This window comes from Mucilaginibacter sp. P2_A5, from assembly GCF_056404995.1.
This window is the reverse complement of record NZ_JBFUCY010000017.1, coordinates 1-115,343: the sequence shown is the minus strand read 5'-3', so window position 1 is coordinate 115,343 and position 115,343 is coordinate 1. Positions and strand designations below refer to the sequence as shown.

Sequence of the window (115,343 nt, the reverse complement as noted above, 5' to 3'; positions counted from 1 at the left end):
TTAACGCCAATCATTAAAAACCGGCAATTCAAAAAATTGCTTCAAAGATTTCTACCTTTGACAAAAGTAACAATTATGGGCCTTGAAATAACAGATATTTTAAAACGTTTACATATAAACGATGTAAATGATGCTTTTAGTACAGGCGGCAGCTGGGGCAGCAGCGCCGGGGCAACAATAAAAGCTATTACATCGCCGGTTGACGGCCAAAAAATAGCTTCGGTTAAATTTGCTACCGAAGCCGATTATAACCAGGTAGTTGAGCAGGCTGCCAAAGCATTTAAAACCTGGCGTACAACGCCGGCCCCCAAGCGCGGCGAGGTAGTGCGCCAGATAGGCGAGGCCTTGCGTGCGAATAAACAGGACCTGGGCACCCTTGTATCCTACGAAATGGGTAAAAGCCTGCAGGAAGGCCTGGGCGAAGTGCAGGAAATGATTGATATTGCCGATTTTGCAGTGGGCTTAAGCCGCCAGTTGTATGGCTTAACTATGCACAGCGAAAGGCCAGAGCACCGCATGTATGAACAATACCATCCGCTGGGCATTGTGGGCATTATATCGGCATTTAACTTCCCGGTAGCCGTTTGGAGCTGGAACTCCCTGCTGGCCATGGTTTGCGGCGATGTGTGCATATGGAAACCATCCGAAAAAACGCCTTTAACGGCTATTGCCTGTCAGCATATAGCACAGGAGGTTTTAAAAAGGAATAACATAGCCGATGGCGTATTGAATTTAATTAACGGCGACCGCAATATTGGCGAACTGATGGCCAATGATACCCGCATCCCGTTGGTATCAGCCACCGGATCAACCCGGATGGGCAAAGCCGTTAGCGCTGCTGTTGGAGCACGGCTGGGCAAAAGCCTGCTGGAGCTGGGTGGTAACAACTCCATTATCATCAGCGAAAATGCCGACCTGGATATGTCATTAATTGGTGCTGTATTTGGCGCAGTTGGCACCGCAGGGCAGCGCTGCACCAGTACACGCAGGCTCATCATCCACGAAAGTGTTTATGAAGCCTTTAAACAAAAACTAATAAGCGCTTACGGCCAGATCCGGATTGGCAACCCTTTGGATGAACACAACCACATGGGGCCGCTGATTGATACCGGCGCGGTAGCGCTATACCTTGATTCGATTGAAAAATGCAAAGCCGAAGGCGGGAACTTTGTAGTAGAAGGCGGTAAGCTGGAAGGTGAAGCCTATATATCCGGCTGTTATGTAAAGCCTTGTATTGCCGAGGTAGAAAACCACTACAAAATTGTACAGCACGAAACCTTTGCCCCGATACTGTATTTAATTAAATATTCCACCATCGAAGAAGCCATCGAATTGCAAAATGGCGTGCCGCAGGGGCTATCATCGGCTATTATGACTAATAATTTACGCGAGGCAGAACAATTTTTATCCTACGCTGGTTCTGATTGTGGAATTGCCAACGTAAACATTGGTACATCAGGTGCCGAAATAGGCGGCGCCTTTGGCGGAGAAAAGGAAACCGGCGGCGGCCGCGAATCGGGATCTGATGCATGGAAAGTTTACATGAGGCGACAAACCAATACTATTAATTATTCAAAAACGTTGCCTTTAGCCCAGGGGATCAAATTCGACCTCTAATTTTTTTATTTTCTAAAACTTGTACATGTTCAATTTTCGCCCATTTATTTTCAACGCTCTTTTATTTTCGGCAATAACAATAACCATCCCGGCATTGGCACAGGAGCCTATGCCAAAGCGGGAGCCCGAACCGCCGAAACATTGGCAGTTGATGGATCTTAAAACCGATGGCTATTTTGGCATCAGTTTAAAACAGGCCTATCTTTTTGTAAAAGGCAAACAAAGTAAAACGGTGGTAGTAGCAACTTTAGATAGCGGTATTGATACCGCGCAAAAAGACCTGAAAAGTATTTTATGGGTAAATAAAAAAGAGGTTCCGGGTAATGGCATTGATGACGACCATAACGGGTATGTGGATGATATACATGGCTGGAATTTTTTAGGCGGCCCGGGCGGTAAAGCCGACTTTAACGAAACTACCGAAGAGGTACGTGAGTACAATAAGCTAAAAGCTAAGTATGCAAATGCTGCCGATAGCACAGCCACCAACAAAAAAGAATATGCCTATTGGCAGCGTGTTAAAACTATTTACGATACAACCGTGAATAAAGCAGCTACCGAAACAGCGCAGCTGCAACCTATTATGAACGCCCTGATGGCAACCAGCGGATACATTAAGCAATCGCTAAAAATTGGGGCAAACGGCACTTTTAGAGAAACGGACCTGGTTAAAATTAAAACCACCAATGATACTTTAAGCCAGAGCAAATATGTATGGGCAACCATATTTTCGCAGGAGGGCGGCAATAAAACCAATGCCGAGATTATTAAAGATTTGAGTGAATACCTGGCCAAGCTAAACAACGATCTAGCGCCCGACCTTGAAGCCCGGAAAAGAATTGTTGGCGATAATGTAGATAGCATGGATCATAAGCCTTACGGTAATAACCTGTTGAAATTTGCCGATGCATCGCACGGAACAGGGGTTGCCGGGCTTATTGCCGCTATACGCAATAACGGTTACGGCATAAACGGCGTTGCCGACAATGTGCGCATTATGGCCGTTAAAACGGTGCCCAATGGCGATGAGTACGATAAAGATGTTGCCAACGCCATCCGCTACGCGGTTGATAACGGGGCAAAAATTATCAACATGAGCTTTGGTAAAAAACTATCGCCGCATAAGGAATGGGTTGATGAAGCCATTAAATACGCGGCATCAAAAGATGTGTTATTGGTGTTGGCCGCCGGCAACGATAATGACGATATGGATAAAGACCCTGATTATCCGAATGATCTATTCCTCGATGGCTCATCAACCGATGCGGATAACATGATCAATGTAGGCGCCTCCGCAGCTAAATTGAATGATCACCTGGCGGGCGATTTTAGTAACTATGGCAAAAAGATGGTGGATGTTTTTGCACCCGGTGTAAAGGTTACCACCGTTGATACCGATGCCGAATTTAATACCGAAGATGGCACAAGCTTTTCGGCACCCATAACATCAGGCATCGCGACACTTTTGCTGGAATACTATCCAAACCTGAGCGCCAAACAATTAAAACAGGTGATCCTGGCATCGGCCACGCCATTAACCGGCACCATGGTTTATAAACCCGGCAGCAAAACCGAAAAAGTTGATTTTACTACCCTTAGCAAAACCGGCGGCATTGTAAATGCCTACAAAGCATTGCAAATAGCGGCGACATTGCAGGGCGAACGGAAATAGAAAAATTGCCCGCCTGATAAGAGCGGCGGATAGAAAGAATATAAAACTATATCACTGCCCGCTATTAATTGGCGGCATAAAAAATCCGTCATTGCGAGTGAGTATCAGGTAAAACCAGAAAAAAATGGGGATGACGTGTTGGTTCCAGAGCATCACAACAACTATGTCATTGCGAGCGATAGCGTGGCAATCGCGGACTGTGCAGGTCCGCCATACATAGTTCGCGATTGCTTCGTACCTCGCAATGACATGGTTTATAGGGCATTAATTAAATTTCGTTGCACGTCATAACGATTTTTCGTGTTTTACCTGATAGGTGCTCACAATGAGGCATAACATCCGAAAATCCTTACTCCGAAAAACTACTTCTTCTTATCGGCATTAATGGGTTTTACCACGTTGCTTTTGCCCGATTGATAATCAGATGGTGCTTTTTTGCTGCCTTCGGCGGCTGGTTTTTTCTTTTCTTTTACGGCTTGTCTGTCCTTGCTCATGGTAATTCAGTTTGATATGTGTTGGTAGATAGCAGGTACGCAAAATTGGTAACCTGGTTTAATTTGTATTGAAAATGGTTGTTGGCAGGCGCGTGTTTTGCCCCGGCAGTCAAAGGAAGAAAATGGAATTGCATTATTTTTTAAAACGCTTATCTTTGGGCGAATTGTTAAAGCAATTAATTAAAGGTAGTTGTTTTTAATAATATAAAGCGTTCCGGGAGATTTTAAATATCAAAAAACTGTATAAATGTTTAACTTTGACACAGTTTTTGAGATACATACATTAATATAAATACAACACAACAATAGCTACAAAAATGAAAAGCTTCATTCCTACAACAACTTATGCAGTTTTAAATTATGTAATTGCCTTATTACTAATTTCGACACTGTGGACATTTGATACCTTGCACATTGGCGGCGCGGCGTTATTTTTGCCGTTAATTATAGGATGGTTACAACTGATCATGGCTATTTTTGCCGATAACAAACTGGGCTTTTTAAAAGTATTCCCGATGAGCATGCACAATGTGAACGATGTGATTATGGGCTCGTTTTTAATGTGCTCGCCATGGGTATATGATTTTCATTCAACAATCTGGATTCCGCAGGTACTTTTTGGTGGTGCATTGTTCATTATGGGTATTTTTACCCAGGGTTCTCCATTACTTAATAAAGAGCATAAATTACAGCAAGGCGGTCTTACATCAACAGATTCATTGTAAGCCTACCCGGCCATAGGATATTAATAAAAAAGGGGCGCAATTTGCGCCCCTTTTTTATTAAGGTTAAAATTACAGATATATCCGATACTAAAGATTACCCCTAAAATTTGTAGTCTAATGATAATCGGCCTGCTTTGATGAAGTGTTTAAAACACTTCGTTAAGCCCTAAAAAGAAGCCGTTGGAGCCGTAGCTGCCGCGGGCATAATCAAAACACATGTTTGATCGGGTAAACTTATTAAACAGCAGCCTTAACCCAAAACCCGCACCCGGCTCCCAGTGCCTGAATAATTTGATATCCCGCTGGTTATTGGCCGATTCGATGTTTACAAAAGTAACGCCGCTTAGCAACTTATTTTTAGTGAGGGGGAAACGGTATTCGGCTTCGTTGTACACAAAGGACGGCCCTTTAAACCTCCCGATTATAAATGCCCTGCCAATGCGTCCGTAAGCATCGCTTGCTGTGCCGGGCAGTTCAAGGTACGGCAACGATCCGCTGAGCAGGTAGTTGGCCCAGTGCCAAAAAGCCAGCACGTTTTCGGGATCGGTATCGCTCAGGCTCCAGTATTTCCTGAACTCGGCTTTCAGCTGCACGGCATTATGGTTACTGCCCAGCCAGCCCTGGTTTGTACGTAAAATTATATCGGCATAAACGCCTTTAAACGCCCTGTTGGGCTGATCGCGGCTGTTGTATTGAAAGTTTAACAGGATGCCGTTTGCATTGTATTTAAACGGGTAATAACCCTTGCGGATGCTATACCTGTAGTTGTGTGTTTCTTCAACCGGGATGCTCCTGCGGTTATCGTCAATATTATTGTAAAAGTTGAAGCTGAGGCCGGCCCCTACATAAATATGGTCGGTTATTTTACGGTATATCCGTTCGTTTATTTTTAAATAGGTATACCTGATAGGAAACTCATCGGGGTTGTCATCAAAATGCTGATCGCCCATATGGAAGGGGCCATCGCCAACACTGCGCCGCCCGGTGCCCAGGCCGTTATCTTTGGCTATGGTTTTGCCAACCTGTAAGGTGCCCTGCAGGTTCCAGATGTTTTTTGAAGTGAAGGCATTATGTTTAAACTCGAGCGTTGAAAGGCCGTTTGTTGAAATATAAGCCCCGGCATTCATTACAGATAATATGGTATTGTGCCTGTCGCCAAAGTATTTGCCCGCGGCCGATGTTGCCCCTATGGCAAAACCTACACTTGGATTGTAAGCGGCAGAAGGGAGCACCGCCCAAAAGAAGTTTTTTTCCTGCAGGCTGGTATCGGCAGTTGCCGGTTTTTTACTGCTGAAAAATGAATTCAAAAGACCATTGGCATCACTCTGGGTTTTTAACGAATCTTCTAAACTCATCCTGGCTTGCGCGCGAATGACGGTTGTAGTTAAAAGAAGAAAACATAGCGCAAGGGTAAACCTGCAAATGAGTGAAATCAATTTAGGGCATTAATTAGTTATGGCTAATATAAACTTATCATTTTGAAAGTGCGCATGTTATGGTACAATTTTGTTTTGTATATGAGTATACAACAGGCTTACGACCATCGGGTTTATAGCAAACCGGATTATGGGCAAAAACAGATGGTCCGGCTTGGTAGCGGACCATCTGTTTTTTATCTCGTTTAAAGCTTTAAATAATTTCGACAGATAAAATAAAACCCCTCATGTGCGTGAGCTGGATTGTAGTAGCTTTAAACTATTTAATATTGTAATTAAAAATCTCTGATTTTAAAATCACTTTGCCGCCGGTATTGGCATATACCGCTATTACACCTATGCCTTTAGCTACATAAAACTCCTGGGTAAACTGGGTTGTATAGGTACCATTAATTTTCACCTGCAATTCTACATTACTGTGGATGACGTTAGTATAGTTCTTTCCCAGGATTATACGAGAGATCCCTTTTTCGGCAATGGTGGTTTTTAAACGGGCGTCAACCTGGGTTTCGGCATCGCTTAAATCAAGGGCGGTTGTCCAGCTTGTGCCTGCGGCAACATTGTCGTTAAGGTAAGGCAGGTCAAATTGCTCATCCGTTTCATCATCAAGCTGAATGATGCTGTATACATGGTTTTCAAAATTGAGATAGGTTTTGGTGGTGCCATCGTTATCAACCGACTTTAATACATGATAATTTTTTGTGCCTATTTTTTTGATTTCGGCTGTCATCGTATTTTCGGTAGTATCAAGTGTTTGGGTATTATCGCCGGGGATGGGAGATATGTTTGTGTTGCGGTATTTCCAGGTTGAGCCGGTGGTTACCGGTTGGTAGGTATCGCCGCCGGTGTTATCTCCCGGTTTATTGTTGTTGTCTTTTTTGCAGGCGCTAAAAAATAAAGCAATTAATGTGGTTAAGGTTAAAAGTATCCTTTTCATTTTTTTCGTAAAATTAATTCATGACCGTTTACCGGCCGTTTTTATGGTAAATATTTATGTGTTAAAACAGGCAGCGGGGGCGCCTCCGTTTGCCGTGTGTGATGCCATTGACGTGTAAAATATCCGTTACGTTACAGCGGCCTGTAAATATTTTTTGGTGAGAACGCGTTTTTCGATGGGATACTTATATAACGGAAAGCTAATCCTGTGTTTTCAACTATCTGTTTATCAATTATTTATAGTAAACATGTTTAAACACGCGGCTTGTTTTAAAATTGATGGAATTTTTTTATTTTTTTTTAATAATTCATCATAACTGCTGCTCCGGCAGGATGAAGTAAAAGTGCAACAAGTTCATGATTTACTTTTACCCGGAAAATCCGTGTACTATTAAAGCAGTGCTTTGACGATGAAAACACGGGCAATGTTATTAAATTTGACCGCAAATACACCTGATTGTTTGAGTCGGTTCATAGTGGCTTATTTACTTAGCTGCTCTGGGTTATGGCGCTATAACAATTGAACGAATGGATTGTAAGTCACTATTTATTTCATAAAAGCCGCATGGTCCGTTTTGTTATTTGTATTATTTTATTGCTGATCTCCCTGCTCACCATTTTCAAAGCCTTTGAATACACCATGTGGATGCTATCTGTTATAGCCACTGAGTTTTGCTGGGTATTTATGCTGCTTACTTTGGCAGCCTTGTTATCGGGCTTTTTATCACCCAGGTATCAGCTTGCCGGCACCATCGTGGGCGCTGTCGCATTAATTTTATTTACATCACCTATCATACGGGCCTGCCGTGTTGCCGGGAGCTTGAAACGGGATTTTACCGCGGTATTTGGCCCGGGCAGTACCATTGTCGACGGCGTTGATACCCAGCCGCCTTATAGCTTTTTTAATATGTTTAAGGCGAATAAAAAGAGGGCTTGTAAGCAAATTATTTACCACAAATACCCCGGTTTGGCCTTAACCATGGATTATTTTCCCTCGCAAAAAACAGGCAACAGGCCATGTGTGGTGGTAGTACACGGCGGGTCGTGGAACAAAGGTGATAACAAACAACTGCCCGAGCTGAACAGCTACCTGGCCGGCATTGGTTACAATGTGGCCGCAATAACCTATCGCTTGGCGCCAAAATACCAAACGCCTGCGCCGGTTGAGGACGTCCATGCCGCCATAGCTTACCTGCGCAAACATGCCGCAGAACTAAATATAGATACCAACAATTTTGTGTTGCTGGGCCGGTCGGCGGGGGCGCAGATAGCCTTGCTTGCTGCTTATACCCTGCACGAACCGGGCTTAAAGGCTGTAATTGATTATTACGGCCCGGCCGATATGGTTTGGGGATATTCTTTGCCGGCAAGCCTCCTTATTATGGATTCGCGAAAGGTAATGTGCGATTACATTGGCGGAACCTATGGGCAGGTACCACAAAAATTTGCGGCTTGCTCGCCGCTGGAGTTTGTGAGTAAGCAATCGGTACCTACCTTGATCATTCACGGAGGGAACGATGTACTGGTATCGCCCGACCATAGCAGGCGGCTGAATCTTAAGCTGGAACAAAACGGCATCAAACATTTCTATCTCAAATTACCCTGGGCCACCCATGGCTTCGATTTTAACCTGAACGGGCCCGGCGGTCAGCTGGCCACTTATACCGTTGAACGCTTTTTAAATACAGTCACAAAATAAGGTTAAGCGTTGATTGGGTGGACTAAGTGAGTGGTTGATTAAGTTTTCCAGGGGGAGTTAACGCCAGTTAATGAATAAATTAACTTAATCCAACCTAATTATCCACTCACCTTCGGCTCCCTAAACCGGCTAAAAAACACTATAGCCAGCAGGCAAAGCACAGCACCGCAAATGCCATTAAGGCGCAGGCCGTAATCATGCCCCGGATCTTTACCGTATACGGTTAAAAAGGCAAACAAAGCTATACCCAGCGTTTGGCCTAATTTTACAAACAGGTATTTCACAGCGAAGAAAAGCCCCTCGCGGTTTTCGCCGGTACGCAGGGCCTCGCTTTGGGCAATCTCGGCAAGGATGGCGTTGGGTAGTATGCCCAATGACGCCAGGGGGAATGATGCACTTAAGACCAGGATATAGATTTGTACTTTAGGCGGAAACGGGAATTTCCCCAGGAAAAATATCGCCACAAAAATTAAACTCAACAGGCTGAATGAAAATAGCACAATGGTTTTTTTACCTATTTTTTTAGATAGATAATTAACCGCTGGGTAAAACACCAGTGAAAATAACACCATCGATCCCATTAAAACTCCACCCATTGATTCGGGCAGGTTAAGCAGCACGGTTAAAAAGTATAACAGGCCGCTTGATATAATGCTGAGCGACATGTAGTACGAAAAATCGGATATGAGGTAATATTTAAAATTACGGTTTTCAAATGTTTTTTTGATAGCCGGGAATAGGGGCAAATGCGTAGGCTTGCTGCTGCAGTATTTTTTTTCGTCAATAGCTAAAACCGGGACCAGCATCATGAGCCCTGCAAAGCCACATAAACCCCAGATGGTATATTGCACTGCCGAATTGCGGTCGAATACATGAAAACTTTTCTGCACCAGGTCGGCCAAATTATTTACCAGGGCCGATATGATGATGCCGATAACAAAGCCTACCTGTTGAAATGAGGATAGTTTTACTTTTTCCGCAGCGGTATCGGCCATCTCTGGCAATAGCGCGTTATAAGGAATAGTATAGCTGGTAGCAGCCATAAAAAAGCAAACAAGGGTAAAAGTTATCCAGGCCGCATTTTTCATGCTTTCCATGCGTATTACGGGATGAAAGGTAAGCGCGCAAAACACAACCGCGGGCAAAATAGCCCATTTCATGAAAGGGATACGCCTGCCCGCCGGGTTTTCACTTTTATCGCTCAGCGAACCTATAAAGGGATCAAAAACGGCATCAACAAACCTGCCCGAAGCCACGATAATTGACATGATATTGAGCACTCCAAACACCAGTAATTGCGGTACCAGCGGAATTAAACCCGAGTTGGATGGCGGCAGGTAAAAATAGGGCAGCATTACGATAATGATATTGGTCATCGCACTCCAGCCTATCATCCCGCAGGCATATGCAAGTTGTTTTGAAAGTGGAAGTTTAGCTGCCGGCATGGCATGCAATATGCAAATATTAACTCAATGCCGCAAAGGTGAGAGGCGAAAGGTAAGGGTGAGAGGCAAAAGGTGAAAGGTTAAAGGCGAAAGGTAAAAGGGAGGAACGTTGCCTTGCTATAAAAGGGTCTGTCTTAATCTTTACCGGTTGAAATAAATGCAAAATTACTCCCTCTAAATCTTCGTATTCGGCCTTTCCCCTCTAACCTTCTGCCTTTAACCTTTTACCTTTCGCCTTTCCCCTTTTTACAGTCCCGAATAATAATCGTAGCCTTGCTCGGCCCAGTAATCGGGTGGGCGGTTATCGCTAAAAGCCATGGTGCCAATGCGTTTAAGGTTTTTAATGCCATATTTTACGGGGATAATAAGCCTTAACGGCGCGCCGTGTTTTGGCGGCAGCGGTTGTTCATTTACCTCGTAAGCCAGCAGGGTTTGCGGGTGCATGGCGCTTGGCATATCAATACCAACGTAGTATCCTTTATCGGGTGTTGCCAGGCCTACGTATTGAAATTTTGCCTGGTCGTCTAATTTAAAATGGCTTATAAAATCGCTGAATTTTACGCCACCCCAATGCGATATCTGGTCCCAGCCTTCCACGCATTTAAAATCATAAACAATATCTGTTTTTGGCAGGGCTTTAATATCATCAATGGAGATGCTTAACACCTCGCCCGAGTGTTTTTTTACCTGTAACCGCCAGGCGGCTACATCTATTTTTCCTTCGCTGCCAATATCTTCATTATGGCGTACATTTTTGGCGGCCATTTCTTTGGGATAGGTTTTAACCAGGTTGTTATTGCTAAACACCCGGCGAAAGGCAAGCTCGGTTTTATTTAACGCCCGGCGTAAAGGCGCCCGTGCGCCTGCGGTTACGGTCGCTGTTTCTTCGGGTGAATTATAAAGCCATTTCCACCCGCCGTAGGCAGCCCCGGCGGCTATAAAAAATGTACCGAACGATATAAAATTACGGCGGCTGATCTTTTGCTCAACCGTAAGCGTTTTTTTAGGGCCTTTATTTTTTTTATTGAACGGGTTTTTCATCTGCGGGAGTGGTTGGGGTTTCTATAATAGGTTCAGGATCTTTCACGGTGATAACTTCGAAGCCGGATATCACCGAGCGGAAATTATTCCAGCCGGCCAGCAATACCTGTACAATGTGGATCAGGAAGAAAAATACATAGCCAATGGTTAAAACAAAGTGAATAATGCGGGCAAAGTGATAACCACCGCAAAGCCAGGTTAAATAATAAAACTGCACCGGTTTGTAAATAGCCAGCCCGGTTATCAGCGAGCCAAAACCCATTACAATAATTGCGGTATAGGCAATGCGCTGCGCGGCATTATATTTGTTTTGAGGCGGCGCCATTTTGCGGATATGCAGGTCATGCAGTAACACGAGCCATGCTTCTTTAAACGACTTTTTTTGCGGCACCAGTTCGCGCCACTCGCCGGATATTATGGTATATAATACGTAAACCAGGCCGTTAAGTGCAAAAGCCCACATAAACAGGAAATGGAAGGCCATACCCTCAGATAGCCGGTGGGTTATATGAAATGCTTTGTAAAATCCCTGGGGAAAAAAGCTGAGAAAAGTATGCCCGAACAGGGTTATGCTATACACGTCATTGGCCCAGTAAATGAGCATCCCGCTCCATATCATAATCGTGAGGATGGGAAAATTTACCCAGTGCGTCCACCGCATGGCCAGCGGATGTTTTTCTTTTATTACTTTCATTAGTGTGGGTTTGGTTTTATAAAATGGGTTCAGGTTATTTACTCATGCCTGTTTCAAAGGCAGATTTTGCAGCAGCCAATATGGCGCCGTTGCCGGTGTTTTGTATAAAGCCTATAACTTCGTACCCCTGGGAGGTAAAGCCATCGGGTAAAGCAAGGGTTGCACTGCCACTGCCGCTGATATTTAAGGGCGTGCTTTGTACTTTACGCACTATTTGCACATGCGATAAAGTACGGCCGCCGTTTTCACCGCGCTGCACTTTGGTTTGCCCGGCCTTTTGCACCAAAGCCAGGAGCAGTGTAGTGTTGTTCCCTGCACCTTCAGCTTTGTATTGCAAAATAATGTGGCCGGGGGCGTTTTGTGCATTAAGGGTTAACCTGGCGGTGGGCGTCATGCGCAAACCGGCAGTGATGGCGTTGCGTAAGGTAGCTTCTTCTGATCCTACAAATTCTTTACTCCCATTAACTACTATTTGCGGGGTATAAACCGATTTCAGTTTTAGCCAGTTGGCGTAGTCGTTTTGCCGTTTGGAGTAACCGGGACTGCTGAAAGGGTCTTTCCAGCCCAGGCGGTTCCAGTAATCAACGTGGAACGCTAAAATATAGACCGGTTTATCGCTGTATTCCTTCTGCATGCGCGCCACCAGTTCATCGGCCGGCGGGCAGCTGGAGCAACCCTCGGAGGTGAATAATTCGATTACCGCAAAGCCATTGCCAGCAACGCCCCCTTTAACTTTTTTTGCAATATAGGGGGGACTTATAATAAATGCCGATGATGCCAAAACCGCTATTGCAAGACCAGCGGCGCAGGTCAACATTTTAAATGATCTCATAAATTTTAACTATTTGATATACGTTTTTATGGCTTAGTCGGCTTGCTTTGGATATCCTTACAAAAAGATATTTTTTATTTTGTATGTCCGGTATCTTGTATGCTGATGCCTAAGCCCAATATAATCAACAGGATACATGTAAATTTAAGCAATTATAAACCGGTTTCGCGCAAGCAAAAAAACAACGATTTATTGTAAGGATTTGAGTTTGTAAACGACTAATAGAATAAAGTTTTATGAATATACTTGTTTAATGGCTACCGAAAATCAACTTTTAAATCCCCGGTTATGGGTTGCAGTCCATGCCGATTACCTGTATGGTTATACGCTATCGCGATTAAATGATGAGGAACTGGCTAAAGACCTGGTACAGGAAACATTTTTGGCTGCCCTGCAAAGGGTGGATAAGTTTGAAGGTAAAAGCTCCGAACGTACGTGGCTAACGGCTATCCTGAAAAACAAAATCATCGATGTTTACCGGAAACAGTCGTCGGGTTTAAAAAATACCGATGTGAAACAGGCGGAAGCGGAACAGCAGGATTTTTTTGAAGAAGATAACGGCCACTGGAACCAGGCTTATCAGCCTAAACCTTTTGGTATTGATGATTATGATCCACTTACCGGTAAGGAGTTTAACAGCATTTTACAAAAGTGTATGCAAAAACTGCCTGCCCTTTGGATGGCCGTTTTTACCATGAAACACATTGACGACGCTGCTACAGATATTATTTGCAGCGAACTAAAAGTTACACAGGCCAATTTTTGGGTAATTATTCATAGGGCAAAGCTTAACCTGAGGGCTTGCCTGCAAAAAAATTGGGTTTAAATTTTGACAATATGAGTGCACTAAAACATATTATATACAATTGCAGGCAGGCTACGTTTTTAATTGAGAAAAGGCAATACAAAAAATTAAGTTTCCGTGAATTTATCGAACTGCGCATTCACCTGGCGGGTTGTTCGGTTTGTACGTTGTATAACAAACAAAGCCGTGTTATTAACCAGATGGTGCAACGGCTTTTTCATGATTCCCTTAAAAGCGAAGGTGTGCACCTTGACGAAGATTTTAAACAAGACCTGCAATATCGCATTGACCAGGAACTAAATAAAAATTGAAATACTTTGTAAGGTATAACCAAGCCGCCCGACTAAGGTTGAAATGTTAGTATAAAACCAACATGAAAACTAAAAATCAAAGTATGAAAACAATTATTTCAGGAGCACTGGCAGTTACCGTAGTTGCAGTTTGTTTAACCCTTAATGTGCAAGCTAAATCGTTAACGCCGGCTAATTTAAAAGCATCAACTACCGCCGTAAGCGATACCGGCAAAATGGCTGCTAACAAAATGAAGATGGCTAAAATGGAAAAGAAAAAAGTGGCCAAAATGGAAAAAAGCAAAATGAAAATGGATAAGATGAAGAAAGATAGCGCAGGTAAAATGTAACTTGTTTTTGTTTTTTTGATCGTTTTGGAGGGAGGTGATGCTCCCTCTTCTTTTTTAATCTTATTTCGTAATTCTTAATTAATCCGATAATGAAAAAATATATTCTAGTATTAATACTTGCCTTTGCCGGGTTACAACTTTCGGCTCAAACAGGACTTAAAAAAGGCGACGACGCGCCGGTTTTTAGTGCTACCGACAACGCCGGAAAGGCCGTTGATTTACAAACCCTGCTAAAAGCGCATAAATCTGTAGTGTTGTTTTTTTATCGTGGCGAGTGGTGTCCTTATTGCAATAAGCACATTGCCCAATTGCAGGATTCTTTACAACTGCTTAGTGCCAGGGGGGCCTATGTAGTTGCAGTAACCCCCGAAACCAAAGATGGGATTGACAAAACCATCCGGAAAACACACGCGTCATTTTCGATAGTGCAGGATAAGGGTAAGGGGTATTCTATTATGAAAAGTTACAAAGTTAATTATGTACTTGATGATGCTACAGTGGCAAAATACAAGGGCTTTGGCCTTGACTTGAACGCAAGCAATGGCAATGCCGACCATGTACTGCCGGTGCCGGCCACTTATGTAATTAATCAGTCAGGAAAAATTGCATTTGTACATTTTAATAAAGATTACGCCAAGCGACCTTCCGTTAGTGATATTATGCAGGCTTTGTAATAGCAACCTGTTGCATTGCCCAGCCATGATGAACGGCGCTAAAACGCGCCCAGACGTTGGTAACGCCTTTGCCATTTTTTTTACCTGCGGTAGAAACGGCAGAGAAGCGCGGGGTGGTTGATGCCGAGCAAAGCAAATGATACGGACGCTTCGCCGCCAATTTATTCAATTTTATTGCTGAGTTTTTACCAGGTGTAATCGGGGAGTCTTGTTAATATTTCGATGAGGCTCCCTATATTTACCAAGCCATGAAAAAACTACTAATAATTGCTTTACTATATAGCACGGCGGCTTTAGCCCGGGAAAAACTTAATTCAATACAAAAGTTCAGTTAATAACATTAATGTTCGGCCGGATTAACCATACCAACTATCATCAAATTTGTGATGAACTTGCTTTAGCCGATCCTGATTTGGCTGCTATCATCGAAGCCTATGGCTATCCCCCGCTTTGGTCGCGACCCAATACGTTCGAGACTCTGGTACATATTATCCTGGAGCAACAAGTTTCGCTGGCATCGGCGCTATCTGCATTAAACAAGATGCGCGAGCGGGTACAAGAAATTACTCCCGCAAGGGTGCTGTTACTTACGGATGAGGAGTTTAAAGCCTGTTATTTCAGCAGGCAAAAAACCAGCTATACTAAATACCTGGCTGAAGCCATTTTGAGCGGACAAATTAACCTCACAGAACTTGAACAATTACCAGACGATGTTATCCGCGCAAAACTCACCGCCCTGAAAGGCATTGGTAACTGGACAGCCGATGTGTACCTGATGTTTGTACTGCAGCATGCCGATATATTCCCCATTGGCGACCTGGCTGCTGTGAATGCTTTAAAGCGGGTAAAAAATTTATCAAAAGAGACGACAAGGGAAGAAGAGCTTGCCGCAGCAGAGCGGTGGGCGCCATATAAAACCGTAGCGAGCATGTTGTTATGGCATTATTATTTATCGGTGCCGAAAGGGAAATAAACGTATTGTACAAAACGATGATTTATTTAAAATAGCCCTCTTTGTCATCCTGAACGTAGTGAAGGATCTATTAACCGCCATGCATCACGCATGCAAAGTTCGCGAGTAGATGCTTCGTTCTTACCCATGACAAGTTAAAAAAGTGAAGTCATCCCGTCCGTTAGCTAACGGATCGGGATCCCACAGGACAGGTGGCCCGCATGAAGTACACTTAGCATGTGGGGTGCCGAAACAAGTTCGGCATGACATTGGGGATTAACCGATGTCATGCCCCTTCAGAATTTCGCGAAATTTTACAACTCAGCATGACAAAAGGGGGTATTTATAACATGTCACGAATAGATGCTTCGTTCCTCAGGATGACAATCTTTTATTTTTGCTTGCCATTCATTCTCACCTTTAGAATTTCACGAAATTTCACCACTCAACAAGATAAAGGGAGAAACCACGGGCCTAAAACTCCAACTCCAATAACACCGGGCAATGATCAGAGTGTTTGGCTTCGGGTAAAATGGCGGCCCGTTTGATGTTGGCTTCCAGCTCTGTACTGGCCATGGCATAATCGATACGCCAGCCTAAGTTTTTGCCTCGTGCGCCGGCCCTGAAACTCCACCAGGTATAGTTATGCGGTTCTTTATTCAAATGGCGGAAGGTATCTATAAAACCACCTTCGATGAACTTTTCCATCCATTCGCGCTCTTCGGGTAAAAAGCCGGATGAGTTGGCGTTTGATTTTGGGTTGTGAATATCAATTGGACGATGGCAAATGTTATAATCGCCGCAAACCACCAGGTTAGGGATTTCTGATTTTAAGAGCGTCAAATACCGGCCAAATTCATCCAGGAAACGGTATTTGAAAACCTGCCGCTCATCGCCGCTTGAGCCGGATGGAAAGTAAGCGCTCATTACCGATACCTCGTCAAAATCAACCCGGATACAACGCCCCTCGCGGTCAAAATCGGGGATGCCGCAGCCGTATTCAACATGCTTGGGCAATTGTTTGGTAAATATGGCGGTGCCGCTATAGCCTTTTTTTTCGGCCGGGAACCAGTAATGCTGGTAGCCCATCTGGTCAACCAGCCCCAGGTCGGTAAGTACATCGGGCGTGGCCTTAATTTCCTGCAGGCAAACTACATCGGCATCGGTAGCCTGCAGCCAGGCCAGCCAGTTTTTATTTATCGCAGACCGGATACCGTTAACGTTATAAGTGATTATTTTCATTTCGGATTTGGGATGTTCAATTTCGGATTTAAAATTAAGATTAGTAGAGCGTACAATTTTAGATTTTTTATTTTATCAATCGTCACATCTAATGATAATTCAAAAAAAAATTGAAATTGAACAGCCCAAATCCGAAATCAAGAGCCCTGGCTCAGCAACTTATCCAGTTGCTTACACTGTTTTTTACTTAGCACATCTACTTTCATCGGGATATCGGTAAGCGGGCGGTCCCTTTCATCTTTCTTTACAGCAGCAATATGATCAACCATATCAAAGCCCGTTACAACCTCGCCGTATATAGTGTAACTATGATCCAGTTGGGCGGCGCCGCCAACTGTTTTATAATATTCGCGCTGCCAGGCAGGTATTTTATAACCTTTTAGCCGTCCGTTTTCCAGCGAATCCATTTTGGCATCGGTAAGGCGTTTACCTTCCACAATATAAAACTGGCACCCGCTTGATGCTTTTTTAGGGTTATCATCACGGGCGGCGGCCAGTACCCCACGTTTGTGAAACAGGCTATCTCTGAATTCGGCCGGGATAGTGTAGCCAACATCGCCGTTACCCAGTTCGGCACCAGGTTTGGCTTTGGCCGGGTCTTTTGAATCCGGGTCGCCACCCTGGATCATAAAATTCTGTATCACCCGGTGAAACAATACACCGTTGTAAAAACCTTTTTTGGCCAGCTTTATAAAATTATCGCGGTGCAAAGGGGTCTCGTTATACAGCCTGATAATTACGCTTCCGTAGGTGGTGCTGATGCGCACGTATTGATTTTTGGGAGGCTTTGCAAAGGCAATGGCTGTGATGAATAAGAGTAACGTTAGGGAAATGCTTTTTTTCATATATCGTCCGAAATCAGAATTTTTCGAATTTAAGAATTAGCAGAATAAATAAGGACTGTGATTGAATAATTGCAACGTTTTAACTAACCAGTCTCCTAATCAACTCAATCAACCACTCACCGACTCATATCACCCCCAGCTCTTCAAAATAAGTGATGATTAATGATTTTATGAGCATTTCCTGCTCCAGCATAGTATAATTAGGAATAACTTTAACAAGTTTCCAATGCGGCCAGCCATCCTGGTCAAGGCCTTCCAACTCGTAAAAACCCATCATACTCATGAGTTTGCAGTTGGCTATGTGCATCAGCTCTTCTTTCTGACGTTTGCTGAATTTGCGCGGCCCCTGACCAAGTTCCTGAACGCCAATTAAAAACAATAGTACTTTTATGTCGGGTTTCTCGTTGTCAAAATCTTCGGCAATACGGTTTTGCAACGCACTCCACTTTAAATTAATTTCTGCCGGTTTCATGGTGGCAAAGGTACGTTCATTAGTTCACTGGTTCATTAGTTCATTGGTCTTTTCTCTTTGATGTTCATTAGTTCACTGTTTCATTAGTTTGATGGCGGAGCAGTTCATTGTCTTCTTGCTTAGCTTAAAGGCTTGTTTTGGAGTTGTTTTATAAGAATGTGGTAATCTAACCCACCATCCACCAATGAACCAGTGAACCAATGAACTAACGATATTGTTACAATGTTGCATTAAATTGCCCGTTTAAATGTTTACTTTTGCTTTATCCCGTAAAAAGGTGTTGACGTGAAGAAAAACAAGGTAAATATTATTTACTCATGGCTGTTATTGATCTGCTTTATTGCAGGGCAGTATATGGTCTATACACACCAGCATCATTCCTTAAAGGGTATCTTAAAAACAGTTTCTGTAAAAAGTCCCCATTCCCCACAAACGATTAAAGAAAAATGCGATATGTGCGATGCCATGCATCACAATTTCGTGTTAGTTGATAATGCTTTATATTCAACTTATCAGCCGGTCGTGATGCATCTTTTTAAAGCTTGCAATTATGATTTTATAAGCTATTCGCTTGTATTGGCTGCCGGCCGCGCCCCGCCAGCGCTTTCGTAACAATTCCATCTTTTTATCATTTTTTACGAAGAAAGCCGTTTCATAAGCGGTATTTATTGATTTACAACCCTCTTGTTATGAAATTAAAGCTCATTAGCTTCTTTATATTATTGTTTATAAGTTTAACTGTAAAGGCAAACGCAACACCACTTATTCTTAACAATTCATCCGGAGACGTTATCGGAACGCTATCAGGCACCATTGCCGATAAAGCCACCGGCCAACCCATTATTGGCGCTACTATTAATATTCCCGATTTACGCAAATCCGCGGTTACCGATGTGAATGGCAAATACAGTTTTAGCAATATTCCAAAAGGTGTTTACCTGGTACAGGTTAACTACCTGGGCTACTCTACCGTCAACCAACGGGTAGATTTTTCGAAGACCAGCGTATATGATGTAAAAATGCAAATCTCGTCGGTTGAAACAGGCGAAGTTGTTATTACCGGTGTTAGCAAAGCCACAGAAATAAAACGCAGCCCTGTGCCTATGCTTGCCGTTGGTAAAGCTTATTTAGAGCAGCGTGCGGCATCGGGCAACATTATTGACCAGATAGCCACACTCCCAGGTGTAAGTGCGGTTACAACAGGGCCAAATGTATCTAAGCCCTTTATTCACGGCCTGGGTTATAACCGGGTAATTACGCTGATGGACGGCATACGCCAGGAAGGCCAGCAATGGGGCGATGAGCACGGCATTGAGGTTGACCAAAACTCGGTCGACCGGGTAGAAGTAATTAAGGGACCAGCCAGTTTAACGTACGGGTCTGACGCTATTGGCGGTGTGGTGAATTTAATATCACCGCCTCCGGTTCCCGAAGGCACAATAGCCGGGGCCGTGCAAGGAATTTATGGCACCAACCAGGGCTTGCTTAATGGATCATTTCGCTTACAAGGCAATCAAAACGGCTTCGTATGGGGAACGGTATTATCTGCCAAAGAAGCCAAAAATTACCAAAACCAGCACGATGGCCGGGTTTATGGCACCAACTATAAAGAAAAGGACGCCCGCGTTATGGTAGGCTTGAATAAATCATGGGGAACATCGTACCTGCATGCATCGTTATTTGATGATGAGCAATCAATCCCCGATGGCAGCCGTGATTCGCTTACCCGCCGGTTTACCCGCCAGATAACCGAGGATGATGCCTTTAGGCCTATAGTGCCCGAATCGATGCTGAACACCTATAAAATCCCTACCTTACACCAGCATGTGCAGCTTTATCGCATTTACAACAACAGCAACTTCAGGCTGGGCGATGGGAACCTGATTGTAAACCTGGGCTATCAATACAGCCACAGGCGCGAATATACCCACCCCGAGGCTGGTGATGTTGCAGGGCTTAACCTGCATCTAACTACTTATACCTACGATGTTAAATACAACTTCAATTTAGGTAACGATTATGAAACTACCTTCGGCGTCAACGGGCAATACCAAAACAATACCATTGGCGACGCTACCGATTTTCCTATCCCGGCTTATCACCAGTTTGATATAGGCCCTTTCTTTGTAGTAAAGAAAAGCTATGGCAAGCTCGATTTATCGGTTGGTGCAAGGTATGATAATCGTTCATTTAACAGCAGCGCGGCCTATGTAGATACATTAGGCTCAAACGGATTCCCGCAGTTGTATACCGGTGCAAACCCTACATCCGCGCCAAATGTAACTACGCAGTTTGATGCTTTCAGTAAAACTTTCAGAGGCTTTTCGGGCAGCTTCGGCGCTACCTATAATGTATCCGATGCGTTTTTGGTAAAGGCTAATCTTGCCCGGGGCTTCAGGGCACCAAGCATTGCAGAAATATCGGCTAACGGACCTGACCCGGGATCCCAGATCTACCACATCGGCGATAAAAACTTCAAACCGGAGTTTAGCCTGCAGGAGGATATCGGCGCGTTTTTGACCTTGCCAAACGTATCTGCCAGTGTCGAATTATTTAATAACGATATCTCCAACTACATATATCAGCAGCAGATTTTAAATCCTGATGGCAGCCCGGTTTATACCCAGGGTTATACTACCTTCACCTATGTGCAAAGTAAAGCCCGCATTTATGGCGGCGAGGTAAATGTTGATTTGCACCCTATTCCGTGGCTCCATTTTGAAAATGCCCTTAGCTTAACTTATGGAGAAAACAAAGGCAACGGCGGACCGGTTGCAGACAGCCTGAAATACCTGCCATTTATCCCGCCACTGCATACCCATTCTGAACTGCGCGGTACATTCAACGGCAGCCTAGGCAATTTTAAAAGCCTGTATGTATTTGTTGGCTTTGATCATTACAGTGCCCAGGACCGTTTCTTCGCTGCTTATGGCACCGAAACGTATACACCAGGCTATAACTTGCTAAGCGCGGGTTTTGGCGGTAATATTGTAAATAAAGCAGGCCAGCCGGTAATTAAATTATTTATTGAGGGCACCAACCTGGCCAATGTTAATTACCAATCAAACATGAGCCGGCTAAAGTATTTTGATAACCCTACAGTACCGGAAGGCATTCGTCCGGGTATTTTCAATATGGGGCGCAACATCAGCTTTAAAGTGATTGTTCCTTTTGGTTTTAATACGGGTAAGAAATCGTAAAATCGTTTTATAACGATAGATGGTATTTGCAAAACAAAGGCGGACTATACGGGTAAATCCCAATCCTATTAAGTTAAGAAAAACAGAAGTGAAAAATAATATCGAGCACTGAATTTCGAATATCGAACGCCGAAGTTTTTCCTCATTATTCGGAATTGGATATTCGGTGTTCGATATTAAATCGACCTTAATTCTTTAAATTAGACATTGGGGTAAATTCCGGGTAGTCCGCCTTTGTTGTTTTACTTATCGCAAATAGTACAGCAGGATAATTAATCCTGGGTAACAGGTTGATGATGTTCATGGCAGGCTTCGGCACAAACCAGGCAGGTTTCGGCACATTGCTGGCTATAATCATTGTCATGCTTGCCACATTCGTCGGCGCAAAGGCGGCAAATCTCTTCGCACAGTACCAAATACTGATGAGCTATTACCGAATCTCGCTGTAACAGGCGTGCTGCCTGGGCGCAAATATCGGCACAGTCGCGGTCGAGCCGGATACAGTCTGCCATCATTTGTACATCTTCTTCACCTAAACATGCTGTCGCACAGTTTTCGCAGGCGGCTACGCAATTCAACAACTTTTGAATGATTGCGCTGTGATCATGATTTTCCATATCGGTATTGTTAGTGTGTTCAATAACAATGCCTGTAGGATAATAAAGTTTTTGGCAATTTAAATTACCGGTAAAGGTACTGGAAGCCCGGTGAACCGGCCCTAAAACAATACAGGCTGCCCCGTTACCGAAGCAGCCTGTATTTATAGCATTTTTAATTTTTATTATTGTTGATCTGGCTCGTCAGACGGGGTACCAACTATTTTGTAAATGGTATCACCATTATTGTCTTTGCTTTCCTGGTAGTAATAACCGTCAGGAGAAACAAATAATTTTTCGCCGTTGATCTTGATCTTGCGGCAGTCATCTGGCAACTGGGTTACAATATCGCCAATTTGCGGGCCTTGTTGTAAATCGCCGTTACCACCATTATCGGTATTCAATTCGCCATCTTTACCGGCAATAACATATACCTGGGTGCCATCGTCTTTTGTATAGGGCTGATAGTATACACCGTTTGATTCATAATATTGCTCGCCGTTAATCATAATCGATTTTGCATCTGATGGTAAGTTTTTAACTTCGGCACCAACAGGTGGCTCAACCACAGTATACTGATCATTATATTGACGGTAGTATAAACCATCGCTATAAAAGTATTGGTAATCGCCATACCAGAAAGGATAATATCCGTAAGGCAGGTAGCCTATGCTAAAGCCAATGCGCGGATAATAATATGAGTTATAGTAATTGTGGTACGGATAATAAACATGGCTTCCAAAATAACCGCCACGGCCACCGTAACGATAAGCGCTACCGGTATAAACCCTTCGCCCATAGCCGTTTGAGCCATTGTAATAATTACCACGGCCGCCGTTATAAGCGCGCCTGTCAAGACTGTTATAGCTACGGGTGCCGCTGTATACACGCTGACCGGCGCCATTTGCGCTGCTACGCTGAGGTGCAACTGCCACATTGTTATTGGCCCGGTTGCCGTAGCCATAGCTACCACGCTGCGGTGCAATGGCCTGGCTACCACGGTTAACGCTTCCGTTACCACTAAAACCACGTGAAGGAGGGGCTACAGAAACACCTTGATTGCCACCACCATTAAATGAAGGGCGTGCAACACCAATGCTGCTGCCTCCCGATGGACGGGATACGCTAACACTGCCGCCACCGCCGCCGCCGGATGGGCGAGAGCCGCCACCACCACCGCCGCCGCCAGATCTTTGGCCGCCGCCACCTCCACCACCTCGCTGTGCGTTTGCGGTAAATGCTAAAGACAAGCTTAATAAGCCGGCAAAAGCAAATGAAAATAAATTTTTATATGTCCTTTTCATGATTGAAAGATTTTTAACTATCCGGCAGATACCCCCCTGCCTTGTACTTGTATAAATATATAGACTAAAAAATGTTTAAACGGTTTAATCAGTGCGTAATAATAATGCAAAAAACGCACCAACATAAAAACAACGTACATAACAACCTCAAAATTGCCTTTTCATTGCTTTTCGCCTACTAATTTAAAGGCTCGGCAATTAGTAAAAAAGGCTCCTCAAATTGCAGGTTAAAAAAGCCATCGGTTATAGTTTGATATTTGCTTTCGCCTTTATCCAGCAAACCGCTGTACTTTAATGTTTTTGTTTGCGACAATAGTTCAATTTGCTCGCCCACCGGCTTCCACTTACTGAAACCCGATGTTACCGGGTAAATTTTTTGCCGGGCGGTAAAAATAACCAGGTTAATTTTATCGGCATAAGGCAAAAAAACGTTCAGTTCCAGTTCATCTACTATTACGTTTACCGCAGGATAGCCATTAGCCGTAAGGAACTTTAAGGCCGCTACCACCATACGCTCATTTTCTGTTGGGATCAGCTTCACATCCGATTGAGCGAAGCTTTCGGCATCATCAGTAACTATCCAATCTATTTTAATACCAAAACTATCCAGTTTTTCCGCGGTATCTGGCGTTGTTATTACCGTTGGGCTCCACTCCAGCAATTGCCCCAGCAGTTCTTGCTCAAAATTATCTATTCCCAGTACCAGTAATGCAGGCTCCTGTTTCTCGCGAACAATATGATGCGACGACATTTGATAAAGTTAAGGCGAATAAATGAATATTGGATGAAAAGAAAGCGGCCTGAAATGTTAAATTATCAGATTTAACATTTCAGGCCGCGCAAAAGGGTTATTTCCCCAAGCCATCCGGCTCAAAATCCAGCGAGATAGAGTTCATACAAAACCGCTTAAATGTTGGCGGCGGGCCATCGTCAAAAATATGACCAAGGTGCGAATCGCAGCGGGAGCAGATTACTTCGGTACGCTGCATACCCACGGAGTTATCTTCTTTATAAACTACGCTGTTTTTATGCACCGCCTGGTAAAAGCTGGGCCAGCCGCAATTGCTGGCAAACTTGGCATCCGAGCGGAACAGTTCGTTACCGCAAACGGCACAGTAATATGTTCCTTTAGCATTTTTGTCCCAGTACTGGCCGGTAAAAGGCCGCTCGGTGGCTTGCTCGCGGGCGGTGGCATATAAAGCCGGCGGCAGGATCTTTTTCCACTCCGCATCGCTTACTGTTAAATGCCTGGTATCGGTATTGGAGTAGTAGGGGTTATTCTCGTGCCCTTTGTTTGATTTAAGGTGTTGTGCGTTTGCTCCACACGCCAATCCTGTTAAAATTGCAAATGCTATTATCGCTGATCTCATTTCTTCAGTTTTCCTTTAAATACGCTTCTGAATTTTTCCAGCTCGGGCTGTATCACATATTTACAGTAAGGTTGTTCGCCATTCTGGTTAAAATAGTTCTGGTGATAATTTTCTGCCTTGTAAAAAACGGTATATGGATTTACCTGGGTAACTATTTTGTTGGGATAAACCTTTTCGGCATTCAGCTTATTGATATAATACTCCGCCTTTTGTTTTTGCGCAGCGTTATGATAAAATATAGCCGATCGGTATTGCGTACCCACATCATTGCCCTGGCGGTTTAGCTGGGTAGGGTCGTGTGCCACAAAAAACGCGGCTAATAATTCGTCATAAGTAACCTTAGCCGGATCGTAAATGATATTGCAGGTTTCTGCATGGCCGGTAGTACCGGTGCAAACCAGCTCATAACTTGGATTGGCCACGTGGCCGCCTGCAAAACCCGATACCACTTTTACAACACCTGCTATTTGTTGAAACTTGGCCTCGGTACACCAGAAACATCCGGTGGCAAAAGTCGCGGTATCAATTTTAGGGGAGTTTGAATTGTTGGGGTTGATGACAGGCCTGGCAAACACTGATGCCCCGGTAATGATGAATAGCAGTATTTGAAATGTTATTTTTTTCATGTTTTAGATTGATATATGATACTTAATAGCATCCTGTAATTACTAACGTAAAAAACCGCAAGCAGGTAAGCCCGCTTAGGCTATTTGCTGTGATTCCTACAGATTTTTACTCAAAGGTGATATTTTGTTGGTAAAGCAGGTGTTAGGTATAAACAAATTTACAACGAAACCCTATCGGGACAATAAAGAAAAGCGCCGGATAAAATTGACTGGTGGACAAGTGGAAGGACAACGTGTTAAATTTGGGCATTATAAGCCTGGTTTCAGGTAAGCTTATTTTTCATGCTTTCAAGGTTTCTGGCTACCCGTGTTGGTTTATTGCAATTTCTGCAATTCGTCATCTAAATATCGAAAACCTGGTCTCGCTAAAACATCCTGCACCATACATGCATCCCTGATAATGCCCAGTTTTGTCAAAGTATCGTTACTTTGTTCATTACTTAAACTAAGCAAATCGTCCAGCAAACAACCAAAAGCCCTTACCTCAAGCCGTTCGAGCGCGCGGGCCAAATCACCGTCATTTTTATCGTAAAAGCAAGCAGCGCCAAAGTCGCCAAACAAGGTATTCGCCTCATCATCTATGAGGGTATTATGGGCATACATGTCGCTGTGCATAATACCCCGGTCATGTAACTGAACTGCAACGGAAGCTATTGTGCCGGCAATTTTTACTATTTGCCAAACTCCAAGCGTCAGGGTATCCCTGAATACATCCCGGGTGCAGCTTTGTAAACTGGGCGGCAGGCCCAGGTTGTAAAAAGAGGGTGGAATTAATCCCATTACCAGGCCTTTTTTATCTTCGGGGTGCCCTTTTATTTGTCCAACCAGCCGCACCAATCCGGGATGTACATCGGCGGCAATACAAGTATTCATTTCATCTTCCGGTGAGCCATCGCTGGTAACTGCCCCTTTAAAGATTTTTATGGCTACTTCTTGCCTTGCTGTCGCATTGCGCCACGAGGCTTTGGATATAATACCAGATGCACCTTCGCCAAGGTGCCCGTTCAATTCCAGTTCATCCCAATGGATAAGGTCAAGTGGCTGTACAACGGGGATAGTGCAAAAAGGGTTTCCGGAAAATGCCAGCCATGAAAGCCGTGGCATTTGTAAAAGCCATTGAGGCAATTCGCTTAGTCTATTGGCAGAAATTCGCAGCAGCTCCAGGTTGCTGCAATTGCTAAGCTCCTGCGGCAACGTAGTCAGTTGGTTACCGGCAAGCATTAGTTTTTGCATCCTTTTGCAGTTACCAATTTCGGCAGGCAACTCTGCAATGTTGTTATTGGTAAGTATTAGCCAGCGCAGGTTGGGGTTAAGCGATTTTGCAGGAACCGTATTTATATTATTTGCTTTAAAACCGGCAATATCCAGCAGCGGGCAGTCGGCCAATAGTTCGGGTAGAACCGTGAATAGGTTTTCCGAACAAAAAAACACCTTCAGCTTTTTTAGCCTGCCAAAATCAGGAGGCAATGCACTAATGTTATTGTAGGAAAGATCGAGCTTTTCAAGGGTGTCCGCCAGCTCAAATATTTCTTCCGGAAAATGCGAGAGTCCCTCAGAAAGCGTAAGCGAAGTTGCACCTTTTAGTTCGCCGTTTTGTAATTGTAATAAAGTTTGCATGGGGGTTATTAAAACAGCCCTTCAATAATATTTGCGGCCGATAAACCTTCTGCCTCGGCATGGTAACTACGCACGATGCGGTGTGTTAAAATAGGCTTGGCAACTGCTTGCACATCTTCAATATCGGGCGAATATTTTCCGTTAATAACGGCATGGCATTTGGCACCAAGTATCAAAAATTGTGATGCCCGCGGGCCGGCGCCCCATGTTAATAACCGGTTTATTTGCGGCGCGGCAAATTCGGTATTGGGGCGGGTTTTTGATACCAGTTTTACCGCGTATTCCATCACATTATCGGTAACCGGGATGTTGCGTACCAGTTGCTGAAAATAAATGATCTGTTCGGCATTCAGGATCTTCTTTACATCAACCTTTAAAGTACTGGTGGTGTTTTTAACAACCTGCAATTCCTCTTTAAATGAGGGGTAGTTTAATGCCACGTTGAACATAAACCTATCCAATTGTGCCTCGGGCAGCGGATAGGTACCTTCCTGCTCAATAGGATTTTGCGTGGCCAGCACAAAAAATGGCTGTGCCAGCCTATGGGTTATGCCGGCAGCCGTAACCGCTTTTTCCTGCATGGCCTCTAATAAAGCGGCCTGGGTTTTGGGCGGGGTACGGTTTATTTCATCGGCCAGGATGATGTTACTGAAAACCGGGCCGGGTATAAATTTAAAATTGCGGTCTTCGCCTAATATTTCAGAGCCAATGATATCAGATGGCATCAGGTCGGGCGTAAACTGGATGCGTTTGAAATCAAGGTCTAATACCTGCGATACCGTTTGCACTAATAGCGTTTTGGCCAAACCGGGTACGCCCACCAATAAACAATGTCCGTTGCTGAAAATAGATATCAGCACAAACTTGACAACCTCGTCCTGCCCAATAATAACTTTACCAATTTCGGCACGTATTTGCTGGTAAGCCAGCTTTAAAGCATCTGCAGCTTCAACATCTGAGCGGTGTGGCATAGGATTGTATTATTTAGCTTGTGCTGTAGTAGTTGCTGGTGGGGTTAACCATTTTTTTAATATATCGCAAGCCTGGTATTCAGGGTCAATTTTGATGAAAGTTTGCTTGCGGCGTTTATCAAACCATTGGTTTACTACCCTGGTATTTTTATCCTGGTAGGCAAGGTCCTTTAGTTTAGGAAAATCCTGCGCTAGGTTGGCTTTATGGGCATCGGTGGCCGATTTAAGGTATAGTATTTTATAGCTTTTTTTACCATCGGCACCCGTGAATATATCAGGTTTTGATATGCTGCCCACTTTCATGGTATCAACAACCAGGGCCACTTTTGGGTCAAGCTTATCGGTAGGGATAAACGTTGTACGGGTTTGCACGTTCTCGGCGTTCAGCATCATGCCGCCGTTAAACTTAGTTTCTTTATCATCCGAATAAAAATTCGCGGCAGCAGAAAAATCCAGGTCTTTTTTATGCACCATCATCAGTGTATAAATACTATCGGCTTTGGCTTTGGCCCTATCCAAACTGGCCTGGGTAGTAGCTGGTGATATCAGGATATGCCTTACGTGTACCTGCTCGCCACGGCGCTCAATAACCTGCAAAAAGTGAAAGCCGAAATCGGTTTCAAACACAGGCGAAATTTCGCCGGCTTTAAGTTTAAAGGCGTTGGCTGTAAATTCTTTTACAAATGTTGTACGATCGGCAAAGCCAAGGTCGCCACCCTCAACTGCGGATTGGGGGTCTTGTGAGTACAAGCGCGCTAATGTTCCAAAGTCCTCGCCTTTTTTAACGCGGGCAAGCAATTCTTCTGCTTTTTCTTTATAAAGCTGTTTTTCTTCTTTACTTAGTTTAGGCTGAAAAACGATTTCACCAACTTCAACCTCTTTATTAAAGGAGGGCAGGCTATCTTTAGCCATTTTGTTAAAATAGTCTTTAACATCCTGGGGGGTAACATTAAGCTTTTCGGTTATTTTTTGTTGCATTCTTTGAGCAATCATCTGCTCCTTCATATCCGGGCGAATCTCGTCTTTGTATTGTATTATCGACCGGCCTAAAAATGCTTCCAGTTTATCCTGGCCACCGGCACGCTGCATCATTTCGCGCATGCGGCGATCAACACTGGCATCAATATCATCATCCTTTACATCGATACTATCAATAACGGCCTGCTGTGCCAATAATTTTTGGGTTAATAACGATTGCAGTATCTGGCATTTTACCGCCGGGTTTGGCTGCATACCCTCAACAAGGTAACGGGCGTATGATAGTTCAATATCTGATAATAAAATAGGGCTGTTACCAACAACGGCGGCAATTTTATCCAATGTTTTTCCTGGCGTTCTGGCTGTGCTGGTATCTGGTTTGGCTGCTGTGGCATCTAAAGTAACCTGCGCCCTGGCAACTGATATAATGGAGATAAATCCTAAAACTAATAACCCTAACTTTCTCATGTAATGCTTTATGTACTAAATAAAACGGAAATAACGATTCCGTTAAAACTTCAAATTTCGGTAAAATTTATTAATTATAGCTGTACAATTAATTTCAATAAAAAACAGAGTATTAAGTCGGTAGTCTTTAGTTTAAAGTCAGAGGTCGAAACACATCTTTTTTTGACTTAAAACTTAGTACTTCAGGCTTCAGACTAAGTGTAAGCTATAATTGTGCTAATATGGTTATAATGCTTCAAACGGTTTAACTACTTTTGGTTAAAATTTGTTAAAGTGAAAGTTGAAAACCCGGTTGCCCTGCGCTTTATTTTACAGGATGAGCTTTATTTGCTAAAAGCAGATAAAGCCATATACGAAAACCTTGCAATAGCCGAACCCGAAATTGAAAATATTGTAAACGTAGCCCCTATAGCCAAAGAACCGATACCTGTTATCAAGCAGGCCGAACCGGCTGCACCCGCGCCTGAAATTAAAACGCTACCCATTAGTTTTAATTATCTGGGTAAAAATCAAAAAAGCTTTTTGGTACTGGTACATTACCCCGAAACCGAATTTATTAATGATGCTCATTTAACTGCTTTAACTAATATTATTAAGCGGAAGGATTTAAGTGTAGACGATATAGCTATTGTTAACGTAGCCAAACAAGTAAACACAGCATACAATGAGTTGTTGAGTTTTTTCAAGCCTTCAAAATTATTGGTGTTAGGTAACAAAGCACTACCACCGGGAATTCCGCCCTTGGCGTTAAATACTCCCAAATCATCAGGCGGCTTTACCAGCCTATATAGTTTTAGTTTTGGCGAAATGATGGATAACGTTGAGCATAAGAAAGCTTTTTGGGAACAAATGAAGACACTATAATTTGAAGATTGAAAATGGGATTATTCTCGTAAAAACATCATCTTCAAATTCTCAAATCGATTCAACATGACAGAATTAGTATTCGCCACCAATAATCGTCACAAACTTGAAGAAGTAGAAGCCAAACTTCAGGGTAAAATTAAGCTGCTTACCCTTAATGATATTGGCTGTTTTGACGATATTGAAGAAACGGGTACTACCTTTAAGGCAAATGCCTCCATAAAAAGCCGATACATTTACCAGAAATATGAGCTTAATTGTTTTGGCGACGACAGCGGGTTGGAGATAGATGCACTAAACGGCGAACCAGGGGTTTACTCGGCCCGGTACGCCGGCGAACATGGTAACCATGCAGCCAATATTAATAAGGTACTGGATAATTTAAAGGACAATCCCAACCGTAAAGCGCGGTTTTGTACCGTAATATCATTAATATGGAACGGCGAAGAGCATTTTTTTGATGGAACAGTTGAAGGAACCATTCGCACCGAACCCAGCGGAACAGACGGCTTTGGTTACGACCCAATATTTGAGCCCGATGGCTACAGCATAACCTTTGCAGAAATGAGCATGGACGAGAAAAACCAGATCAGTCACCGGGCAAAAGCTATGGAGAAACTGGTTGATTTTTTAAGTAAAACTTAAAAAAGACAATTTCAGTTAATTTTCGTAACCCTGGATGGCTTATTTGCGTAAAATGGCGTGTAAACTATATTACCGATGAATCTTATTAATAAAATCAGCAGCTCGTTATTTTCAAAAGATACCGACCATCGTTTTGCCAAAAGCCTTAAAAACGTTAAAGAGGCCGACCTGTTAGTTGCATCCATTAACCAGCGTTTATTCGAAATTGATAAGCAACTTAAATCAAACATAGTTAAGTATAGTTAAGCTTTTGGCAGGGTTTATGCTTATATGCATTAAATAACTTCTGTCATGAAAAATTTACTAAAAACACCGATAGCGATCCTATCCCTTATTTTTCTATTCGCGGCCTGTTCAACCCCGCAAAATGCAACTACAACTAATGTATCCCGCGGTAAATTCACCGGCACCTGGACATTGAATAACGTAAGCTACCAGGGCCTTGTACAAGGCGCAGTTCAAAATGTGTTTGACCAGGCTGCCCCCGAAGCGTTTGTTGGCAGCACCTGGAAATTAACCAATAGCGGCAACGGTATTTATACCTTAAGCAACGGCACTGCTCAAACTATTTTCTGGTCGGTTTATAACGGCGGCTCAACAGGGACTCAATTTCAGTTTAAGAAAATTTACCAGGGAGATAAACCTAAAAACGTAGCCGAAGGCTATCGATTAGATATTGCCAGTAACGATGGCAAGGCAATGGTACTTAAATCGGCTGTTGATGTAGGCGGTAGTAACGGGTATATTATTTATTCATTCACTAAAAATTAGGAGAAAGGTAAAAGGCGAAAGGTAAAAGGTTTTCCTTTTATATCAAGAGAAAAAGGGGGTAAGCGCAATTTACAGCAGTGCTTACCCCTTTTTGTTTTTAACTAATAAGCTCCTTTTACCTTTTGCCTTTTACCTTTCCCCTCAAAACTACTCCGCTGTTGTAAATTTCAAACAAACGGGGTTGCCAATTTCTATTTTAATGCCGGTTTGCTGCAACTTGCCTGTGTTTTGGTCTATCTTAAATACAAAGATACTATCGCTGCCCTGGTTGGCTACAACCATATAGCTGCCCGACGGGTCGATAGCAAAATCGCGTGGGTTTTTACCGTAGGTTGATTGGCGTGATACAAAGGTAAGTCCGCCGGTTTCCTGGTTTACAGCGTAACAAATAATTTCGTTGGTTTCTAACCGGTTTGATACGTACAGAAAACGGCCATCTGGTGATAGGTGGATAGCTGCGGCAGCTGTTTTGCCTGTAAATCCATCGGGGAGTAATGTTATTACCTGTTTCTGTTTAAACTTGCCGTTGTCATAATCAAACACAAATACATTCGAACCCATTTCTGTTGCCAGGTAAACATGCTTTTTATCCAAAGAATATTCCAGGTGACGGGGGCCTTCGCCAGGAGAAACGCTAACAAAAGCAGGATCGGTTAATGGCGATGCTTTGCCCGGACGATAACGGTAAATGTTTATCCTGTCGGTACCCAAATCGTTATAAAACAGGTATTTTTCATCGGGCGATAATATACTCATGTGGGCATGCGGGCCTTCCTGGCGTTCTTTGTTGGGGCCTTTACCTTCTTCATTGCGCACAGTTTCAATGCCATTGCCTAATGAGCCGTCCTTATTAACAGGCAGTACAGCAACCTGGCCACTTGAATAGTTGGCTACAAACACATTTTTTTGTGCTTTATCTACAGCAATATAACATGGGTCGGCACCTAAAGATGATTGCTTGTTGATAAAATCTATTTTGCCGGTTTTGGCATCAAATGAAAATGCACTTACTTCGCCCTTGGTAACTTCGTTTACGGCGTAAATAAATTTATTGTTTTTGCTGATGGTGAGGTACGATGGGTTGGTAACGCCATCTATCTGGCTTAAATAAGCCAGTTTACCACTCTGGGTGTAAAAACGATACACCACAATACCCTTACTGGTGCCGGTAGTGTAGGTACCTACAATAAGATCGAACGATTTGGGAATTGGTTTTTTATCCTGGGCGTAATTAAGCAGCGGGCATAGCAATGCTAAGAGCAAAAAAACTTTTTTCATATGGGTGCGAATTGATTATAGAGCGCAAGTTAATAAAATAGACAAAAAAAAGGACCTGATGTTTAGGGAGGGCACTGAAAAAGTAGCTGTTTATCAAAAGAGACTGTTTTGCAAACGCATTGCCCATGGAATATAAATTAGTACTATGTAATCAACCCGCACTTATATCGACCCGCCTTTAAACGAATAATCTTTTCGCTTTAGTAAAACCAAATTATTTTCATTTTTCTCTTGCATTTGCAATATTAATCGTAATATTGCAATATAAATTATGGGCTTAACAAAAACCGAAATATTTACCGACGAGCAAAACAAGCTGGCTATTATGCTAAAAGCAATGGCGCATCCGGCACGTATAGCTATTTTACAACAGATCATCAAAACGAATGCCTGTATTTGTGGCGACCTGGCCGACGAACTGGGCCTGGCCCAGCCCACCATCTCGCAGCATTTAAAGGAATTAAAAACAGCAGGGCTTATACAGGGTACTATTGAAGGTGTAAGTGTTTGCTATTGTATTAATCCGGTAGTGTGGGATATGCTGAGCAAGGAATTAAGCGGCTTTTTTGCAGCTTACGAAGCGCCTAAGTGCTGGTAAAAAAATTTGAACAAATCAATCGTAATATTGCAATAATAAAATTAAAAATCATGAATAAGACACACGCAATCACCTGGAGAACATTTAAAGATACATTGGAACAACACCCCGATTTAACGCTGCAGTTTCAATATGCAGAAAACCAATGGGTAGATGCAGCCTATCATATTACCGAAATAAAACAGGCGCCCATTACATCAGTAGATTGTGGCGGTGTAATGAATGCCTGGACGGAAATTATTGTACAACTATGGGAACCCGAAGGCCAGCAGCAGGACAGGGCCATGAAAGTTGGCAAAGCGCTTTCAATTGTTAACCTGGTAGAGAAAGCGCTACCTTTAAACCCCAACGGAACGGTGAAAATTGAATTTGGCAATTCGGAATTTGATACCCGCCAAATGCTGCCGAAAGAGTTATTGATAGACGGCGATAACCTGGTTGTTGACCTAAGGCCCGATGCCGTGCAATGCAAAGCGATAGAAAGAGGCGGGAGTTGCGGCACCAATGATAAAGGCGAAGAATGCTGTACACCCGCTGTTGCGGTAAAGCCAAAAATTCAATTGAAAAACCTTGCTGCTGATACTGCATGCTGTACACCGGGCTCGGGCTGTTGCTGATTGAGCTAAAAGTCGAAGGCATAAAGCGCAAAGCAAAGCCAGTGTTTAGGATATAATTACGTATTTAATAAGCCATGCAAATAGAAAAAGCAGAAAACTACAGGGCAAAAGTGATTGACCTGCTGGCGACAGAAAAGCTCCCCTCTGATGATTTGCCGCAAACACTTGAAAATTTTGTGGTAGCCAAACAGGATGAAGATATAATAGGTGTAGCAGGCATCGAAATTTATGACAGCTATGGTTTGCTGCGTTCGGTAGCTGTATCGGCGGCTTATCGCGGTAAAGGTATCGCTAACCAGCTACTTGATAATGTAGAAAGGCTCGCCGCCGCGAAACCGCTCCGGGAAATTTATTTACTTACAGAAACAGCGCCGGAATATTTCAGTAAAAAAGGGTATCAAAAAATTACCCGGGCCCAGGTTCCGGCCGAAGTTCAGCAATCAACAGAGTTTAGCCATGTGTGCCCTCAATCGGCCATTGTCATGAAGAAAATATTATAAAAAGCATGAAAAATATTTTAGTACTATGTACCGGCAACAGCTGCCGCAGCCAGCTGGCCGAAGGTTACCTGCGCTTCTTCGCGGGCGATAAAGCCAACGTTTACAGCGCCGGGATAGAAACCCATGGCGTTAACCCCAAAGCCATCCAGGTAATGGCCGAAGATCATATCGACATTTCAAAACACACATCAAACCATGTGGATGAGTACGTCAATATTCCGTTTGATTATGTAATAACCGTTTGCGATAATGCCAATGAGGCCTGTCCGTTTTTCCCGGGTAATGTGCAGCGTTTTCACCACAACTTTCCCGATCCGGCAAAGGCGAAGGGCACACCCGAAGAAGTATTAAATGAGTTTAGAAACGTAAGGGATATTATCAAAGCCTACGCGGCCAATTTTGTAAACACGCTCTTATAAACCATTGAACTTAAACAACGCCTATTGATTGTCTGGTTCATATTGATAAACCACCTGATAGGGCGTGTTTTTTAGTTTGGCCGATACCTGGCCGATTTTAAGGTCATTTGATTGGGGCGTTGGCTCGCATGTTGAGTAGCTTTTCCCTTTATAAATGATGGGGACACCAACAGGCTTGCTAAATTGTACAGCTATATTGATATGGGTAGGATATAGCAACGCGATCATTGGCAGATTGTATACTTCTTTAACCAAATAAAAGAATAAAGCGGCACGGTCGTCACAATCGCTATGTCCCGAAAACAATGTTTCTTCGGGCGACATTCGCTTTTCTTTTCCGAAGTTTTGCTCGTCATCTTCATACAAAAAGGCATAACGTGTAAAACGCATTAAATAATCTACCCCCTTTTTTTGACTCATGCCTTTGACATTTTTTTTAAGAAAGGGGATAAGCGAGCTATAAGTTTCTTTACTGAGTGGTATATTAAAATAAGATTCAAAATCCATCACCGGGTAATTGGCGAATATTTTTTCCACATCGGCATTCAATTTAATTTCAAAATAGTATTCCTTATTGTGATAATTAAAATTCAATTCTTTGGTAAAATAGTTTTCGGGTTTAAAGTCGGGCATCCTTGTCACTTTATATGAAAATGATTTTGACGCCCCGGGAACAAGTATATCAATTGGCACAGGCTGGTTTTGATGCAGATCGAGCTTTACGAAATCATGATAGTTTAAAGTCATATATTTTTTACTATCAATCATAAAAAACGGGATATCCGAAATATCCTCATCGTTTAAAATATAAAATATAATTTTATCACCGGCCAGTGCAAGCCTTGCATCATAACCAGATTTTGCCATCAAAAACCATTTGTAAAGCGTGTACCTGTTGTAATTTTCTGCTTTCGGACTTACCTGTTGGGCAACCTTACGTACAAGCTGGTAATAAAGCCAATCGTTCAGTTGGCGTTTTTCTTTGTAAGCGATGAGGGAATCAACAACGTTCCGGTAGCTCCCGGCATCAATATCTTTATAAAATTGCTTAATGGACGTATCCGACAGCGTTGAGGGCGCATCAATAATTATCGATTGATCAAACTCGACATTAAAAATATTATCATAAAACTCAAAACAAAACCTCTTGCCCATATCCTGGCCATATGAGGGTACACAAACCATCAGCAGCAGTGTTATTCCGAGCGCGAGAAAGGAGCGGATCATAATAATAATTGGTATATTAAATATAAATAATATTTCGCTCCTGCACAAATTTATTTTAGGGTACTTTGATAGCATAAAAAAGGCCGGTTCAAAACTTTGAACCGGCCCTTTTTTCCGTTTATTTACCAGTAGTAACTCTTTATAATTTGCAGGAAAAAGCAGATGCAGGGAAATATCCAGGACGGGTAATAAGCTTTATTTTATCTGCGCCTTCAGTATAAAATATTGGGTAACTTTTAGTGTATCAAAAGCAGCTTTGGTTTGGTCGCGGCCCAACGTTACAACTGCGTTTATAAGCCACTTATTGGCATTAACTTTAGTCCCTTTAATCTTACCTCCAATTGGTTTCAGGCCGATAAAATCACAGCAGGGGCAAGTAACATTATATATTGCCTGGCCCGCCGCAATCTGGCTGCCGGTGATCGTAAAATCATTGCTGTTTACCGGGGTTTTAAAATAAAGCTGCGTATTGGCGCTACACAATTTCGTATTAACACTGCTATAGTAAAACACTCTGTCGTCTCCTGAAACTATTTTGCCCGGCGGATCAATGTCGGCTTTCTCGGTAAAGCTGTATGAGCAATTTGAGTTGTCCGGGCAATTGGTAAGGGGTGTTTCGGGTTCTGCCTTTTTGTCCTTGTTGCAGGACGAAGTGATAGCAGAAAGCAAAATAATAATCAGCAGCTTGCAGGATGTTTTCATAAGTTTAGTTTTATTCATAATTACGTGGCAAAAGCAAACTCCGCTACATAAAAAACAAAAAAACCTGGCCAATCGGCCAGGTTTTTTTGTTAACTTTTGTTGGTAAGTTACTATATTACAGTTATTTACTTAGCGTAAACAACCCATGAAGCCTTTGACCAATCGGTACCAGCCGGATCAATTGCACCTACATAACTAACTTTAGTGAAAAATGCATCAGTTAAAGCGGTAGCAGTAAACGCAGCTGCTGCAGTAGCTGCCGCCGAACCTGATTTAGGAAGCAAGTTAGGCGCGGTATTATTAAAAGGATCTGTTAAACCAACATCTGTTGCAGATGCAAAGGTTTTACTTTTGTCGCGGGTTTCAACAAAAGTTTTTAAACCCGCGGCTGTTAACAAACCTGCCGTAGCCAATTTATCAACTTTATAGTTATCCCCGTATGATTGCAACAGGCTGTTTAAAAAGCCGCTTGTTCCGCTGATATAAAACTGTGCAGTCGGATCGTTGTCAATATCCATTCCGGCTCTCTGACCGCCCATAACAATTGAGTTGGCTAAAATAAATTTAGCTCCCCTTCTCCAACGCATGTTGTAACCGTAATCAGTTGAAGTCCCTGTTGCATTATTAGGGCCAATAGCTGTAAAGTTTGATAAACTAGGGCTTGTTACCGGGGTTAGTAAATAGCCTTTCGCATCTGTAGTGTTGTCTACTTCAAAATTGTTCGAGATATCGCCTCCTGTTCCTTTATTATCAGTGAAAGCAGGGTCTTTGATAGATATTGCAAACTGAATTTTGCCATGATATCCATCGTCTAAATCAAAGTCATCATCGGCGTTATTATACGCAACCAAATATTTAGCGTTGAATGAGCCACCGAAAAATTCAAAGGCATCGTCCAATCCGCGTAATACTTCAATGTGGTCGATAGTTGTACCACTGCCAACAGCATACATACTCATTCCGTTTACTTCATCGCCCGGGTTAACAGCTTTTCCTCCATATTCAATACGCACATATTGTAATACGCCAGAGTTGTCGGCATCATTGGTACCACCAAATGCCTGGTGTGCCACGTCTACGCCACCTTCCAGTACGGCATGGTTGCCGTTTGCAGTAGCGTTACCAACAACAACCAATCCACCAAAATCACCTGGCTTAGGTGTAGCTTCTGCCGATGTGAAAACGATTGGCTTGGCTGCTGTTCCGGCTGCGTTGATTTTGCTGCCTTTGTAAATGATTAAAACCCCGGCCGAATCTTTATTACTTACAATTTTTGTTCCCGCGTCTATGGTTAAGGTGGCATTATTATCCACGTAAACATATCCACGTATCCTGTAAGTTACACCGGCAGTCCAGTGAGTGTCTTTGGTGATCGAACCGCGAACGTCCTGGTTGGTTACTGTAACCGGCGGCGTTGTTCCGGGATCTTTGCTTTTAGAGCATGATGCAAGGGCCAAAACGGCTATTGAACCAAATAAATAAATTGCTTTTTTCATGTTAATTTAAATAGTAATCGTGTTTTGTTTTATTGGGATTGGTTTCGTTTGTTATTTTTTGAAATCAAAATTGTATTTAAAAGAAAGCGTTGTACCAAAACCCGAATAACGGCTTTGTATAACTTTGTCTTCGCCGGCCTTATAAGCGGTACTGCTGGTAGTGCCATAATTATTATAATAAATGAACGGCTGGGCCAACAGATCGGAAACTGTCAGTTTTAATTCTGCATGTTTATTGAAAAGTGATTTGCTCAATTGCAGATCAATAACATCCCGCGGTTTTTCATAAATATCAACACCACCTGTTACTGCGCGGAATTTCAGACGTTCGCCAATACGGTTATAAAGTACGTTAAATGAAAAATCGCCGCTTTCGGGAGTGTAATAAAGTCCCGAATTGATAAGATAAGGCGACTGTCCCTGCAATGGTGTAGAAACGGCGCGGCCATCGGCCAGTTTAACTTTGGCATTGATGTAAGATGCGTTCACATAAAATGTAACATTCTTTAAAAAGCTGCCGTCAGCTATAAAGTTTAACTTTTTACGGAGTTCGGCTTCAATACCGATATCTTTCGCACTTAAAGCATTTTGGTATGTCAGGATGTCGTTACCCTGGTTAATTTGCTCAATTGGATTTTTAAACTTTTTGTAAAATGCCGACACAGAGATGATTTCGCCGCCCGAAGGAAAATATTCATAGCGAATGTCTGCATTATCAACTGTGCTTCGCTGTAAATCCGGATTACCGGTAATGATAAAATTGGTTTGATAATCAAAATAACGAAAGCTGGCCAGTTCCCGAAATTCCGGCCTATTAACTGAACGGAAATAGGAAGCTCTTAAGTTTGTTTTTTCGGTTAAGCTATAGGTTAGGTTTCCTGATGGTAAAACATCGGTGTTTTCATATTCTTGTAACGCTTTGCCGGCAGGTAACAAAGTTTGATTATACCTTTCAACCCTCGCCCCCCATACCAGGCGAAGCTTACTGGTAAACTTATTATCTAACATAGCGTAACCCGCATCCTGATCAGCTTTACCTGTGTAATCGGTAGAACTCTGGTCAAGACGGGAAAGGTCGATACCGTTGGTTGCAATACTCTCAGGGCTGAAAACGTTGGCCGTGGTGTAGCCGTTGGTTAAAGCGATATTCCTGTTTCCAAACCCAACGGCATCGGTGTATCCCAGTGCGTCGATACTGAAATCGCGGCTGCGGTGCGAGATTAAGCCCCCAAATTTTAACCGTTGCGGCAGCTCCATCCATTTAAAAGGAACCGTAAGGTTTAGTTTGCCACCATAAATATCTTCATTTAATTTAGAATATACCCTCCCCAAATCGTTTGGCTTAGGACTATTTTCGCTGGATAAGGAAATATATTCGGGTTGGTTTAGTGGCGTGTAAACAGCAACTATACGCTGGTCGGGCTGGTTCCTGTATGACAAGCCGTAAGAAGCATTCCAATCAACAATTATATTTCTTTTGCCAAGGGTATGTTGCCCTTCTAATACCGATGAATAGATCCCATTCTGGGTCGTCTCTACCGAATAGCCCCTGTACCGTAAAGGATCGTTTTGGCTCGATTCAAAGTTCAAAGCGTTGCTGGTCTGTTCAAAATCTACCGAAAAGTCATTATTATATAGGTTTCTTAAAGCAATTTTACTCCTGCCAAAGGTATAGGCAAAATTCAGCAAGCCCCCAAGGCTTTTATAACTGGTGAATATATTGCGGTCAAAACTGTACAATGGAAGTTCTTTTGCCGCATCATTAAATCCGGTGAAACCAATCCTGTCGCCAAATGAAGCACGGTGACCGTTGCTATAATTTAAGCTGAAACTGTAACCCAACCGGTTTCCGTTTGTTGATGTACGTGAGTTTCCTGTTGAAAGCTGGAAGCTCACATTCGGCAAGCTGCTTTGTCCCTCCTTGTAATAAAATGTATTTGGAAATTGCTGTGCTATGGCTACCTTTTGATCGCTGGTGGTACCAGATGTATAATTGCCTTTAACGCTTGAATAGGCGTCCGGAAGTTTTCTCGAACCGTCATCGAATCCCAGGAAATCATATTTGCCGTTTGGCCTCGCATCTATAAAATTATTTTTAAACGTAGTTTTCGAGTTATAACCGATGCTCAATGCTGCTTCTAAAAACTGTTTATCTGGAATATCCTTAGTGATAGTGTTAATAGTTCCACCCGCAAAATCGCCTGGAAGGTCTGGCGTAGCTGTTTTATAAACTATAATGTTGTCAACCAGGCTTGCAGGAATAATGTCAAATGCAAACGCCTTCTTATCCGGCTCAGAGCTTGGCAAGGTTGAACCATTTAACATATTATTGTTGTAACGCTCGGCTAAACCCCGAATAACTACAAATTTTCCATCCTGAACAGATGTTCCGCTTACCCGTTTTAAAACGTCACCCGTATTCCTGTCTGGTGAGCGTTTGATTACATCTGCTGATATACCATCGGAAACCTGAATGCTGTTTTTTTGCCTTGCATATAATGCATTTACCGACTCCTGCCGGTAAGTAGCTTTAACTACCACTTCTTTCAGGGCCTGCGTATTTGCTTCCTCAAGGTTAGCATCAAGCTGTACCACAGTCCCGCTTTTTACTTCCACATCAGAAATTGATTTACTTTGATACCCGATATAGCGCATAATAATGGTGTATTTACCTGGTTTGAGATTGCCCAATAAATAACGGCCATCAACATTTGTGGAAGTGCCTACGGTGCCGCCTTCTATGCCAACTGAAGCACCGATTAAGGTTTCACCGGTTTTTTTATCGGTGATTTTCCCGGCTATCTTACCAAAAGATTGCGCCGAAACACGAACTACCGTCAGTGAAAGCAGGATAAATAGGGAGAAGTAAAATTTTGCGCTATACATATGATTAAATAAACAGAGCAAAAGTAGCGGCGTTAAATTAAGCCAGTGTTATGACAATATTATCAAATCGAATATTTTGAATATTGAATTTAACGTACAATTAAAGTACATCGTGAAGTTTTGATGAATTAGTTTTCACTTTGGCCCCCCAGCGGCAAATTTTTTTATCACATATAAATTTCAGATATTACCTTTGGAAAGAAAATTAAATGGCTATCCACAAGAAAAACGAGTTTACTTCGACCGACCAACATATTTCTCTCGTTGCAAAAGCCATGTCGCATCCTGCACGAATCGCTATACTCCGGATACTCGCAGAGCATCCAAAGTTTACTTGCGGTGAAATTGTTGAATATCTTCCATTAGCTCAACCTACAGTATCGCATCATTTAAAGGAGTTGGTAGATACAGGGCTCATTATTTTTACCAACGACGGAAAAAAATCTCTATATGAAGTGGATTGGAAAAACTGGGATGAATATACCGGCCAGTTCGGGGGCCTTTTAAATGTAATGCAAAAAAAATAATTTTTTTATCTCAGTTTAATCGTAATATTGCAATATGGGAGTAACAAAGACGGCTAATTTTACCAGCGAACAAAATAAGATGGCATTAATGCTTAAAGCACTGGCCCATCCCGCCCGTATTGCCATTGTTGAGTATTTAATTAAAGCGAATGAATGTATTGGTAATGATCTTGTTGAGGTTTTGGGCCTGGCACAGCCAACGATTTCGCAGCATTTGCGGGAGCTGAAACAGGCCGGAATTATCAAGGGAAAAATTGAAGGAACAAGCATGAACTATTGTATAGATAATGCTACCTGGGCCGCTTACCGGGAAAGATTGGCTGCCTTTTTTAAAGAGGTTAATTGTGAAGATAGTTGCTGTTAACGTTTTTTTTGCTCATTGATCGCAACATTGCTTTAAAGTAATGTTACAATTTAAATTAAAAATGACCTCCTCTACAAAAACCGCTACAAAATTCGATGCTGATGATAACGAATTGTCAAATTTCGCTAAAACATTGGCATTGCCGGTTAGAGTTGCCATTGTCCGCATAATTATAAAACATGGTAATAATACCCCAAAAGAAAAGCTCTTAAACCTTCCGGTTAACCAGGCAACTATTAATAAGCATATTTCAGAATTGCGTACTTTAAAAATAATTAAACAATACGGGTTAAAGGACGCCCTTTTTTATAGCATTGAGCAAGATATTTTTACTAAAATGAATGCCATGTTTTCAATGCTATTTACGAACATCGGCGATATGCGGGCCAAAAAAGAAGGCGAGCCGAAAACGGACACTAAAAATGACGTCAAAAAAGCCTTTCCAAATTTTGGGGCATATATCCAACACCACCGGATGGAGTTAAATATGACCCAGGATGTTTTTTCGAAAAAAACAGGTATTGATCGCGCCGATGTGAGCCGGATTGAACGGGGCAGAAAGTTGTTAGAGGCCAATAAACTTAAACTCTTATCTAAAGTGCTTTACATCGATCTGCCAACTTTAAAACAAGAATATTACAGTTACAAAATTGCTGAATTGGCGGACGAAAGCGGCCTCAGGGACACTATTCTTGACAGTGCTAAAGAAAAGTTCAACCAATTAAAACCTTAATACGAAACGCTTACCTTTTTAATTATTGGCACTATTAACATTCACTTCATATTAAAACACGAATTATACAATAAACCAATATGTCAGCAAACAACTGCGCCCCTGTGGCCGAACGTAAAAAATTAGGGTTCCTTGACCGCTACCTTACACTGTGGATCTTCCTGGCGATGGCCGTTGGAGTTGGGGTAGGTTATTTTATCCCTTCCTCATCTGGTTTTATAAATTCATTTTCCAGCGGAACAACCAATATTCCTTTAGCGATTGGTTTAATTCTGATGATGTACCCGCCCCTTGCCAAAGTAAAGTACGAAAACATGGGCGAAGTATTTAAGGATACCAAAGTATTAAGCGCATCGTTAATTTTAAACTGGATAATTGGGCCCGTGCTGATGTTTGTTTTGGCCATAACCTTATTGCGCGATCATCCTGCTTATATGGTTGGGCTAATCCTGATAGGCCTGGCCCGCTGCATTGCCATGGTAGTAGTTTGGAACGAGCTGGCCGAAGGCAACCGTGAATACGCGGCCGGGCTCATTGCCCTAAACAGTATTTTCCAGGTATTGCTTTACAGTGTTTATGCCTATGTGTTTATTACCGTGTTGCCACCGCTATTCGGTTTAAAGGGCCTGGCGGTAAATATTACCATTGCCGAAATTGCCAAAAGCGTGGGCATTTATTTAGGCATACCCTTCGCCGCCGGTATAATCAGCCGCTACACACTCATCAAAATTAAAGGCGAGGCCTGGTTTCAAACCAAATACGTACCTTTTATATCGCCTATAACACTGGTAGCCCTGCTGTTTACCATCGTAGTGATGTTTAGCCTTAAAGGCAACCTTATTGTACAAATCCCATTTGATGTTATCCGCATTGCCATACCATTGGTTATTTACTTTACCATTATGTTTGTGTTGAGCTTTTTTATCGGCAAATCATTTGGCGCCGATTATTCGCGAAGTACATCTATCGCCTTTACTGCCACCGGCAACAATTTTGAATTAGCCATAGCAGTTGCCATTGGCGTTTTCGGCATTAATTCGGGCGAGGCGTTTGCCGGGGTTATAGGCCCGCTGGTTGAAGTGCCGGCACTTATCGCGCTGGTTAACCTGGCCTTTTATTTCCGCAAAAAGTATTATACCGCAAAAACAATAACGCCCGTACAGTAATGAAGATTGCTCTTTTTTCAGATATACACGCCAACCTGCCGGCATTGGATGCCATGCTGAACGATTTGGACAGCCGGCAGGTTGATGCGGTTTACTGCCTGGGCGATTTGGTTGGCTACAATGTTTGGCCCAACGAGGTAATTGCCCAAATGCGCAAACGCGGCATTGCAACCCTTGCCGGCAATCACGATCTGAAACCGAAAAAAATGGTTACCACATCGCAAAACCTTTCCGAACCAGGGAAAAGCCACGCCTATCATTTGATTGATGGTGAAAACCGCCAATACCTTGCAACGCTGCCTGCACACATCCGCCTCGAGTTTAAGCTGACTGATGAGCCGTTAAATGTTGTGCTGGCCCACGGCAGCACCCGCAGTGTCGACGAATACGTTCTGGAAGATTTGGATGAGGCTTACATGTTAAATATGATGGAAGAAGCCAATGCCGATGTATTGTGTGTTGGTCATTCGCACAAGCCCTACCATCGTGTTATTAAAACCAGCGATCAAAAATTCAAACACGTTGTCAACATTGGTTCGGTAGGCAAACCAAAAGATGGCAACCCCGATGCCTGCTATGTCATATTAAGCCTGAACGAAACAAGCACGGTGATGGATAAAAAGAGCATACAGGCTGCATTTATCCGCGTTCCGTATGATGTTGAAAAGGCGGCTATCGCTATAGAAAAAAGCCCCCTGCCGGATGAATTTGCAGACAGGTTGAGAAAAGCATATTAAAGCTGCCCATCAACGATAAATTGTTTCACTACATTCAGCGGCAATAATTGACTTATTTCCAACTTTAATTTTTGCCATAAAAAAGGCCTTTCCCGACTAATCAGAAAAGGCCTTTTTTGAAAGCTTTTGTGTATGCCTCTTAAAAAAGAGGTAGGGTAATTAAACTCTTTTTGATTTGATACGAGCTGCTTTACCGGTAAGGGCACGCAGATAGTATAATTTAGAGCGACGCACTTTACCAACGCTGTTCACCTCTATTTTATCAATGTTTGGAGAGTTAATAGGGAAGATACGCTCAACACCTATACCGTTAGAAACTTTACGAACAGTGAATGTTTCCGAGTTACCTGCACTGTTACGTTGTATAACAACACCCTGGTAAAGCTGGATACGTTCTTTGTTTCCTTCTCTGATTTTATAATGCACACTTACAGTATCACCGGCCTTGAAGGAAGGAAACTGTCTTTTTTCTATTGATTGCTCTTCAACAAATTTTACTAAATCCATGATTTTTAGCTCTTAAAGCGATTTTTAGCCCGTAAAAATCGGATTGCAATTATAGGGCTTTTTTTTGATAAATAAAAACCTATTTTAAAAATTTCCACAATTTGTAATTTGTTAACAATTGGGGATTGGTTTGTGGTTGATTGGGTTGATTAAGAGAGTGGTTGATTGGCTTTTTCGCAAAACAATAAATCCGTTAAAATTAATCGTCTGTTGCTGCCGGGTTAGGCTTTTTCTCGGTGAAATAAGCTATTACGGTATAAAACAGGCCGATGATGAGCAGGTTAAAAACAAAATTGATGAGCGTATCGCTTACCGAGTGCGAGCGTTTGTCGATATCGATAAATGTGTAAACGGCATAGGCAAATGCCAAACCCAATATAAGCCAGCCGGCAACAGCGGCGGGCAAGTAAAAAATTCCTTTACGGGTAAACCAGTTTAATTTCATGATCTTAACTTTTAATGGAGATACTTTCGGTCATTACATAACTTATAAAAACAAACACAATAGCCAGGCTAACCAGGATGAGCACAATGTTCCATAGTTTTACTTTTATGGTGATGCTGAGTTCTTTTACTTTACGCCTTTCGGGGTCGATGTTTTTAACCTGCACATGTAAAATGGATAATACATTAATAATAATGCATACAATGGGCAGCACAAACAATACTATCGGCCCCAGGAAATCAATAAAAGGAACTTTTGCCAATCCCGACAATAGGCTAAACATGGCCGCGAACCAGCCCATACGGGCATGGAAGAAGTAAAACATAAATACACATAATAAAAAATAGCAGGGTACTGCTATAAGCCACACCCCAAGGGCGGCCGAGCGGCTGGCATTCATGATGGCCATTTTTACCGTATTTTGATGCTGCGAAGGGTTTACATCCGGTACTTTTAAATTTTCCATTTGCTTTAAAAATTCATCGTTATTTTTCATGTTACTTACCCTTATAATGCGTTAACTCATTTTGGTTGCACTGCTACAACATGTTTCTTAATTTCTCTAACCCGCGCGACAATAGCGATTTAATCGTCCCTTCGTTTTTGCCCAATATCTCGCCAATCTCGATATTGGTTTTTTGTTCAAAATACCGCAACGATATTACCTCCTGGTATTTCACATCCAGCTTTAGCAGGTTCTGGCGTATCCGGTTATAATCGTCATAGGCCTTAAGCTCCTGCTCCATCACCTCCCGTTCGTCACCGGCATTTTCATGTAGCAGCTTTTCCATCTGCGGGTTTTCCATCAGTTGCTGTAACGATTGTGGTTTGTACTTACTGCTGCGGTAATACAGGTTAAGCTCGTTGGTAGCTATCCGGTACAGCCATGACGATAGGCGGATACCCCGCCATTGAAAACCGCCGATTTTTAAAAAAGCTTTTAAAAAAGTTTCGGCAGCAATATCTTTCGATAGGTCGTAATCGCCAGTGCGGCGCATAATATAGCCAAACACGGGTTTGTACCACGCGTCAAACACCTGCCCAAAAGCAGCCGCATCTGTTCGGCATTGTTCAATAAGCTGGGCTTCCTGGCTTGGGTTCATGATTACAACATACCTGTAATGCACAAGGTATGGTTTGGTTGCAATCTAATTTAGGGAAAATAGTGGGCGGTTGATTGGGTGAGTGGTTGATTAAGTGAGAGGTTGATTGAGTTGGAGAACAAATAGCCTCGGGAGTAGATAAGTCGATTGATTTTTAATCCAACCATTCTCCTAATCAACCAATCAACTACTCACCACCCCATCACTCCAACAAATCCGGCCTTCGCTGCTTCGTACGTTCAAGCGCTTGCTCAAAGCGCCATTTTTCAATTTCGGGGGTATTGCCGCTTAGCAGGATATCGGGCACCTTGTGGCCATTCCAATCGGCAGGGCGGGTGTATACAGGGGCGTCCAGCATATCGTCCTGGAAGGAGTCGCTGAGGGCCGAGGTTTCGTCGCTGAGCACGCCAGGGATCAGGCGCACTATGGCATCAACCAAAACGGCTGCCGGCAGTTCGCCGCCTGATAGTACATAATCGCCTATACTAATCTCGCGGGTAACATAAATATCGCGGATGCGCTGATCTATCCCTTTGTAATGTCCGCATAAAATAATAATGTTGCCTTTAATAGATAATTGGTTGGCAATAGCCTGGTTGAGTCGTTCCCCATCGGGCGACATAAATATCACTTCATCATAATCTCTTTCGGCTTTCAGCTTTTCGATACAAGCCGCAAACGGGGGGATGGTCATTACCATGCCGCTGCCGCCGCCGTAGGGATAATCGTCTACACTTTTTTGTTTGCTGCTTGAATAATCGCGCAGGTTATGCACATGAATTTCGGCAATGCCCTTTTTTTGGGCACGCTGTAAAATAGAATGTGCAAAAGGGCTTTCCAACAAGCCGGGCAAAACAGAAATGATATCAAAACGCATGTGCAAATATGCGGATTATTGATTTCAGATGTGCAGATTTCAGATTTCAAATGTGCAGATGAAGGTCAGGATATAACCGGGGCAGTGGTCAGTGATTCCTTGTCACCCGATTTGGATGCTTTATATATCAGGGCGTAGAATATGATAACAAACAAAAGTTGGACAGAAATTAACGCTGCGCATTGAACCGTTAAATAGGCAAATCCATAGATGATCCACGTTAGCACAACAAATATAACGCCATTAATAAGAATACTTAACCTCATGGCCTGAAGCCTGATGACCTCAATATTTGCATCTTCGGTTTTTTCTTTTGACCATATCCAAAGTAACATACAGGGCAATATAAAAAAAGGCGAATGCTCCGGGCCAATCTTCAAATCAAACACTATTAATATAAATAATCCAACTATAAAAACAATGGATGTTATTTTGCCAATCAGGCTAAATGCGCGGTATGGCAGGTAAAATAGACCGGTTTTTTCTCTTCTTTTAAACCGTAGATAATACAGACGCCCGATAAATATCAACAAAAGTAAAATCAAATTATTGTCGGTGGCAAAATTGGCACTGCGCGAGAAGCGAATTAAGTTTAACATTAAAACAGCAATTAAACCGGCATTAACCAGTACGGCCCAGTATAGTGCTTTAAGACGAAGGGGCTCGGTTTGCTGGTTTTCTAACTTAAATTTTGAAAATCCGATGAACATCAAACCCAACATTGCCAATGTGGTTGCAACTTCGTCGGTAAAGTTATTGCCGCCGCTTGAGCCGATGAGCGGGTGAGATTGATGCCCCCCATTGTAATCTAAAAATGGCAGATAGCGGTCGTCAAATTCAAACAATGCCCCTATAATAATCCCTGCAGCCGCGGATATGAACCCGATTATTTTAAAATAGTGTGGAAGCAATAAGGTTGGTTTCATGATGATTAGGTTTAATCTATTATCAGAATAACGTCGTAAACTTAAAAATCTTACTAACAACAATTCCTATCTTGATTCCTGACTCTAATCTCTTGATTCTACCCTACCCTCTATGCTGATAAATGCTCCATAAATTACCGGCCGGATCAGTAAATAGTGCCGTTATCTCTGGAAAATCTTTACCTATCGGTTGTATTATATTGCCGCCATTGGCTGCTATAGCTTTCGCCGTAGCTTCGGCATCATCAACCATAATGGATATAATAAGGCCTGATTCTGCCTGGGGCTTGCGACCGGTTACCCACATGCCACTTACCTGGCCCACACCATCATCAAAAGAGGCATTCCCCTGGTTGTCCTGCCGGATATGCCAGCCAAAGGTTTTTTCAAAAAACGCGGCCGATACAGCGATATCATCCGCCGGGATCTCGATATAACAGATCTTCCCGTTACCAAAAGTTGGTTGGTTTGCCATAGCGTTATTTATTTTTAAGGTCGTAGATATGTTCTGTCTTGACTCTTGATTCTAACTTCTTGGCTCTATATCGACTTCTGTACCTGCCACCGGTGCCCAAATGGATCTTCAATACAGCCCTGCCTGTAACCATAATCATAATCCTGCACGGGTGAGGTGATTTTTGCGCCGGCAGCAACAGCCTGCTCAATAACGGCACGCACATCCGCTACAAACAGCCCAATAACGACAGAATGCCTGCCGCCTGTCAGGCTATGTAGGCCCGAGTGTAACGTTTGTTCGTGCAGATGAAAGATGGCTCCGTTGATGGATAATTCGGACACATGTATAGTTCCATCATCGTTGCTGAAACGCCGGAGTTCTTCTGCGCCAAAAGCATCAATATAAAAGCTAATGTCTTTTACGCCATTGGGTATGGCCAGTTCGGGGGCAAAAGTGGGTTTATCTTTCATAATTATGTGATTTAATTAATCTTCTTCGTCCAATGTAAAAATCTCTTCAACTGGTTTACCAAAAACGCGGGCTATTTTCAGAGCCAGTACTGTAGATGGTACGTAACGGTTGCTTTCGATGGTATTAATGGTTTGCCGCGATACCCCTATAGCCCCTGCCAAATCGGCCTGGGTTATGTTTTTTATGGCGCGCTCTACCCTTATATTGTTTTTCATAGCTATTCCTTAATTAAACGATTATTCTGGAAAATCTTCCACCTGAAACGGATAATAAAGAATACAAGGGGCACCAGTAAATTTAAAAATAAAATATGTTCTGTATCAGTAGAAAAAATGAGGCTGACGATCAAAAATAAAAAATTAACATAAACCGACCACTGTAACGAATCGAGCCGGAGTCGTACAATCTGTTCGTCCTCAATTTTTTCTTTTGAGAAAGCCGCGATAAATAAACCAATGGCCATTAACAGAGTTGTCGACATAAAAAACAGGTGGCGTCCGTTAAAAATACCGTCTGTCATATCATCCCCATGCATTCCCATTAATTGTTTTTTATATAACACAATAGGGACATGTACAACCACCAGGAAGTAGCCCAAATAGCGCCCCCAGTAAGGAAATAAGAATAAAGGTTTCATTGCTGTAAAGTTTAATTTACCAAATGTAAAATAAACTTTACAAATGTCAAATAAATTTGACATTTTATTTTAATAAAAAAAGCCCGCTCTTAGCAGGCTTAAATCATGCCATTAGGCCTTATTACTCCGATAAATAAACATCCAGCAACCCCTCGGGCAAATCGATATAAATTTCACTGTTCTCAATGTCGATACCTTTTATGATATCCACATTCAGCGGAAAAAGCACCTCTTTACCTTTAAACATAACAGTGGCTATGAGTTGCTGCGGATATTCCTGCACCTGGGTTATCTCGCCCAGTTCGCCGTGGGTTTCGTCAATGGCCATAAAACCTTCCACATCGTTCAGGGTAAATTCGGCCTTTTTCTTTTTAGGTTTCAGTTTGTTGGGCAGGTACAGGTCGCGCTTTACCAGCAGGCTTGCTTTTTCAATGGTATCCACATCCTCCAAAAACAAGTAGGCATTGCTTTTTTGCAGGTACTTTATAGATTGTACAAAATAAGGGATCATTTTGCCGGCCATATCAATAAAAAGAGCATCAAATTTAATAGCGTCCAGGCCATCAAAATCTACATATATCTGCATTTCACCCTTAAGGCCTTTGGTTTTCAGTATGCTGCCAACCCTAAAACAATCTTCGGTTTTCATAAAAACGGTGTTAAATAACAATGGCGAAGTTTTCGCTTCGCCATTGTTGATCATCGGGTCAAAATCATTATTGAAGCATTGCCGCTGTCTTGATTCCTGACTCTTAATTCTTGATTCTCGCTTAAAAATTATTCTGCGTCTTCAGCCGGAGCTTCTTCAGCAACAACTTCTTCGGCAACAGGAGCATTTTTAGCAGCTATTGCAGCAGCTTTTTCTTCCTTCTTTTTAGCCTCGGCAGCCAAAGCCAATTTACGGGCTTCGTCTTTTGCAGTTACCAGGCTGGTTTTTTTGCCGGTGATTTTGCCTTCTTTAGCATCAGTCCAGGCAGCAAATTTCTCTGCAGCTTGTTCTTCAGTTAAAGCGCCTTTTTTAACACCACCTTCTAAGTGTTTTTTGTATAGCACACCTTTGTATGAAAGGATAGCACGACAAGTATCGGTAGGCTGGGCACCTGTGTTAACCCACTCTAAAGTTTTGTCGAAGTTAATGTCGATAGTTGCAGGGTTGGTGTTTGGGTTGTATGAACCTAAACGCTCAATAAAACGACCGTCGCGTGGTGCGCGGGCATCTGCTACTACGATGTAGTAAAAAGGTTTTCCTTTTTTACCGTGTCTTTGCAGTCTGATTTTAGTTGCCATTTCTTTATTTTATGTATTCAACATGTCCCCGGAGTTCTTTCTGCGGGGATGCAAAGGTATAAATTATTATTAACAATTTAAAAGGGTTGTAATTAATTATTGCTGAGTGGTTAAGTGGTTGATTAGGAGAGTGGTTGGGTTAAAGCCTCGTGGAACGTAGCAAAACAATTTATTGAGCGCGTGCTGAAAATTTGGCGGGTGCGTGTTGCCACTATGTAATTGATAGTCAATATATTCTGAATGGTTATGATATGAGCCTTTTAATTGCACTTTAAATTTTGCAAATTACCGGCATGAGCATCACCCGGAAACCACGCATTGCCATTGATATGGACGAGGTATTGGCAGATACCATTGATAAATTTATTGAATTATATAAAGTACGCCACCAGCATGAGGTAATACTGGCCGACATGCACGGCATGGAAATTGGCCAGGCCCTGCCGTTGCATTTAAGCAGTACGGTAAGGGCTTATGTTAATGAGCGGGGCTTTTTCAGAGATATTAAAGTAATGCCCGGCAGCCAGCAGGTAGTGAAAGCGCTTATGGAACATTACGATGTATATATAGCATCGGCAGCTATGGAGTTTAAATATTCGCTGGAGGATAAGCAGGCCTGGCTCGAGGAACACTTCCCTTTTATATCGTGGACAAACATCATTTTTTGCGGACACAAAATACTGGATGTTGATATTATGATTGACGACCGCATTAAAAACTTTGTTACTTTTAAAGGGCGCAAACTGTTGTATACATCGCCGCATAACGTACTGGTTGATGGTTTTGAAAGGGTAAACAACTGGCAGGATGTTGCCGATAAATTATTAGGGGCTTAGTTAATTACTTTAATATAAATACTTTATATTTATACAATAAGCCGCGACTAATTCAAGCATGCCGAATAACACCTACGCTGCCATAAACGATTGTATAATTATTTTTGATACCGATGAACAGAAATACCTTTTCATCAGTCCGGCTATTGTTAATATTTTAGGTATTACCGCTGCGCAGTTGACCGGCGACAGCAGCCTGTGGCTGGATATGATAAGTGCACAGCAACGCAACGACATAAAAGCGGCGATTGCAAATCTTGCTGTAAATGAGTCGGTTGAGCTTAATTATCTTATTAACACACCGCAAAACACGACCAGGGATATCATTGATAAAAAAAGCCTGTTAATTGACGGGGGTACCAATCATAAAGTTTTAGTAAGCACTATTAGTATTCAAACGCAGCTTACCGCCGGCGATGCCCCGGAAGACAGTATTTTTAGCGATTTGTTTTACAAAAATGCCAACCCGGTATGGATAGTTGATAAACAAACACTACGCTTTTTAAAAGTTAACCGGGCGGCTACGGTGCATTATGGCTACACCGCCGATGAGCTTTTATTATTGACGCTTAGCGATATCCGCCCGCCTGAGGAAATCGGGACCTTAAAAACATATTTAAGTATCAATGAAAATTTTGAGATAAGCGCCGGCGATTTTAACCGCGCCGGCATATGGAAGCATTTAAATAAACAAGGCGAAATTATTTATGCCGACGTTAACTGGTTTGGTATAAAGTATAAAGGGCGAAATTGTATTTTATCAATTGCTACCGATGTTACAGCCAAGCTGCAATACCAGGACGAAGCCAGGCGGCGCGAGCAGTTTTTAAGCTCGCTGATTGATTCGCAAACCAATTTTCTGATAAGGGTAGATATTAAGGGGCGTTACAGTTTTATTAACAAACAGTTTTTGAAAACCTTTGGCTACAAAGCAAATGAGCTGATAGGGCAGCATTTTTCAATTACTACCATACCGCAAGAACTGCATTTGTGCGAAGAGGCGTTTATTAATTGCCTAAACAACCCGGGTAAAATTGTAAAACTACTGCATAAAAAACCGGATGTATGGGGCGGGCTTCATGATACAGATTGGGAGCTTATATCCATAACCGACGATACCGGCCAGGTTTGCGAGATACAGGGAATAGGGCAGGACATTACCGCCAAGCTTAAAATTGAACAGGAAATAAAAGAAGCCGCCGAAAAGCTGGAATCTTTTATTGAAAGCATAACCGATTCGTTTTTTATTATCGACAATGAATGGCGGTTTGTTAAGGTAAATTCAGCGTTCGAAAGAATGACAAACACTCCGCGCGAAGAAATGCTGGGCAATGTGCTTTGGGATGTATACCCCGAAATTGTGGATTCGGGCTTTGGCCGGGCCTACTACGAATTGATAGAAAAGCGCCAGAGCGTAAAGTTTATTGAATATTTTGACCGGATTGATAAGTGGCTGAGCATATCGGCTTACCCATCTGCCGAAGGCATAACGGTATATGTTAAAGATATAAGCCATGAGCGCCGGGCCCAGGAAGAAGCCCTTTGGACAAAAACAAGCTTAGAGGCCCTGATAAACAACACGCATGACCACATCTGGTCGGTTGATAAAGAGATGCGTTATGTATATATGAACGATGCGTATATCAGGGAAACAACACATTTAACCGGCGTTGAACCTAAAGCGGGGGAACATTCATACCTGCATAAAGGATATAGCGATGAGATGCACAAAGAGTGGATAGCCTACTATTCGCGGGCCTTACTTGGCGAACAATACACCATTATCAATGAAAGCATTGACCTGCAAACAAAAACCCCGGTATATTTTGAGGTAAGCTTTAACCCCATTTATACGCAACAGGGCGACATTATTGGCGTAGGCTGTTTTGCCCGCGATATTACCCGGCGCCTTAAAATTGAGCAGGAACTGATTGATCAAAACGAGCGCTTACGAAACATTGCCTCGCTCAGTTCGCATGAAATAAGGCGGCCGGTTGCCAGCATGATGGGCCTGATCAGCATAATGGATAAGGAAAACTTTTTTAACCCCGAAAACGAACAGATCATCCAGCATCTATTCACGGTAAGCGCCGAAATAGATGATGTTATCCGCTTAATTGTGGATAGCACTTTTACCAGCCACCGCTAAGTAAAACAAGGATTGATTATTTGGAAACAATTGCCCTTTCGCCATCCAGGAATAATGCATCTGTAAACCTTTGTATCGGTTGTACAGGGTAACGAACATTTTGCCATCCGTGACGTACCCCATTCTTTATCATCGAGAGCTGTAAAATCCCAGACTTCCGAAGTTTTTAAAACTTCTGAAGTCTTTCGCTGGTTTATCGCCCTCCATCAGAATTTCGAAAAATTTTACCGTCCCGAATGGCAAACAGGACAGATTTACTTAAACTTGTTTTTTAACGCCGCCAGTTTTATGGCGATGTCTGTCTCGGGCGCTTCCTGTGGCTTCCTGTTGAAATTGGGTTTGTTGTTTCCGCCGGCCGGTCTTCTGTCATCATTCCTTCTGGCCGTTGGCTCGCTTTTATCGTTTTCTTTCATCGATAAGGCAATCCGCTTGCGGTTAACATCAACCTCGGTTACGGTTACCTCCACTTTCTGGTGAACTTTCAACACTTCGTTAGGATCTTTAATAAAGCGGTTGGTAATCTGGCTTAGGTGTACCAACCCGTCCTGGTGAACGCCAATATCAACAAAGGCGCCAAAGTTGGTTATGTTAGTGACGATGCCGGGCAGCTTCATGCCTACTTTAAGGTCGCCAATTGCATTTACACCATCGGTAAAGCTAAAGGCTTCAAACTGTTCGCGCGGGTCGCGGCCCGGCTTGGCCAGCTCGGCCATAATATCGTTCAGCGTGGGTAATCCTACTGTTTCCGATGTGTATTTTTGCAGCGGAATGCTTCTGCGGATAGCGGCATCCCCCATCAAATCTTTCACCGTGCACTTCATGTCCCTGGCAATTTGCTCCAGCAAGCTATATCGCTCCGGATGCACGGCGCTTGAATCCAGCGGGTTTTCGGCATGGTGGATGCGCAGGAAACCTGCCGCTTGTTCAAACGCTTTTTCGCCAAGGCGGGGTACTTTCTTTAATTGCGAGCGTTGTTTGAATGCGCCGTTCTGATCGCGGTAATCCACAATGTTTTGCGCCAGTTGCGGGCCAAGGCCCGATACATAGGCTAAAATTTGTTTTGAAGCCGTGTTCAACTCCACACCAACCGCATTCACGCAACTCATCACGGTATCGTCCAGCGAGGTTTGTAGCTTGTTCTGATCCACATCGTGCTGGTATTGGCCCACACCTATTGATTTTGGGTCGATTTTTACCAACTCGGCCAACGGATCCATCAAACGGCGACCGATAGATACGGCGCCCCTTACGGTAATATCTTTATCCGGAAACTCTTCCCTGGCTACATCCGATGCAGAGTAGATAGAAGCGCCGCTTTCGTTCACCATTACAATGGCTACGCCGGGCAGGTTAAGGTTACGAACAAACAGCTCTGTTTCGCGGCCGGCGGTACCGTTGCCTATGGCAATAGCTTCAATCTTATACCTATCAAATAAATACTGAACTGTTTTTTCTGCCTCGCGCGCCTGTCCGGCCCCGGTGTGCGGGTAAATGGCGGTATTCTCCAATAATTTTCCCTGTTCATCCAAACAAACCAGCTTACAGCCGGTGCGGAAACCAGGGTCAATAGCCATAACCCGTTTTTGACCAAGCGGCGCGCTTAAAAGCAGCTGACGTGCATTCTCGGCAAATACGCGGATAGCCTCTTCATCAGCTTTCTTTTTGGTAAACAGGCGTACCTCTGTTTCCATCGACGGCTTCAGCAGGCGTTTGTAGCCATCGGCAATGGCTTGTTTCACCTGGTCGGCAGATGGGTTGTTAGCTTTTACAAAGCTGTCTTCCAGCGCGGCAATGGCTTCCTCTTCGGCCGGTTTTATATCCAGCCAAAGAATTTCCTCCTTTTCGCCGCGGCGCATGGCCAATATGCGGTGCGATGGGGCCGACTTTACCGGTTCGGTCCAGTCAAAATAATCTTTATATTTAATGCCTTCAACCTCTTTACCATCAATCACTTTTGATTGGAAAGTGCCTTTCTCTATAAAAAGCTCGCGAATGCGGGTACGTACTTCGGCATTTTCGCTAATGGTTTCGGCAATAATGTCCCTTGCACCGGCCAATGCTTCTTCAATACTGTTAACACCTTTTTCGGTATCAATAAAAACGGCGGCCTCTGTTTGCAGGTCGGCTTTGCGTTGTTCCAGCAGCAAATCGGCCAGGGGCTGTAAACCTTTCTCGCGGGCCGCGGTAGCACGGGTTTTGCGTTTGGGGCGATAGGGCAGGTAGATATCCTCCAGCGAAACCATGGTTTCGGCTTCGTTTATTTGTTTTTCCAGTTCGGGCGTTAGTTTGCCCATATCGGTAAGCGACTTCAGGATCGCTTCGCGGCGTTTATCCAGGTCGCGCAGTTGCTGGGCGCGGTCGCGTATCTCGGCCACCTGCACTTCGTCGAGCGTACCGGTAACCTCTTTACGGTAACGGGAAATAAACGGTACTGTTGCTCCTTCATCAAGCAATGCCATTGTTGCACTTACCTGTTTTTCGGATATGGAAAGCTCGGAAGCTATTTTTTTAGAATGCGATATCATACATCAAATTTCGGACTGCGAAGTTGAGAGAATAGCCTTACAATTCAAAAAAAGATTGTTAACAAATGGGGGAGAGTGGTGAGTGGTCAGCTATGGGGGGTGAGTGGGATTAAAGTATGCATAGCAATTATACAGCATTGATATGATTATTCGACTTGTCGAGTAAATAAATGTCACCAGCCCGATACCAATAAATTGGTTGCGGCATTCACACTGCATTTTTGATACTTTACGTAAGCCGATACAGCCCTTGTCCTGATTGTTTCCCTCGGCTCATTTTTAATGTAACCGGCAATAGCATCGTGTAAAGTGTAGGCCTCGGGGCACATCAGGCCGGTTGTCCAAACCACGGGGGTAGCTTTGGCCTGGGTAATAAAGCCACTAAAGTATTTTTTGCTGATGCAGGCCAGTATAATACAATCCCGGGTTTTGCCATCGGCGTTTTTAAACTTATTGGGCAGCCCGAAATCCATCAGTCCATCGTGTCCTATATAAGCCAGTAATTGGGCATTCCCATCAATCCCTATCACTTGTTTTTTATAGTGAATGGTATCCTTTAACTGCCCGGCACAACTAAACAAAAAGTCCTCTGTTGTTTTTTCAATGGCCTGCCCATCCCATGCATCAGCAACCAGGAAAACGTTCTGGGTGCGGTGTTTAAATATCAGCCGTTCCATAATCATCCCTTTGCCTTTTTGTTTTTTAACCAACTGCCAATCTTTGCTTCGTTTAAAATAGGTGCGAACGCCGTTATCGCATCCCCAGTACAAATTGGTTTCAGGATCCTGTCCGTTGCCTATTTTGGGCGGTACGGGTACTATGCCCTGATATTTATTATCGCACAAAGCAACAAAAATATGGATTACTTTGCAGGACAGATTTGTATAAGCGATGTTTTTAGATTGTGGTACCGATGCCTTTGATGTCGGCGACAATGCTTTGCCTGCCGGTTTTGCCTTACATCCAAAAATTACTAAACATATTGCAACAATATGAACCCCATTTTTCCAACACCTCATGACAGTATAGGTTTAAAGCAAGTTAGTTAGATTTTCAGCAAGTTACACATTAGCCGCCATCTTACATGGAATTTTATAGATGCTACACCTTTCTTCGTTTAAGAATTTCTATCCCGTTCTTCTTCACTACTTTTTCAATCGCCTTACCCCAAAATTCGCCCAAAGCAATGGCTCCCGCTTTATTGGGATGAAGGTAAAATATACCTTGCTTGCCATTTTCTGGAATCAGCAGCGTAAGGTGACGTTTCTTAAAATATTTGAATGCTTTTTTATCGCCGGTAAAAACATGTTTAGGATTAATGGTGGCGTAGCTTTGGGTAAGACGATCTAATTTAGGCACATAACTTTGCAATCTCGATAGCCCTTCCTGCAGGTATTTTGCCCCGTTTTGGGTGTTGGGGCTGTACCAGATAGGGTGCTGCAATATGACAACAGCCGCCGGGAAATCTGCAAGCAATTTATCGATAATGGTTTTTACATTTTGGATATAATCATCTGCAGATACAGGTGCGCCGTGCGGCCCCTGGATGGCGCTATCGTTGGTGCCCAGCTTAACCGAAAATATCAGCAACGCGTTTTTATCAGTAAATGCACCGGCCGCTTCCTCCACTTTGGTAAAGGTCTTGGTGCCCGGCAAAAAATCGAGAGTGGTATAACCACTATGGCCCTGGTTGCTAAATTCAACGGTACCTAAGTTTTTTTGCCGGCGCAAATATGCAATAGCCGTAGCGGGTGGCGCATCTTCAGGCGTAGCCAGTTGAACGCCCTGGGTTATACTATTGCCGATAAACACTATGTTAAGGTTGGGCTTTTTATCCTGCGCGAAACAGATCGATCCTCTAAATAGAAAAACGGCGACAAACAAAAAATAACGCTTCATATATTAATTTACCTCAAATGCCACCAGGGCTTCTTCAAACTCTTCACCAATGAACCAGTGAACCAATGAACTACCACTTCACCCCCATATTCCAAAACATAAAGGCCCATTTATCAACCTGTCCGCTTATTACCTGGGCGGTCGACTGACCTGCGCCATGACCGGCATTGGTTTCAATGCGAATAAGTACCGGCTCCGGGCCTTTTTGATATTCCTGTAGCCGCGAGCCAAACTTAAAGGAGTGAGCAGGTACAACGCGATCGTCATGGTCGGCTGTGGTAACCATTGTTGCCGGGTATTCGCGTGGCGTAAGGGCATGGTAGGGCGAGTACTTATACAGGTAGTCAAACATTTCTTTCGAGTCTTCTGCTGTGCCATAATCATAGCTCCAGCCCGCTCCGGCCGTAAATTTATTGTAACGCAGCATATCCATAACGCCAACCGCAGGGAATGCTACCTTAAACAAATCCGGGCGCTGGGTAAGCATAGCACCGATGAGCAGGCCGCCGTTTGAGCCACCGGATACTGCCAGGTGCTCTTTAGACGTGTACTTGTTTTTGATAAGGTATTCGGCAGCTGCAATAAAATCGTCAAAAACGTTTTGTTTTTTCATTTTGATGCCCTTTTTATGCCAGGTTTCGCCGTATTCGCCGCCGCCACGCAAATTTGGCACAGCGTAAATACCGCCATGCTCTAAAAGTATAATATTCGACGTGCTGAACGCCGGTGTTAAACTAACGCCAAAACCACCGTAGGCATATAACATTAAAGGGTTCTGGCCATTTAGCACCGTACCTTTTTTATAGGTGATGATCATCGGGATTTTGGTTTTATCCTTCGACGCATAAAACACCTGTTTCGATTCGTACTGTTCGGGATCAAACTGTACGCCCGATTTTTTATAGATGCTTGACTGCCCGGTAGCTATATCCAGCTTAAAAATGGTAGGGGGGTATATGTAGCTGGTAAAAGTATAATAGGTTTCCTTTTCTTCTTTTTTGGCTGCAAAGCCACCCGCAGTTCCAACCGATGGCAGGGTGATGGTTCGTTCCAGCTTGCCATCCATACCGTATTGTTGCACAAAGGAGGTGGCATCTTTCAGGTATTCGGCAAAAATTTTTCCCCCGGCAGTACTGGCTGTTAAAACATTTTTTGTTCCGGGTATCAAATCCTTCCAATGGGTTATGCCGGGGGTTGCGGCATCAACAGTAACTATTTTAAAATTTGGCGAATAAATATTCGTTAGGATATACAGCTTGCTGCCCACATTGTCCAATACACTGTGCTGGTTATCAAAATTATCAACCACGGTTACTATAGGGCTATCGGGCTTGCTTAAATCCTGAATGTATAACTCATTGCCGGTGGTTGATGTGGCTGCGGTTATCACCAAAAAGCGTTCGTCTTCGGTAAGGTAAGCGCCAATGTAGCGGCGTTTGGTTTTTTCGCCGCCAAATATCAGCTTATCGGTACTTTGCGGCGTACCCAGTTTATGGTAATATAATTTATGGTACTGTGTTAAGCCCGAAAGCTGGCTACCCGCTTTAGGTTTATCATAGCTGCTGTAATAAAAACCATCGGTACCTTTCCAGGCCAGGCCGCTAAATTTCACATCAATAAGGGTATCCCCAACTACATTTTTGTCGCTGGTTTTTATCACGATAACCTTGCGCCAGTCCGATCCGCCTTCCGAGATCTGGTAGGCTGCCAGGTCGCCGTTTTTGGTAAAATCGATGCCTTGTAGCGATGTAGTACCATCAGCCGAAAATTTATTGGGATCCAAAAACACCTCGGGTTTACCGCTATCGCCAATTTGCCTGTATAAAACCGACTGGCTTTGCAGCCCGTCGTTTTTATAAAAATAAGTGTACTGCCCCTCTTTAAAAGGAGCGCTGTATTTCTCGTAATTCCACAATGTTTCAAGGCGTTTGCGGATGTTTTCGCGGTAGGGTATTTGTTTTAGATAATCCTGGGTAACTTTATTTTCTTCTTTTACCCAGGCCTTTGTATCCGGTGCCTGGTCGTTTTCCAGCCAGCGATAGGGGTCGGGCACCTGGGTACCAAAGTATGTATCAACGGTATCAACCTTTTTTGTTTTGGGGTATGGTAGTGTTTTAATAGTCATTTGTTGCGCGTGGGAATAGCTGTAAAATAAAACAGCTAATGCAAGTAAGCCGGGTGTTCTTTTCATCTACATTTAAATTACAGGGAACTAAAGATAGTGATTTGCACAACACGGGCACAAATGATTTAGGCCGTTAAAGGTTAAAAGTTGTTAATTTTGCCCTTTGCTGCTGTTTAATTGACCGGGGCAAGCTATATTAGCGCCCTGTAACTAAAAGCGGCTGTAGCTGTTGCCTTAACTGCTTTTGCGCGGATACGGCGTGTATATTATCTACTGAGGCTTGTTTTTTTAACATAAGTGCCATGGGCGATAATAATGCATTTTTTTAGGCGTTTGCTAAACCAAATAAGCAGGGTTTTGGCAAACCAGATTTATTTTATTAGGACTATTACAACATGAAACAAACTTTTACATTATTGGCTGCAGCTTTTTTTATGCTGATGGCATTTAAATCAAAGGCGCAGGATGTGCAGGATGACGAAACGGTTTCCGAAAAATCTAAAAGTTATTTGAGCCTGGGATTTGGCCAGTCGAGGCCGTACGGCGATTTCAAATCTACTGATTACAGCAACAACAAATCGGGTTTCGCAAAAAAAGGTTTAGTATATTCTTTAGATGGGGCACATTACTTTTTTAAGCGCGCAGCATTAGGCTATACCGTAACCTACCAGGACCAGGGTAACCTAACTTATGATGATGACCAAAAAATTTCGCAAGGTTACACAGATAGCTATATTGCCGATGGATCAATAGTTACCGCCAATAAACGGTACCGCAGCCTTAATATATTATTAGGCCCGCAATATACCCTTGTATGGGGCGCCTTTTCATTCGATTTCAGGGCTTCTGCCGGTGCTATAAAAAGCTTTGCCACACCTACGGTAGCCGTGCAGATACAGGGCGTTGATGCGCAAAGCGGAGAGTTTTTGCAACACAGTTCAACTAAATTTGCTTTTGCCTATGGCGGTAGCGCGGCCATCCGCTTAAATACCGGGGCAGGATGGGGCCTGTTCCTGAAAGCTAACTATGTTAATTCTGCCGGACCAAAAATCACTTATACCGACCGTACCCTGGTACTCGGCCGCACCGTTACCAACCAGGCAATGACCGAAGGCCAGGCCATTTTTGGTTTATATAAAGAGTTTTAAAAGAAGAATCAAGAGGTTAGAGTCAAGAATCAAGATAGAATAAAAAGGGTTGTTTCATTTGTTTGAAATAACCCTTTCTATTTGGAGCATTAGCATCCTGCGACTATTTGATATCGTCGAGGCCTTTTTGTCTTGATTCCAGGCTCTTAATTCTTGAATCAAGATAGAATAAAAGGGTTGTTTCATTTGTTTGAAATAACCCTTTCTATTTGGAGCATTAGCATCCTGCGACTATTTGATATCGGCGAGGCCTTTTTGTCTTGATTCTTGGCTCTTAATTCTTGATTCTTTCTCTAATGCACTTCAATTTGCTCAGGTCGGCTGGCTACTATTTCGGGCTGATCTTTAAACAGCTCGAAAACGCCGGTAACACAAATTGCTTTTCGTTTAATATTGGGGAGGTCTAACGTTACCTTATTTCCTTTTATGGCGATAGTATATTTTTGGTGAGGATAAGCACCGCCCATGTTAAGCAGAGCAAGCGTATCGCTTACTATTTTGAGCGAGTAAACGGTATCACATAATGTACCTGTTTTACCCAGGCCTGCTTTAAAATCAGTAGCACTGAATTTATTTTGTGCCTTTACCGTACCTGCTAAAGCGGTTGCCAACAAAGCGGTTAATATCAGTTTTTTCATATACCCCTCATTATATAAACACGAATTTCATAAACTCGAATTTCACGAATGGCTTCGAATTTCACAAACGAAGCCATATTGATCCTTCAAAATCCAAATTATCAATACAGCACCTGCAATAATCCGCATGCTTATCAATTCGTGAAATTCGATACAATTGCTAAACGCCCTGCAAGTATTGGTGTGTATTGAAATTCGATACAATTATAGCAGCCCTGCTAATATTAGTGTCTAATCTTCATCCTCATCAACTTCGGGCGCTATGCCATCATCTACATTTAGGGTGAATGCCGATTCGGAGGCGCGGGTGGCAGCTTCTAAAGCGGCAATATCTGCAACGTCAGCATCTAAACGTTCGTTGCCGGTGTCCTGGCCTTCGTTTTGTTCGTATTCGTTGCCTGGATCTTTTTCGTCCTGGTTATCGTCAAGATTGGGATTTTCTGGAAGTGGCATAATGTGGTTGGTTTTTATTGTGTAACAGTATTAACGCTCATTAGGTTTTAAATTAAAGTTACATAAATAGCCGCCAAAACAACTTACAATCCACTGAAATAATATATCCCCGAAAATACGTATTTTTGTGCGTTTTTTGAAGCAAGCCTGTAAACCGACCGAAACGTAACACCTTTTGTAGCCGGACCATCATCAAGCAAAGCTGCTTTAATTAGCTTTTGAACACCGAATATGTTAGAGAAATTAGAACTGATATTTCAACGCTGGAAAACCGTTGAAGGCGAATTAAGCAATCCTGAAGTAATGCAGGATATGAAGCGCTATGCTCAGCTGAATAAAGAATATAAAGACCTTGCTAAAATTGTTGACGAGTATAACATATACCGTAACATTATGAGCAATATTGATAGCAATAAAGAAATACTGGCTACCGAAAAAGACGAAGAGTTTCGTGAAATGGCCAAAATGGAACTGGATGAGTTGTTGGGCAAACAGGAAGAGATGGAAGAAGCCATCCGCCTGATGCTGATCCCTAAAGATCCGGAAGATAGCAAAAACGCGATGGTAGAAATTCGCGGCGGTACCGGTGGCGATGAAGCCGCCTTATTTGCAGGCGACCTTTACCGCATGTATATGCGCTATTGCGAAAAACGTGGCTGGAAAACCGAGTTGGTTGATTATACCGAAGGCACCAGCGGCGGCTATAAAGAAATTGTATTTAACGTAATAGCCGAAGACGCTTACGGTACCTTAAAATATGAATCGGGCGTCCACCGCGTTCAACGCGTTCCTGATACCGAAACCCAGGGCCGGGTACATACGTCGGCCGCATCGGTTGTGGTATTGCCCGAGGTTGATGAGTTTGATATCGACCTGCAGGTTAGCGATATCCGCAAGGATTTATTCTGCGCATCGGGCCCGGGCGGTCAATCGGTAAATACAACCTACTCGGCCGTGAGGTTAACCCACTTGCCTACGGGTATTGTGGCGCAGTGCCAGGATCAGAAATCGCAATTAAAAAACTACGATAAAGCACTACAGGTATTGCGTTCGCGCGTATACGAAATGGAGCTGCAAAAGCACCTGGAAGAAACATCCAAAAAGCGCAAAACCATGGTATCAACCGGCGATAGGTCGGCCAAGGTACGTACCTACAACTACCCACAGGGGCGCTTAACAGAACACCGCATCGGTCTTACGATATACAACCTGCCCGGCGTATTAAACGGCGATTTACAGGAGATAATGGAAGCTTTACAGTTTGCAGAAAATGCAGAGAAACTAAAAGAAGGAACCGTAGTTTAAGGTGAAAGGCAAAAGGAGAAAGGTAAAAGGAGAAAGGTAAAAGGTTTGCCGGTCTGCTTTTTAGGACTTGACAACACTTGAATAATATCAAAAGGCTTTTAGTAGTATGCTAAAGGCCTTTCTTTTTTTGTTGAGACTTTTTGGGCTTTTCGCTATCTTTAGTAAACACTACAACTATGGACGAACCAGAAAAACTCGATCGTATTATTGAGGCCCGCATGAAACTTAAAGCCCGGTTTGAGGAAAAGATGAAGCTTACCCCATCTGTAGCCGACGACAAACCCCGCGGTACCGGTGCACCAAACAGGCACGGCATGCCAGCTATCCCCATAGGGCAAACAGTCACTGTTAAATGGCCTGTGCTCGATTTGGGGTACCAGCCCAATATACCAACCGAAAAATGGAGACTGACTATTGATGGCGCCGTTGATAACCCGGTTAAGCTTACCTGGAAACAGTTTATGGATTTGCCCCAAACCAAAGATACATCCGATTTTCATTGTGTAACCACCTGGTCGAAGCTAAATATGCCCTGGAAAGGTGTTAGCCTGCTTGATATTGCAGCATTGGTGCACCCCAAAGAAAACGCCACCCACATTATGTGCTACGGGTACGACACATATAGCACCAATATTTCTTTAGAGGAGGCGCTAAAGCCCGATGTGTTGTTGGTTCATACTTTTGAAGGACAGCCCTTACCAATAGAACACGGCGGCCCTGTACGGATGATTACCCCACAACTTTATGCCTGGAAGGGCTCAAAGTGGATAAAACGGATTGAGTTTTTAACCGAAAACAAATTAGGTTTCTGGGAAGATCGTGGCTATTCAAACACAGCCTACCCCTGGCGAAACGACAGGTATAGCGATTAACAGAAAGCTAACGTTTTGCCAAAATAGCTTTCTGCCTTAAGCGCCTCTACGGTTTCGCTGTAATTTTTGCCGATTGCTCCAGTTCGCTGCTTACCGAATCGTCAAAATATAAACGATAAATTACCCATTCATTTTTGGGCTTGTAAAACATAAATGTAAACCGCAGGGGCTGGTTTTGGTGTTTTACCAGGTAGCTGTACAATACCAGGCTGTTGGATGCTTTACGCTGAACGATAAGATCTTTGCCGGTATAAGCGCCAATAAGGCTGCGTGTAGTATCTATTTTTGAAATAAGTTTAACCAGGCTGTTGGAATCAATAAGCGGATTGGTTTTAAATATATCAATCATCGCTTTTGTGGTGCTCTCTTTATCGTAACTCCTGAAAAACTTTTCTATAAGGGTTGTGGGCGCTATGATTCCTGCTGCTGTTGGCGTTTTGGCGGCAGCTTCGGGTTTTGCTGTCGTAGCAGTTTGGGCCGATACACGGCTACCGGCTGCAACTGTAAGCATAATTAAAACAATAAGCCCTATGGCTTTAAAACGAGGATTTTGCATACTAATGGTATTTGTGTGCCTAAAATAGGGAATTTATACAAAAAGCCGCCTATCTGCTTGTTATATAAATATGCTTGATGAGAGATTTATCAGCACTTATTAAGGTAACTGAAATAGGATTTTAAGCTTACTATTCATATCTGTGAGGTCATTCGCCGAAAGTCTGCCCAAGAGCCCCTTTGCTAACGACCTGTCAAGGGTAGCAATTTTGCTTGTCCTGATAAGAGATTGCTTCCTTAATCCATTTGATGGATTTGGCATCAACATAGTGCCTGTCGGTTCCTGCCAGCTGGTTTGTGTTGTAATGAAGCAAACGGTTAGATCAAGATTGGTGTTAGCGAGTACCACTTCAGGCTTTAATTTACTACCGCTCAGGTCGGTAAAAGGAAAAGTAATAGGCACAATGTCGCCCTTAGCCATTGTAAACCTCTTTTAAATCTACTACAGAATATAGCTCTTCCTCGTTATTTAAAAAGTCAAAAGTGTTACTGTCAGCGGCAAGTTTTTGTATGCCCTGAGTTAATTGGCGTTCTTCGTAACGTTTACTTACAAAGTCTGCAAAGTCAGAAATTTCTTCTGCTTTGTCCTCCGGCAATTGGTTAATTGCTTTAACTGTGCGCTCAATGATTGCCTGTCTTGTCATGTCCAAATGGTTTATATTCAAATATAAGAAATTATGCACATTAAGACCCTTACGGTAATATATACAATCAGGAAAATTGCTTTAAAATTAAAGACAAAAAGAAGGCACCTATGGAGCCAAATTGTGCGGGTGGATGTAATGCTATAAACACGTGACTCCGCTGGAGTCAACAGTTGCGGGTTTATAACTCCAGCGGAGTTTCGTGTTTATAGTAAAAAAAGTAATAGTTTTTGGCTCCGTAGGTGCCTCCTGTTTTAAAAGCGATTTCCCTGATATATACAACAGGGAAATTGCTTTTAAAAACTTGATGCAGAAAGAAAGGTAACTCGGGGTCAAGAGATGCATTTGAAGTTTTGTTCTACAAATAATTGGTAGCAATATTTATCTAAAATTCTTTTATGCCTCGCAGGGGCCGCCTATCCCGGCATTTATTACAATATATAAGGATGTACTGCGTAATGAGGCTACGCTACAGTGAATTAACCTGGCGAATCGGCACAGTAGGTGTTAAAAGCACACTTCATCGCGGTTAAAAAGCTAAATTCCTAACAATCAGGCCAAAAAATTCAAAATAAATTCACTTTAAATCAAATAAAATGCAAAATCATTTGAAAAAAGAATAATTATGTGTTAAATTCGCAATGATGGCATTCATAAAAAAAATATTCTTTGTATTATTTTTTTTCCAGCTTTCTTTAGCTGCATCTGCCAATGCGGAAATAATTTTAAAACACTACAGCAAGTGGGGTTCAACGGCCGATGCAATCTCTAAGCTGCACCGCAAACTCATCAACATTGCCCAACAACAGGAAGTAAGTGACGATACTTCAGAATCCGGCGGCGGCCAAAACAACCGTGCAGGTGTTTATGTAAGGTTTGTTCATATTCGTACAAACTATTCGGCAATTCTGCTCCCCGCAGATCAATCTCTGCCAGGTGTTGTTTCCAAATTTGTAAAACATGAGGTAACGCAAAATATTATCCGTGATGCATGCCTCCCGGCCTATTATAACTTCCTGTTCAGGTTAAGCCCGTTCTGATTCCTTTTCTAAAGTAATGCACTGCTTGTGCAGATAACCCAAACCATCTTTATTATTAATTAACATAGCCATTTTGGTACGTGAAAGTTACCACTATGCTTATAACCCCATCTTAAAATGAAAACATTCAAAGCAATACTGCCTTTACTGGCAATTATAACATCTATATACGTCACGGGTTGCTCCTCAAAAGCTCAAACTACACAAGAGGAAGCCACCGACACCCTACAACTACCTGTATTTACATTAAACACGCGCGATACGGTTATCCAAAAACCTTACGTAGCCGACATTCAGGCATTAAAAAATATCGATATCCGTTCGCGCGTTCGTGGTTTTTTAGAAAAAGTATTTATTGATGAAGGCGCGTCGGTACAAAAAGGCCAGCTCCTTTTTAAACTGAACGACCAGGAATTTAAAGTAAACCTCACCAAAGCCAAAGCCGCCCTAAGTAATGCCGTGGCCGATGCCAAGGCAACCGCCCTGGAAGTTGACCGGGTTAAAATGCTGGTTGATAAAAAAGTGATCTCCAAATCGGAGCTTGAAGTGGCCGAATCAAAGCTGAGCGCCGATAAAGCAACTATTGAAGAGGCCCGTTCCATGGTGCAAAGCGCCGAAGATCAGTTGGCCTATACCTACATCCATGCCCCTTTTGATGGTATTGTGGATAGGATCCCCCTTAAATCGGGCAGTTTGATTGACGAGGGCACGCTGCTCACCAGCCTGTCGGATATCAGCTCGATGTATGCTTACTTTAGTTTTCCCGAAAATGAATACCTGCAATATGTTCGTAAACGCAAAACCGCGCCAGGTAAAACAAGCGATAAAGTAAAGCTGGTATTGGCCGATGGTTTGGATTTTCCGTACGAAGGAGAGATTGAAACAGTTGAAGCCGAAATTGAACAAAAAACCGGATCAATTAACTTTAGGGCACGGTTCCCTAATCCGCAAAAACTGTTAAGGCATGGCGCTACCGGCAAGCTATACATATCAACCCGGGCAGATAACGTGGTCATGGTGCCCCAACAATCGGTATTTGATATCCAGGATAAAAGCTACGTGTATATAGTTGATGAAAATAACCAGCTGCACATGCATGCTTTTGTACCGCAAACCCGTTTTTCCAGCTATTATATTGTAAAAGATGGATTAAAGGCAGGCGACAAAATTTTGCTGGAAGGCACCCAAAATGTACGCGATGGAATGACCATCAGGCCAAGGAAACTTAACAGGGACTCGTTATTAGCTATGAAGTAGTTTTTTAAGTCTTTAGTCATAAGCCCAAAGTCTCAAGTCAGAAGTTTCTTCTATGAACCTTTCGTCTTGGAACTGATGCTGCTGTAGTGTTTTGACTTAAAACTAAAGACTTCCGACTCCAGACTTAATACTCCTTCGTTTACTGTATACAAACTCTGATAAAGTATGTTCGAAACATTTATAAAGCGACCGGTGCTGTCGCTTGTTATATCTTTAATAATAACCCTGCTGGGTGTGCTGGCGTTGATAACCCTGCCGGTTACCCAGTTTCCCGATATTGTGCCCCCATCCGTAACTGTAACGGCCAACTATACCGGCGCCAATGCCGAAGTTTGCGCCAAAGCTGTGGCCACCCCGCTTGAACGCGCCATTAACGGCGTCCCGGGCATGACCTACATGACCACCGTTTGCAGTAACGATGGGCTTACGGTGATCCAGATTTATTTTAACGTTGGGGTTGACCCCGACCAGGCTGCTGTAAACGTACAGGGCCGCGTTGCCACTATTATCGACGAGATGCCCGAAGAGGTGATTAAAGCCGGGGTAACCACCGAAAAAGAGGTAAACAGTATGCTGATGTACCTGAACATCATCAGCGAAGACCCCGGCATGGACGAGAAATTCATCTACAACTTTACTGACATCAACGTACTGCAGGAATTAAAACGTATTGACGGTGTTGGCCGTGCCGAAATTATGGGCGCCAAAGAATACTCTATGCGGGTTTGGTTAAAGCCCGATAGGATGATGGCTTACAAGGTATCTACCGATGATGTTATTGATGCTATCCGCGCACAAAACGTGGAGGCGGCACCGGGTAAAACCGGGCAAAGCTCAGACAAATCACCGCAAATGCTGCAATATGTTTTGCGCTATCCGGGCAAATTTTTCGAGCCCAAACAATATGAAAATATTGTTATCCGTGCCGAAGAAGGCGGCTCTGTATTAAAACTGAAAGAAATTGCCGATGTTGAATTTGGCTCGCTTACCTACAGCATGGTATCCAATACCGATGGTAAGCCCTCGGCATCTATCATGATAAAACAACGCCCCGGCTCAAACGCCCGGGATGTTATCAACAACATTAAAACCCGCATGACGGAGCTTAAGAAAAGCTCGTTCCCGGCCGGTATGAGTTTTAACGTAAATTATGATGTGTCGCGCTTTTTGGATGCATCTATCCATGAAGTACTGCGCACTTTGGTAGAGGCTTTTATACTGGTATTTATTGTAGTATTCATTTTCCTGCAGGATTTTCGCTCAACATTGATACCGGCTTTGGCTGTACCCGTAGCGCTGATTGGTTCGCTGTTTTTTATGCAGTTGCTGGGTTTTTCTATTAACCTGCTTACGCTATTCGCGCTGGTACTGGCTATTGGCATTGTGGTAGATAACGCCATTGTAGTTGTTGAGGCGGTGCACGTAAAAATGACCGAAGAGCATATGAACGCTATGGATGCTACCATACAGGCCATGAAGGAAATTAGCGGGGCTATTGTGGCCATTACACTGGTGATGTCGGCAGTATTTGTGCCGGTGGCTTTTATGTCGGGCCCTGTAGGGGTATTTTACCGGCAGTTTTCACTTACGCTGGCTATATCTATTGTTATATCTGGTATAAACGCGTTAACGCTTACCCCAGCACTTTGCGCCATTATGCTAAAGCATAACCCCGAGCCTAAAAAGAAAACCCTTACCCAACGTTTTTTTACCGGCTTTAATAAACGTTATGACGGCCTGCAAAACAAGTACTCGGGCTTTATGACCTTCCTTTCGCCTCGCAAAGGAATAACCATCGCTTTATTGATAGGTTTTTTTGTGCTTACCTGGGGCACCAGCGCTATTTTGCCAACCGGCTTTATACCTACCGAAGACCAGGGTATGATTTACGTAAACGTAACTACGCCTGCCGGTGCAACAGTTGAGCGTACCGAACAGGTTTTAAAAGAGATAGCAAGTAAAACCAAAAGCATCAAGGCAATTGAGTCGGTATCCACCTTATCGGGCTATAGTTTGGTGAACGAAATTGCGGGCGCATCCTACGGCATGGCCATGATTAACCTGAAACCATGGGATGAACGCAAGGAATCGTTAGAGGATATTATTGCCACACTAACAGAGAAAACCAAAAACATAGGCGACGCATCTATCCAGTATTTTCCGCCGCCAACGGTGCCGGGCTTTGGTAACTCCAGCGGTTTCGAGATCAGGGTACTTGACCGTACCGGCCAGGGCGACCTGCAAAAAGCAGCTAAAGTAACTAAGGACTTTGTGGATGCGCTAAATGCCTCGCCCGAAATTTCCGGCGCGTTTACCAGTTTCGATCCCAATTTTCCGCAGTACATGATCTCTGTCGATCAGCAAACAGCGGCCCAAAAGGGAATTACGGTTGATAAAGCCATGTCGACCCTGCAAACCTTAATGGGTAGCTTTTATGCTTCCAACTTTATCCGTTTTGGGCAAATGTACAAGGTGATGGTACAGGCCGCGCCCGAATACCGCGCTCGCCCCGAGGATGTTTTAAACCTGCAGGTTAAAAACGATAAGGGCGAAATGGTGCCCTTTTCCACCTTTGTTAAAATGGAAAAAGTTTTTGGCCCCGAGCAGCTTACCCGCTACAACATGTACACATCGGCTATGGTTACCGGCGATGCGGCCAAAGGCTTCAGCAGCGGCGATGCCAACGCCGCTATTGAACGGATAGCCAAACAAAAGCTGCCTAAAGGCTATGCCTTTGAATGGTCGGGTATGACGAGGGAACAAATCTTATCGGGCAACCAGGCCATCTACATTTTCATCATCTGTTTAATATTTGTTTATCTGCTGCTGGCCGCCCAGTATGAAAGCTTTTTGCTGCCGCTGCCCGTTATCCTGTCGTTACCTACCGGTATTTTCGGAGCATTTTTCTTTTTAAAGATATGCGGATTAGAAAACAATATCTACGCCCAGGTAGCCCTGGTAATGCTGATAGGCTTGCTGGGTAAAAACGCCATCCTGATAGTAGAATTTGCCATTCAGCGGCAAAAAGAGGGCTTAACCATTGTTAAAGCCGCTATTGAAGGCGCAGTATCCCGCTTACGGCCCATCCTGATGACATCGCTGGCCTTTATCGCCGGTTTAATTCCGTTATGTATTGCCGATGGCGCGGGTGCCATGGGTAATCGATCTATAGGTACCGCAGCCGCGGGTGGCATGTTGATGGGCACCATCTTCGGTGTAATATTAATCCCCGGCCTGTATGTAATATTTGCCGGAATTGCAGCGCGTAAACATAAAACGCCCCAAGAGCCGCTTACCGAAATGCACCATGAAATGGAAATTGTTAACTAATGAAAAAGCTACCCATGCTAAAAAAAGCAAATTTATATATACTAAGTACCGCGTTTTTATTGATTATAACGACAGGATGCAAAACCTACAAACCTGTTACCGGGCAGGAAGCTGCCGCGAATTTACCAGGCACTTTCACCGGAGCTAACGACACCGCCACAGTAGCAACTTTGCCCATTAACCAGTTTTTTGCCGACCAAAAACTGATTGCCCTTATTGATACCGCTCTTAAAGCCAATCCCGATATCCTCACTGCCTTGCAACGCATGGAGGTATCGCGATCAAGCCTAAGGTTCAGCGCATCAAAGCTATTGCCAACCGTAAATATTGCCGCAAATGCAGGCCTCGAGAAATATGGCGACTATACACAAAATGGTGTTGGTAATTACGACACCAACTTCTCGCAAAATATCAACAGCAGGCAACACATCCCCAACCCTGTGCCTAACTATTTCCTGGGCTTTCAAAGCTCCTGGGAAGTTGACCTGTGGGGAAAATTAAACAGCCAGAAAAAAGCAGCCTTTGCCAGGTTCCTGGCCAGTCAAAGCGGATACCGGCTAATTACTACTCAGCTTACGGCGCAAATAGCCGGGCTGTATTACCAATTACTGGCGCTTGATGCCGAGTTGGCTATCATAAAAAAAAATATAGCGCTACAGGATAACGCGCTGGAAATAGTAAAAATTCAGAAAATGGGTGGCCGGGCCACCGAGCTGGCGGTACAACAGTTTGAGGCCCAGCTAGCGCGGACCAAAGGCCTGCAATACACAACCCTGCAGCAAATAACCGAGACTGAAAACCAGCTTAATTTTTTATCGGGTAGTTTCAAAGGAAAAATTACGAGGGATACCTCTATCATGAAAATTGCTTTGCCGGTAATTATCGGGGCGGGTGTTCCGTCACAGTTATTGCTTAACCGTCCCGATATCCGGGCGGCCGAGTTGGAACTTACGGCCATGAATGCCGATATTAAAGCGGCCAGGGCCAACTTTTTTCCTACGCTTACCTTAACGTCATACGCGGGCTATAACAGCTTTAACGCGGGTTTGCTATTTAACCCGGCCTCGTTTACCTACGGATTAATTGGCGGGCTTACAGCGCCTGTATTTAACCGCAAGGGCATAAAGGCAGAATATGAACGTACCATTGCCGAAGAGAAAATAGCAGTTTATAATTACCAGAAAACAATCTTGTCGGGTTTCCAGGAGGTTAATAATAACCTGAGCGGTATTGGTAACTATAAGCAGGCCTTTGAGTTTAAGCAACAGGAGTTACAATCGCTTAATAACGCGTTATCGGTAGCCAATGATCTTTACCTGGTTGGCCGCGCCAATTACCTGGAGATCATCACCGCCCAGCGCAGCGTTCTGGATGCCGAACTGGAACTAACCAACATTAAACGTAATATATTCCTAAGCTCGGTGAATTTGTACCAGGCTGTGGGCGGGGGATGGCGGTAGGCTGATTGGTTACGAAAAAAGCTGTCATAGCGTCGTCGTTCCTTTTTACCCCCCCCCCCCGGCACGTTGTAGATCCCAGACTTACGAAGTTTTTAAAACTTCGTAAGTCTTTCGCCGGTTTATCATTTACCCTTCAAAGACCGCGAATCCTAACACTTAATAAAGGCACATTTGTGAATTCGCACCTCGCAATCATGGTAATTTGGATCTTTCCCCGGTTATCAGCAATTACCTTTTCTTCAAAAATTCCGTTTTAAGCACAATGCTCATGCCGTCAATTTTACAATCAACTTCTTTGTCGTCATCAGTAAGGCGTATTTTTTTTACCAGCGTACCTTGTTTAAGCGTTACGCCGCCGCCTTTAACTTTTAAAGTTTTTATCAGCGTTACCGAATCGCCATCGTTCAGGATGTTGCCGTTGCTGTCTTTTACGTTTGATTCTGCCATTGTGTATTTGTATTAAAGTAAAAAGCCCGATGCAAATACCGGGCTTTTTGATATTATTTAAATTTTAAAAGCGACAAGCAAAAATCCTGTCAATCCTGTAAAATCCTTAAATCGTGTTATTATTTAGTAACGTACATTACCTCTTTAACGGCTTTAACAACCCTTTCCGGGTTTGGCAGGTATTCCTGTATTAAAGTTGGTGCATAAGGCAACGGAACATCGCCACCCATGATACGCAGAATAGGCGCATCAAGGTAATCAAAAGCATCTTTTTGTACTTTGAAAGCAACCTCGGTAGCTATTGAGCCTAAAGGCCAGCTTTCTTCAATAATTACCAAACGGTTTGTTTTTTTAACCGAATTGATCACGGTTTCATAATCAATTGGGCGTACGGTACGTAAGTCGATCACTTCGGCGTTGATGCCTTCTTTTGCTAGCTCGGCAGCAGCGGCAATAACCACCTTCATGATTTTACCGAAACCAACCAAAGTTACATCGGTGCCTTCGGTTACCACCTTGGCTTTACCCAATGGGATATAGTAAGTTTCTTCAGGTACTTCGCCTTTATCGCCATACATTAACTCCGACTCCATAAAAATAACCGGATCCGGATCCAATATGGCAGATTTTAGTAAACCTTTTGCATCGTAAGGGTTCGACGGAACAACAACCTTTAAACCTGGGCAGTTGGCATACCAGTTTTCAAAGCATTGTGAGTGCTGCGAACTAAGCATACCCGCATTACCGGTTGGGCCGCGGAAAACGATTGGCACAGAAAACTGGCCACCGCTCATCGACATGATTTTGGCTGCACCGTTGATGATCTGATCGATAGCCACTAACGAAAAGTTAAAGGTCATGAACTCGATGATCGGGCGTAAGCCATTCATAGCCGAGCCAATACCGATACCGGCAAAGCCCAATTCAGAGATGGGCGTATCAATAACGCGTTTTGCGCTAAATTCGTCAAGCATGCCCTGGCTTACTTTATAGGCGCCATTGTATTCGGCAACCTCTTCACCCATCAGGTATATGGTATCGTCGTTGCGCATTTCTTCGACCATGGCCTCACGCAGCGCTTCTCTGAATTGTATTTCTCTCATTATATTGTATAAAATGATGTTTTTTGCGACCGCAAATATAATCACTAATGTGTGAAATGCAATTGCAGCCCATCTACTTTGCATTTTTAGTACAGATATTTTACAAATTGTACTTACATTGCCTGTATAAACCCTGTCGCAATGAAATTTCCATCCATTAAAACACTCGCCGAAGGCTTTTTATCTACTTTAAAACAATATCCCTTTGAGTTATTATTTGCACTCGCAGGCACTATTGCAGGTACCATCGAGGTAGAATTGCGTCACCTTAACCGGGTGCATGAGGGCTGGCTGATGCGGGGGGTAATGACGGCCAACCTGGGTTTGTTGTTGAGCCTGTCGGCAACACTGTTTACACAAAGCCGTGAAATGACAAAACAAAGCAGGCGCATCATAAAAGTTATAGCTGCTATCTTCGCGGCATCGCTTGTTTTTATTATAGACCCTACCGCCCGCGAGGCCGATTATATCCGATTTTTCCTGCTATCGCTTTCGTTTCATTTACTGGTTGCCTTTGCTGCGTTTACGGGTAAGGGGCAGGTAAACGGTTTTTGGCAATTTAATAAAACATTGTTCCTTCGTTTTTTAACCAGCGTATTGTACGGTGTGGTTTTGTTTTTAGGGATAGCTGCCGCCATTGCCGCTACTAACTTTTTATTCAACTTTAAGTTTGAGTGGGATACTTATGCCATACTTTGGGTTTGGATAGTGGGCTTGTTTACCACCACCTTTTTCCTGGCTGGCGTACCTGCCGATACGCGTACGCTTAACGACGATTTGAGCTACCCCAAAGCATTGAAAATATTTACCCAGTTTGTATTGATCCCACTATCAACCATATATGTGCTTATTTTATTAGCTTACGAGATTAAGATCATTACACTTTGGAGCCTGCCAAAAGGCCTGGTATCAAATCTTATTTTAAGCTATGCGGTGTTTGGGGTGCTGTCATTATTGCTGATATATCCCATTCGTGAACATGATGGCAATAAATGGATCAAAATTTATTCGCGCAGCTTTTATTTTTTATTGATCCCCCTGTTGGGCCTGCTGTTTGTGGCAGTTGGTGCGAGGGTTTTCATGTATGGCATCACCGAATGGCGTTATTTTTTAATCACGCTTGCCTGCTGGCTGTTGTTTATTTCTGTTTACTTTTTAGCTTTTAAAAAGCAGAATATAAAGCTTATCCCGATCTCGTTATGTATAGTAACCCTTTTATCTGTTTACGGCCCGCAAAGCGCATTTTCGGTTAGCATGTATTCGCAAAGGCGCATTATAGTTAGGTTTTTTGAAAAGCACAATGCGTTGAAAAATGGCAAATTCATCGCGGTTGATAGCACAAAGGTGCGCGAAAAAGACGGCAGTAAAGCTGTGGCATCTTTAAATTATTTCATCTATAAATACGATATCACGCCCTTGCAGCTGTATTTTAACAAGGATCTTACCGCATTGTCCGATTCGTTAGGTAAGTTGAAAAGCAGGGATTGGCGTACTACGGGCGATTATGGACGCAGAGAGTTAAGGGAAAGCAAGTATGAGTGGGCCCGAATTTCCCTTGGCCTGCATCATTTTGAAACCTGGTACAACGAGAATGATAACGTTATGACCTATTACTATACATTTAGCAAAAAAGAAAAAATGGTAGTTGTAAAGGGCTATGATATAACACTCGCCGCCGATGAGTATGCTGATACCCTGACTAATAATTTCAGCGGCATTCAAATTAAGCAAACACAACCAGCGAACGGGTCATTTACCTTAAAACTCAATAGCGAAACTTTTAATTTCAGACCTTTTGATGTTGCCCATAAACTTTTGGCAGATACAGCGACTCTTAATAAATATCACACGCCTACAGAGTCAGAATATTATAAAAATTATGATCTGCCTGCTAAAGAAACTTTACTTATAAAAGAAACGGCTACGTGTAAGGTAGCCTTTCAGATCAACAGTATAAATTTTAACATTACCGGAAAAGAGAAACCAGCCGACATAAAAATATTGGGCACCTATTTAATCAAAATAAAGTAGGTGCCCATAGTATCAATTCACCTGTATTACCACCGGCAGCCCTTGCATTTCCTTAACCGATTTTGCCATCCGTTTAATAAACATATAATTGGTTGTGCCACCAATAACAGCGCCAACAACCGGTACTAATCTTTCGGCAGTACGCACGCCTAAGTTTAAGATGATCTTTTCGGCTATGCTTTCCATCATCGTTTTGCTGAGGGCAATGCCGGTTTCTACTTTAAAAGATATAGCTACCAGTTTCATAAACTCGTCGAACCCCATTTGGTAGCTGCCCCTATTATGGTACATAATAGCCATGGTAACCCTGAATTGTTGGGTTATCAGGTTTAATACATCCACAGGCATGCCAATCACCATAGTTAAAACACCGCCGCTGCCCGATATAGCACCACTACCGGCAGCCATAATTGCGCATTGGTTTATAAATTTATCAAGGCCCAATTTATCGACGCCCTTTTTTACGTTCAATTGGTCGATATGATCAAACACCTGCTTAAACCCATCGTGCGATAATTGTTCGGAGTAGTGTTTTATATCGGTTCCTATTTGCTTTAATGATTTCATTTTTATCGGTTTATATGAAAAAGGGCAAGCCTTTGTATATTTGATATGCTATTCCCGTGCCAGTTTGTAAAACATGTAAATATGGCGGGCATGGGTCGGCGCTTTGTAATTAAGTGACGCCATATATGGCAAACCCCATAAGTATCATGCTTGTTTTGTAAATTTGTGGTTCATAAAAATTTTAAGCCCAGTTGAAAAATAATATTCTTATTGTTGATGATGTACATCCCATATTTATGGAGCAGGCTGAAGCCAAGGGTTATACATGCGATTATAGGCCAACTATAAAATCCGAAGAAGCTTTACAGATTATTGGTAATTATGCGGGCCTGGTTATCCGGTCGAAATTCCTGGTAACCAAACAGATTTTTGATTTGGCCACCAACCTGCAATTTGTTGCCCGCGCCGGCGCCGGCATGGATAATATTGATGAGGCCTACGCCGCCCAAAAAGGCATCAAACTTATTAACGCGCCCGAAGGAAATTCTGACGCGGTAGGCGAACATGCTATTGGCCTGCTGCTTTCGCTGATGAATAATTTTAACCGGGGCGATGCCGAGATCAGGAACGGCAAATGGGAACGTGAGGGTAACCGCGGTTATGAACTTAAAGGAAAAACAGTAGGCATTATTGGCTATGGCCATATGGGGCAAAGCTTTGCCCGTAAGCTTTCCGGTTTCCAGGTTGATGTAATTGCCTACGATAAGTATAAAACCGGTTTCAGCGACCGTTATGCACGCGAAGTAAGCATGGAGCAGATAGTAAAGCTGAGCGATGTGCTGAGCATACACGTGCCCCTGACTGCCGAAACCAACGGTTTGGTTGACGATGAGTACCTTTTTCATTTTAAAAAACCCATTTTCCTCATCAACACCTCCCGTGGCAAAACCGCAAAAGTAAGCAGTGTATTAAAAGCCATTAAGGAAGGTAAAATATTAGGTGCAGGATTAGACGTGCTTGAAGTGGAAAAATTCCCCACCCTGGCCGAGCAGGCATGGTACGACGAGTTGCGCCAAAGCGGCAAGGTTATCCTGAGCCCCCACGTTGCCGGCTGGACGTTTGATTCGTACAGGAAGATAAGTGAGGTGATGGCGGAGAAATTGGTTAGAGTGGTTGATTAGGTGAGTGGTTGATTAAGTTGGACTACGTTGAAATAAATTTCTATAAACGATGCAAAAAAACTTAATCAACCTAATCTAACCCAATCAACCACTCACCTCCTCCAAATAAATTTGCATATTAAAACTTAAATCACTTATCTTCGTTTAATACTAAACAAGACTATGTAGGCATGGCCCATATAGTCTTGTTTGTTTTTATAGTCGTTGCGTCCTTCTTAAAAAAGGGAGGGCGGTTTTTTTTGGACAACCAATAGGATAAACAATAATTAATTTACGTGTTATGGCAGAGGTATCATACTTTACCAAGGATGGTTTAGAAAAACTAAAAGAAGAATTACAAAGGTTAAAAACAACCGGCCGGTCGGATATATCAAAACAAATTGCTGAAGCGCGCGATAAAGGTGACTTGTCTGAAAATGCCGAATACGACGCCGCTAAAGAAGCGCAGGGCTTGCATGAAGCTAAAATTTCGCAAATGCAGGAAGTGTTGGCCAACGCCCGTTTGCTGGATGAATCCAAACTGGATACGTCAAAAGTATTGGCACTATCTATCGTTAAAATCAAAAACCTTAAAAACGGCGCCACCATGAGCTACCAGCTGGTAGCCGAAAGCGAAGCCGATATGAAAGCTGGTAAAATATCAGTAGCATCGCCCATAGCCAAAGGCCTTTTAGGCAAAAAAGTAGGCGAAAAAATTGAGATCACTGTACCGGCGGGTAAAATTGAATTTGAAATACTGGAAGTTAGCCGTTAGTTATTGGTTGATTAGGTTGGATTGGGTTGATTGAGTTAGCTCTCCGTAAACTTAATCAACCACTCACCTAATCAACTTAATCAACCTCAAAATGAATATCTTTTCAAAAATTATAGCAGGCGAGATCCCGGCGTACGTTGTTGCCGAGAGTAATGAGTTTTTAGCTTTTTTAGATATCAACCCACTGGCCGAAGGGCATGTGCTGGTGATTCCGAAAAAAGAAGTTGATTACATTTTCGACCTGGATGATGAAACTTATACCGGTTTGCAAATATTTGCCAAAATTGTGGCTACGGCTATTAAAAAGGCAATACCATGCAAAAAGGTAGGGGTGGCTGTTATCGGCCTCGAAGTGCCGCATGCCCATATTCACCTTATCCCCATGAACCGGGTTGATGACCTCAATTTCTCGCGGCCCAAACTAAGCTTCAGCTCCGAAGAATTGAGTGTTACAAAAGATAGAATCAAAGCAGCTTTTTAAATACCTGAGTGCATCGGTTCTGAAAAAACAAAAGGGTATTGCATAAAGCAGTACCCTTTTGTTTTCAACGCTGTAGGCAAAACCATCCATGATTCGCTTTGCTTTGGTTAATAGGGAAATATCAGCAATGGTATTGTAACGTGGCCCGGGAGTGTTTTGGTCAAATAATACCCAATAATTTCTTTAAAATGAAACCGGTGGTTTACAAGTACCAGCATATCGTTATGCATCCCGTTAATTATAACGTCGACGGCCTTGTTAATATCTTTTTCCCTGATGTTGTTGAAGCCAACACCGTGACTATGTACATGGTCTGCAATTTGTTGGGTAAATAAGCGCTGCCCGTAACCGTCTTCAATATCCGGCAACCCTTTAGCCGACAAATGAGCTACGGATATACCTGCCTGCATAGGTTCGGCCAGTTGAACAAGATATTTTACTATGGCGGCGCGGCAATATCGTAAATCGGCAATATAAGTAATACGCTCTATAGGCTTTAATACCCAGCTTTCGGGTACTATCAATAACGGGCACAGTACTCTATTTAAAACACTTTGCAAATTCAATTGCGCTTGTCCTGGTTCATCTTTTAATGCAGCTGCACTTCCACTCACCATTAACCAAATGTTTTTTTTGATGATCATCGCAGCAAATTGCGCGGCATCAACACCAGCTATATCCGCAGTTGATATTTCGGGCTGATAACCCACCGAATCGCGATTAATAGCATTTAACATCCGCACCAAGCGATTTTTTGCAATTAACAATGGCAACTGAATATTATCGCCAGCCATCACTTTTGCCAAGTCCATTTTGTTGACCTTATAGGTATTTGCAACTAAAATATTGGCCTGTACCGACTGGGCTATCTGGAGCGCCAATTTTGAAGCATTCGCTACAGCTAATGAACCGTCGTTAATTACTATAATCGTTTTCATAGGGTAGGGTTTATAATTTTCAAGTGTAAATTTCACAAATGCTTTTCACAGAAAACATGACGCCGGTCATTATAGAAATTGCTTGTGATCATCAATTATATATGCCTTATCAAGTCGGCTTCAATTGCTTTCAAACCGGCCTGTCTTTTTATAAAGATTTATCTTATATACAATAAGCTCGATTTTGTCGCCTACGTCGCTGTCGTTTTCGGTTATCCCATGTGAAGGGTGATTTGCCGGATGACTTGCTAGGGGCATGATGCGATGTATAAGGCCTTGCATCAGGCGTGCTTTTTCGTCTATGTCGGCTATTTCTTCAAAATGTCCCCAGGCTACTACACTTTTCCAGCTAAAAATGCTTTGAATGTCATCAACTTCAAAACATACTTCAGGATTCTTTCGCATCATTTCCATCTTTTTTCCATTTGCAGAATGGCTGTATATATACGGCGCGCTATAAACATAGTTTATCGGAACAATGTAAGTTGTTCCGTAAGCATGGCATGCTATACGCCCGGTAACCTGCTGTTTCAGCAAACTTTCTATCTGTAAGTCTGTAAGTGCTCCCAACATGATTTAAAATTTTAATTATTAGGAATGATTAACATATCAAAACTAAGGTTGGGCCAGCGGTTTAAAAATGACCGTTTAGTTGTTAAAAAGTGACGCCTGTCACTATCGTAATCTCTGGCATTTTATCAGGCAAGAGCGGAGCTGTGCCGGTACGGAGCCCGCAAAAGCATCTGGTGTACGCCTAAATTACAAATGGCTGGGAAGAAACTTCAAAAAACACATCGGTATATCCCCGAAAACTATTTATTGCTTAGCTGCTTTTTTGAATGTTATCGCGGTTTGGATTCATTTTCGTCTAAAGCTTTGCTGCAAACAGCGGATCAGTTGGAAAAGTTGGGGGATAAAAAAGGCGAATGCCTTTTAAGCAAAAAAAGCCTCAAATCTTTCGATTCAAGGCTTTCATTTTTAATGTAGCGGGAGCAGGACTCGAACCTACGACCTTCGGGTTATGAGCCCGACGAGCTACCAACTGCTCCATCCCGCACTGTTATTCTTATATGTTGCATTCCGTCATAACCTCGGAAAGTTGCTTCCAATTGTCAAAATGCAATTTGCACTCCGTTTTAATTGGACTGCAAAGATATAATTCGTTTCTTTGCAGTCCAAATATATTTTTAATTATTTTTATATGAGTCACCAGGCAGGTTTTGTAAGTATAATTGGTAAGCCCAATGCCGGGAAATCAACCCTTATGAACGCCCTTGTTGGCGAAAAAATGTCAATTATCACCCCAAAAGCGCAAACCACCAGGCACCGTATTTTGGGCATTGTTAACGATGATAACTACCAGATTGTGTTTTCGGATACGCCGGGGGTTATCAAACCACACTACGCGTTACACGAAAGTATGATGCACCAGGTAGATGGATCAATTGTTGATGCCGACCTGATTTTGCTGGTTACCGATATTTACGAAGAGTTTGACGAAACCGACGTGTTAAAAAAATTGGAAGGTTCGTTGGCGCCAATTGCTGTGCTTATCAACAAGATTGACCAAAGCGACGAGGAAACCGTAAAAAGGAAAGTGGAGTTTTGGCAGGAGAAGTTAAATCCCAAAGCCATTTTCGCAATATCGGCTTTACTGGGCCACAATATTAAAGCCATTATGGATTTTGTGATCGGCAATTTACCTGAGCACCCTGCCTATTATGAAAAAGATCAGCTGACGGACAGGAACGACCGCTTCTTTGCGTCAGAAATGATCCGCGCGCAGCTACTTAAACAATATAAAAAGGAAATTCCTTACAGCGCCGAGGTAATTGTAACCGCTTTTGTTGAAGGCGAAAAGCTGCACCGCATCAGTGCCGAAATTATTGTGGAGCGCGATTCGCAAAAAAACATCATTATTGGCCAGGGCGGCAGCATGCTTAAAATAGTAGGTACCTATGCCCGCCGCGATATGGAAGAGTTTTTCCAAAAGAAAATTTTCCTGGAGATGTTTGTAAAAGTGATTCCCGACTGGCGCAGCAAAAAAAATTACCTTAAAAAATTCGGATACGAAGGGTAAGAAGACTCTTAGAATCAAGAGGCAAGAATCAAGACAGTTTTCTGCTTCGCTAATAAAATTTCATTTATATATAGAACAGGAATTTTAAGATAGATAGATTTGCATAAATCTTGACTCTTGGTTCTTGATTCTTGACTCTAATTTAAACACATGAGTAACATAGTAGCCATAGTTGGTCGCCCTAACGTAGGCAAATCAACTTTATATAACCGCTTAACCGAAACCCGTAAAGCCATTGTCGACGATTTTAGCGGTGTAACCCGCGACAGGCACTACGGTGTATCCGAGTGGACCGATCACCAGTTTACTGTAATTGATACCGGCGGCTATGTAGCCAATTCTGCTGATATTTTTGAGGCCGCCATTCGTGAGCAGGTAGAAATAGCTATCGAGGAAGCATCGGTTATTTTGTTTATGGTTGATGTTACCACGGGCATTACCGACCTTGACGATGAAATTGCTACCATGTTGCGTAAAAGTAAAAAGCCGGTTTTTGTGGTAGTAAACAAACTGGACAACAACGCGCTATTATCTGATGCTACCGAGTTTTATAGCCTTGGCCTGGGCGAGATCTATAGCATCTCATCCATGACAGGCTCGGGAACAGGCGAGTTGCTTGACGAAGTTGTAAAGCATTTTGACGACGAGGTACTGGAAGAAAACACCCGCCCTAAATATGCCATTGTAGGCCGTCCAAATGTGGGTAAATCATCGATCATTAATTCGTTAATAGGTAAAGACCGCAACATAGTAACCCCGATTGCCGGTACCACGCGCGATTCTATCCACATCCATTACAACCAGTATGGGCATGATTTTATGCTGATTGATACTGCCGGGATGCGTAAAAAAACCAAGGTTAAAGAAAATATTGAGTTTTACTCGGTAATGCGTACCATTAAAGCATTGGAAGAAGCCGACGTAATTATCCTGATGATTGATGCAGTTGAAGGCATCGAATCGCAGGATATCAACATCTTCCACCTGGCCGAAAAAAACAAGAAAGGTATCATGGTTGTGGTGAATAAATGGGATTTAATTGAGAAAAATAATAAAACCGTTAAGGTTTTTGAAGAGATGATCCGCGAGAAGATTGCGCCATTTACGGATGTACCTATCGTGTTTACATCTGTTACCGAAAAGCAACGTGTGCTAAAAGTAATTGATGTAGCCAACCAGGTTTACCAAAATCGCGCCCGTAAAATAGCTACCTCCAAACTGAACGAGGTAATGCTGCCTATTATCGAAAACTATCCGCCACCATCCATCAAAGGCAAATACGTAAAAATTAAATACATCACCCAAATTGCAGGCTCCTCGCCCATGTTCGCGTTCTTCTGTAATTTGCCGCAATATGTAAAGGAACCTTACTATCGCTTTATCGAAAACAAGCTAAGGGAAAACTTTGATTTCAGCGGAGCGCCAATACAAGTGTGGTTCAGGCAGAAATAAAGCTTCGGATGTGCAATTGCAGATGTGCAGATTAGTAACAGCTTTGTTATTCATTCAGCAATCTAAACAAAAACATCTGCACATCTGAAATTTGCACATCTGCACATTTTTTTTGCACATCAAAAAATTTAATTTTTGTATCGTTTCAGATCGTGCATGCGTAATATAGCTAAACCTTAAGCTGTTATGTTTGCTAAAAAAATATCCTGCGTTGTTTTGTTGGCGTTGGCCCTTGGCTCATCATGTAAAAAATCGCCCCTGACAGGGGTGCAAAATGATAACGGCTGCATTAGTCGTATCCGGCGCGATTATGCTGATACGAATAAAACCGAACTGACGGCCTCGTTAAAACTGTTGACGGATAACCATATTGCTACCAATAATCTTGTGGTAACAAGAGCAGTTTTAAATGATACCATTACCACTAATGGCCCCGTACACGTGCTTCAACACGTAATTGCACAGCAATACAGCAAAGGCTTACCCATACTATTTGCCCAGGTAGGTTATCATTTCAACAATGGCACTTATTACATTACCAGCGGGTACCTATACAGCAATGTAACATTGGGCACAACGCCACGTACAACCCTACCGCAACTACGTTATTTGTTTGTACAGGCCGCTTTGAAAGATTCTTATTCGGTTAATCGAAAAATAGCCGACTCATGCCTGGTTGCCGAATTTGGCTATTATGATATCAGTCCCGATTCGCACGGCCAGCTGATAAAGGCATGGCGGGTTACCCCAGCAAACCACGATTATCCTTTTGCCATTATACAGGATGATAACGCCAGGCTACTATTTTACAATAACGGGATACTTACTTTAAACAAAAGCCGGAATTGATATGCTGATATCAGATGTGCAAATGTGCAGATGATTGGTTTGTAAAACATAGAAAGCCATAATTAAAAAGGGGATAAAGATTTGCCAATCAAATCATCATCCTCTTTCTTTTTTTCATCTGCATATCTGAAATCTGCACATCTACACCCTATTGCTCCAACGCCTTTTTATAAGCCACGTCATTACTGTTCATCACTTCCTGGAACGCATTGTCGCCCCATTTAAACCGGGCTGCGCTGGCTTTCAGGATGCTTTTGATGTAATCTTTTGATTGCAGTAATTCGCGCGAATCCATCTCTTTTAGGGTTTGAGATGCGTATAGGATAAAACTCCGAAAATCATCATCACTGATGGCACAATGTTTTATAAAATCTTCGCCGCTGGTATACTTGCCCAGCAAGGGTTGCATTTTATCAATCACATAAGCCGAAAATAGCTGTTGTTCGCCAAGGTCCTGCACTATCTGGGTACTTTGCGTAGTATCGGCAGGTACAAAAATATCGGGCATAATACCACCGCCACTGTAAACTTTACGGCCGCCTGTGGTATGGTATGATGATCCTTTAAAAACAGTATCATTTCGGTTGCTTTGTTCAGAAAACAACTCGCCTTTTTGCATGCGCTGGGCCAGCTCATTGCGGTAGCTGCTAACGCCACCCTTGTATGATTTTTGGATCGATCTGCCGGATGGGGTATAATACCTTGCCACTGTTAAATTAATGGCCGAGCCATCACCAAACGGAAACTGCTGTTGTACCAGCCCCTTGCCAAATGAACGGCGGCCAACAATGGTAGCTCTATCCAAATCCTGTAGCGCGCCGGCCAATATTTCACTTGCCGATGCCGAATACTCATCTATCAATATACTTACCTTACCTTGTTGAAAAGCGCCCGAATCCGTGGCAAAATAATTGGTACGGGGCTCATGGACGCCTTCGGTGTATACAATTAGTTTACCCTTGCCCAAAAACTCGTCGGCCATTGATGTGGCTGCACTCAGGTACCCGCCACCATTGCCGCGAAGGTCAAGCACCAGTTTATTCATACCATCAACCTTAAGCCTGTTAAGCGCCGCCTTAAAATCCACATCGGTAGTAGCGGCAAACTTGCTGATTTTGATATAGCCTGTATTGACTGTGGCCATATACGCCGCGTTTATGCTGCTGATATCAACCCGGCCGCGTTTCATGGTAAATGATTTTGTACCTTTTCCGCTGGTATTGGCCACATCCATTACAATGGTGGCATCTTTTTCGCCCCGGAAAATATCATTCACTTTATCGGCCGTTAGTTTTGTACCCGAGAATTTTTTATGATCAACACTAACAACTTTGCTCCCTACCGGCAAACCTGCTTTATCGGCAGGCCCCCCGGCATATACCTGGGTAATTACCAGCGTATCGCGCAGTAACTGGTATTCAATGCCAATGCCATTAAAGCCCCCCTCTAAACGCTCATTAATATTTTGTGCCTGTTGTGGCGGCAGGTACAGCGAATGCGGGTCAAGATTTTGCAGTAGCTCGTTGATAGATGCGCCCTCAATGCTGTCAACATTTACGCTATCCACATAATTTTCGCCAACCAGGGTTAGCACTTTTGAAAGTTTATCAGCGCCCGAAAATGAAAAGCCAAGGCTGCGATCGGCGTTATTTCTACTGATATACAATCCAATAGTAATACCCACCAGTAACAGGATCAGTGTCCTGAAAATTACTCCCGCCGTCTTTTTCATATTTAACTATACAAAGTTAATCAATGCGTTGCCAATAATTTTTATCGGCAGCCTTGCATTTGATGTTTTTTACCGAATTTTGTTATAAATTATTTAAAATTAATGGAACGCACTACCGAAAGGGAATCGCATTATAAAAACCTGGAGTTGCAATCGGTCAGGGAAATCCTGGAAAACATTAACCGGGAAGACCAAACAGTTCCGCTTGCCGTGGCCGGGGCCCTGCCCCAGATTGAGGCGTTGGCCATTATAACTGCCGAACGGATGAAACAGGGGGGGCGGCTTTTTTACATCGGTGCCGGCACCAGCGGCCGTTTAGGTGTGGTCGACGCATCCGAATGCCCGCCAACGTTTGGTGTTCCGTTTGATATGGTAGTAGGATTAATAGCCGGGGGAGACGGGGCCATCCGCAAAGCGGTTGAATTTGCTGAGGACAACACCGAGCTTGCCTGGAAAAACCTGTTAGAGTACAACATAACCGAAAAAGATGTAGTAGTTGGCATTGCCGCATCGGGCACTACCCCATATGTAATCGGGGGCTTAAAAATGGCCAATAGCCATAATGTGGTTACAGGTTGCATTGTTTGTAATAGTGATAGCCCCATTGCCGCCATTGCCAAATACCCCGTTGAAGTGGTTACAGGCCCCGAGTTTTTAACGGGATCAACCCGGATGAAGGCCGGTACCGCCCAAAAGTTGGTTTTGAATATGCTGAGCACCAGCGTAATGATCCAACTGGGCAAAGTAAAAGGAAATAAAATGGTTGATATGCAGCTAAGCAACGATAAGCTGATTGACCGCGGAACCCACATGGTAATGGACGAAACGGGCCTTGCCGAGGAGGAAGCCGCAGCATTACTTAAAAAATACGGCAGCGTGAGAGCAGCTGTTGATAATTATAAGAATTGATGTGCAGATATGCAGATTTCAGATGTGCAAATGGTTGAATTTGCATTTCCCCATAATCTGCACATTTGCACATCTGAAATTTGCACATCTGAACAATGCACGAGATAGAACCATATTACCGCTGGAGGGATGATTACATAGCAGCCGAAGACGAATATTCGCCTTTTTATGCTACGGAGTATAGTGAGTTTGAATTTGATAAGCAAGTATACAACTATCTGCTGCATCCGCAATGGGATTCGTTTGGCTCCAACACGCTATACATGAAAGTGCTGTATGCCGATTACGAAAAAGGCTATACCATTATTGAGTTTATAGGCGAGTGGAACGATGCCATTAACAATGATATCATGATGCTGAAGCGCGAGATCCTTGAACTGATGATTGATAATGGCATTAACCATTTTATACTGATAGGCGAAAACATCCTCAACTTTCACTCATCCGACGATTGCTATTACGAAGAATGGTTTCAGGATGTTGAAGATGGCTGGATAGCTGGCATCAATTTCCGCGAACACGTAATAGATGAGTTTAAACGCAACAACATCGATTATTACATCAACTTCGGCGGCCAATTGGACGACCTTGGCTGGCGCAGCCTTAAACCCATCCAGGTGTATAAAAAGGTAGAAGAACAGATGGTGAGAAGGCTGAATTAGCTTCGAGGAGGGTCAAGAGGTTAGAGTCAGGAATTAAGATAGCTGCACGGCATTCATTATTAGCTTATTATGTTATTGCTTCGTTCCTTATAATGACCTATTTGTAAGTAAAAAAGATCCGTCATTGCGAGTATCCATCAGGTAGCCCTGAAAAAAATGGGGATGACATGTTGCAAATGGGGCTTAACGTAGAGACGAAAAATTTTGCGAATCCCTTTTAAAAAAGCGGTGGAAAAGTGCGATTCCCCTCTTGAGAGGGGCGGAGGGGTGTGTTATGCGCGCGCAATGAAACGCGGAAAAACACACCCTGCCAACGCACTCCCCATCCCGCCCCCTCTCGAGAGGGGAATAAAAACACATTTGATAATCAACAACTTATATCGATGTCCTTATAAGGTACGAAGCAATCCCCTACATGCTAAGTCCCACATAGTTCGGGATTGCTTCGTACAGCAACTACGGCGGCTTAGCACATTGATTTAATTATATTTTGTTGCGGATCATAACGTTTTTTTTTTCAGGATCATCCCTATGGATACGCGCAATGATATTTTAATGATCTTCGTGCCAATACCGGCTCAATACGCCTCATGTATCCACGTCATCACCCTCACCATTTCGCCCCTTACATCTTTAGTTGGCCGGGTAAAATTGTTGTTCATGAAAGCGAAGGCCAGCCGCTTGCCTTTGCGGGTTACCAGGTAGCCACTTTGATTATGGTTATTGGATAACGACCCGGTTTTGGCCCATACAAATGGCCTCCCATTATCTGTTTTATAAGCATTTTTAAGCGTACCGGTTAATCCCCCCGCCGGCATCAGGCTATGCAGCAGGGTATCATTTTTAACTTCATCGGCAATTTTGCAAAGCAATTTTACCATGCTGCGCGGGGTAAACAGGTTATAACGCGACAGTCCCGATCCATCAACCCATTGGGGCTCATCGGGCAAATCATTTAAAAAGTTTTTCTTCGAATAATTGATAACCGAATCGGTGTTCAGCATATTAAACTTTACCGACGAGCAAACCAGCAGCAATTGTTCGGCAATAAAATTATCGCTGGGCTGCAGCATGCGGCGATAAACAGAATCGGCATTGGTATTATAAATGGTTTTTGCCGAGTTGCTGATGGGCAAATAAGTTAGGTAAACAGGTTTTTTTAAGGTGTCTTCCAACAATTCCTTTGTAAGCATGTCGCTTGTTTTCCATGGTACCAGTTGATTGAATTTTTTAGGAATTTCTGTTTGCGGATAAGCAAACCGGTTGGTTAACAAATCGCGTTGTACTCTAAATCCCGTAGGCTTAAACTCGGGGTCGCGGGTTAAAAATCTTTTAAAGTATTGTGGTTTTACCTGTAGGTTGCCATCGGTATCAGCGTATAGCAACACCTCGTTGTCTTCTATCGGGAAAACGCTTAGCTCCTGCTGATAATCGTCGTTATAATCATCCCATCCCCAGCCTGGCCCAAAAATCCTGCCTGTATAACCAGTTGCAGACCAATACAGATTTTTGTTACTGTTTTTTAAAAAACTTAAGCCATTAATCCCTTTCAGGTCGCTATGTAAAAAAGAAGGATCGCCGGTGCCCCAAAACACCAGCGAATCATTGTGCACTTCGTATTTTAACGCCGGTATCGAATCGCCCAGCATTTTAAGGCAGGTGTAAAAAGTAAACAGCTTGGTATTTGATGCGGGGGTAAAATATTTATCAGAATTTAGCTCAAATACCATCTTTTTTTGATCCATATCGTATAAAGCAAAACCGGTAAAATGATCATTGGAAACCTGCGATTGCTCAAACTGTTTTTTAATATTCCGTTTATTGATGGAATGGCTTTGAATACTGCAACTCCCCAATAATAAGCCGCAAATGGTTATCAGAAATGTAAATGTTGTGCCCCGCATAAATATTTATTTATTTAACCAATTAATGTCGTAAATTTAATATTACCAATTATACCAAATTGTTACTTAAGCTATTTCATAAACTAAAGCATTTCCGGGCGTTGTGGCTATTGTGCCTGCTGGCATTTTGTTTCACAACAGCCCATGCGCAGTACTTTGATTTAGATGCCCGCAAAAAAAAAGTAACCATCCCTTTTAAGCTGGTACGTAACCTTATGGTTGTCAAGTTAAGCATCAACAATAAAGGGCCATTTAATTTCATTTTAGATACCGGCGTTGGCCTGATGATCATAACCGACCCTAAGTTAGCCGATTCTATCAGCATCCCCAATAAACGCACCCTGAAGATACCGGGACTTGGTGAAGGCGCCGATGCCGAAGCGTATGTAACCTCGGCCTTAAAAATAGATATTCCGGGCCTGGTAAGTTATGATGTGGCGGCGGCGATATTAAAAAAAGACCTTTTCAGCCTGTCGGGTTATGCGGGTATGCCTATACACGGGCTTATAGGGTACGAGTTTTTCAATAACCTGGCCGTTAAAATAGATTTTCAGGATAGTACAGTAACTGTTACCCGGCCAAAAGACCTTAAAGTTTTCAGGAAAGGCACACAAATACCAATTACTATTGAAGACAGAAAGCCCTATGTGGTAAGCAATGTAATATTGCAGGGTGGTCGGATGGTTAAAAGCAAGCTGATTATTGATCTTGGCGCCGGGCACCCGGTGTCGCTCGAAAAAATTATACCGATATATGGACTGCCACAAAAATTTATAGCGTCGGCCAACCTGGGGATCGGGTTAAATGGCCCTATCAACGGCTTTATTGCCCGCCTGGAATCGCTGGAAATAGGCAAGTTTAAAATTAAAGGCATCATATCATCCCTTCCCGACGAAGGCAACAATCAAACCCGGCTTTCGGTACCCAGGGATGGTAACCTGGGCATTGGCGTGCTCAAGCGCTTCTCGGTTATATTTGATTATACTGGTAATGCTATGTATTTGAAACCCAATGCCAATTTTAAGCAGCCCTTTGAACATGATATGAGCGGTATTGAATATTACGCGGCCGGGGCTAATTTGGATAGGATAATTATTAACCGTGTAGAGCCGGGCTCGGCGGGCGACGAAATTGGGCTGGAACGGGATGATGAAATAGTGGCCATCAATTTTAAACCTGTTTCTAAAATGAGCCTTGAAGAAATTGATGAGTTATTCCGTTCAAGGAACGACAGGAGCCTTTTGCTCGATGTTTTTCATGATAAACGGCTGGATAAAGTAGTGCTTACCTTAAAGCGGAGAATCTGATATATCCTTTTTACTTAATTGAGCCCCGATTTTATAAAAAATGATAAACTTTACATAAGTTTACGTTTTAAGTAGACTAATTAATGAAGAAAAACCCTGTGGCAGGCCGGTTCGTACGCGGCACTGCGTTAATTTTAACTGTTTTGGCTGCGTCCTGCGCTACAAAAAAACAAACAGCAAATCAAACTTTAACCCTTAAAACAACAGCTGGCCCCGGCGGTACAACAGCTACTGCTACTGTTGGCACCCCCAAAAAAGAGGGTATCAAAAAATTCAGCGACCTGATTACAGGTAAAATAAAAGCTGATAGTGGCTTGTTTAACACCTATAAGGCCGAAGGTAAATATTACTATGAAATTCCGGATTCGTTGCTAAGCCGCGAAATGCTGGTGGTTACCAGGTATGTAAAAACACCAACCGGTTTGCGCACTTTTGGCCAGCAATATGGCGGCGAAGAACTAAACGAACAGGTATGGAAATGGGAGCGTCATGATAAGCAAATTTTTATACGTGTGCCCAGCTATTCGGTACGGGCGGATAGCACATCCGATATGTACCAATCTGTTAAAAACTCCAACCTGGATGCGGTTTTAGCTTCATTTGATATCAAAGCTTTTAATAAAGATACTACCGGTGTTTTAATTGATGTTACCGATTTTTACAACGGCGATGTTGCCGCTATAGGCCTATCTGACGAGGTAAAAAAAGCATACAAAATTTCGGGGGTTGATGGCGCCCGTTCATACATAGATACCATTAAAAGCTTCCCGGTTAACCTGGAAGCCCTTACTTTAAAAACCTATCGTTCGGGTGAATCGCCAACGGATAATTCCAATGGCGCGGTTACATTTGAATTAAATACATCCATGTTGCTGCTGCCCAAAATACCGATGAAGCCACGCATCAGCGATGCCAGGGTTGGCTTTTTTGGCCAGCGCCAAACCGATTATAGCACCGATAAGCAAAAATCGGCGGTTACCGCATACATCCACCGCTGGAAACTGGAGCCGAAAGATCCGGTAGCTTATGCCAAAGGGCAATTGGTTGAACCTAAAAAACAAATTGTATACTACATTGACCCGGCCACTCCCAAAAAGTGGGTACCTTATTTAATTGCCGGTATAAACGATTGGAATAAAGCGTTTGAGGTCGCGGGTTTTAAAAATGCCATTATAGGTAAAGAAGCGCCTACAAAAAAGCAAGACCCTGAATTTAGTACCGAAGATGCCCGGTATAGCGTTATCCGCTATTTTGCATCAGACATTGAAAATGCCTATGGCCCCCACGTATCTGACCCGCGTAGCGGCGAGATATTGGAAAGCCATGTTGGCTGGTACCATAATGTAATGAACCTGTTGCGCGATTGGTACCTGATACAAACAGCCGCGGTTAACCCTGCCGTGCGTAAGGCCCAGTTTACCGACGAACAAATGGGCGAACTGATCCGTTTTGTATCATCGCATGAAATTGGCCACACGCTTGGTTTGCCACACAATTTTGGTTCAAGCTACGCCTATCCTGTCGACTCTTTACGCTCCAAATCATTTACCGATAAGCATGGCACCGCGCCATCTATAATGGATTATGCGCGTTTTAATTATATAGCCCAGCCAGGTGACAATGTAACACACCTTTACCCGCAAATTGGCGAGTATGACCTTTGGGCCGTAAAATGGGGCTATAGCTGGTTCGCCGGTAATAAAACGCCTGATGAAGAGAAAGGTATACTGGCCGACTGGACAAATAAAAAGGCAGGCAACCCGCTATACTATTTTGGCCGGCAGGGTACATCAATTGATCCGCGCCTGCAAAACGAAGATTTGGGAGATAACGCTATGAAAGCAAGTACCTATGGTATTGCCAACTTAAAGCGCATTTTACCAAACCTTGAAAAATGGACTTATCAAAAAAATGAGGATTATAATGATGTGAACGAGCTTTATAACGAAGTTTTAGGCCAGTATTATCGTTATATGGGCCACGTAGCCACCAACATTGGCGGCATGAATGAAAACTTTAAAACTTATGATCAAAAAGGCCCTGTATATGATTTTGTAAATAAAAACCTGCAGCATGATGCTGTGTTGTTTTTAAATAAACAAATATTTACCACACCCTATTGGCTTATTGACAAAGCCGAACTGGGCAAGTTTGATAATGGCATAATGTACAACCGCATTAAAGGTTTGCAAGTAGCCGTGCTGGGTAATGTGCTTAGCCAATCAAGACTGGCCCGTATGTATGATAACGAAGCAAAAAATGGTAGCGCAGCCTATAAGGTAGCTGATTTATTGAATGACCTGCGCCCGGCTATTTTTGCAGCCGGCAAGCCAGATGCATTTAAACGCAATCTGCAACGTGGGTACTTGGAGAACCTGAGGAGTTTATTGACAGATGATTTCAGGGGTTTCCCGGGCTTTCCTCCGCAAGTATTAGCTTCATTTGGATTAACACCAATAAATATGGCCTTATCTGATATAAGGCCTATGGTACGTGTCGAATTAAAGAAAATTGACGCCGGCTTGCCGAAAGGGGGCGATGCATTAACCGCCGCGCATTATGCAGATTTAAAGCTCCGCATAAAAGAGGCACTAAACCCAACCCGCCCGATAGTTAATATACCCGGCGGCGTTATCCGCGGTATAAATAGCAACGATATACTAAACGAAAGTATCGGTAAAGGGTACCTTAATTGCTGGCCAAAAACAAATGTGGATAACTAATTTGTTTCCCGGATAAAAAATCTACGTAAAAAAACCTGCTTAATGATTTAAGCAGGTTTTTTTTATGATGTCGACGCATATTAACGTCGGAGTTATTTTTTACTATTGAACAAAAACGACAGCAATAAGAAGAATTATTTAAGCTGGCTTATGTTCTCAAAAAATGCAACCTGTATATCGAGCAGCGATTTTACATTTATTTTTTCGCCATAGGCATCAAAGCAAAGAAATTTGGTGCTTTCGGGATGATTTCTCCTGGCTTTTTCAAAAAAATTGAAGGTTTCAAAAAAATAATGATTGATTGTAACATTATTTTTACCATTTGTTTGCGAGGCGTTGAGCCTAAAGCCGATCGCATCCATCCAATTATGGACCTTTGCGTGTAAATTATTGCTGAGTTTGTTCATAGGTTAAATATTTTTTAAGTATAACGAAATCGTTTGAGACTTAGGTATAACGAAATCATTTGGCATTTTGTTATATCGTCTTTTCGACATTTGTTCAAAACGTCCCCTGATATGCCTGTGGCCAAAAATTTAATTAATAAAAACAATGCTTTCTGCCAGTGTTTTTTGTAACTAATTATCAACACATCCGTACTAAAGTATACTATATACTACTAAAAATATTTTTTATGGGAAGACTAAGACTTTTATTACCCGTTTTATTGCTTTGCATGATGAGCCTAAACTCATGTAAAAGGGATAAAACACCCGGCCCAACCGGGGCTACCGGTGCAGATGGGGCACAGGGGCCAAAAGGTGATACGGGGGCAACAGGCCCTCAGGGGCCACAGGGGGCAACAACGGGCATCCCCGGCCCAACGGGAGCAACCGGCGCTACAGGTGCAACAGGGGCTACGGGCCCACAAGGCCCGGCGGGACAAACCGGCCCTACAGGAGCAACCGGCGCTACAGGTGCTACGGGGCCCATTGGCCCGCAAGGGCCGGCAGGAGCTACCGGGGCAACGGGTGCTACCGGAGCGACCGGTGCTACAGGAGCAACAGGTGCTACAGGTGCGGTTGGCCCAAGAGGCCCGGCTGGGCCAGCGGGACAAACCGGAGCTACCGGGGCAACGGGCGCTACTGGAGCAACGGGAGCTACCGGAGCCACTGGGGCTACGGGGCCACAAGGACCGGCAGGGCCACAAGGGCCAGCTGGGGCTGATGGAACCACCAATATCAAAAGCTATATAATAACCAATCAAAACGTGAGTTCGGCGGCGGCAACAAGGCTTAATGTGCCGGCGATTACACAGGAAATTGTTAACAGCGGGCTGGTTTTGGTATATCTAAGGGTAACAGGCACAACAAGCTTTTACGCTTTGCCTTTCATCAGAATTACCAATGCCATATACCAATCAGATGTGGGCTTAGGCTTTGTAAATGTAATAGCCAATTTCAACTCACCCGGTTACGATTTTAAAGTTGTAGTAATTCCTGGCGGCAGTGTAACTACCTTACAGGTTACCCACCCGGGCCTCAACTTTAAAAACTATAACGAAGTTGCTTCGGCATTGCACTTAAATTAAACTTAAAACTGACTGATCTTATAATAAACACCCAAGCCCGGCAATGCCGGGCTTTTTTTTGTCTTTACCTATGTAACAATAATATGATTGATAGGCTATTAGCGCTGGTAAGTGTAACAATTATATGTTTATTATTCAATATGCCTTTTATATGTTGAACATTTGCACTTTAATTGTGTCTTTAACACAAATGAAAACACTTGTAGCTGAACATATATCATGAAACCCCTAATTTTAATTTTAAGTATTTTTTTATTTACCTCTCTTGGTGCACGTGCGCAAACCGCCCGCGATATAAGCGGCGTCATTGCCGATACCACTAAGCTAAGTTTACCCGGAAGCAGTGTAAAACTGGTAAGCGATGGCGGCGATAGTACATTAACCATTGCCGATGCTAATGGTAAATTCAGGTTTCCTGGTGTTAAAGGCAGTAAAATAACGCTTACGATATCGTCAATTGGATTTACAGCAATAAAAAAACACTTTTCCCTTGAGGATAATACCAAGCCTGTAGATTTGGGCCTGATATTGTTAAAAGCCGAAACAAATTTACTTGGCCAGGTAAACATAGTGGGGGCGGCCAACCCTATTACCCTTAAAGAAGATACAGTAATATACAATGCCTCCGCTTATAAAGTGCGGGCAAATGCGCCTACCGAAGATTTGATAAAAAAGCTTCCGGGTGTAGATGTGGATGTAAATGGCAATATTACCACCCAGGGAAAACAGGTTACCAAGGTGCGGATAAACGGGAAGGATTATATGGGCGGCGATGTGCAGAGCGCTACCAAAAACCTGCCGGCAGATATCATCGAGAATATACAAATGATTGATGACTATGGCGACCAGGCCAACCTTACCGGCATTAAAACCGGCGACCCTACCAAAGTGATGAACATTACCATCCGGAAAGATAAAAACTATGGCTACACTGCGCAAGCCACTGCCGGCGGTGGCCGCGATGCCTTGCCGCAGGACGAAGGTGTACCCAATAAAAACCGGTACCTGGGATCGTTAAATATTTTTAATTTCCACGGCGACCAGCAAATTGCGGTGCAGGGAAGCATCAATAATACCAATGTTAATACCTTCTCATTCGGCACCACGGGCGGTGGCGGAGGAGGTGGTTTTGGCGGCGGCGGCGGCCGGGGCAACGCAGGGCGTGGTTTTGGCGGCGGCGGAAGCCTGATCACCGCTCAAAACGGTATCACCGATGCGAAATCCATCGGTGTAAACTTTCGGGATCAATGGGGTAAAAACCTGGCGGTATATGGAAGCTATAGCTTTGCTGATAATACTACAAGTACCAAAAACAATATTTTGCAGCAAAATACTTCGGCGGGCAATTCGAGCGAGCAGCACCAGTTAAGTATCGAAAAAGATCAAAATATAAACCATCGTTTTAACTGGAACATGGAATATAAACCAGATACGGTTAATTACTTAAAAATAACGCCAACGTTCACATACGGCAGTACAAATACCGCCGAATCGGATAGCGTTAACCTTACCAAGAGTGGAGCTCTCGCATCGGCGTATACTTCAACCACCAATGGCTATTCGCACGCACCCAACTATGGCATTACAGCGTTGTACAACCATCGCTTTCCGCATCGCCGCAACCTAAGCATCTTTGCATCGGCAAGCTCGGCGCCCACCACATCATACCAAAACCCAATATATAATTATACTGTTTACACCGCCAAAGAACCAAGGGCGCCCGATAACCAGGTGTCCGATACTTACAGCCGTACCAACAGCGTTGGTGTAAACCTTTCATATCTTGAGCCGCTGGGCAAGCGTTCGTATCTTGAGCTTAATTATGCTTTTAATCATTCGGCGACTGTTAATAACAAGGAAACAGATACGCTGAGCACAGACGGTATCTATAACAGGTATGATTTGTCAAGCAACCAGTTTAATTATACTTTTACCACCAACAAGGTTGGCCTTAACTATCGCTTTATTGAAAGCAAATACAACTATACATTAGGTTTAGGTGTACAACCATCTGTGCTTGACGGCGAATCGCCCAAGGCCGATCCTACACATAAATCAACCTTTAATATTATTCCTACCGCTCGTTTTATTTATAACTATTCGCGCAGCAAGGCATTCAGCGTGAATTATAACGGCTCAAACGCCGCGCCAAGCTTTTCGCAATTGCAGCCGGTTATTGATTACTCAAACGCCACCTACCCGGTTGAAGGTAATCCCAACCTGAAGCCTGCGTTTACCAATAATATATCCATCAGGTACAATAATTTCAGTTTTGCAACGGGCAACGTGTTTTTCGCCAACTTTACATACCAGAACATTCAAAACCAGGTTGTAACCAATACCATTACATCAAACACCTCAAACAGGATATTTACCCAATACCTGAATGCCGATGGCTTTTATAATTTTACCGGCCGGGTTACTTACTCCAAACCATGGGCCGAGCGCAAATATTCCGTTACGCTTAATGGTACCGCACAGTATAATAATAACATAGGTTATTTAACCAGTTTGGACGGCCTTGACCCGTTGGCAGCCACGCCTGATCAGATAGCCGCCGCACAAGAAAAAAACATTGCTAAAAACCTGGTATTTACGCCCGAAATCCGTTTTAGGATCGACTTGCCGAATATCGTTGATGCACAAATTTTGACCAACTATGCTATCAACCGTACAAAAAACTCGGTACAAGACACGACTAACAATGGCTTGACCAATATCAGGACCTGGAACATAGGCCTTAACGGGAAAAATTATTTTGGCGACTGGGTTTTTAGCTATGATTATACCAAAGCAACCAACTATGGTTATACTTCGAAAATTAAGATTACCAACCCTAATATTTTAAACGTGTATGTTGAGCGCCGGTTCCTGAAAAACAAGGTGGCTACGCTGCGGCTATCGGCTTTTGATTTATTTAACCAAAACACCGGTTATTCGTCAACCATAACAGCCAGTTCAACTACCCAATCAAGCGTAAACAGGCTTGCGCGTTATTACCTGCTTACCTTTACGCTGCGCCTGCAAAAATTTGCCGGTAAAGCGCCAACCCAGGATATCAGGGGCGACAGACCCCGCGGCGAACGTGGCGGCCGCGGCGACGGCGGAGGGCCAGGCGGTGGTGGTGGTGGCCCGGGCGGCCCGCAATAAAATGCATAAACTTAAAAGGCCCTATCCTAAACAGATGGGGCCTTTTTATATCCGGTGTAATAAAGATTTAATATTTTTTAGCTTATCAGCACCTTGCTGATAACCCGCTCCAGCTCTTCCAGGTCAAACGGTTTGGCAAGGTATGTTTCGGCGCCGGCATTGCTGGCCAGTATTTGGATATCACTATTGGCCGAAAAGTAAATTACAGGGATGTTTTTTAATTCGTCCGACCTTTTTAACGTTTGTGTAGCAATGATGCCGCCGGCATCAGGAATCCAGTTATCCATCAGTATAACATCCGGTAAAACACGGGATACTTTTTCTGTTATGTTATTGCAATCGGTAAAAGTAAAAACTTCCCAGCCTTGCTCTTCCAAAATATAACTACATATAGAAAGGATGTCTTCGTCATCATCAAAAATGATGATCTTTTTATTAGGGTCTCTCATGCGGATAGTGCAAGTGAAAATAAAGCTTATTTTTAATAAAAGCAAATAATTTAAGGTTCTAATTAAAAAACGAATTTCCGTTCAAGTTAATGCCCATTTTAAAAAAGCTATGTGAATCAACAATACCTAAGTCTTAGGCCAAAGGTTAATTTGCTTTTTGGCTCAGAGCTGAAGGCTTTCGACTAAAGCGTAAACGTTGATGTGACATAGCCCCGCCTTTTTTAGTTGGGCATCTATGTTATGCGCGTCTTTGTGTACCAAATACACGTAAATTGTTGGTTACGTAACAATTTATACGTTTATATCCCGAAAACAATAATAAATTTACTCAACCAATTGCCTTCCGGCCTTTTCAAAACCTGTTTTGGATTATGTATAACCCGTTAAATATTTGTTTGATGAATAAACATGTCATTTCGTTTTTATCGGCGGTAGTGCTGATGGGTATTGTTACCATAGCATCAGCCCAAAAAACAACAACGGCCAGCCTTTGGCTTACCAAAGCCGATAGGTCGGCATTGTTTGCTAAACAAAAAGAACTGCTGGAGTTTAAGGCTAGCGGCAAACCTAATGATATTACCATTACGGTAGATGATAAGCAAACCTATCAGCCCATTGATGGTTTTGGCTTTGCCCTTACCGGCGGCAGCGCCATGCACATCATCCGCATGAGTGCTGATAGCCGGGCCGCGCTGTTAAAAAACCTGTTTGCGGTTAATGATAACAACATTGGCGTGAGCTATTTGCGGTTGAGCATAGGCGCCTCGGATTTAAATGAAAAGGTTTTCTCGTACGATGATATGCCCGCCGGCCAAACCGACCCCACATTGAAACACTTTGACCTTGGCCCCGATAAGCAGGACGTAATACCGGTGATGAAACAAATTCTGGCTATTAACCCGGCCATCAAAATATTAGGCTCGCCATGGTCGCCGCCTGCATGGATGAAAACCAACAACGATACCCGCGGTGGCAGGCTAAAGCCCGAATATTGGGGAACCTACGCTAAATACCTGGTAAAATATATACAAGGGATGAAAGCGCAGGGTATAAACATAGATGCCATTACCGTACAAAACGAACCACTGCACCCGGGCAATAATCCCAGTCTGTTATTGGTAGCGCCGGATGAAGGCGCTTTTATCAAAAACAACTTAGGCCCTGCCTTTAAAGCAGCGGGTATCAGAACAAAAATTATTTTGTACGATCATAACTGCGACCGGCCCGACTACCCGATCTCGATATTAAACGACAAGGCAGCAGCCAAATATATTGATGGCTCGGGTTTTCACTTATATGGCGGCGATATCAGCGCCCTAAGCACTGTTCATAACGCCCACCCCGAAAAGAACGTTTACTTTACCGAACAGATGGTGGTTGAACCCGAAAACGAATCGACCATTGATATGAGGTGGCCGTTAAAGCACCTGATTATTGGCGCAACCCGCAACTGGAGCCGCAACGTACTGGAATGGAACCTGGCTGCCGACCAGGATTATAAGCCTTATACCGACAGGGGCGGTTGCCCATCATGCCAGGGTGCGGTTACTATCAACAAAAACGAGGTGAAGAAAAATGTGGCTTATTACACCATTGCCCATGCATCAAAATTTGTAAGGCCGGGGTCGGTGCGCATTGCATCAAACAACCTGGATAAATTACCAAATGTGGCTTTTAAAACCCCCGATGGCAAAAAGGTTTTAATTGTAGCCAATACCGGCGATGCTGCGCTGGATTTTAATATCAGCTACGCCGGCAAAACGCTTGCCGCTCATTTGGATAAAGGATCTGTTGGTACTTATACCTGGTAGGTGAGATTAGAACCAAGAATTAAGAGTCAAGAATCAAGAGAAGCGCAAAAGGCTGTTACTTTTTTTTCTTGATTCCTGACTCTCATAAATAATAAACGTTATAATAATAGCTAATAACATGATGATCAAATCTGTTAAAAACATATTTTCTTTTAAGGGACTGTTGGCATTGGCCGCAGCCTCTTTTATATCGGTACAAAGCCAGGCGCAACAGGGCTTTTTAAAGGCCGATGGTAAAAAGATAGTAGACGAAAAGGGCAAAAATGTTTTGCTGCGTGGCATGGGCCTTGGCGGTTGGATGCTGCAGGAGGGTTACATGCTGCATGTAACCAAAGATAGCCGCCAGTACCGCATCCGCGAGCGGCTGGAGGAACTGATGGGGGCGGCAGAAACCAAGGAGTTTTACGATGCCTGGCTGGCCAACAATACCCGCAAAATTGATGTGGATTCGATGCGCCGCTGGGGCTTTAACTCGGTTAGGTTGCCCATGCATTATAACCTGTATACCCTGTCCATCGAAAAAGAACCTGTTGCCGGGAAAAATACCTGGATAAACGAGGGATTTAAAATGACCGACGATCTGCTGGCCTGGTGTAAAGCCAACCATATGTACCTTATACTTGATTTGCATGCCGCACCCGGCGGACAGGGTAACGACCTGAATATATCCGACAGAAATACCGATAACCCATCGTTGTGGGATAGCGAAGCTAACAAACAAAAAATGATTGCCCTTTGGCGTAAACTGGCCGACAGGTATAAAAACGAACCCAACATAGCCGGTTACGATATTATTAACGAACCCAACTTTGGTTTTGATGACCCGGCGAATGACAAAAACGGCCTAAAGGAAAAAACCAACGCTCCGCTAAGAAAACTGATGGTTGATATTACCACGGCCATACGCCAGGTTGATAAAAAGCACATTATTATTATTGAAGGCAATGGCTGGGGCAACAACTATAACGGCATCCTGCCGGGCTGGGATAAAAACATGGTATTAAGCTTTCACAAATATTGGAACTACAACGACCAAAAATCGGTAGAGCATGTTGTAAAAACCCGCGACCAGTACAACATGCCCGTATGGCTGGGCGAAACCGGCGAAAACTCCAACGTGTGGCTAACCGAAGCCATTGGGCTGTTAGAGAAAAATAATATTGGCTGGGCACTTTGGCCGTTGAAGAAGATGGGTAACAATAACCCTATCGAAATACCATCTAACCTGAATTATGACGATGTTACGAATTACCTGAATACCGGCCGGAACAAGCCCAAAGAAAGCAATGTATATAGCGGTACTTTAGAAATGGCCACTTACGCCAAACTGGAAAATGCCATTATTCACCATGATGTGTTAGACGCCATTTTCCGGCAGCCCCATACCACAGCAACAAAACCGTTTAAGGCCAATAAGGTTACCAACGGCACCATTATTAACGCCGTAGATTATGACCTGGGCCGCAACGGTTACGCATACTTTGATACCGATACCGCCGACTACCACGTATCAACCGGTAAATACGGCAAAGGCAATAATGGCCACCTGTACCGGAACGACGGGGTAGATATCGCTAAAGATTCTGCCGCGTACAACAGCTATTATGTAACCGATATTGAAAAAGGCGAATGGCTGCAATACACTCTAAAGGTTACTACCCCGAGTATCTACACCGTAAAGCTTAAAGTAGCGGCCGCCGCCGATGATGGTAAAATAACCCTAAATGTTAACGGGGCCACTCAAGCTATCAACGTGCCAGGCACAGGCGGCTTTAAAAAATGGCAGGTTATTGAACTGAAAAATATCCACTTAAAGGCAGGCGCTAATAAGGTTAGGGTTTATGCCGATATGGGCGGGTTTAACCTGCATTGGATGAAGTTTGATAAGCAGAAATAGGTCCCTTGAGAATTAACAACGCGAAGAAATACCCTAAGCCATTGTGGGGATCCGGCCCAAGCTGGCAGGTACTCGCAATCGCACGCAGCAAAACAGGGTAACTATTTATAAAACAGCGCGCTTACCTCACGGCCTCATACAATCCCAAACTCAGCGGCTTCCTGTATACTATTTGCCAGAGGTGATTTTTACGGGCCCTGAAGGATGCCGCGCTCGCGCTCAGGTAAAACTCCCACATGCGGTAAAACGACATGTCATGATCTTTAACAAATTGTTCTTTGGCATTTTCCAGTTTCTTCATCCATTCCATACAAGTGCGGTCGTAGTAAAAGCCGAAGTTGTGCCAGTCTTCCAATATAAACAGCCCCATGGCCGCCGTGGTAATTTGTGCAGCTGATGGCAGCATGCCGTTGGGGAAAATGTATTTATCAATCCATGGGTCGGTAACCTTGGTTGAATAATTGCCGCCGATGGTATGTAGCAGAAAAATGCCTTCGTCGTCAAGGTTACGGGCTACCATTTCCATCAGTGTGCGGTAATTGCGGTATCCAATGTGCTCCATCATGGCTACGCAGGCTATGCGGTCAAACTTGTCATTAAAATCGCGGTAATCCTGTATTTTGATCTCGACCGGCAGGCCTTTGGTTACCTCGCGGGCTATAACGGCCTGCTCTTCAGATATGGTAATACCTACAACCGTCACCCCGTATCTTTCGGCGGCAAATTGCGATAAGCCGCCCCAGCCACAACCCATATCCAGCAGGCGCATGCCCGGCTCCAGTTTCAGTTTACGGCAAATCAAATCCAGCTTATCTTCCTGCGATTCATCTAACGTTTGGGCTGTTTTCCAGTAGCCACAGGAGTAAAGCATCCGCTTGTCTAATATGGTTTGGTAAATATCGTTGCCTATATTGTAGTGCTTACGTACCACCTCTTTTGAACGTGCCTTGGTTTGCATGTTCAGGTACTTGGCTTTAAGAGCGTACTTTATGGTGGTTAAATTACGGGGGATCAGTTTATCTACCCGGTAGTATAACATCCTGAAAAAAAACTCGTCCAATGCTTCAGCATCCCACCAACCGTCCATATAAGCTTCACCAAACCCAATGCTGCCGCCGCCAAGTAAACGATCATACGTACCCTCGTTATGTACCTGAATGTCCCAGGGATTATCACCGTTTATTTTGATCCCGCCCCCGGCAAACATCTTCTCAAAAATTTCTTTAGACGAACCCATTCGGTAGTGTTTTTAAGCTGTTTTGGGGTGAAGATATATTTTTTCTCCCACTAACACAAGGTTGCCCGTATGGTTTCAAAGAAATCGGTTTCACTGCTTTTTAGATAAACAAAGCCGTTACCGTTAAAAAAGGAGAGTTGGCCCGGAAACGTTATTGATGATATGTAATTGTTTAATAATGGGTTTCAATCCCTTGCATCCCGGCGAAGAAAAAAGGAGAACTGTAGGTCCGGCACATATAACGATAAATGGGCCGTTCCTACGGAACTATGAATAGGAAATAGCGCCTTGTCCACGGGTTAAAACCGTGGCTAATAGATGATCCGTCCGCTATGCGGACTCTGCTGCCGGTACAAAACACCTTCGGCCAAATCCATTTCACACTGAAACTTAAGCCTTTCGCTTCAATATTGTCATTATCCCAGCGCCTAACGCTTTTATTTTTTAACACTCACCTCAGTAATGGCCGTTCTGCGGGTAGCGGTATAAACAACGCCGTTTACCATTTCGTACCCGGTAGAAACGCTTTGTGAATAGCGTTTTAAAATAATCCCGGTGAGGTTATCTATCAATATTGATCCGTTAATGCGGCTATTTAAATTGCCGCCTAAAACAGATGTTTTGTAGGTTATGGTTGTAGTGCGGCCGGTTATGGCATAAATAGTATAAGTGGTTTGAGCCGATGAGGTGGCATCTGTCCATGAATAACCTTTTTTTATTGTCGGGTTTACAGGGAAATCAACCATAAAATGCAGCGTACTACCAGGCGATAAGCGCTCCGGTTGAATGCCGGTGAACGACAATAGCGTATCATCTATAGATACCGGGCGTTTTAAACCCAATATTTCGCCTTTATGATTTGTTGAAACTACTGGCCGGGTATTTACCATTTTTTGCAAGCCGGCGTGTATGATGGAATTCGGATCGCCTGGTTTAGCCGAGTTGTATACCAGGTTCTGGTCCATGGCATTTACGGTATCTATCAGCTTATCGGTACTGATGGTGAAAGTTGCGCCCTTTTCAGTTGCATCTGTTACTTTGTAAGTTTTAACAATATTTGAAACTGAGCCAACATGCAGCGTTTGGCCGCCCCGTTGTAAAACACAATTTGATTTGGTGATCACCTGCCTTTGAAATTCATCGCCCGCTTTAAATCTAATCTGCGCACAGGTAACACCGCCAATAAATGTTAGTGTTATAATTAATATATGTTTTAAATATACCATGATTGCTATCTGGCCTGTTGCTAAGCCAGCCTGTTTTATTTTTTAACTGATTTAGATTTAACTTTTTTTGCGCCTTTAACGCTACCTGTCCTGCTTTCTTTTACGGCCGTTGTAATCAGCCTAAAATTGGCATTTTCCGGAATTACCGGGCTGGGCCAGGGTTCCAATCCGCCGCTGTTTGCCGGCAGCTTAGGGGTAACCGGACTAAGTACCTCAGGCATAGCCGGCATTGATAAGTTTGCAGGTGCTGGCGGGCCTGAAGGCACGGGCTCGGCAGGTAAAGCGGGCAATTCGGGCGATGCGGGTATGGGCAGTTCGGGAATGGATGTAACCGGTAAATCACGGGGTGATTGTTTTGGTAATGCCGGGGTTTCGGGTGCGCCAGGCAAAGGAATTTCGGGCAGGTTGGTACCGATACCCAATATCGTTGGCTGATTGGGCGTATTCACCACCGGCGACGTTGTTGAAATAGCGGCCAAAACCGGAATTTGTACAGGAGGCGCGGGCGGCAACGAAACGGGCGGAATATCGCTCAGGCTGAGCGCAACAGGTTTATCCAACGAAGGTTTGCCATTAGTACCTCCTTTTACCTGGGTGCCGGGATGCAGGGGTGGTGGCACAGGTGGCGGCACATTCCAATCGGATTGGTTGTTCCTGTTTTGGGCAATCGCCTGGTTTAAACCGCAGGCGACAGCTATAATAGTAAAAACCAATACCCGCAGTAATTTGCCACGAACTTTGATTTTTTTTGTTTTTTTGACCTGGTATGTTTCCATTAAATGACTATCTTTTTTATAAAAGCTGTTAGCTTGTTATAAAATGATTGATTATGCTTTGCTGAATTATATAATGTTAGTTGTTAGCGTTTTATTGGTTTGCGCCCTGCGGAACAATCCATAATAAAGTTAGCGTTTTTTAATTTATTAGTACTCAAATCAGCATTAACAAATGCTTCCGGTATTGCGCCCGTCAGGCGGCCCTTTCCGCTTTCCTTTTTATTGTACTAATTATTTGTAAATCTACACTTTATCGGCCCCTCAAAAAATACCAATTGCTTTGTATTGTGTGCCTTTTTAATACTCCATAAAATTGTGGTATGCAAAGCTCAATAAATATTGCCAGTGGGTGCAAGCTTTATTGATGCGATGCAATAAACCAATTTGTTTTACCTAAAATTAAAAGACATGACAACCATTTTAGAATATTTAGCTTATTGTACCCCGGTTGTTTTTGTGGTGTTATCGCGCGTTTACAAACTAAAATTCAACAGGTTACAAGGCACCGGTAAAATTCCCGATATCCAGTGCGCTAAGCAAAGGCAAACATTGTTTTCGGTCTTAGCCATACTGTCAGCATTATTAATAATTGTTATACAATCGGAGTTTTTTTTTCAAAGCTGATAAATTGCTATCTTTAACTGGGGCCATACACCCGGGATATGAAATACTTGTTTTTGCTTTTGTTTCTTTCAATTATCCTTCCGTGTTCCGGTCAGAATATTGATAGCTTAAAAAAAATAGTGATTGGTAAATTACCAACCCAAACACGCTTAGCCGCTGCCCAAAAAACCGTGGGCTACCTGACCGAAAAAAACACAGATGAAATGTTGCCTGCTGCCAGGATAGGCCTAAACCTTGCCATTAACCTTCATAATAAAAACGCAACCGGCTTAATGCTGAGAAGCATAGGCGCAATTTATTATTTAAAAGGCAGCTATGATTCCACGGCTCATTATTACGATAAAGCGGCGGAGGTGCTCGGCTCCATAAACCGGCAGGATATTTTGGCCGATGATTATACCCGGCTGGCACAGGTGTATGTCAAACAAAAAAATTATGACAAGGCCATTAACCTTTACAACGTGGCGGCAGATCTGGCACCCAAAACAGGCACACGCCAAACGCTGATGTTTACCCTGAGCCGGCTTGGCCAGCTTTATGAGGCCAGTCAAAATTACCGGGAGGCTCTAAATTATTACAGGCAATCTTTTGACATCGCCGACTCGCTGGATTTCGTAAAAAAAGCAAAAGAAAACACCTCTGAAGCCTATAGTCATAATTTTATGGGGGATGTTATGGGCAGCATGAAACAAAAAAACAGCCAGCCGCAGGATATTTTAAAGGTAATAGAAACTAAAAAAGCATTAAACGATACACTGGCGCTTACTATTAATTATTTTAACCTGGGGCAATTATATAAAAGTAAAAGGATGTATCCGCAGGCATTGGATGCTTTGCAAAATTGTTTGCAATACGCCACGCAGATAAATTATACCGACATGCAAAACAGCGCTGTTAATGAGATAGCCGATTTGTATGGGCAGATGGGCGATTACAAGCAATCGCTTATCTATTTAAAAAAGCATGCCACATTAAGTAGTACCAAAAATTCAAAAACTATTGATGAACTGCAAACCAGGTACGAGATAACGCAACGCGAAGATCAGTTGCTGAAACAGCAGTTTGAAATAACCAAACGCAATTACTGGATGATAGGCATTGTTGTTTTTGTATTGCTGATGCTTTTGATAGTTTTTGTTTTTTATAAGCAGGCGCAGTTAAAGCAACGCAACGCGGCTATGCAGGCTATTATTGAAACCGAAGAAAGTGAGCGCAGGCGAATTGCGCAGGATTTGCACGATAGCGTAAGCCAAACCATGTCGGCGGCAAAAATTAACCTGACGGTTATTGGGGGCGAACTGCCTTTTGTAAACGATGACCAGCGAAAGCGATTTGAAAAAGCTATAAACCTGGTTGATTATGGCTTTAGGGAAGTGCGTACTATATCGCACAACATGATGCCCTGGGCGCTTCATAAAACGGGCCTTGCGCAGGTGATTAAACAGTTTATCGAAAATATTGAAAGCAATACCATCGCCATAAATTTTTACAGCAAAGGCTTTGACGCCCCGTTTGATGATACTATCGAAATTATCTTGTACCGCGTTTTGCAGGAAAGTGTGAACAACGTAATGAAACACGCCAATGCAAGCCGGCTTGATATTTCGTTGATAAGAGACGAGGCAAATATCAGTCTTACTATTGAAGACAACGGCCTGGGCTTTGATGCTGCTAACCCCGAAACCCAGGGTGGGATGGGGCTGAACAACCTGCGGTCGCGGATTAATTTTTTAAAGGGCAAAGTCGAACTGGATTCACAGGCAGGCAGAGGTACGCTGGTATCAGTATATGTACCGGTTACAAGTAAACCATTATAGAATTTGCTCGGACGGTGTTTACGCCGATATATGGTTATCCCTAACCATTTTTTCCAATGCCGAAATCCAGGTTGGCGAATCGTTCAGGCTTTCAACCAGTTGTACGCGTTCGCCGCCAAGGGCTTTAAATTCGTCGCCGTACTCGGTAGTCACTTCATAAACGGTTTCCAGGCAGTCGGCCACAAAAGCAGGGCAAAATACAAGCAGGCTTTTTTTGCCCGCTTTGGCCAAATTAGCCACAATTTCGCTGGTGTATGGCTGTACCCATGGGTCGTTGCCCAGGCGCGATTGAAAGCAGACGGTATATTTTTCTTTGGGGATATTTAATTTTTTGGCAATAAGTTTAGTTGTATTGTACGATTGCGCCGAGTAACAAAATTTATTGGCATCGGTAATTGTTTCGCAGCATTTATCAACCTTTAGGCAGTGCTTGTGGGTATGGTCGGCTTTTATCAACTGCCTTTGCGGCAGGCCATGAAAGCTAAAAAGCACATGATCAAACTTTTCGGGGTCGTATTTAGCGCCATTTTCGGCAAAGGTGGCAATCATCAGCTCGTTATCATGAAACGAGTTCACAAACGATATGGTAGGTTTGGTTGGCCATTGCATCAGCAACTCCATCACCTTATCATAAACAGAGCCGGTACTGGCCGATGCATATTGCGGAAAAAGGGCTATCACCTGTATATCATCAACCAACGCATCCTTCAGCCTGTTCAAAGCCGATTCGATAGTTGGGTTTTGGTAGCGCATAGCCAGCTCGACCACATACTCATCGCCAAGGCGCTGTTTTAAAGCTTCCTGTTGTAAAATACTGTAATGCATCAGCGGCGACCCGGTAGTGTCGCTCCAGATAGCCCGGTATAACTTGGCCGATTTTGGTGCACGGAACGGAACAATTATCCCGCGTACCAGCAGGGTACGCAGCACCGGGTTAATATCAATAACCCGTGGATCCATCAAAAACTCGTTGAGGTAGGTACGCACATCGGCTGTCGACGCGCTGTTTGGTGTACCTAAGTTGACTAATAAAACGCCTTTTTTGCCCATAATTTCAGTTTGCGAAATTAAGAATTTTTGGCCCGGCAATGGAGTATGGAGTGAATAAATTACAAAAGGATTAAGAGTCAAGAATTAAGAATCAAGAGTTAAGACAGCTGCGGTTTGGCGGCGAAGCGAAAAAAGGGATTTAGAGTTAAAAAGCAAGGGTCAAGACACCTGAAGGCTTAACGCAAGGCCGACAGCTATTGCCAACATACAAGTGCAGCTGTCTTAACTCTTGATTCTTGACTCTTGACCCTTCTCCGGGCTTCGCCACATCATCCACCACGGCGTTCCCGGCGAATGGTGGTGCTCATAATGATAGCCAAAAAAGTAGCAGCTAAAAAATGCCAGTACGTGGTTTTTCTTTTGGCTTCGGGCAAAATATATATTATCATGTTCGCCTTTATGGGGCTGGTAAGTGCCAAAGTAGAATAACTGTAAAGTGCTAAGTAACGATGGCGCTACCCAAAACAACAGCAGGTTTTGCTGGGGTATCCAGATTTTTAATACGTTGAACAATATAGCCATTACAACAATTTGCCATATAGAAAGATAGTTGCGGATAAACCTTACATACCAGCTCCAGAAACCGCCGTTGTGGTAATCCGGGTCGTGATCTGTATGAACATGGCTGTGGTGTAAATGGTGTTTAGTGTATAGCTGCGGATACCAGAATGACGCATATAAAAAAGTGCACAGGTAACCAACAAAGTTATTGATACCCCGGTGGGGCGATATGATGCCGTGCATGGCATCATGTGCAGTGATAAACAAACCGGTATATAAATGCATTTGTACCAGAACCAGGAGGTAAACCAGCGGATTGGTAAAACTAAAATGCCATTGCATTAATAAAATAATGGAAATTACCCAGCAACCTATTACCACCAGGGCAACCAGTAAACCGATATTGGAGGGGCTTTTTTGCATGCGGATTATACAACAGCAAAAAGCATGCTGTTAAATACTTTCAATAGCTTCTTTTACTTGCTGCATCAGCCACATTGGGGTTGATGTAGCACCGGCAATGCCCACCGTATCATTTGGCGAAAACATGGATGGATCCAATTCGTCGGTCGACGAAATGAAATAGGTATTGGGGTTATACTTGCGGCAAACCTCAAACAACACCTTCCCGTTTGATGATTTTTTGCCCGATACAAATACAATCTTATCAAAACGGGTAGCAAATTTAGGCAAATCCTTATCCCGGTTTGATACCTGGCGGCAAATGGTATCATTAGCTTTAAGGTTATATCCGCGGGCTATTAACTCATCCTTTACATGGTAAAACTTTTCCATGCTTTTAGTGGTCTGGCTGTACAACGTAATATTTTGCGGCAGCTCCATATGATCCAGCTCGGCAATATCCTGGAAAACCAGGGCTTCATCGTTAGTTTGCCCCTGCAGGCCCACCACCTCGGCATGACCGTGCTTACCGAAGATCAGGATCTTCTCATTCGAATCATATGATGTTTTGATACGGTTTTGTAGCTTTAATACTACCGGGCACGATGCATCTATCAGGGTTATGTTGTTCTCTAAAGCGGTGCGGTAAGTATCCGGGGCTTCACCGTGGGCGCGGATAAGTACTTTCTCGTTACGAAGGTTTTTCAGTTCGGCGTGCTCAATAATGCGCAGGCCCTGGGCTTTCAGGCGTTCAACTTCCTCGTCGTTATGCACAATGTCGCCCAGGCAGTACAGGTAGCCATCTTCGGCCAGTATCTCTTCGGCCATATCAATGGCATAAACCACCCCAAAGCAAAAGCCCGAATCCTGATCAATAGTAACCTTTAAGTTATATGCTCCCATGGTGTTGCAAATATACCATTGATTTTGTTGATTATTTAACCGGAATTTAAAGATTAGGTTTGATTGACAGGATTATATTTTTGACGATGAGCAGAATCAGGTCAATGCCCATGGCCTTGGCTATGTATGGTTTCGGGTTTTTGAGCTATCAGGTTATAATTGCATTTGGTTACGGTGCCTCAAACAAATGTTGGTAGCCAGGCGGTTGCCCGGTGGTCAAATGGTGTACAATTAAATTGTTCATGCGTTGTAATTGCTATATTTAGCTTTTTATCGTACTATGCTATTTGAATTTACAGAAGAGCAACTGATGATTAAGCAGGCTGCCCGTGATTTTGCCCAAACCGAATTAAAACCCGGCGTTATTGAGCGCGATGAACATCAGCAATTCCCGGCTGAGCAAATTAAAAAGCTGGGCGAGCTTGGTTTTCTAGGAATGATGGTTGCCCCGCAATATGGCGGGGGCGGTATGGATGCTGTATCATACGTACTGGCGATGGAAGAGATCTCGAAAATTGACGCTTCTACAGCAGTAATCCTTTCGGTAAACAACTCGTTGGTTTGCAACGGGCTCGAAAAATTTGGCAACGAATTTCAGAAAGAAAAATATTTGGTCCCTTTGGCCAAAGGCGAAAAGATAGGCGCGTTTTGCTTATCGGAGCCTGAGGCTGGCTCCGATGCAACATCGCAGCAAACCACCGCCATTGATATGGGCGACCACTATCTGCTTAATGGCACCAAAAACTGGATAACTAACGGCAGTACTGCCTCAACGTACCTGGTAATGGCACAAACTAATGTAGCCGAACGCCATAACGGTATTAACGCCCTTATTGTTGAAAAAGGCATGGAGGGCTTTACTATTGGCCCCAAAGAAAATAAAATGGGCGTGCGCGGTTCAGATACCCATTCTATTATGTTCGATGATGTTAAAGTACCTAAGGAAAATCGCATTGGCGACGAGGGTTTCGGGTTTAAATTTGCCATGAAATTATTGGAGGGAGGGCGTATAGGGATAGCCGCGCAGGCACTGGGAATAGCCTCTGGTGCTTATGAACTTGCTTTACAATATTCAAAACAGCGCAAGGCCTTTGGTAAACCGCTTGCCGATTTACAGGATATTCAATTTAAACTTGCCGATATGGCTACCGAAATTGAAGCGGCCCGCCTGCTTTGCCTGAGGGCCGCGTGGTTAAAAGACCATAACCACCCGTACGCGCAGGCCAGTTCAATGGCTAAACTTTTTGCATCGGATGTGGCCATGCGTACCACCGTTGAGGCTGTCCAAATTCATGGCGGTTATGGCTTTGTAAAAGAGTACCATGTGGAGCGCATGATGCGCGATGCCAAGATAACCCAGATTTACGAAGGCACATCAGAAATTCAGCGGATTGTCATTTCGCGCGAGATATTGAAATAATTGCCTAAATTTTATACTTTTGATAGTCTATTAATTTAGTAGACATTTTTATTGCGATATGAAATTAAAAACCATCATAGCAACTTTATCATTCGCCTTGCTTATACAGGCAGCACAGGCACAAACCAAACTTAAAACGGGTATATGGCGCGGAGCGCTAATAACCAAGTCTGGAAACGAAATTCCGTTCAATTTTGATGTTAAGGATACGGCCGGTAAACAACAATTGGCTATTATTAACGGCGCCGAAAGATTTAAGGTTACCGATGTTGCTACAGTGGGCGATTCTGTTTTTATACACATGCCGCTCTTTAATTCGGAATTTAAACTAAAGCTGGATGGCGATAAGTTAACCGGCAACTGGATAAAGCACCTGGCGAACCAGGATGTGTTAACGCCGTTTGCCGCAACGGCAAATACTACCTGGCGTTTTTTGAAAACACCCGATAAACCGGCTTATAATATAGGCGGCCGCTGGTCGGCTATTATTGGCGAGGGTGAAGGGGCCGATACTACCGTAGGTGAATTTAAACAGGTTGGCGCCAAACTAACCGGCACGTTTTTAACCACCACCGGCGATTACCGCTACCTGGAAGGTATTGTGGCCGGTGATAAACTATTCCTGTCCTGCTTTGATGGTGGCCATGCCTATACATTTACGGCTACCATTAAGGATGATAAAACCCTTACAGGGGGCAAGTTTTACGCAGGCTACTCGGGTATGCAAACCTGGGCCGCTGTAAAGGATGCTAATGTAAAACTGCCCGATGCCTACTCGTTAACCGCCCTGAAGCCAGGCTTTAAAAAAATAGATTTCGCTTTTAAGAACCTGGAAGGCAAAACAGTTTCCCTACGGGACAACCGGTATAAAAACAAGGTGGTTATTGTACAGATATTAGGCTCATGGTGCCCCAACTGTATGGATGAGACCGCTTACATGGTTAACTACTACAAAAAATACCAGCCTAAAGGCGTAGAGGTTGTAGGTTTGGCCTATGAGCGCAGCAACGATTTTGCCAAGTCGCAAAAAGCATTGTTACAGGTAAAAAACCGGTTTAATGTTCCTTACGAGCTATTGATAACCGGCTATACCAGTGATAAAGTCGAAACAACCAAAAGCCTCCCCATGTTATCAAAAGTAGTGGGTTTCCCTACAACCATTATCATTGATAAAGCCGGCGATGTGCGTAAAATCCATACCGGTTTCAGCGGCCCTGGCACAGGAGAGTATTATAAAGAGTTTATCAGCGAATTTGAGAAGTTGACTGACGATTTGCTGGCGGAGGCCCCGGAACTTGTAAAGGGTAAGTAGCTGCAAAATAGGGCAAAAAAACTGTCATGCTGAGTTGTAAAATTTCGGGAAATTCTGAAGGGGAAATGACATGTTAAAATATAAGACTGTCATCCTGAGTTACGAAGGATCTCCTATGATGAAATTTGTCAGCAAGTAAGGCAATTACTCTTGAAAAGCGATAATAGATTACATAAAGTTATATTTTTCTAATAAAAAAACCAAAGCATGGCCAAGTTTTTTTATTTTCATATGCAGATCAAAAGAGGAAACAGGCGCTGCTGAGGAGCAACCTGCCAGCAATATGATCTGCTGAACCAAGGATAAAGGGTCTCTCACAAGGAGGCCTTTTTATTTATCCTGGTCATGAA

At 43.3% G+C, this 115,343-nt stretch carries 112 protein-coding genes and 1 tRNA gene; 51 read left to right on the top strand and 62 right to left on the bottom strand.

Going from position 1 to position 115,343, the window contains the following annotated elements:
* Positions 1-75: 75 nt before the first annotated feature.
* Together amaB and AC1DXF_RS16510 are read left to right on the top strand one after the other, a co-directional pair.
* Positions 76-1,617, top strand: coding sequence for an L-piperidine-6-carboxylate dehydrogenase (gene amaB, locus AC1DXF_RS16515; protein WP_477449881.1), 1,542 nt, complete (start codon positions 76-78; stop codon positions 1,615-1,617).
* Between the two features lie 25 nt (positions 1,618-1,642).
* Positions 1,643-3,289 carry a S8 family serine peptidase gene (locus AC1DXF_RS16510; RefSeq protein WP_477449825.1) on the top strand — a complete coding sequence of 549 codons (1,647 nt, stop codon included), beginning with the start codon at positions 1,643-1,645 and terminating at the stop codon, positions 3,287-3,289.
* A gap of 362 nt (positions 3,290-3,651) precedes the next feature.
* On the opposite strand, the gene AC1DXF_RS16505 is transcribed toward AC1DXF_RS16510, so the two are convergent.
* Complete coding sequence (locus tag AC1DXF_RS16505) at positions 3,652-3,783, bottom strand: hypothetical protein (protein ID WP_255496172.1); 132 nt, start codon at positions 3,781-3,783, stop codon at positions 3,652-3,654.
* On the bottom strand, positions 3,780-3,917 hold the full coding sequence (locus AC1DXF_RS16500) for a hypothetical protein (protein ID WP_477449824.1): 138 nt from the start codon (positions 3,915-3,917) through the stop codon (positions 3,780-3,782). Before AC1DXF_RS16500 ends, AC1DXF_RS16505 begins: the two co-directional genes overlap by 4 nt.
* A gap of 183 nt (positions 3,918-4,100) precedes the next feature.
* Between AC1DXF_RS16500 and AC1DXF_RS16495 the strand changes: the two genes are divergently transcribed.
* A complete protein-coding gene (locus tag AC1DXF_RS16495) occupies positions 4,101-4,508 on the top strand; it encodes an SPW repeat domain-containing protein (RefSeq protein WP_477449822.1) in 408 nt (135 codons plus the stop codon).
* A gap of 146 nt (positions 4,509-4,654) precedes the next feature.
* On the opposite strand, the gene AC1DXF_RS16490 is transcribed toward AC1DXF_RS16495, so the two are convergent.
* Both AC1DXF_RS16490 and AC1DXF_RS16485 read right to left on the bottom strand, forming a co-directional pair.
* Entirely contained in the window at positions 4,655-5,863 is a 1,209-nt protein-coding gene (locus AC1DXF_RS16490; RefSeq protein WP_477449821.1) for a BamA/TamA family outer membrane protein, read from the bottom strand.
* Between the two features lie 340 nt (positions 5,864-6,203).
* Positions 6,204-6,881 (bottom strand): hypothetical protein, encoded by a 678-nt coding sequence (locus AC1DXF_RS16485; RefSeq protein WP_477449820.1) that lies wholly within the window; start codon positions 6,879-6,881, stop codon positions 6,204-6,206.
* A gap of 564 nt (positions 6,882-7,445) precedes the next feature.
* Between AC1DXF_RS16485 and AC1DXF_RS16480 the strand changes: the two genes are divergently transcribed.
* Complete coding sequence (locus AC1DXF_RS16480) at positions 7,446-8,579, top strand: alpha/beta hydrolase fold domain-containing protein (protein ID WP_477449819.1); 1,134 nt, start codon at positions 7,446-7,448, stop codon at positions 8,577-8,579.
* Positions 8,580-8,677: 98 nt separating this feature from the next.
* Here the strand turns inward: AC1DXF_RS16480 and AC1DXF_RS16475 are convergent, their stop codons facing one another.
* From AC1DXF_RS16475 to AC1DXF_RS16460, 4 genes are all read right to left on the bottom strand, one after another.
* Positions 8,678-10,024 (bottom strand): MFS transporter, encoded by a 1,347-nt coding sequence (locus AC1DXF_RS16475; RefSeq protein WP_477449818.1) that lies wholly within the window; start codon positions 10,022-10,024, stop codon positions 8,678-8,680.
* Between the two features lie 246 nt (positions 10,025-10,270).
* Positions 10,271-11,065 (bottom strand): molybdopterin-dependent oxidoreductase, encoded by a 795-nt coding sequence (locus tag AC1DXF_RS16470; protein ID WP_477449817.1) that lies wholly within the window; start codon positions 11,063-11,065, stop codon positions 10,271-10,273.
* Positions 11,046-11,759 carry a cytochrome b/b6 domain-containing protein gene (locus tag AC1DXF_RS16465; RefSeq protein ID WP_477449816.1) on the bottom strand — a complete coding sequence of 238 codons (714 nt, stop codon included), beginning with the start codon at positions 11,757-11,759 and terminating at the stop codon, positions 11,046-11,048. Before AC1DXF_RS16465 ends, AC1DXF_RS16470 begins: the two co-directional genes overlap by 20 nt.
* A 34-nt stretch (positions 11,760-11,793) precedes the next feature.
* Positions 11,794-12,591: a DUF1223 domain-containing protein gene (locus AC1DXF_RS16460; protein WP_477449815.1), complete on the bottom strand. Its 798-nt coding sequence runs from the start codon at positions 12,589-12,591 to the stop codon at positions 11,794-11,796.
* A 253-nt stretch (positions 12,592-12,844) separates the two neighbouring features.
* Here AC1DXF_RS16460 and AC1DXF_RS16455 point away from each other — a divergent pair, with 253 nt between their 5' ends.
* The 4 genes from AC1DXF_RS16455 to AC1DXF_RS16440 all read left to right on the top strand — a co-directional run bounded on the left by AC1DXF_RS16455 (position 12,845) and on the right by AC1DXF_RS16440 (position 14,710).
* Complete coding sequence (locus AC1DXF_RS16455; protein ID WP_477449814.1) at positions 12,845-13,417, top strand: sigma-70 family RNA polymerase sigma factor; 573 nt, start codon at positions 12,845-12,847, stop codon at positions 13,415-13,417.
* Positions 13,418-13,428: 11 nt separating this feature from the next.
* Positions 13,429-13,707 carry a hypothetical protein gene (locus AC1DXF_RS16450; protein ID WP_477449813.1) on the top strand — a complete coding sequence of 93 codons (279 nt, stop codon included), beginning with the start codon at positions 13,429-13,431 and terminating at the stop codon, positions 13,705-13,707.
* 83 nt (positions 13,708-13,790) lie between these two features.
* Positions 13,791-14,036: a hypothetical protein gene (locus AC1DXF_RS16445; RefSeq protein WP_477449812.1), complete on the top strand. Its 246-nt coding sequence runs from the start codon at positions 13,791-13,793 to the stop codon at positions 14,034-14,036.
* Positions 14,037-14,125: 89 nt separating this feature from the next.
* Positions 14,126-14,710: a peroxiredoxin-like family protein gene (locus AC1DXF_RS16440; RefSeq protein WP_477449811.1), complete on the top strand. Its 585-nt coding sequence runs from the start codon at positions 14,126-14,128 to the stop codon at positions 14,708-14,710.
* On the opposite strand, the gene AC1DXF_RS16435 is transcribed toward AC1DXF_RS16440, so the two are convergent.
* Entirely contained in the window at positions 14,694-14,870 is a 177-nt protein-coding gene (locus tag AC1DXF_RS16435) for a hypothetical protein (RefSeq protein ID WP_477449810.1), read from the bottom strand. The two genes, AC1DXF_RS16440 and AC1DXF_RS16435, sit on opposite strands and share 17 nt — an antisense overlap.
* Positions 14,871-15,053: 183 nt before the next feature.
* Here AC1DXF_RS16435 and AC1DXF_RS16430 point away from each other — a divergent pair, with 183 nt between their 5' ends.
* Positions 15,054-15,683, top strand: a complete 630-nt coding sequence (locus AC1DXF_RS16430) for a DNA-3-methyladenine glycosylase family protein (RefSeq protein WP_477449809.1) — start codon at positions 15,054-15,056, stop codon at positions 15,681-15,683.
* 453 nt (positions 15,684-16,136) lie between these two features.
* Here the strand turns inward: AC1DXF_RS16430 and AC1DXF_RS16425 are convergent, their stop codons facing one another.
* The 3 genes from AC1DXF_RS16425 to AC1DXF_RS16415 all read right to left on the bottom strand — a co-directional run bounded on the left by AC1DXF_RS16425 (position 16,137) and on the right by AC1DXF_RS16415 (position 18,221).
* Positions 16,137-16,904 carry an exodeoxyribonuclease III gene (locus tag AC1DXF_RS16425; RefSeq protein WP_477449808.1) on the bottom strand — a complete coding sequence of 256 codons (768 nt, stop codon included), beginning with the start codon at positions 16,902-16,904 and terminating at the stop codon, positions 16,137-16,139.
* A 137-nt stretch (positions 16,905-17,041) separates the two neighbouring features.
* Positions 17,042-17,749, bottom strand: coding sequence for a peptidylprolyl isomerase (locus AC1DXF_RS16420; RefSeq protein ID WP_477449807.1), 708 nt, complete (start codon positions 17,747-17,749; stop codon positions 17,042-17,044).
* Positions 17,750-17,873: 124 nt separating this feature from the next.
* The gene (locus AC1DXF_RS16415; RefSeq protein WP_477449806.1) at positions 17,874-18,221 is read right to left on the bottom strand and encodes a hypothetical protein; all 348 of its coding nucleotides are present in this window, start codon (positions 18,219-18,221) and stop codon (positions 17,874-17,876) included.
* Between the two features lie 689 nt (positions 18,222-18,910).
* Between AC1DXF_RS16415 and AC1DXF_RS16410 the strand changes: the two genes are divergently transcribed.
* Positions 18,911-21,421 carry a TonB-dependent receptor gene (locus AC1DXF_RS16410; RefSeq protein ID WP_477449805.1) on the top strand — a complete coding sequence of 837 codons (2,511 nt, stop codon included), beginning with the start codon at positions 18,911-18,913 and terminating at the stop codon, positions 21,419-21,421.
* Positions 21,422-21,693: 272 nt separating this feature from the next.
* Here AC1DXF_RS16410 and AC1DXF_RS16405 read toward each other — a convergent pair whose 3' ends face one another.
* The 8 genes from AC1DXF_RS16405 to AC1DXF_RS16370 all read right to left on the bottom strand — a co-directional run bounded on the left by AC1DXF_RS16405 (position 21,694) and on the right by AC1DXF_RS16370 (position 29,351).
* A complete protein-coding gene (locus tag AC1DXF_RS16405; RefSeq protein ID WP_477449804.1) occupies positions 21,694-22,038 on the bottom strand; it encodes a four-helix bundle copper-binding protein in 345 nt (114 codons plus the stop codon).
* A gap of 164 nt (positions 22,039-22,202) precedes the next feature.
* The gene (locus AC1DXF_RS16400) at positions 22,203-23,321 is read right to left on the bottom strand and encodes a DUF6515 family protein (protein ID WP_477449803.1); all 1,119 of its coding nucleotides are present in this window, start codon (positions 23,319-23,321) and stop codon (positions 22,203-22,205) included.
* A gap of 178 nt (positions 23,322-23,499) precedes the next feature.
* The gene (locus tag AC1DXF_RS16395) at positions 23,500-24,072 is read right to left on the bottom strand and encodes a thiamine diphosphokinase (protein WP_477449802.1); all 573 of its coding nucleotides are present in this window, start codon (positions 24,070-24,072) and stop codon (positions 23,500-23,502) included.
* Between the two features lie 97 nt (positions 24,073-24,169).
* On the bottom strand, positions 24,170-24,691 hold the full coding sequence (gene msrB / locus AC1DXF_RS16390) for a peptide-methionine (R)-S-oxide reductase MsrB (protein WP_477449801.1): 522 nt from the start codon (positions 24,689-24,691) through the stop codon (positions 24,170-24,172).
* A complete protein-coding gene (msrA, locus tag AC1DXF_RS16385; RefSeq protein WP_477449800.1) occupies positions 24,688-25,317 on the bottom strand; it encodes a peptide-methionine (S)-S-oxide reductase MsrA in 630 nt (209 codons plus the stop codon). Before msrA ends, msrB begins: the two co-directional genes overlap by 4 nt.
* A gap of 315 nt (positions 25,318-25,632) precedes the next feature.
* On the bottom strand, positions 25,633-26,934 hold the full coding sequence (locus tag AC1DXF_RS16380) for a leucine-rich repeat-containing protein kinase family protein (RefSeq protein ID WP_477449799.1): 1,302 nt from the start codon (positions 26,932-26,934) through the stop codon (positions 25,633-25,635).
* 8 nt (positions 26,935-26,942) lie between these two features.
* Complete coding sequence (locus AC1DXF_RS16375; RefSeq protein WP_477449798.1) at positions 26,943-27,905, bottom strand: AAA family ATPase; 963 nt, start codon at positions 27,903-27,905, stop codon at positions 26,943-26,945.
* Positions 27,906-27,914: 9 nt separating this feature from the next.
* The gene (locus tag AC1DXF_RS16370) at positions 27,915-29,351 is read right to left on the bottom strand and encodes a peptidylprolyl isomerase (protein ID WP_477449797.1); all 1,437 of its coding nucleotides are present in this window, start codon (positions 29,349-29,351) and stop codon (positions 27,915-27,917) included.
* 273 nt (positions 29,352-29,624) lie between these two features.
* Between AC1DXF_RS16370 and AC1DXF_RS16365 the strand changes: the two genes are divergently transcribed.
* The 4 genes from AC1DXF_RS16365 (at position 29,625) to AC1DXF_RS16350 (ending at position 31,631) form a co-directional block, all read left to right on the top strand.
* On the top strand, positions 29,625-30,215 hold the full coding sequence (locus tag AC1DXF_RS16365) for a hypothetical protein (protein WP_477449796.1): 591 nt from the start codon (positions 29,625-29,627) through the stop codon (positions 30,213-30,215).
* 66 nt (positions 30,216-30,281) lie between these two features.
* Positions 30,282-30,860, top strand: a complete 579-nt coding sequence (locus tag AC1DXF_RS16360) for a non-canonical purine NTP diphosphatase (protein WP_477449795.1) — start codon at positions 30,282-30,284, stop codon at positions 30,858-30,860.
* A gap of 75 nt (positions 30,861-30,935) precedes the next feature.
* A complete protein-coding gene (locus AC1DXF_RS16355) occupies positions 30,936-31,106 on the top strand; it encodes a hypothetical protein (RefSeq protein ID WP_477449794.1) in 171 nt (56 codons plus the stop codon).
* A 45-nt stretch (positions 31,107-31,151) separates the two neighbouring features.
* The gene (locus AC1DXF_RS16350; protein WP_477449793.1) at positions 31,152-31,631 is read left to right on the top strand and encodes a hypothetical protein; all 480 of its coding nucleotides are present in this window, start codon (positions 31,152-31,154) and stop codon (positions 31,629-31,631) included.
* Positions 31,632-31,778: 147 nt separating this feature from the next.
* Here the strand turns inward: AC1DXF_RS16350 and AC1DXF_RS16345 are convergent, their stop codons facing one another.
* Complete coding sequence (locus AC1DXF_RS16345) at positions 31,779-32,909, bottom strand: lactonase family protein (protein WP_477449792.1); 1,131 nt, start codon at positions 32,907-32,909, stop codon at positions 31,779-31,781.
* A gap of 271 nt (positions 32,910-33,180) precedes the next feature.
* On the opposite strand from AC1DXF_RS16345, the gene AC1DXF_RS16340 reads away from it, so the two are divergent.
* From AC1DXF_RS16340 to AC1DXF_RS16325, 4 genes are all read left to right on the top strand, one after another.
* Positions 33,181-33,507: an ArsR/SmtB family transcription factor gene (locus AC1DXF_RS16340; RefSeq protein WP_477449791.1), complete on the top strand. Its 327-nt coding sequence runs from the start codon at positions 33,181-33,183 to the stop codon at positions 33,505-33,507.
* Positions 33,508-33,557: 50 nt separating this feature from the next.
* Entirely contained in the window at positions 33,558-34,124 is a 567-nt protein-coding gene (locus tag AC1DXF_RS16335) for a DUF6428 family protein (protein WP_477449790.1), read from the top strand.
* Positions 34,125-34,198: 74 nt separating this feature from the next.
* Positions 34,199-34,624, top strand: coding sequence for an arsenic resistance N-acetyltransferase ArsN2 (gene arsN2 / locus AC1DXF_RS16330; protein WP_477449789.1), 426 nt, complete (start codon positions 34,199-34,201; stop codon positions 34,622-34,624).
* Positions 34,625-34,629: 5 nt separating this feature from the next.
* Positions 34,630-35,043: an arsenate reductase ArsC gene (locus AC1DXF_RS16325; protein ID WP_477449788.1), complete on the top strand. Its 414-nt coding sequence runs from the start codon at positions 34,630-34,632 to the stop codon at positions 35,041-35,043.
* Positions 35,044-35,064: 21 nt separating this feature from the next.
* On the opposite strand, the gene AC1DXF_RS16320 is transcribed toward AC1DXF_RS16325, so the two are convergent.
* The 4 genes from AC1DXF_RS16320 to AC1DXF_RS16305 all read right to left on the bottom strand — a co-directional run bounded on the left by AC1DXF_RS16320 (position 35,065) and on the right by AC1DXF_RS16305 (position 41,354).
* Complete coding sequence (locus tag AC1DXF_RS16320; RefSeq protein WP_477449787.1) at positions 35,065-36,270, bottom strand: hypothetical protein; 1,206 nt, start codon at positions 36,268-36,270, stop codon at positions 35,065-35,067.
* Between the two features lie 195 nt (positions 36,271-36,465).
* Positions 36,466-36,972, bottom strand: a complete 507-nt coding sequence (locus tag AC1DXF_RS16315; RefSeq protein ID WP_477449786.1) for a hypothetical protein — start codon at positions 36,970-36,972, stop codon at positions 36,466-36,468.
* Between the two features lie 125 nt (positions 36,973-37,097).
* Positions 37,098-38,468 (bottom strand): hypothetical protein, encoded by a 1,371-nt coding sequence (locus AC1DXF_RS16310; RefSeq protein ID WP_477449785.1) that lies wholly within the window; start codon positions 38,466-38,468, stop codon positions 37,098-37,100.
* A 51-nt stretch (positions 38,469-38,519) separates the two neighbouring features.
* Positions 38,520-41,354 carry a TonB-dependent receptor gene (locus AC1DXF_RS16305; RefSeq protein ID WP_477449784.1) on the bottom strand — a complete coding sequence of 945 codons (2,835 nt, stop codon included), beginning with the start codon at positions 41,352-41,354 and terminating at the stop codon, positions 38,520-38,522.
* 209 nt (positions 41,355-41,563) lie between these two features.
* Here AC1DXF_RS16305 and AC1DXF_RS16300 point away from each other — a divergent pair, with 209 nt between their 5' ends.
* The 5 genes from AC1DXF_RS16300 to AC1DXF_RS16280 all read left to right on the top strand — a co-directional run bounded on the left by AC1DXF_RS16300 (position 41,564) and on the right by AC1DXF_RS16280 (position 44,881).
* Positions 41,564-41,881, top strand: coding sequence for an ArsR/SmtB family transcription factor (locus tag AC1DXF_RS16300; RefSeq protein ID WP_477449783.1), 318 nt, complete (start codon positions 41,564-41,566; stop codon positions 41,879-41,881).
* 34 nt (positions 41,882-41,915) lie between these two features.
* A complete protein-coding gene (locus AC1DXF_RS16295; protein WP_477449782.1) occupies positions 41,916-42,245 on the top strand; it encodes an ArsR/SmtB family transcription factor in 330 nt (109 codons plus the stop codon).
* A gap of 61 nt (positions 42,246-42,306) precedes the next feature.
* Positions 42,307-42,978 (top strand): helix-turn-helix domain-containing protein, encoded by a 672-nt coding sequence (locus AC1DXF_RS16290; protein WP_477449781.1) that lies wholly within the window; start codon positions 42,307-42,309, stop codon positions 42,976-42,978.
* A gap of 80 nt (positions 42,979-43,058) precedes the next feature.
* Complete coding sequence (arsB, locus tag AC1DXF_RS16285; protein WP_477449780.1) at positions 43,059-44,144, top strand: ACR3 family arsenite efflux transporter; 1,086 nt, start codon at positions 43,059-43,061, stop codon at positions 44,142-44,144.
* A complete protein-coding gene (locus AC1DXF_RS16280; protein ID WP_477449779.1) occupies positions 44,144-44,881 on the top strand; it encodes a metallophosphoesterase family protein in 738 nt (245 codons plus the stop codon). Before arsB ends, AC1DXF_RS16280 begins: the two co-directional genes overlap by 1 nt.
* A gap of 159 nt (positions 44,882-45,040) precedes the next feature.
* Here AC1DXF_RS16280 and rplS read toward each other — a convergent pair whose 3' ends face one another.
* The 12 genes from rplS to AC1DXF_RS16220 form a co-directional block, all read right to left on the bottom strand.
* Positions 45,041-45,388 (bottom strand): 50S ribosomal protein L19, encoded by a 348-nt coding sequence (gene rplS, locus AC1DXF_RS16275; protein WP_090651474.1) that lies wholly within the window; start codon positions 45,386-45,388, stop codon positions 45,041-45,043.
* Positions 45,389-45,587: 199 nt separating this feature from the next.
* On the bottom strand, positions 45,588-45,833 hold the full coding sequence (locus tag AC1DXF_RS16270; RefSeq protein ID WP_477449778.1) for a hypothetical protein: 246 nt from the start codon (positions 45,831-45,833) through the stop codon (positions 45,588-45,590).
* Positions 45,834-45,837: 4 nt separating this feature from the next.
* Positions 45,838-46,329 carry a hypothetical protein gene (locus AC1DXF_RS16265; protein WP_477449777.1) on the bottom strand — a complete coding sequence of 164 codons (492 nt, stop codon included), beginning with the start codon at positions 46,327-46,329 and terminating at the stop codon, positions 45,838-45,840.
* A 43-nt stretch (positions 46,330-46,372) separates the two neighbouring features.
* Entirely contained in the window at positions 46,373-46,960 is a 588-nt protein-coding gene (locus tag AC1DXF_RS16260) for an RNA polymerase sigma factor (RefSeq protein ID WP_477449776.1), read from the bottom strand.
* A gap of 178 nt (positions 46,961-47,138) precedes the next feature.
* A complete protein-coding gene (gene trmD / locus AC1DXF_RS16255) occupies positions 47,139-47,813 on the bottom strand; it encodes a tRNA (guanosine(37)-N1)-methyltransferase TrmD (RefSeq protein WP_477449775.1) in 675 nt (224 codons plus the stop codon).
* A 65-nt stretch (positions 47,814-47,878) separates the two neighbouring features.
* Positions 47,879-48,739, bottom strand: a complete 861-nt coding sequence (locus AC1DXF_RS16250; RefSeq protein ID WP_477449774.1) for a hypothetical protein — start codon at positions 48,737-48,739, stop codon at positions 47,879-47,881.
* Between the two features lie 103 nt (positions 48,740-48,842).
* Entirely contained in the window at positions 48,843-49,214 is a 372-nt protein-coding gene (locus AC1DXF_RS16245) for a VOC family protein (RefSeq protein ID WP_477449773.1), read from the bottom strand.
* A 65-nt stretch (positions 49,215-49,279) separates the two neighbouring features.
* Positions 49,280-49,666 (bottom strand): VOC family protein, encoded by a 387-nt coding sequence (locus tag AC1DXF_RS16240; protein WP_477449772.1) that lies wholly within the window; start codon positions 49,664-49,666, stop codon positions 49,280-49,282.
* A 15-nt stretch (positions 49,667-49,681) separates the two neighbouring features.
* On the bottom strand, positions 49,682-49,882 hold the full coding sequence (locus tag AC1DXF_RS16235; RefSeq protein ID WP_477449771.1) for a helix-turn-helix transcriptional regulator: 201 nt from the start codon (positions 49,880-49,882) through the stop codon (positions 49,682-49,684).
* Positions 49,883-49,884: 2 nt separating this feature from the next.
* Complete coding sequence (locus tag AC1DXF_RS16230) at positions 49,885-50,304, bottom strand: hypothetical protein (RefSeq protein ID WP_477449770.1); 420 nt, start codon at positions 50,302-50,304, stop codon at positions 49,885-49,887.
* A gap of 121 nt (positions 50,305-50,425) precedes the next feature.
* Positions 50,426-50,953, bottom strand: a complete 528-nt coding sequence (rimM, locus tag AC1DXF_RS16225) for a ribosome maturation factor RimM (protein WP_477449769.1) — start codon at positions 50,951-50,953, stop codon at positions 50,426-50,428.
* 128 nt (positions 50,954-51,081) lie between these two features.
* Entirely contained in the window at positions 51,082-51,591 is a 510-nt protein-coding gene (locus AC1DXF_RS16220; RefSeq protein ID WP_477449768.1) for a 30S ribosomal protein S16, read from the bottom strand.
* Between the two features lie 293 nt (positions 51,592-51,884).
* On the opposite strand from AC1DXF_RS16220, the gene AC1DXF_RS16215 reads away from it, so the two are divergent.
* Positions 51,885-52,427 (top strand): 5' nucleotidase, NT5C type, encoded by a 543-nt coding sequence (locus AC1DXF_RS16215; RefSeq protein ID WP_477449767.1) that lies wholly within the window; start codon positions 51,885-51,887, stop codon positions 52,425-52,427.
* A 58-nt stretch (positions 52,428-52,485) separates the two neighbouring features.
* On the top strand, positions 52,486-54,576 hold the full coding sequence (locus AC1DXF_RS16210; protein WP_477449766.1) for a PAS domain S-box protein: 2,091 nt from the start codon (positions 52,486-52,488) through the stop codon (positions 54,574-54,576).
* Positions 54,577-54,830: 254 nt separating this feature from the next.
* On the opposite strand, the gene AC1DXF_RS16205 is transcribed toward AC1DXF_RS16210, so the two are convergent.
* The 4 genes from AC1DXF_RS16205 to AC1DXF_RS16190 all read right to left on the bottom strand — a co-directional run bounded on the left by AC1DXF_RS16205 (position 54,831) and on the right by AC1DXF_RS16190 (position 61,191).
* Positions 54,831-57,101: a Tex family protein gene (locus AC1DXF_RS16205; RefSeq protein ID WP_477449765.1), complete on the bottom strand. Its 2,271-nt coding sequence runs from the start codon at positions 57,099-57,101 to the stop codon at positions 54,831-54,833.
* Between the two features lie 173 nt (positions 57,102-57,274).
* A complete protein-coding gene (locus AC1DXF_RS16200) occupies positions 57,275-58,120 on the bottom strand; it encodes a hypothetical protein (RefSeq protein WP_477449764.1) in 846 nt (281 codons plus the stop codon).
* Positions 58,121-58,202: 82 nt separating this feature from the next.
* Entirely contained in the window at positions 58,203-59,000 is a 798-nt protein-coding gene (locus AC1DXF_RS16195; RefSeq protein ID WP_477449763.1) for a GDSL-type esterase/lipase family protein, read from the bottom strand.
* Between the two features lie 70 nt (positions 59,001-59,070).
* On the bottom strand, positions 59,071-61,191 hold the full coding sequence (locus tag AC1DXF_RS16190) for a prolyl oligopeptidase family serine peptidase (RefSeq protein WP_477449762.1): 2,121 nt from the start codon (positions 61,189-61,191) through the stop codon (positions 59,071-59,073).
* A 329-nt stretch (positions 61,192-61,520) separates the two neighbouring features.
* Here AC1DXF_RS16190 and AC1DXF_RS16185 point away from each other — a divergent pair, with 329 nt between their 5' ends.
* A complete protein-coding gene (locus AC1DXF_RS16185; protein WP_477449761.1) occupies positions 61,521-62,273 on the top strand; it encodes a hypothetical protein in 753 nt (250 codons plus the stop codon).
* 293 nt (positions 62,274-62,566) lie between these two features.
* On the opposite strand, the gene AC1DXF_RS16180 is transcribed toward AC1DXF_RS16185, so the two are convergent.
* Both AC1DXF_RS16180 and AC1DXF_RS16175 read right to left on the bottom strand, forming a co-directional pair.
* Positions 62,567-62,911 carry a hypothetical protein gene (locus AC1DXF_RS16180; protein WP_477449760.1) on the bottom strand — a complete coding sequence of 115 codons (345 nt, stop codon included), beginning with the start codon at positions 62,909-62,911 and terminating at the stop codon, positions 62,567-62,569.
* A gap of 231 nt (positions 62,912-63,142) precedes the next feature.
* The gene (locus tag AC1DXF_RS16175; RefSeq protein WP_477449759.1) at positions 63,143-63,364 is read right to left on the bottom strand and encodes a hypothetical protein; all 222 of its coding nucleotides are present in this window, start codon (positions 63,362-63,364) and stop codon (positions 63,143-63,145) included.
* A 231-nt stretch (positions 63,365-63,595) separates the two neighbouring features.
* On the opposite strand from AC1DXF_RS16175, the gene prfA reads away from it, so the two are divergent.
* Positions 63,596-64,669: a peptide chain release factor 1 gene (gene prfA / locus AC1DXF_RS16170; RefSeq protein WP_477449758.1), complete on the top strand. Its 1,074-nt coding sequence runs from the start codon at positions 63,596-63,598 to the stop codon at positions 64,667-64,669.
* A gap of 176 nt (positions 64,670-64,845) precedes the next feature.
* Entirely contained in the window at positions 64,846-65,541 is a 696-nt protein-coding gene (locus AC1DXF_RS16165) for a molybdopterin-dependent oxidoreductase (RefSeq protein WP_439695449.1), read from the top strand.
* A gap of 46 nt (positions 65,542-65,587) precedes the next feature.
* On the opposite strand, the gene AC1DXF_RS16160 is transcribed toward AC1DXF_RS16165, so the two are convergent.
* The 3 genes from AC1DXF_RS16160 to AC1DXF_RS16150 all read right to left on the bottom strand — a co-directional run bounded on the left by AC1DXF_RS16160 (position 65,588) and on the right by AC1DXF_RS16150 (position 66,740).
* Entirely contained in the window at positions 65,588-66,097 is a 510-nt protein-coding gene (locus tag AC1DXF_RS16160) for a hypothetical protein (RefSeq protein WP_477449757.1), read from the bottom strand.
* Positions 66,098-66,196: 99 nt separating this feature from the next.
* Entirely contained in the window at positions 66,197-66,517 is a 321-nt protein-coding gene (locus AC1DXF_RS16155; RefSeq protein ID WP_477449756.1) for a type II toxin-antitoxin system PemK/MazF family toxin, read from the bottom strand.
* Entirely contained in the window at positions 66,510-66,740 is a 231-nt protein-coding gene (locus AC1DXF_RS16150) for a hypothetical protein (RefSeq protein ID WP_477449755.1), read from the bottom strand. The genes AC1DXF_RS16155 and AC1DXF_RS16150 overlap by 8 nt, the downstream gene beginning before the upstream one ends.
* 641 nt (positions 66,741-67,381) lie before the next feature.
* On the opposite strand from AC1DXF_RS16150, the gene AC1DXF_RS16145 reads away from it, so the two are divergent.
* The 4 genes from AC1DXF_RS16145 to AC1DXF_RS16130 all read left to right on the top strand — a co-directional run bounded on the left by AC1DXF_RS16145 (position 67,382) and on the right by AC1DXF_RS16130 (position 73,827).
* Entirely contained in the window at positions 67,382-67,780 is a 399-nt protein-coding gene (locus tag AC1DXF_RS16145) for a hypothetical protein (RefSeq protein WP_477449754.1), read from the top strand.
* Between the two features lie 117 nt (positions 67,781-67,897).
* Positions 67,898-69,037 (top strand): efflux RND transporter periplasmic adaptor subunit, encoded by a 1,140-nt coding sequence (locus AC1DXF_RS16140; RefSeq protein ID WP_477449753.1) that lies wholly within the window; start codon positions 67,898-67,900, stop codon positions 69,035-69,037.
* Positions 69,038-69,202: 165 nt separating this feature from the next.
* Positions 69,203-72,367: an efflux RND transporter permease subunit gene (locus tag AC1DXF_RS16135; RefSeq protein WP_477449752.1), complete on the top strand. Its 3,165-nt coding sequence runs from the start codon at positions 69,203-69,205 to the stop codon at positions 72,365-72,367.
* A complete protein-coding gene (locus AC1DXF_RS16130; RefSeq protein WP_477449751.1) occupies positions 72,367-73,827 on the top strand; it encodes a TolC family protein in 1,461 nt (486 codons plus the stop codon). The genes AC1DXF_RS16135 and AC1DXF_RS16130 overlap by 1 nt, the downstream gene beginning before the upstream one ends.
* Positions 73,828-74,055: 228 nt before the next feature.
* Here the strand turns inward: AC1DXF_RS16130 and AC1DXF_RS16125 are convergent, their stop codons facing one another.
* Both AC1DXF_RS16125 and AC1DXF_RS16120 read right to left on the bottom strand, forming a co-directional pair.
* Positions 74,056-74,274, bottom strand: coding sequence for a zinc ribbon domain-containing protein YjdM (locus AC1DXF_RS16125; protein ID WP_477449750.1), 219 nt, complete (start codon positions 74,272-74,274; stop codon positions 74,056-74,058).
* A 119-nt stretch (positions 74,275-74,393) separates the two neighbouring features.
* Positions 74,394-75,461 (bottom strand): pyruvate dehydrogenase complex E1 component subunit beta, encoded by a 1,068-nt coding sequence (locus tag AC1DXF_RS16120; RefSeq protein ID WP_477449749.1) that lies wholly within the window; start codon positions 75,459-75,461, stop codon positions 74,394-74,396.
* Between the two features lie 57 nt (positions 75,462-75,518).
* On the opposite strand from AC1DXF_RS16120, the gene AC1DXF_RS16115 reads away from it, so the two are divergent.
* Positions 75,519-77,408, top strand: a complete 1,890-nt coding sequence (locus tag AC1DXF_RS16115) for a DUF4153 domain-containing protein (RefSeq protein WP_477449748.1) — start codon at positions 75,519-75,521, stop codon at positions 77,406-77,408.
* 12 nt (positions 77,409-77,420) lie between these two features.
* On the opposite strand, the gene AC1DXF_RS16110 is transcribed toward AC1DXF_RS16115, so the two are convergent.
* Complete coding sequence (locus AC1DXF_RS16110; protein WP_477449747.1) at positions 77,421-77,975, bottom strand: hypothetical protein; 555 nt, start codon at positions 77,973-77,975, stop codon at positions 77,421-77,423.
* A 191-nt stretch (positions 77,976-78,166) separates the two neighbouring features.
* Here AC1DXF_RS16110 and AC1DXF_RS16105 point away from each other — a divergent pair, with 191 nt between their 5' ends.
* The 3 genes from AC1DXF_RS16105 (at position 78,167) to AC1DXF_RS16095 (ending at position 80,331) form a co-directional block, all read left to right on the top strand.
* Positions 78,167-79,096 carry a 2-hydroxyacid dehydrogenase gene (locus tag AC1DXF_RS16105; RefSeq protein ID WP_477449746.1) on the top strand — a complete coding sequence of 310 codons (930 nt, stop codon included), beginning with the start codon at positions 78,167-78,169 and terminating at the stop codon, positions 79,094-79,096.
* Between the two features lie 280 nt (positions 79,097-79,376).
* Positions 79,377-79,850 (top strand): transcription elongation factor GreA, encoded by a 474-nt coding sequence (gene greA / locus AC1DXF_RS16100; RefSeq protein ID WP_477382542.1) that lies wholly within the window; start codon positions 79,377-79,379, stop codon positions 79,848-79,850.
* A gap of 91 nt (positions 79,851-79,941) precedes the next feature.
* The gene (locus tag AC1DXF_RS16095) at positions 79,942-80,331 is read left to right on the top strand and encodes an HIT family protein (RefSeq protein ID WP_477449745.1); all 390 of its coding nucleotides are present in this window, start codon (positions 79,942-79,944) and stop codon (positions 80,329-80,331) included.
* 107 nt (positions 80,332-80,438) lie between these two features.
* Here the strand turns inward: AC1DXF_RS16095 and AC1DXF_RS16090 are convergent, their stop codons facing one another.
* From AC1DXF_RS16090 to AC1DXF_RS16080, 3 genes are all read right to left on the bottom strand, one after another.
* Positions 80,439-81,269 (bottom strand): hypothetical protein, encoded by an 831-nt coding sequence (locus AC1DXF_RS16090; protein WP_477449744.1) that lies wholly within the window; start codon positions 81,267-81,269, stop codon positions 80,439-80,441.
* 120 nt (positions 81,270-81,389) lie between these two features.
* Complete coding sequence (locus AC1DXF_RS16085) at positions 81,390-81,842, bottom strand: pyridoxamine 5'-phosphate oxidase family protein (RefSeq protein WP_477449743.1); 453 nt, start codon at positions 81,840-81,842, stop codon at positions 81,390-81,392.
* A gap of 411 nt (positions 81,843-82,253) precedes the next feature.
* Positions 82,254-82,326, bottom strand: a tRNA-Met gene (locus AC1DXF_RS16080).
* Between the two features lie 144 nt (positions 82,327-82,470).
* On the opposite strand from AC1DXF_RS16080, the gene era reads away from it, so the two are divergent.
* The 3 genes from era to AC1DXF_RS16065 all read left to right on the top strand — a co-directional run bounded on the left by era (position 82,471) and on the right by AC1DXF_RS16065 (position 85,650).
* Positions 82,471-83,349 carry a GTPase Era gene (era, locus tag AC1DXF_RS16075; RefSeq protein ID WP_477449742.1) on the top strand — a complete coding sequence of 293 codons (879 nt, stop codon included), beginning with the start codon at positions 82,471-82,473 and terminating at the stop codon, positions 83,347-83,349.
* 150 nt (positions 83,350-83,499) lie between these two features.
* The gene (der, locus tag AC1DXF_RS16070) at positions 83,500-84,801 is read left to right on the top strand and encodes a ribosome biogenesis GTPase Der (protein WP_477449741.1); all 1,302 of its coding nucleotides are present in this window, start codon (positions 83,500-83,502) and stop codon (positions 84,799-84,801) included.
* Between the two features lie 186 nt (positions 84,802-84,987).
* Entirely contained in the window at positions 84,988-85,650 is a 663-nt protein-coding gene (locus AC1DXF_RS16065; protein WP_477449740.1) for a hypothetical protein, read from the top strand.
* 148 nt (positions 85,651-85,798) lie between these two features.
* Here AC1DXF_RS16065 and AC1DXF_RS16060 read toward each other — a convergent pair whose 3' ends face one another.
* Positions 85,799-87,382 carry a S41 family peptidase gene (locus tag AC1DXF_RS16060; protein WP_477449739.1) on the bottom strand — a complete coding sequence of 528 codons (1,584 nt, stop codon included), beginning with the start codon at positions 87,380-87,382 and terminating at the stop codon, positions 85,799-85,801.
* A 102-nt stretch (positions 87,383-87,484) separates the two neighbouring features.
* Between AC1DXF_RS16060 and murQ the strand changes: the two genes are divergently transcribed.
* Positions 87,485-88,291 carry an N-acetylmuramic acid 6-phosphate etherase gene (gene murQ, locus AC1DXF_RS16055; protein WP_477449738.1) on the top strand — a complete coding sequence of 269 codons (807 nt, stop codon included), beginning with the start codon at positions 87,485-87,487 and terminating at the stop codon, positions 88,289-88,291.
* A gap of 95 nt (positions 88,292-88,386) precedes the next feature.
* A complete protein-coding gene (locus AC1DXF_RS16050) occupies positions 88,387-88,953 on the top strand; it encodes a hypothetical protein (protein WP_477449737.1) in 567 nt (188 codons plus the stop codon).
* 578 nt (positions 88,954-89,531) lie between these two features.
* Here the strand turns inward: AC1DXF_RS16050 and AC1DXF_RS16045 are convergent.
* On the bottom strand, positions 89,532-90,857 hold the full coding sequence (locus AC1DXF_RS16045; RefSeq protein WP_477449736.1) for a D-alanyl-D-alanine carboxypeptidase/D-alanyl-D-alanine-endopeptidase: 1,326 nt from the start codon (positions 90,855-90,857) through the stop codon (positions 89,532-89,534).
* A gap of 59 nt (positions 90,858-90,916) precedes the next feature.
* Here AC1DXF_RS16045 and AC1DXF_RS16040 point away from each other — a divergent pair, with 59 nt between their 5' ends.
* Together AC1DXF_RS16040 and AC1DXF_RS16035 are read left to right on the top strand one after the other, a co-directional pair.
* Positions 90,917-92,164 (top strand): aspartyl protease family protein, encoded by a 1,248-nt coding sequence (locus AC1DXF_RS16040; RefSeq protein WP_477449735.1) that lies wholly within the window; start codon positions 90,917-90,919, stop codon positions 92,162-92,164.
* A gap of 83 nt (positions 92,165-92,247) precedes the next feature.
* Positions 92,248-94,887: a zinc-dependent metalloprotease gene (locus AC1DXF_RS16035; protein WP_477449734.1), complete on the top strand. Its 2,640-nt coding sequence runs from the start codon at positions 92,248-92,250 to the stop codon at positions 94,885-94,887.
* 134 nt (positions 94,888-95,021) lie between these two features.
* Here the strand turns inward: AC1DXF_RS16035 and AC1DXF_RS16030 are convergent, their stop codons facing one another.
* Complete coding sequence (locus AC1DXF_RS16030) at positions 95,022-95,294, bottom strand: hypothetical protein (protein ID WP_477449733.1); 273 nt, start codon at positions 95,292-95,294, stop codon at positions 95,022-95,024.
* A 227-nt stretch (positions 95,295-95,521) separates the two neighbouring features.
* On the opposite strand from AC1DXF_RS16030, the gene AC1DXF_RS16025 reads away from it, so the two are divergent.
* Positions 95,522-96,418 (top strand): hypothetical protein, encoded by an 897-nt coding sequence (locus AC1DXF_RS16025; protein WP_477449732.1) that lies wholly within the window; start codon positions 95,522-95,524, stop codon positions 96,416-96,418.
* A 219-nt stretch (positions 96,419-96,637) separates the two neighbouring features.
* Positions 96,638-99,568 (top strand): outer membrane beta-barrel protein, encoded by a 2,931-nt coding sequence (locus tag AC1DXF_RS16020; protein WP_477449731.1) that lies wholly within the window; start codon positions 96,638-96,640, stop codon positions 99,566-99,568.
* A gap of 77 nt (positions 99,569-99,645) precedes the next feature.
* On the opposite strand, the gene AC1DXF_RS16015 is transcribed toward AC1DXF_RS16020, so the two are convergent.
* Positions 99,646-100,017, bottom strand: a complete 372-nt coding sequence (locus AC1DXF_RS16015; RefSeq protein WP_477449730.1) for a response regulator — start codon at positions 100,015-100,017, stop codon at positions 99,646-99,648.
* 398 nt (positions 100,018-100,415) lie between these two features.
* Here AC1DXF_RS16015 and AC1DXF_RS16010 point away from each other — a divergent pair, with 398 nt between their 5' ends.
* Positions 100,416-101,828, top strand: coding sequence for a glycoside hydrolase family 30 protein (locus tag AC1DXF_RS16010; RefSeq protein WP_477449729.1), 1,413 nt, complete (start codon positions 100,416-100,418; stop codon positions 101,826-101,828).
* Positions 101,829-101,946: 118 nt separating this feature from the next.
* Positions 101,947-103,725: a cellulase family glycosylhydrolase gene (locus AC1DXF_RS16005; RefSeq protein WP_477449728.1), complete on the top strand. Its 1,779-nt coding sequence runs from the start codon at positions 101,947-101,949 to the stop codon at positions 103,723-103,725.
* A 121-nt stretch (positions 103,726-103,846) separates the two neighbouring features.
* Here AC1DXF_RS16005 and cfa read toward each other — a convergent pair whose 3' ends face one another.
* The 3 genes from cfa to AC1DXF_RS15990 all read right to left on the bottom strand — a co-directional run bounded on the left by cfa (position 103,847) and on the right by AC1DXF_RS15990 (position 106,964).
* Positions 103,847-104,962 carry a cyclopropane fatty acyl phospholipid synthase gene (gene cfa, locus AC1DXF_RS16000; RefSeq protein ID WP_477449727.1) on the bottom strand — a complete coding sequence of 372 codons (1,116 nt, stop codon included), beginning with the start codon at positions 104,960-104,962 and terminating at the stop codon, positions 103,847-103,849.
* 437 nt (positions 104,963-105,399) lie between these two features.
* On the bottom strand, positions 105,400-106,188 hold the full coding sequence (locus tag AC1DXF_RS15995) for a hypothetical protein (protein ID WP_477449726.1): 789 nt from the start codon (positions 106,186-106,188) through the stop codon (positions 105,400-105,402).
* 35 nt (positions 106,189-106,223) lie between these two features.
* Positions 106,224-106,964: a hypothetical protein gene (locus AC1DXF_RS15990; protein WP_477449725.1), complete on the bottom strand. Its 741-nt coding sequence runs from the start codon at positions 106,962-106,964 to the stop codon at positions 106,224-106,226.
* Between the two features lie 408 nt (positions 106,965-107,372).
* Here AC1DXF_RS15990 and AC1DXF_RS15985 point away from each other — a divergent pair, with 408 nt between their 5' ends.
* Positions 107,373-107,588: a hypothetical protein gene (locus tag AC1DXF_RS15985; protein ID WP_477449724.1), complete on the top strand. Its 216-nt coding sequence runs from the start codon at positions 107,373-107,375 to the stop codon at positions 107,586-107,588.
* 119 nt (positions 107,589-107,707) lie between these two features.
* Positions 107,708-109,405, top strand: coding sequence for a tetratricopeptide repeat-containing sensor histidine kinase (locus tag AC1DXF_RS15980; RefSeq protein WP_477449723.1), 1,698 nt, complete (start codon positions 107,708-107,710; stop codon positions 109,403-109,405).
* A gap of 18 nt (positions 109,406-109,423) precedes the next feature.
* On the opposite strand, the gene hemH is transcribed toward AC1DXF_RS15980, so the two are convergent.
* From hemH to AC1DXF_RS15965, 3 genes are all read right to left on the bottom strand, one after another.
* Positions 109,424-110,455, bottom strand: a complete 1,032-nt coding sequence (gene hemH / locus AC1DXF_RS15975; RefSeq protein WP_477449722.1) for a ferrochelatase — start codon at positions 110,453-110,455, stop codon at positions 109,424-109,426.
* A gap of 222 nt (positions 110,456-110,677) precedes the next feature.
* A complete protein-coding gene (locus AC1DXF_RS15970) occupies positions 110,678-111,379 on the bottom strand; it encodes a fatty acid desaturase (protein WP_477449721.1) in 702 nt (233 codons plus the stop codon).
* Between the two features lie 30 nt (positions 111,380-111,409).
* A complete protein-coding gene (locus AC1DXF_RS15965) occupies positions 111,410-112,261 on the bottom strand; it encodes a 4-hydroxy-3-methylbut-2-enyl diphosphate reductase (RefSeq protein ID WP_477449720.1) in 852 nt (283 codons plus the stop codon).
* A 280-nt stretch (positions 112,262-112,541) separates the two neighbouring features.
* On the opposite strand from AC1DXF_RS15965, the gene AC1DXF_RS15960 reads away from it, so the two are divergent.
* Both AC1DXF_RS15960 and AC1DXF_RS15955 read left to right on the top strand, forming a co-directional pair.
* Positions 112,542-113,681 (top strand): acyl-CoA dehydrogenase, encoded by a 1,140-nt coding sequence (locus AC1DXF_RS15960; protein ID WP_477449719.1) that lies wholly within the window; start codon positions 112,542-112,544, stop codon positions 113,679-113,681.
* 58 nt (positions 113,682-113,739) lie between these two features.
* Complete coding sequence (locus AC1DXF_RS15955; protein WP_477449718.1) at positions 113,740-114,993, top strand: peroxiredoxin family protein; 1,254 nt, start codon at positions 113,740-113,742, stop codon at positions 114,991-114,993.
* Positions 114,994-115,343: the final 350 nt, after the last annotated feature.

Bases quoted from the DNA above. Each gene is read 5' to 3' on its own strand.
- amaB (WP_477449881.1), top strand. From the start codon at position 76: ATGGGCCTTGAAATAACAGATATTTTAAAACGTTTACATATAAACGAT.
- AC1DXF_RS16510 (WP_477449825.1), top strand. From the start codon at position 1,643: ATGTTCAATTTTCGCCCATTTATTTTCAACGCTCTTTTATTTTCGGCA.
- AC1DXF_RS16505 (WP_255496172.1), bottom strand. From the start codon at position 3,783: ATGAGCAAGGACAGACAAGCCGTAAAAGAAAAGAAAAAACCAGCCGCC.
- AC1DXF_RS16500 (WP_477449824.1), bottom strand. From the start codon at position 3,917: ATGCAATTCCATTTTCTTCCTTTGACTGCCGGGGCAAAACACGCGCCT.
- AC1DXF_RS16495 (WP_477449822.1), top strand. From the start codon at position 4,101: ATGAAAAGCTTCATTCCTACAACAACTTATGCAGTTTTAAATTATGTA.
- AC1DXF_RS16490 (WP_477449821.1), bottom strand. From the start codon at position 5,863: ATGAGTTTAGAAGATTCGTTAAAAACCCAGAGTGATGCCAATGGTCTT.
- AC1DXF_RS16485 (WP_477449820.1), bottom strand. From the start codon at position 6,881: ATGAAAAGGATACTTTTAACCTTAACCACATTAATTGCTTTATTTTTT.
- AC1DXF_RS16480 (WP_477449819.1), top strand. From the start codon at position 7,446: ATGGTCCGTTTTGTTATTTGTATTATTTTATTGCTGATCTCCCTGCTC.
- AC1DXF_RS16475 (WP_477449818.1), bottom strand. From the start codon at position 10,024: ATGCCGGCAGCTAAACTTCCACTTTCAAAACAACTTGCATATGCCTGC.
- AC1DXF_RS16470 (WP_477449817.1), bottom strand. From the start codon at position 11,065: ATGAAAAACCCGTTCAATAAAAAAAATAAAGGCCCTAAAAAAACGCTT.
- AC1DXF_RS16465 (WP_477449816.1), bottom strand. From the start codon at position 11,759: ATGAAAGTAATAAAAGAAAAACATCCGCTGGCCATGCGGTGGACGCAC.
- AC1DXF_RS16460 (WP_477449815.1), bottom strand. From the start codon at position 12,591: ATGAGATCATTTAAAATGTTGACCTGCGCCGCTGGTCTTGCAATAGCG.
- AC1DXF_RS16455 (WP_477449814.1), top strand. From the start codon at position 12,845: ATGGCTACCGAAAATCAACTTTTAAATCCCCGGTTATGGGTTGCAGTC.
- AC1DXF_RS16450 (WP_477449813.1), top strand. From the start codon at position 13,429: ATGAGTGCACTAAAACATATTATATACAATTGCAGGCAGGCTACGTTT.
- AC1DXF_RS16445 (WP_477449812.1), top strand. From the start codon at position 13,791: ATGAAAACAATTATTTCAGGAGCACTGGCAGTTACCGTAGTTGCAGTT.
- AC1DXF_RS16440 (WP_477449811.1), top strand. From the start codon at position 14,126: ATGAAAAAATATATTCTAGTATTAATACTTGCCTTTGCCGGGTTACAA.
- AC1DXF_RS16430 (WP_477449809.1), top strand. From the start codon at position 15,054: ATGTTCGGCCGGATTAACCATACCAACTATCATCAAATTTGTGATGAA.
- AC1DXF_RS16425 (WP_477449808.1), bottom strand. From the start codon at position 16,904: ATGAAAATAATCACTTATAACGTTAACGGTATCCGGTCTGCGATAAAT.
- AC1DXF_RS16420 (WP_477449807.1), bottom strand. From the start codon at position 17,749: ATGAAAAAAAGCATTTCCCTAACGTTACTCTTATTCATCACAGCCATT.
- AC1DXF_RS16415 (WP_477449806.1), bottom strand. From the start codon at position 18,221: ATGAAACCGGCAGAAATTAATTTAAAGTGGAGTGCGTTGCAAAACCGT.
- AC1DXF_RS16410 (WP_477449805.1), top strand. From the start codon at position 18,911: ATGAAATTAAAGCTCATTAGCTTCTTTATATTATTGTTTATAAGTTTA.
- AC1DXF_RS16405 (WP_477449804.1), bottom strand. From the start codon at position 22,038: ATGGAAAATCATGATCACAGCGCAATCATTCAAAAGTTGTTGAATTGC.
- AC1DXF_RS16400 (WP_477449803.1), bottom strand. From the start codon at position 23,321: ATGAAAAGGACATATAAAAATTTATTTTCATTTGCTTTTGCCGGCTTA.
- AC1DXF_RS16395 (WP_477449802.1), bottom strand. From the start codon at position 24,072: ATGTCGTCGCATCATATTGTTCGCGAGAAACAGGAGCCTGCATTACTG.
- msrB (WP_477449801.1), bottom strand. From the start codon at position 24,691: ATGAGATCAGCGATAATAGCATTTGCAATTTTAACAGGATTGGCGTGT.
- msrA (WP_477449800.1), bottom strand. From the start codon at position 25,317: ATGAAAAAAATAACATTTCAAATACTGCTATTCATCATTACCGGGGCA.
- AC1DXF_RS16380 (WP_477449799.1), bottom strand. From the start codon at position 26,934: ATGCAAACTTTATTACAATTACAAAACGGCGAACTAAAAGGTGCAACT.
- AC1DXF_RS16375 (WP_477449798.1), bottom strand. From the start codon at position 27,905: ATGCCACACCGCTCAGATGTTGAAGCTGCAGATGCTTTAAAGCTGGCT.
- AC1DXF_RS16370 (WP_477449797.1), bottom strand. From the start codon at position 29,351: ATGAGAAAGTTAGGGTTATTAGTTTTAGGATTTATCTCCATTATATCA.
- AC1DXF_RS16360 (WP_477449795.1), top strand. From the start codon at position 30,282: ATGACAGAATTAGTATTCGCCACCAATAATCGTCACAAACTTGAAGAA.
- AC1DXF_RS16355 (WP_477449794.1), top strand. From the start codon at position 30,936: ATGAATCTTATTAATAAAATCAGCAGCTCGTTATTTTCAAAAGATACC.
- AC1DXF_RS16350 (WP_477449793.1), top strand. From the start codon at position 31,152: ATGAAAAATTTACTAAAAACACCGATAGCGATCCTATCCCTTATTTTT.
- AC1DXF_RS16345 (WP_477449792.1), bottom strand. From the start codon at position 32,909: ATGAAAAAAGTTTTTTTGCTCTTAGCATTGCTATGCCCGCTGCTTAAT.
- AC1DXF_RS16340 (WP_477449791.1), top strand. From the start codon at position 33,181: ATGGGCTTAACAAAAACCGAAATATTTACCGACGAGCAAAACAAGCTG.
- AC1DXF_RS16335 (WP_477449790.1), top strand. From the start codon at position 33,558: ATGAATAAGACACACGCAATCACCTGGAGAACATTTAAAGATACATTG.
- arsN2 (WP_477449789.1), top strand. From the start codon at position 34,199: ATGCAAATAGAAAAAGCAGAAAACTACAGGGCAAAAGTGATTGACCTG.
- AC1DXF_RS16325 (WP_477449788.1), top strand. From the start codon at position 34,630: ATGAAAAATATTTTAGTACTATGTACCGGCAACAGCTGCCGCAGCCAG.
- AC1DXF_RS16320 (WP_477449787.1), bottom strand. From the start codon at position 36,270: ATGATCCGCTCCTTTCTCGCGCTCGGAATAACACTGCTGCTGATGGTT.
- AC1DXF_RS16315 (WP_477449786.1), bottom strand. From the start codon at position 36,972: ATGAAAACATCCTGCAAGCTGCTGATTATTATTTTGCTTTCTGCTATC.
- AC1DXF_RS16310 (WP_477449785.1), bottom strand. From the start codon at position 38,468: ATGAAAAAAGCAATTTATTTATTTGGTTCAATAGCCGTTTTGGCCCTT.
- AC1DXF_RS16305 (WP_477449784.1), bottom strand. From the start codon at position 41,354: ATGTATAGCGCAAAATTTTACTTCTCCCTATTTATCCTGCTTTCACTG.
- AC1DXF_RS16300 (WP_477449783.1), top strand. From the start codon at position 41,564: ATGGCTATCCACAAGAAAAACGAGTTTACTTCGACCGACCAACATATT.
- AC1DXF_RS16295 (WP_477449782.1), top strand. From the start codon at position 41,916: ATGGGAGTAACAAAGACGGCTAATTTTACCAGCGAACAAAATAAGATG.
- AC1DXF_RS16290 (WP_477449781.1), top strand. From the start codon at position 42,307: ATGACCTCCTCTACAAAAACCGCTACAAAATTCGATGCTGATGATAAC.
- arsB (WP_477449780.1), top strand. From the start codon at position 43,059: ATGTCAGCAAACAACTGCGCCCCTGTGGCCGAACGTAAAAAATTAGGG.
- AC1DXF_RS16280 (WP_477449779.1), top strand. From the start codon at position 44,144: ATGAAGATTGCTCTTTTTTCAGATATACACGCCAACCTGCCGGCATTG.
- rplS (WP_090651474.1), bottom strand. From the start codon at position 45,388: ATGGATTTAGTAAAATTTGTTGAAGAGCAATCAATAGAAAAAAGACAG.
- AC1DXF_RS16270 (WP_477449778.1), bottom strand. From the start codon at position 45,833: ATGAAATTAAACTGGTTTACCCGTAAAGGAATTTTTTACTTGCCCGCC.
- AC1DXF_RS16265 (WP_477449777.1), bottom strand. From the start codon at position 46,329: ATGAAAAATAACGATGAATTTTTAAAGCAAATGGAAAATTTAAAAGTA.
- trmD (WP_477449775.1), bottom strand. From the start codon at position 47,813: ATGCGTTTTGATATCATTTCTGTTTTGCCCGGCTTGTTGGAAAGCCCT.
- AC1DXF_RS16250 (WP_477449774.1), bottom strand. From the start codon at position 48,739: ATGAAACCAACCTTATTGCTTCCACACTATTTTAAAATAATCGGGTTC.
- AC1DXF_RS16245 (WP_477449773.1), bottom strand. From the start codon at position 49,214: ATGGCAAACCAACCAACTTTTGGTAACGGGAAGATCTGTTATATCGAG.
- AC1DXF_RS16240 (WP_477449772.1), bottom strand. From the start codon at position 49,666: ATGAAAGATAAACCCACTTTTGCCCCCGAACTGGCCATACCCAATGGC.
- AC1DXF_RS16235 (WP_477449771.1), bottom strand. From the start codon at position 49,882: ATGAAAAACAATATAAGGGTAGAGCGCGCCATAAAAAACATAACCCAG.
- AC1DXF_RS16230 (WP_477449770.1), bottom strand. From the start codon at position 50,304: ATGAAACCTTTATTCTTATTTCCTTACTGGGGGCGCTATTTGGGCTAC.
- rimM (WP_477449769.1), bottom strand. From the start codon at position 50,953: ATGAAAACCGAAGATTGTTTTAGGGTTGGCAGCATACTGAAAACCAAA.
- AC1DXF_RS16220 (WP_477449768.1), bottom strand. From the start codon at position 51,591: ATGGCAACTAAAATCAGACTGCAAAGACACGGTAAAAAAGGAAAACCT.
- AC1DXF_RS16215 (WP_477449767.1), top strand. From the start codon at position 51,885: ATGAGCATCACCCGGAAACCACGCATTGCCATTGATATGGACGAGGTA.
- AC1DXF_RS16210 (WP_477449766.1), top strand. From the start codon at position 52,486: ATGCCGAATAACACCTACGCTGCCATAAACGATTGTATAATTATTTTT.
- AC1DXF_RS16205 (WP_477449765.1), bottom strand. From the start codon at position 57,101: ATGATATCGCATTCTAAAAAAATAGCTTCCGAGCTTTCCATATCCGAA.
- AC1DXF_RS16200 (WP_477449764.1), bottom strand. From the start codon at position 58,120: ATGAGGTGTTGGAAAAATGGGGTTCATATTGTTGCAATATGTTTAGTA.
- AC1DXF_RS16195 (WP_477449763.1), bottom strand. From the start codon at position 59,000: ATGAAGCGTTATTTTTTGTTTGTCGCCGTTTTTCTATTTAGAGGATCG.
- AC1DXF_RS16190 (WP_477449762.1), bottom strand. From the start codon at position 61,191: ATGAAAAGAACACCCGGCTTACTTGCATTAGCTGTTTTATTTTACAGC.
- AC1DXF_RS16185 (WP_477449761.1), top strand. From the start codon at position 61,521: ATGAAACAAACTTTTACATTATTGGCTGCAGCTTTTTTTATGCTGATG.
- AC1DXF_RS16180 (WP_477449760.1), bottom strand. From the start codon at position 62,911: ATGAAAAAACTGATATTAACCGCTTTGTTGGCAACCGCTTTAGCAGGT.
- AC1DXF_RS16175 (WP_477449759.1), bottom strand. From the start codon at position 63,364: ATGCCACTTCCAGAAAATCCCAATCTTGACGATAACCAGGACGAAAAA.
- prfA (WP_477449758.1), top strand. From the start codon at position 63,596: ATGTTAGAGAAATTAGAACTGATATTTCAACGCTGGAAAACCGTTGAA.
- AC1DXF_RS16165 (WP_439695449.1), top strand. From the start codon at position 64,846: ATGGACGAACCAGAAAAACTCGATCGTATTATTGAGGCCCGCATGAAA.
- AC1DXF_RS16160 (WP_477449757.1), bottom strand. From the start codon at position 66,097: ATGCAAAATCCTCGTTTTAAAGCCATAGGGCTTATTGTTTTAATTATG.
- AC1DXF_RS16155 (WP_477449756.1), bottom strand. From the start codon at position 66,517: ATGGCTAAGGGCGACATTGTGCCTATTACTTTTCCTTTTACCGACCTG.
- AC1DXF_RS16150 (WP_477449755.1), bottom strand. From the start codon at position 66,740: ATGACAAGACAGGCAATCATTGAGCGCACAGTTAAAGCAATTAACCAA.
- AC1DXF_RS16145 (WP_477449754.1), top strand. From the start codon at position 67,382: ATGATGGCATTCATAAAAAAAATATTCTTTGTATTATTTTTTTTCCAG.
- AC1DXF_RS16140 (WP_477449753.1), top strand. From the start codon at position 67,898: ATGAAAACATTCAAAGCAATACTGCCTTTACTGGCAATTATAACATCT.
- AC1DXF_RS16135 (WP_477449752.1), top strand. From the start codon at position 69,203: ATGTTCGAAACATTTATAAAGCGACCGGTGCTGTCGCTTGTTATATCT.
- AC1DXF_RS16130 (WP_477449751.1), top strand. From the start codon at position 72,367: ATGAAAAAGCTACCCATGCTAAAAAAAGCAAATTTATATATACTAAGT.
- AC1DXF_RS16125 (WP_477449750.1), bottom strand. From the start codon at position 74,274: ATGGCAGAATCAAACGTAAAAGACAGCAACGGCAACATCCTGAACGAT.
- AC1DXF_RS16120 (WP_477449749.1), bottom strand. From the start codon at position 75,461: ATGCAAAGTAGATGGGCTGCAATTGCATTTCACACATTAGTGATTATA.
- AC1DXF_RS16115 (WP_477449748.1), top strand. From the start codon at position 75,519: ATGAAATTTCCATCCATTAAAACACTCGCCGAAGGCTTTTTATCTACT.
- AC1DXF_RS16110 (WP_477449747.1), bottom strand. From the start codon at position 77,975: ATGAAATCATTAAAGCAAATAGGAACCGATATAAAACACTACTCCGAA.
- greA (WP_477382542.1), top strand. From the start codon at position 79,377: ATGGCAGAGGTATCATACTTTACCAAGGATGGTTTAGAAAAACTAAAA.
- AC1DXF_RS16095 (WP_477449745.1), top strand. From the start codon at position 79,942: ATGAATATCTTTTCAAAAATTATAGCAGGCGAGATCCCGGCGTACGTT.
- AC1DXF_RS16090 (WP_477449744.1), bottom strand. From the start codon at position 81,269: ATGAAAACGATTATAGTAATTAACGACGGTTCATTAGCTGTAGCGAAT.
- AC1DXF_RS16085 (WP_477449743.1), bottom strand. From the start codon at position 81,842: ATGTTGGGAGCACTTACAGACTTACAGATAGAAAGTTTGCTGAAACAG.
- era (WP_477449742.1), top strand. From the start codon at position 82,471: ATGAGTCACCAGGCAGGTTTTGTAAGTATAATTGGTAAGCCCAATGCC.
- der (WP_477449741.1), top strand. From the start codon at position 83,500: ATGAGTAACATAGTAGCCATAGTTGGTCGCCCTAACGTAGGCAAATCA.
- AC1DXF_RS16065 (WP_477449740.1), top strand. From the start codon at position 84,988: ATGTTTGCTAAAAAAATATCCTGCGTTGTTTTGTTGGCGTTGGCCCTT.
- AC1DXF_RS16060 (WP_477449739.1), bottom strand. From the start codon at position 87,382: ATGAAAAAGACGGCGGGAGTAATTTTCAGGACACTGATCCTGTTACTG.
- murQ (WP_477449738.1), top strand. From the start codon at position 87,485: ATGGAACGCACTACCGAAAGGGAATCGCATTATAAAAACCTGGAGTTG.
- AC1DXF_RS16050 (WP_477449737.1), top strand. From the start codon at position 88,387: ATGCACGAGATAGAACCATATTACCGCTGGAGGGATGATTACATAGCA.
- AC1DXF_RS16045 (WP_477449736.1), bottom strand. From the start codon at position 90,857: ATGCGGGGCACAACATTTACATTTCTGATAACCATTTGCGGCTTATTA.
- AC1DXF_RS16035 (WP_477449734.1), top strand. From the start codon at position 92,248: ATGAAGAAAAACCCTGTGGCAGGCCGGTTCGTACGCGGCACTGCGTTA.
- AC1DXF_RS16030 (WP_477449733.1), bottom strand. From the start codon at position 95,294: ATGAACAAACTCAGCAATAATTTACACGCAAAGGTCCATAATTGGATG.
- AC1DXF_RS16025 (WP_477449732.1), top strand. From the start codon at position 95,522: ATGGGAAGACTAAGACTTTTATTACCCGTTTTATTGCTTTGCATGATG.
- AC1DXF_RS16020 (WP_477449731.1), top strand. From the start codon at position 96,638: ATGAAACCCCTAATTTTAATTTTAAGTATTTTTTTATTTACCTCTCTT.
- AC1DXF_RS16015 (WP_477449730.1), bottom strand. From the start codon at position 100,017: ATGAGAGACCCTAATAAAAAGATCATCATTTTTGATGATGACGAAGAC.
- AC1DXF_RS16010 (WP_477449729.1), top strand. From the start codon at position 100,416: ATGAATAAACATGTCATTTCGTTTTTATCGGCGGTAGTGCTGATGGGT.
- AC1DXF_RS16005 (WP_477449728.1), top strand. From the start codon at position 101,947: ATGATGATCAAATCTGTTAAAAACATATTTTCTTTTAAGGGACTGTTG.
- cfa (WP_477449727.1), bottom strand. From the start codon at position 104,962: ATGGGTTCGTCTAAAGAAATTTTTGAGAAGATGTTTGCCGGGGGCGGG.
- AC1DXF_RS15995 (WP_477449726.1), bottom strand. From the start codon at position 106,188: ATGGTATATTTAAAACATATATTAATTATAACACTAACATTTATTGGC.
- AC1DXF_RS15990 (WP_477449725.1), bottom strand. From the start codon at position 106,964: ATGGAAACATACCAGGTCAAAAAAACAAAAAAAATCAAAGTTCGTGGC.
- AC1DXF_RS15985 (WP_477449724.1), top strand. From the start codon at position 107,373: ATGACAACCATTTTAGAATATTTAGCTTATTGTACCCCGGTTGTTTTT.
- hemH (WP_477449722.1), bottom strand. From the start codon at position 110,455: ATGGGCAAAAAAGGCGTTTTATTAGTCAACTTAGGTACACCAAACAGC.
- AC1DXF_RS15970 (WP_477449721.1), bottom strand. From the start codon at position 111,379: ATGCAAAAAAGCCCCTCCAATATCGGTTTACTGGTTGCCCTGGTGGTA.
- AC1DXF_RS15965 (WP_477449720.1), bottom strand. From the start codon at position 112,261: ATGGGAGCATATAACTTAAAGGTTACTATTGATCAGGATTCGGGCTTT.
- AC1DXF_RS15960 (WP_477449719.1), top strand. From the start codon at position 112,542: ATGCTATTTGAATTTACAGAAGAGCAACTGATGATTAAGCAGGCTGCC.
- AC1DXF_RS15955 (WP_477449718.1), top strand. From the start codon at position 113,740: ATGAAATTAAAAACCATCATAGCAACTTTATCATTCGCCTTGCTTATA.